This window comes from Vreelandella populi (assembly GCF_003989825.1).
Classification (GTDB): domain Bacteria; phylum Pseudomonadota; class Gammaproteobacteria; order Pseudomonadales; family Halomonadaceae; genus Vreelandella; species Vreelandella populi.
In genome coordinates this window covers 285,570-400,912 of record NZ_RZHE01000015.1, presented here as the reverse complement: position 1 = coordinate 400,912, position 115,343 = coordinate 285,570, and the positions used below count along the sequence as shown (strand labels likewise).

103 protein-coding genes and 4 pseudogenes (2 of these 107 cut by a window edge) are annotated in these 115,343 nt (G+C 52.7%); 69 read left to right on the top strand and 38 right to left on the bottom strand.

Going from position 1 to position 115,343, the window contains the following annotated elements:
• The 26 genes and pseudogenes from ELY25_RS16460 to ELY25_RS16335 form a co-directional block, all read left to right on the top strand.
• A protein-coding gene (locus tag ELY25_RS16460; RefSeq protein WP_126952341.1) for a polysaccharide biosynthesis protein crosses the window boundary here: on the top strand, positions 1–467 show its 3' end. Its footprint begins 1,654 nt before the window's first position; 467 of the gene's 2,121 nt are visible here — the last part of the coding sequence; its start codon lies beyond the left edge, outside the window; its stop codon occupies positions 465–467.
• A 332-nt stretch (positions 468–799) separates the two neighbouring features.
• A complete protein-coding gene (locus tag ELY25_RS16455; RefSeq protein WP_126952340.1) occupies positions 800–1,918 on the top strand; it encodes a polysaccharide export protein in 1,119 nt (372 codons plus the stop codon).
• Positions 1,896–2,387, top strand: coding sequence for a low molecular weight protein-tyrosine-phosphatase (locus tag ELY25_RS16450; protein ID WP_221885512.1), 492 nt, complete (start codon positions 1,896–1,898; stop codon positions 2,385–2,387). Before ELY25_RS16455 ends, ELY25_RS16450 begins: the two co-directional genes overlap by 23 nt.
• Positions 2,388–2,462: 75 nt before the next feature.
• Positions 2,463–4,664 carry a polysaccharide biosynthesis tyrosine autokinase gene (locus ELY25_RS16445; RefSeq protein WP_126952339.1) on the top strand — a complete coding sequence of 734 codons (2,202 nt, stop codon included), beginning with the start codon at positions 2,463–2,465 and terminating at the stop codon, positions 4,662–4,664.
• 30 nt (positions 4,665–4,694) lie between these two features.
• A complete protein-coding gene (locus ELY25_RS16440; RefSeq protein WP_126952338.1) occupies positions 4,695–5,717 on the top strand; it encodes an NAD-dependent epimerase in 1,023 nt (340 codons plus the stop codon).
• Positions 5,718–5,784: 67 nt separating this feature from the next.
• Positions 5,785–7,122 carry a UDP-glucose dehydrogenase family protein gene (locus ELY25_RS16435; protein WP_126952337.1) on the top strand — a complete coding sequence of 446 codons (1,338 nt, stop codon included), beginning with the start codon at positions 5,785–5,787 and terminating at the stop codon, positions 7,120–7,122.
• 101 nt (positions 7,123–7,223) lie between these two features.
• Complete coding sequence (locus ELY25_RS16430) at positions 7,224–9,020, top strand: ABC transporter ATP-binding protein (RefSeq protein ID WP_126952336.1); 1,797 nt, start codon at positions 7,224–7,226, stop codon at positions 9,018–9,020.
• Between the two features lie 454 nt (positions 9,021–9,474).
• Positions 9,475–10,713 (top strand): glycosyltransferase family 61 protein, encoded by a 1,239-nt coding sequence (locus tag ELY25_RS16425; RefSeq protein ID WP_126952335.1) that lies wholly within the window; start codon positions 9,475–9,477, stop codon positions 10,711–10,713.
• Positions 10,714–10,755: 42 nt separating this feature from the next.
• Positions 10,756–12,735 carry a glycosyltransferase family 2 protein gene (locus ELY25_RS16420; protein WP_126952334.1) on the top strand — a complete coding sequence of 660 codons (1,980 nt, stop codon included), beginning with the start codon at positions 10,756–10,758 and terminating at the stop codon, positions 12,733–12,735.
• 196 nt (positions 12,736–12,931) lie between these two features.
• Positions 12,932–14,128, top strand: coding sequence for a glycosyltransferase (locus tag ELY25_RS16415; protein WP_185856158.1), 1,197 nt, complete (start codon positions 12,932–12,934; stop codon positions 14,126–14,128).
• 235 nt (positions 14,129–14,363) lie between these two features.
• A complete protein-coding gene (locus ELY25_RS16410; RefSeq protein ID WP_126952332.1) occupies positions 14,364–15,284 on the top strand; it encodes a glycosyltransferase family A protein in 921 nt (306 codons plus the stop codon).
• Positions 15,281–16,426, top strand: a complete 1,146-nt coding sequence (locus tag ELY25_RS16405; protein ID WP_126952331.1) for a glycosyltransferase — start codon at positions 15,281–15,283, stop codon at positions 16,424–16,426. Before ELY25_RS16410 ends, ELY25_RS16405 begins: the two co-directional genes overlap by 4 nt.
• Entirely contained in the window at positions 16,416–17,060 is a 645-nt protein-coding gene (locus ELY25_RS16400; protein ID WP_126952330.1) for a sulfotransferase family 2 domain-containing protein, read from the top strand. The genes ELY25_RS16405 and ELY25_RS16400 overlap by 11 nt, the downstream gene beginning before the upstream one ends.
• A 3-nt stretch (positions 17,061–17,063) precedes the next feature.
• The gene (locus ELY25_RS16395) at positions 17,064–18,146 is read left to right on the top strand and encodes a glycosyltransferase family 4 protein (RefSeq protein WP_126952329.1); all 1,083 of its coding nucleotides are present in this window, start codon (positions 17,064–17,066) and stop codon (positions 18,144–18,146) included.
• Between the two features lie 92 nt (positions 18,147–18,238).
• Positions 18,239–19,411: an ArnT family glycosyltransferase gene (locus tag ELY25_RS16390; protein ID WP_126952328.1), complete on the top strand. Its 1,173-nt coding sequence runs from the start codon at positions 18,239–18,241 to the stop codon at positions 19,409–19,411.
• A gap of 121 nt (positions 19,412–19,532) precedes the next feature.
• Entirely contained in the window at positions 19,533–20,237 is a 705-nt protein-coding gene (locus ELY25_RS16385; protein ID WP_126952327.1) for a sugar transferase, read from the top strand.
• Positions 20,234–21,067, top strand: a complete 834-nt coding sequence (locus tag ELY25_RS16380; protein WP_126952326.1) for an aldolase/citrate lyase family protein — start codon at positions 20,234–20,236, stop codon at positions 21,065–21,067. Before ELY25_RS16385 ends, ELY25_RS16380 begins: the two co-directional genes overlap by 4 nt.
• A gap of 29 nt (positions 21,068–21,096) precedes the next feature.
• Positions 21,097–22,068 carry a D-2-hydroxyacid dehydrogenase gene (locus ELY25_RS16375; protein WP_126952325.1) on the top strand — a complete coding sequence of 324 codons (972 nt, stop codon included), beginning with the start codon at positions 21,097–21,099 and terminating at the stop codon, positions 22,066–22,068.
• Positions 22,069–22,086: 18 nt separating this feature from the next.
• Positions 22,087–23,241: a glycosyltransferase family 4 protein gene (locus tag ELY25_RS16370; protein WP_126952324.1), complete on the top strand. Its 1,155-nt coding sequence runs from the start codon at positions 22,087–22,089 to the stop codon at positions 23,239–23,241.
• Positions 23,242–23,286: 45 nt separating this feature from the next.
• On the top strand, positions 23,287–24,318 hold the full coding sequence (gene galE, locus ELY25_RS16365; RefSeq protein ID WP_126952323.1) for a UDP-glucose 4-epimerase GalE: 1,032 nt from the start codon (positions 23,287–23,289) through the stop codon (positions 24,316–24,318).
• Positions 24,319–24,363: 45 nt separating this feature from the next.
• Positions 24,364–25,641, top strand: coding sequence for a Vi polysaccharide biosynthesis UDP-N-acetylglucosamine C-6 dehydrogenase TviB (gene tviB / locus ELY25_RS16360; RefSeq protein WP_126952322.1), 1,278 nt, complete (start codon positions 24,364–24,366; stop codon positions 25,639–25,641).
• Positions 25,642–25,991: 350 nt separating this feature from the next.
• Entirely contained in the window at positions 25,992–27,023 is a 1,032-nt protein-coding gene (locus tag ELY25_RS16355) for a hypothetical protein (RefSeq protein WP_126952321.1), read from the top strand.
• A gap of 76 nt (positions 27,024–27,099) precedes the next feature.
• A complete protein-coding gene (locus ELY25_RS18215; protein WP_126952320.1) occupies positions 27,100–27,567 on the top strand; it encodes a transposase in 468 nt (155 codons plus the stop codon).
• Between the two features lie 12 nt (positions 27,568–27,579).
• Positions 27,580–27,741 (top strand): annotated as a pseudogene (locus ELY25_RS16345) (hypothetical protein); the annotation flags it as partial.
• 265 nt (positions 27,742–28,006) lie between these two features.
• Entirely contained in the window at positions 28,007–29,836 is a 1,830-nt protein-coding gene (locus ELY25_RS16340; RefSeq protein ID WP_126952319.1) for an acyltransferase family protein, read from the top strand.
• 116 nt (positions 29,837–29,952) lie between these two features.
• On the top strand, positions 29,953–30,207 hold the full coding sequence (locus ELY25_RS16335) for a transposase (protein ID WP_185856153.1): 255 nt from the start codon (positions 29,953–29,955) through the stop codon (positions 30,205–30,207).
• A 494-nt stretch (positions 30,208–30,701) separates the two neighbouring features.
• Here the strand turns inward: ELY25_RS16335 and ELY25_RS18210 are convergent, their stop codons facing one another.
• The 7 genes from ELY25_RS18210 to ELY25_RS16310 all read right to left on the bottom strand — a co-directional run bounded on the left by ELY25_RS18210 (position 30,702) and on the right by ELY25_RS16310 (position 37,357).
• Complete coding sequence (locus tag ELY25_RS18210; protein WP_221885424.1) at positions 30,702–31,172, bottom strand: lasso peptide biosynthesis B2 protein; 471 nt, start codon at positions 31,170–31,172, stop codon at positions 30,702–30,704.
• An 11-nt stretch (positions 31,173–31,183) separates the two neighbouring features.
• Positions 31,184–31,480, bottom strand: a complete 297-nt coding sequence (locus ELY25_RS16325; protein ID WP_126952317.1) for a PqqD family peptide modification chaperone — start codon at positions 31,478–31,480, stop codon at positions 31,184–31,186.
• A 160-nt stretch (positions 31,481–31,640) separates the two neighbouring features.
• Entirely contained in the window at positions 31,641–31,784 is a 144-nt protein-coding gene (locus tag ELY25_RS17860; RefSeq protein ID WP_185856150.1) for a hypothetical protein, read from the bottom strand.
• Positions 31,785–32,573: 789 nt separating this feature from the next.
• A complete protein-coding gene (locus ELY25_RS17855) occupies positions 32,574–32,717 on the bottom strand; it encodes a hypothetical protein (protein WP_185856149.1) in 144 nt (47 codons plus the stop codon).
• 95 nt (positions 32,718–32,812) lie between these two features.
• A complete protein-coding gene (locus ELY25_RS16320; protein WP_185856147.1) occupies positions 32,813–34,687 on the bottom strand; it encodes an asparagine synthetase B family protein in 1,875 nt (624 codons plus the stop codon).
• Between the two features lie 62 nt (positions 34,688–34,749).
• The gene (locus ELY25_RS16315) at positions 34,750–36,411 is read right to left on the bottom strand and encodes a cobaltochelatase CobT-related protein (protein WP_185856145.1); all 1,662 of its coding nucleotides are present in this window, start codon (positions 36,409–36,411) and stop codon (positions 34,750–34,752) included.
• Between the two features lie 10 nt (positions 36,412–36,421).
• Complete coding sequence (locus ELY25_RS16310; RefSeq protein WP_126952314.1) at positions 36,422–37,357, bottom strand: AAA family ATPase; 936 nt, start codon at positions 37,355–37,357, stop codon at positions 36,422–36,424.
• Between the two features lie 413 nt (positions 37,358–37,770).
• On the opposite strand from ELY25_RS16310, the gene ELY25_RS16305 reads away from it, so the two are divergent.
• Genes ELY25_RS16305 through ELY25_RS16295 form a run of 3 tightly spaced genes read left to right on the top strand, consistent with a single transcriptional unit; the run spans position 37,771 to position 42,132 of the window.
• On the top strand, positions 37,771–38,994 hold the full coding sequence (locus tag ELY25_RS16305) for a nucleotidyltransferase domain-containing protein (RefSeq protein ID WP_126952313.1): 1,224 nt from the start codon (positions 37,771–37,773) through the stop codon (positions 38,992–38,994).
• 18 nt (positions 38,995–39,012) lie between these two features.
• Positions 39,013–40,833 carry an ABC transporter ATP-binding protein gene (locus ELY25_RS16300; RefSeq protein WP_126952312.1) on the top strand — a complete coding sequence of 607 codons (1,821 nt, stop codon included), beginning with the start codon at positions 39,013–39,015 and terminating at the stop codon, positions 40,831–40,833.
• Between the two features lie 9 nt (positions 40,834–40,842).
• Positions 40,843–42,132, top strand: coding sequence for an O-antigen ligase family protein (locus tag ELY25_RS16295; protein ID WP_185856141.1), 1,290 nt, complete (start codon positions 40,843–40,845; stop codon positions 42,130–42,132).
• Between the two features lie 32 nt (positions 42,133–42,164).
• Here the strand turns inward: ELY25_RS16295 and ELY25_RS18205 are convergent.
• Positions 42,165–42,292: pseudogene (locus ELY25_RS18205) on the bottom strand (magnesium chelatase subunit ChlI family protein); the annotation flags it as partial.
• Between the two features lie 7 nt (positions 42,293–42,299).
• Between ELY25_RS18205 and ELY25_RS18065 the strand changes: the two are divergent.
• The 3 genes and pseudogenes from ELY25_RS18065 to ELY25_RS16275 all read left to right on the top strand — a co-directional run.
• Positions 42,300–42,566: pseudogene (locus tag ELY25_RS18065) on the top strand (alpha/beta hydrolase); the annotation flags it as partial.
• Positions 42,514–43,173, top strand: a pseudogene (locus tag ELY25_RS16280) (NADPH-dependent FMN reductase). The pseudogenes ELY25_RS18065 and ELY25_RS16280, both read left to right, overlap by 53 nt.
• A 148-nt stretch (positions 43,174–43,321) precedes the next feature.
• Positions 43,322–44,152, top strand: a complete 831-nt coding sequence (locus ELY25_RS16275) for a sulfurtransferase (RefSeq protein WP_185856139.1) — start codon at positions 43,322–43,324, stop codon at positions 44,150–44,152.
• A gap of 24 nt (positions 44,153–44,176) precedes the next feature.
• Here the strand turns inward: ELY25_RS16275 and ELY25_RS16270 are convergent, their stop codons facing one another.
• Positions 44,177–45,685 (bottom strand): YifB family Mg chelatase-like AAA ATPase, encoded by a 1,509-nt coding sequence (locus tag ELY25_RS16270; RefSeq protein ID WP_126952309.1) that lies wholly within the window; start codon positions 45,683–45,685, stop codon positions 44,177–44,179.
• A 154-nt stretch (positions 45,686–45,839) separates the two neighbouring features.
• Here ELY25_RS16270 and ELY25_RS16265 point away from each other — a divergent pair, with 154 nt between their 5' ends.
• Positions 45,840–47,888 carry a TonB-dependent siderophore receptor gene (locus ELY25_RS16265; RefSeq protein WP_126952308.1) on the top strand — a complete coding sequence of 683 codons (2,049 nt, stop codon included), beginning with the start codon at positions 45,840–45,842 and terminating at the stop codon, positions 47,886–47,888.
• On the opposite strand, the gene ELY25_RS16260 is transcribed toward ELY25_RS16265, so the two are convergent.
• The 4 genes from ELY25_RS16260 to ELY25_RS16245 all read right to left on the bottom strand — a co-directional run bounded on the left by ELY25_RS16260 (position 47,872) and on the right by ELY25_RS16245 (position 51,167).
• Positions 47,872–48,732 carry an ABC transporter substrate-binding protein gene (locus ELY25_RS16260; RefSeq protein WP_126952307.1) on the bottom strand — a complete coding sequence of 287 codons (861 nt, stop codon included), beginning with the start codon at positions 48,730–48,732 and terminating at the stop codon, positions 47,872–47,874. The genes ELY25_RS16265 and ELY25_RS16260 overlap by 17 nt on opposite strands.
• A 47-nt stretch (positions 48,733–48,779) precedes the next feature.
• Complete coding sequence (locus tag ELY25_RS16255) at positions 48,780–49,916, bottom strand: MFS transporter (protein ID WP_236995757.1); 1,137 nt, start codon at positions 49,914–49,916, stop codon at positions 48,780–48,782.
• An 8-nt stretch (positions 49,917–49,924) separates the two neighbouring features.
• Complete coding sequence (locus ELY25_RS16250; RefSeq protein ID WP_126952305.1) at positions 49,925–50,452, bottom strand: TetR/AcrR family transcriptional regulator; 528 nt, start codon at positions 50,450–50,452, stop codon at positions 49,925–49,927.
• A 307-nt stretch (positions 50,453–50,759) separates the two neighbouring features.
• Complete coding sequence (locus ELY25_RS16245; RefSeq protein WP_126952304.1) at positions 50,760–51,167, bottom strand: accessory factor UbiK family protein; 408 nt, start codon at positions 51,165–51,167, stop codon at positions 50,760–50,762.
• Between the two features lie 350 nt (positions 51,168–51,517).
• On the opposite strand from ELY25_RS16245, the gene ELY25_RS16240 reads away from it, so the two are divergent.
• The 3 genes from ELY25_RS16240 to glnK all read left to right on the top strand — a co-directional run bounded on the left by ELY25_RS16240 (position 51,518) and on the right by glnK (position 53,651).
• The gene (locus tag ELY25_RS16240; RefSeq protein ID WP_126952303.1) at positions 51,518–51,856 is read left to right on the top strand and encodes a P-II family nitrogen regulator; all 339 of its coding nucleotides are present in this window, start codon (positions 51,518–51,520) and stop codon (positions 51,854–51,856) included.
• A gap of 46 nt (positions 51,857–51,902) precedes the next feature.
• Positions 51,903–53,150 carry an ammonium transporter gene (locus tag ELY25_RS16235; RefSeq protein WP_126952302.1) on the top strand — a complete coding sequence of 416 codons (1,248 nt, stop codon included), beginning with the start codon at positions 51,903–51,905 and terminating at the stop codon, positions 53,148–53,150.
• Between the two features lie 162 nt (positions 53,151–53,312).
• On the top strand, positions 53,313–53,651 hold the full coding sequence (glnK, locus tag ELY25_RS16230; protein WP_027337179.1) for a P-II family nitrogen regulator: 339 nt from the start codon (positions 53,313–53,315) through the stop codon (positions 53,649–53,651).
• A gap of 129 nt (positions 53,652–53,780) precedes the next feature.
• Here glnK and ELY25_RS16225 read toward each other — a convergent pair whose 3' ends face one another.
• On the bottom strand, positions 53,781–54,557 hold the full coding sequence (locus ELY25_RS16225) for a ferredoxin--NADP reductase (protein ID WP_126952301.1): 777 nt from the start codon (positions 54,555–54,557) through the stop codon (positions 53,781–53,783).
• A 164-nt stretch (positions 54,558–54,721) separates the two neighbouring features.
• On the opposite strand from ELY25_RS16225, the gene ELY25_RS16220 reads away from it, so the two are divergent.
• Positions 54,722–55,648 (top strand): LysR family transcriptional regulator, encoded by a 927-nt coding sequence (locus ELY25_RS16220; protein WP_126952300.1) that lies wholly within the window; start codon positions 54,722–54,724, stop codon positions 55,646–55,648.
• A gap of 4 nt (positions 55,649–55,652) precedes the next feature.
• Here ELY25_RS16220 and ELY25_RS16215 read toward each other — a convergent pair whose 3' ends face one another.
• The 7 genes from ELY25_RS16215 to phnD form a co-directional block, all read right to left on the bottom strand.
• On the bottom strand, positions 55,653–57,764 hold the full coding sequence (locus tag ELY25_RS16215; protein WP_126952299.1) for a methyl-accepting chemotaxis protein: 2,112 nt from the start codon (positions 57,762–57,764) through the stop codon (positions 55,653–55,655).
• Positions 57,754–59,646: a methyl-accepting chemotaxis protein gene (locus ELY25_RS16210; protein ID WP_126952298.1), complete on the bottom strand. Its 1,893-nt coding sequence runs from the start codon at positions 59,644–59,646 to the stop codon at positions 57,754–57,756. The genes ELY25_RS16215 and ELY25_RS16210 overlap by 11 nt, the downstream gene beginning before the upstream one ends.
• 120 nt (positions 59,647–59,766) lie before the next feature.
• Positions 59,767–60,198, bottom strand: a complete 432-nt coding sequence (locus ELY25_RS16205; protein WP_126952592.1) for a host attachment protein — start codon at positions 60,196–60,198, stop codon at positions 59,767–59,769.
• A gap of 65 nt (positions 60,199–60,263) precedes the next feature.
• Positions 60,264–61,073 (bottom strand): phosphonate ABC transporter, permease protein PhnE, encoded by an 810-nt coding sequence (gene phnE / locus ELY25_RS16200; protein WP_126952297.1) that lies wholly within the window; start codon positions 61,071–61,073, stop codon positions 60,264–60,266.
• Complete coding sequence (gene phnE, locus ELY25_RS16195; protein ID WP_126952296.1) at positions 61,067–61,879, bottom strand: phosphonate ABC transporter, permease protein PhnE; 813 nt, start codon at positions 61,877–61,879, stop codon at positions 61,067–61,069. The genes phnE (ELY25_RS16200) and phnE (ELY25_RS16195) overlap by 7 nt, the downstream gene beginning before the upstream one ends.
• Positions 61,866–62,663 (bottom strand): phosphonate ABC transporter ATP-binding protein, encoded by a 798-nt coding sequence (phnC, locus tag ELY25_RS16190; protein ID WP_126952591.1) that lies wholly within the window; start codon positions 62,661–62,663, stop codon positions 61,866–61,868. The genes phnE (ELY25_RS16195) and phnC overlap by 14 nt, the downstream gene beginning before the upstream one ends.
• A 57-nt stretch (positions 62,664–62,720) precedes the next feature.
• Positions 62,721–63,713: a phosphate/phosphite/phosphonate ABC transporter substrate-binding protein gene (gene phnD / locus ELY25_RS16185; protein ID WP_126952295.1), complete on the bottom strand. Its 993-nt coding sequence runs from the start codon at positions 63,711–63,713 to the stop codon at positions 62,721–62,723.
• 182 nt (positions 63,714–63,895) lie between these two features.
• Here phnD and ELY25_RS16180 point away from each other — a divergent pair, with 182 nt between their 5' ends.
• Positions 63,896–64,492 carry a histidine phosphatase family protein gene (locus ELY25_RS16180; RefSeq protein ID WP_126952294.1) on the top strand — a complete coding sequence of 199 codons (597 nt, stop codon included), beginning with the start codon at positions 63,896–63,898 and terminating at the stop codon, positions 64,490–64,492.
• 15 nt (positions 64,493–64,507) lie between these two features.
• On the opposite strand, the gene ELY25_RS16175 is transcribed toward ELY25_RS16180, so the two are convergent.
• From ELY25_RS16175 to hemE, 7 genes are all read right to left on the bottom strand, one after another.
• A complete protein-coding gene (locus tag ELY25_RS16175; protein ID WP_087111260.1) occupies positions 64,508–65,236 on the bottom strand; it encodes an amino acid ABC transporter ATP-binding protein in 729 nt (242 codons plus the stop codon).
• Between the two features lie 97 nt (positions 65,237–65,333).
• Positions 65,334–66,434 (bottom strand): amino acid ABC transporter permease, encoded by a 1,101-nt coding sequence (locus ELY25_RS16170; RefSeq protein WP_126952293.1) that lies wholly within the window; start codon positions 66,432–66,434, stop codon positions 65,334–65,336.
• A gap of 20 nt (positions 66,435–66,454) precedes the next feature.
• Positions 66,455–67,645, bottom strand: coding sequence for an amino acid ABC transporter permease (locus tag ELY25_RS16165; RefSeq protein ID WP_126952292.1), 1,191 nt, complete (start codon positions 67,643–67,645; stop codon positions 66,455–66,457).
• Between the two features lie 84 nt (positions 67,646–67,729).
• Entirely contained in the window at positions 67,730–68,749 is a 1,020-nt protein-coding gene (locus ELY25_RS16160; protein WP_126952291.1) for an amino acid ABC transporter substrate-binding protein, read from the bottom strand.
• 224 nt (positions 68,750–68,973) lie between these two features.
• On the bottom strand, positions 68,974–69,984 hold the full coding sequence (locus ELY25_RS16155) for an amino acid ABC transporter substrate-binding protein (RefSeq protein WP_126952290.1): 1,011 nt from the start codon (positions 69,982–69,984) through the stop codon (positions 68,974–68,976).
• Positions 69,985–70,057: 73 nt separating this feature from the next.
• Positions 70,058–70,918 (bottom strand): polyamine aminopropyltransferase, encoded by an 861-nt coding sequence (speE, locus tag ELY25_RS16150; RefSeq protein WP_126952289.1) that lies wholly within the window; start codon positions 70,916–70,918, stop codon positions 70,058–70,060.
• Complete coding sequence (gene hemE / locus ELY25_RS16145) at positions 70,918–72,030, bottom strand: uroporphyrinogen decarboxylase (protein ID WP_126952288.1); 1,113 nt, start codon at positions 72,028–72,030, stop codon at positions 70,918–70,920. Before hemE ends, speE begins: the two co-directional genes overlap by 1 nt.
• 287 nt (positions 72,031–72,317) lie before the next feature.
• Between hemE and ribA the strand changes: the two genes are divergently transcribed.
• From ribA to trhA, 4 genes are all read left to right on the top strand, one after another.
• Positions 72,318–72,953 (top strand): GTP cyclohydrolase II, encoded by a 636-nt coding sequence (gene ribA / locus ELY25_RS16140; protein ID WP_126952287.1) that lies wholly within the window; start codon positions 72,318–72,320, stop codon positions 72,951–72,953.
• A 126-nt stretch (positions 72,954–73,079) separates the two neighbouring features.
• Positions 73,080–74,249: a zinc-dependent alcohol dehydrogenase gene (locus ELY25_RS16135; protein WP_126952286.1), complete on the top strand. Its 1,170-nt coding sequence runs from the start codon at positions 73,080–73,082 to the stop codon at positions 74,247–74,249.
• A 23-nt stretch (positions 74,250–74,272) separates the two neighbouring features.
• Positions 74,273–74,809 (top strand): hypothetical protein, encoded by a 537-nt coding sequence (locus ELY25_RS16130; RefSeq protein WP_126952285.1) that lies wholly within the window; start codon positions 74,273–74,275, stop codon positions 74,807–74,809.
• Positions 74,810–74,990: 181 nt separating this feature from the next.
• Positions 74,991–75,662: a PAQR family membrane homeostasis protein TrhA gene (gene trhA, locus ELY25_RS16125; protein ID WP_126952284.1), complete on the top strand. Its 672-nt coding sequence runs from the start codon at positions 74,991–74,993 to the stop codon at positions 75,660–75,662.
• A gap of 4 nt (positions 75,663–75,666) precedes the next feature.
• On the opposite strand, the gene ELY25_RS16120 is transcribed toward trhA, so the two are convergent.
• Positions 75,667–76,296, bottom strand: coding sequence for a glutathione S-transferase family protein (locus ELY25_RS16120; RefSeq protein WP_126952283.1), 630 nt, complete (start codon positions 76,294–76,296; stop codon positions 75,667–75,669).
• A 204-nt stretch (positions 76,297–76,500) separates the two neighbouring features.
• Complete coding sequence (gene djlA / locus ELY25_RS16115; RefSeq protein WP_126952282.1) at positions 76,501–77,262, bottom strand: co-chaperone DjlA; 762 nt, start codon at positions 77,260–77,262, stop codon at positions 76,501–76,503.
• A 164-nt stretch (positions 77,263–77,426) separates the two neighbouring features.
• On the opposite strand from djlA, the gene ELY25_RS16110 reads away from it, so the two are divergent.
• Positions 77,427–79,751 carry an FdhF/YdeP family oxidoreductase gene (locus ELY25_RS16110; protein WP_126952281.1) on the top strand — a complete coding sequence of 775 codons (2,325 nt, stop codon included), beginning with the start codon at positions 77,427–77,429 and terminating at the stop codon, positions 79,749–79,751.
• Positions 79,744–80,046 (top strand): MarR family transcriptional regulator, encoded by a 303-nt coding sequence (locus ELY25_RS16105; RefSeq protein WP_126952280.1) that lies wholly within the window; start codon positions 79,744–79,746, stop codon positions 80,044–80,046. Before ELY25_RS16110 ends, ELY25_RS16105 begins: the two co-directional genes overlap by 8 nt.
• Before the next feature lie 3 nt (positions 80,047–80,049).
• On the opposite strand, the gene dxs is transcribed toward ELY25_RS16105, so the two are convergent.
• The 3 genes from dxs to ELY25_RS16090 are packed head-to-tail and all read right to left on the bottom strand — an operon-like array spanning position 80,050 to position 83,132.
• Positions 80,050–81,960, bottom strand: coding sequence for a 1-deoxy-D-xylulose-5-phosphate synthase (dxs, locus tag ELY25_RS16100; protein ID WP_126952279.1), 1,911 nt, complete (start codon positions 81,958–81,960; stop codon positions 80,050–80,052).
• Positions 81,961–82,851, bottom strand: coding sequence for a (2E,6E)-farnesyl diphosphate synthase (ispA, locus tag ELY25_RS16095; RefSeq protein ID WP_126952278.1), 891 nt, complete (start codon positions 82,849–82,851; stop codon positions 81,961–81,963).
• Positions 82,845–83,132: an exodeoxyribonuclease VII small subunit gene (locus ELY25_RS16090; protein ID WP_126952277.1), complete on the bottom strand. Its 288-nt coding sequence runs from the start codon at positions 83,130–83,132 to the stop codon at positions 82,845–82,847. Before ELY25_RS16090 ends, ispA begins: the two co-directional genes overlap by 7 nt.
• A gap of 260 nt (positions 83,133–83,392) precedes the next feature.
• Here ELY25_RS16090 and serA point away from each other — a divergent pair, with 260 nt between their 5' ends.
• Positions 83,393–84,637 (top strand): phosphoglycerate dehydrogenase, encoded by a 1,245-nt coding sequence (serA, locus tag ELY25_RS16085; RefSeq protein ID WP_126952276.1) that lies wholly within the window; start codon positions 83,393–83,395, stop codon positions 84,635–84,637.
• A 66-nt stretch (positions 84,638–84,703) separates the two neighbouring features.
• Here the strand turns inward: serA and ELY25_RS16080 are convergent, their stop codons facing one another.
• Entirely contained in the window at positions 84,704–85,393 is a 690-nt protein-coding gene (locus ELY25_RS16080; protein ID WP_126952275.1) for a pirin family protein, read from the bottom strand.
• 240 nt (positions 85,394–85,633) lie between these two features.
• On the opposite strand from ELY25_RS16080, the gene trhO reads away from it, so the two are divergent.
• The 5 genes from trhO to ybiO all read left to right on the top strand — a co-directional run bounded on the left by trhO (position 85,634) and on the right by ybiO (position 91,467).
• The gene (trhO, locus tag ELY25_RS16075; protein WP_126952274.1) at positions 85,634–86,593 is read left to right on the top strand and encodes an oxygen-dependent tRNA uridine(34) hydroxylase TrhO; all 960 of its coding nucleotides are present in this window, start codon (positions 85,634–85,636) and stop codon (positions 86,591–86,593) included.
• 125 nt (positions 86,594–86,718) lie between these two features.
• Positions 86,719–87,522 carry an enoyl-CoA hydratase gene (locus tag ELY25_RS16070; protein WP_126952273.1) on the top strand — a complete coding sequence of 268 codons (804 nt, stop codon included), beginning with the start codon at positions 86,719–86,721 and terminating at the stop codon, positions 87,520–87,522.
• Between the two features lie 96 nt (positions 87,523–87,618).
• A complete protein-coding gene (locus ELY25_RS16065; RefSeq protein ID WP_126952272.1) occupies positions 87,619–88,440 on the top strand; it encodes an IclR family transcriptional regulator in 822 nt (273 codons plus the stop codon).
• 18 nt (positions 88,441–88,458) lie between these two features.
• A complete protein-coding gene (locus ELY25_RS16060) occupies positions 88,459–88,893 on the top strand; it encodes a YqaA family protein (RefSeq protein ID WP_126952271.1) in 435 nt (144 codons plus the stop codon).
• A 174-nt stretch (positions 88,894–89,067) separates the two neighbouring features.
• Positions 89,068–91,467 (top strand): mechanosensitive channel protein, encoded by a 2,400-nt coding sequence (ybiO, locus tag ELY25_RS16055; protein WP_126952270.1) that lies wholly within the window; start codon positions 89,068–89,070, stop codon positions 91,465–91,467.
• A 73-nt stretch (positions 91,468–91,540) separates the two neighbouring features.
• Here ybiO and ELY25_RS16050 read toward each other — a convergent pair whose 3' ends face one another.
• A complete protein-coding gene (locus ELY25_RS16050; RefSeq protein ID WP_126952269.1) occupies positions 91,541–92,290 on the bottom strand; it encodes an SDR family oxidoreductase in 750 nt (249 codons plus the stop codon).
• A gap of 159 nt (positions 92,291–92,449) precedes the next feature.
• Between ELY25_RS16050 and folK the strand changes: the two genes are divergently transcribed.
• The 3 genes from folK (at position 92,450) to hglS (ending at position 95,371) form a co-directional block, all read left to right on the top strand.
• Complete coding sequence (gene folK, locus ELY25_RS16045) at positions 92,450–92,893, top strand: 2-amino-4-hydroxy-6-hydroxymethyldihydropteridine diphosphokinase (protein ID WP_126952268.1); 444 nt, start codon at positions 92,450–92,452, stop codon at positions 92,891–92,893.
• 82 nt (positions 92,894–92,975) lie between these two features.
• Positions 92,976–93,794 (top strand): flagellin N-terminal helical domain-containing protein, encoded by an 819-nt coding sequence (locus ELY25_RS16040; RefSeq protein ID WP_126952267.1) that lies wholly within the window; start codon positions 92,976–92,978, stop codon positions 93,792–93,794.
• A 215-nt stretch (positions 93,795–94,009) separates the two neighbouring features.
• Positions 94,010–95,371 (top strand): 2-oxoadipate dioxygenase/decarboxylase HglS, encoded by a 1,362-nt coding sequence (gene hglS, locus ELY25_RS16035; protein WP_126952266.1) that lies wholly within the window; start codon positions 94,010–94,012, stop codon positions 95,369–95,371.
• Positions 95,372–95,422: 51 nt separating this feature from the next.
• Here the strand turns inward: hglS and ELY25_RS16030 are convergent, their stop codons facing one another.
• Both ELY25_RS16030 and ELY25_RS16025 read right to left on the bottom strand, forming a co-directional pair.
• Complete coding sequence (locus ELY25_RS16030) at positions 95,423–96,319, bottom strand: LysR substrate-binding domain-containing protein (RefSeq protein ID WP_126952265.1); 897 nt, start codon at positions 96,317–96,319, stop codon at positions 95,423–95,425.
• A 112-nt stretch (positions 96,320–96,431) separates the two neighbouring features.
• The gene (locus ELY25_RS16025) at positions 96,432–97,985 is read right to left on the bottom strand and encodes a BCCT family transporter (protein WP_126952264.1); all 1,554 of its coding nucleotides are present in this window, start codon (positions 97,983–97,985) and stop codon (positions 96,432–96,434) included.
• Positions 97,986–98,330: 345 nt separating this feature from the next.
• Between ELY25_RS16025 and ELY25_RS16020 the strand changes: the two genes are divergently transcribed.
• The 3 genes from ELY25_RS16020 to ELY25_RS16010 are packed head-to-tail and all read left to right on the top strand — an operon-like array spanning position 98,331 to position 100,947.
• Positions 98,331–99,383, top strand: a complete 1,053-nt coding sequence (locus ELY25_RS16020) for an ABC transporter substrate-binding protein (RefSeq protein WP_221885425.1) — start codon at positions 98,331–98,333, stop codon at positions 99,381–99,383.
• Positions 99,384–100,166, top strand: a complete 783-nt coding sequence (locus ELY25_RS16015) for an ABC transporter ATP-binding protein (RefSeq protein WP_126952263.1) — start codon at positions 99,384–99,386, stop codon at positions 100,164–100,166.
• Between the two features lie 10 nt (positions 100,167–100,176).
• A complete protein-coding gene (locus tag ELY25_RS16010; protein ID WP_126952262.1) occupies positions 100,177–100,947 on the top strand; it encodes an ABC transporter permease in 771 nt (256 codons plus the stop codon).
• 11 nt (positions 100,948–100,958) lie between these two features.
• Here the strand turns inward: ELY25_RS16010 and ELY25_RS16005 are convergent, their stop codons facing one another.
• Complete coding sequence (locus tag ELY25_RS16005; protein WP_236995756.1) at positions 100,959–101,693, bottom strand: DUF481 domain-containing protein; 735 nt, start codon at positions 101,691–101,693, stop codon at positions 100,959–100,961.
• A 134-nt stretch (positions 101,694–101,827) separates the two neighbouring features.
• Here ELY25_RS16005 and ELY25_RS16000 point away from each other — a divergent pair, with 134 nt between their 5' ends.
• From ELY25_RS16000 to ELY25_RS15940, 13 genes are all read left to right on the top strand, one after another.
• Positions 101,828–103,501 carry an ATP-binding protein gene (locus ELY25_RS16000; RefSeq protein WP_126952260.1) on the top strand — a complete coding sequence of 558 codons (1,674 nt, stop codon included), beginning with the start codon at positions 101,828–101,830 and terminating at the stop codon, positions 103,499–103,501.
• A 35-nt stretch (positions 103,502–103,536) separates the two neighbouring features.
• Entirely contained in the window at positions 103,537–104,268 is a 732-nt protein-coding gene (locus tag ELY25_RS15995; protein WP_126952259.1) for a response regulator, read from the top strand.
• Positions 104,269–104,452: 184 nt separating this feature from the next.
• The gene (locus ELY25_RS15990) at positions 104,453–105,451 is read left to right on the top strand and encodes a Bug family tripartite tricarboxylate transporter substrate binding protein (protein WP_126952258.1); all 999 of its coding nucleotides are present in this window, start codon (positions 104,453–104,455) and stop codon (positions 105,449–105,451) included.
• Positions 105,452–105,560: 109 nt separating this feature from the next.
• On the top strand, positions 105,561–106,046 hold the full coding sequence (locus tag ELY25_RS15985; RefSeq protein WP_126952257.1) for a tripartite tricarboxylate transporter TctB family protein: 486 nt from the start codon (positions 105,561–105,563) through the stop codon (positions 106,044–106,046).
• A gap of 36 nt (positions 106,047–106,082) precedes the next feature.
• Positions 106,083–107,576: a tripartite tricarboxylate transporter permease gene (locus ELY25_RS15980; RefSeq protein ID WP_126952256.1), complete on the top strand. Its 1,494-nt coding sequence runs from the start codon at positions 106,083–106,085 to the stop codon at positions 107,574–107,576.
• A gap of 461 nt (positions 107,577–108,037) precedes the next feature.
• Complete coding sequence (gene urtA / locus ELY25_RS15975) at positions 108,038–109,315, top strand: urea ABC transporter substrate-binding protein (protein WP_236995766.1); 1,278 nt, start codon at positions 108,038–108,040, stop codon at positions 109,313–109,315.
• Positions 109,316–109,389: 74 nt separating this feature from the next.
• Complete coding sequence (urtB, locus tag ELY25_RS15970) at positions 109,390–111,000, top strand: urea ABC transporter permease subunit UrtB (protein ID WP_126952254.1); 1,611 nt, start codon at positions 109,390–109,392, stop codon at positions 110,998–111,000.
• 3 nt (positions 111,001–111,003) lie between these two features.
• Positions 111,004–112,146, top strand: a complete 1,143-nt coding sequence (gene urtC, locus ELY25_RS15965) for an urea ABC transporter permease subunit UrtC (RefSeq protein WP_126952253.1) — start codon at positions 111,004–111,006, stop codon at positions 112,144–112,146.
• Positions 112,143–112,979, top strand: coding sequence for an urea ABC transporter ATP-binding protein UrtD (gene urtD / locus ELY25_RS15960; RefSeq protein WP_126952252.1), 837 nt, complete (start codon positions 112,143–112,145; stop codon positions 112,977–112,979). Before urtC ends, urtD begins: the two co-directional genes overlap by 4 nt.
• Positions 112,979–113,686, top strand: a complete 708-nt coding sequence (urtE, locus tag ELY25_RS15955) for an urea ABC transporter ATP-binding subunit UrtE (protein ID WP_126952251.1) — start codon at positions 112,979–112,981, stop codon at positions 113,684–113,686. The genes urtD and urtE overlap by 1 nt, the downstream gene beginning before the upstream one ends.
• Positions 113,687–113,980: 294 nt before the next feature.
• Positions 113,981–114,865 carry an urease accessory protein UreD gene (locus tag ELY25_RS15950; protein ID WP_126952250.1) on the top strand — a complete coding sequence of 295 codons (885 nt, stop codon included), beginning with the start codon at positions 113,981–113,983 and terminating at the stop codon, positions 114,863–114,865.
• A gap of 37 nt (positions 114,866–114,902) precedes the next feature.
• On the top strand, positions 114,903–115,205 hold the full coding sequence (locus ELY25_RS15945) for an urease subunit gamma (protein ID WP_126952249.1): 303 nt from the start codon (positions 114,903–114,905) through the stop codon (positions 115,203–115,205).
• Positions 115,206–115,228: 23 nt separating this feature from the next.
• On the top strand, positions 115,229–115,343 hold the beginning of the coding sequence (locus ELY25_RS15940) for an urease subunit beta (RefSeq protein WP_126952248.1). The gene runs 206 nt beyond the window's last position; 115 of the gene's 321 nt are visible here — the first part of the coding sequence; the start codon lies at positions 115,229–115,231; its stop codon lies beyond the right edge, outside the window.

The window sequence follows — 115,343 nt, the reverse complement described above, 5'->3', positions numbered from 1 at the left end:
TAGTTGAGAAGAAAGGTGAAATATCTATCCGGTTTACTGGTCTGCGACCAGGTGAAAAGTTATATGAAGAACTTCTAGCAACAGATAGTGCTGAGAAGACGCGGCATCCTCGAATAATGACAGCATCAGAAGACTTTTTGCCTTGGTCAGTACTTGAGCCAATGCTGTCTGAACTAGAAGTGGCGTGCAAAACGCAGGATGCTGCAAGAATACGCGAGTTATTAATAGCTGCGCCTACCGCTTACCAGCCGCAGTCAGATATTGTCGATCATTTTTGGATGTCTACAGCTACCCAACACACCATCAGTAAATCACCAATGAATACTGCGGTCGCTTCAGGAGATGTAAGTGAACGCTATGAAAAAAATAATGAAAGTCAATCGATGAAAAGTAGTTCGTTGGAAAATTCAAGGGTAATACCTGAAGTGAGTTTTGTTATAGATAGTGTGCATAGTAAACAGAATTAACGTCTGAAGGTATTGGTCTTAATACAAGTAACAGAACAGTTGACGTCATTAAGCTGAGCCACCGGTAGGGGTAAGGTTTAATGGTTGGGTTTTGCCCTAAGTAGGGCATTTAGTAAATATCTTTTAACCATGGGTTTGCCCCATGAAGAAAATCGTATTAATAAATTTGCCGGCCTCGAGGATGCGCCAATAAAACCTCGGGGCGGTAGCGTGTAAAAATTTCAGCATGATGAAAAGCGCTAAATATAGATAAGGAAATCTGAAAACTAGGCTCTAGCGGTAATAGAGCTGGCACAACCTTTCGCTCACTCTGCATTCAGGTAAACGTTGTCATGAGAAAACAAACTATTTTTCGCTTGCTAATTGTGGTCTCAGTTGCCTTGCTGGTGGCTGGTTGCGCTATCGCGCCTGGAGGCGATATTGATTACGATGCTCCGGAGCCGCCGGACCTATCGCAACTGGTCGATATCAAGCCTATTACACCAGAATTAGTGTGGAGTCAGGAATCTCAAGAACGACGTGTGCATCCAGTCACTCAAGAGCTACGCGATGAAATAAATAACTATGAGTATAGGGTAGGTGTAGGCGACGTTTTAAGTATCGTCGTTTATGACCACCCTGAATTAACTATTCCGACAGGTGGTGAACGTAGCGCTGTGGAGGCAGGGAATATAGTGCGCTCCGATGGTACTATTTTCTATCCATTCATAGGGCGTGTGAATGTTATAGGAAAAACCACTGAAGAGATTCGTCTTCAACTGACTCGGGGCCTGGGTAGCTTTCTGACAGAGCCTCAAATAGACGTCTTTATTGCTGCGTATAATTCCAAGCGGTTTCACGTGACCGGTGCGGTCTCATCGCCTGGATCAGTCCCCGTTACTAACTTGCCAATGACCATACTGGATGCCGTTAACGAAGTAGGCGGGCCAACTGAGAACGCTTTTTGGCATGAAATGTTTCTCTTCCGCAATGGTACAGAAGAGGAGTTATCGCTTTTTTCTCTGATAAGTGAAGGGGATCAACGTCAAAATCGGCTGCTCAGAGACGGTGATCTATTGCATATCCCCAGCGCTGATAACCAAGGTGTGGCCATGTTGGGACAGGTGCGGTCGCCCGGTAACCTACGTATGAACCGCGAGCGTTTATCTCTTACTGATGCATTGGCGCGTGCCGGCGGGGTCAATGAACAGACCGCCAAGCCTTCGGGTATCTTTGTGCTACGTCGTAATGAGCCTGGCGCTGCAAAAATCGCCACTGTTTATCAGCTAGATATTAGCAATGCGATCTCCTTAGCGATGGCAAGTAATTTCCAATTAGAGCCCAAAGATGTGGTTTACGTAACAACCGCACCGCTAGCTCGTTGGAACCGTGTTATTAGCCTACTCCTACCCTCACTCAATTTGCCTGCTGATCTGGGTAATAGCAGTGATGGGCTTAACGACCTACTTTAATATGACAAAACGTATCCTGGTAGTTTGTACCGGTAATATCTGTAGAAGCCCGGTTGCAGCAGCCATGTTGCAGCAGGGGCTTGCCGATATCGAAGTAACATCGGCAGGTCTGGCAGCCGGGCAAGGGGGCGCGGATCAGCGTATCGCTGCGCTTGCTCAAGCAGATGGGTACGACCTCAGCCAACATCAAGCGCGGCAATTAGATCGCAATCTATTGAACAATGCTGACCTGGTGCTCGTAATGAGCGCCAAGCAGCGGCAGATAATTGCCCAAAAATGGCCTGAGATGTTAGGAAAAACGTTAATGTTTGGAATGTGGCGAAAAGATAAGCCAATCGACGACCGAGATATTCCTGATCCTTATCAGCGTAGCGATGAAGTCTGTCGGCTAGTTTATGACACAATCAAAACGGCAAGTTTAGCCTGGCGAGAAAAGCTTAAAAACACCGGCGGTACAAGCGTGTGGTAAACAATTTAAAGCTTTTTAATTATCCATTTTCATACGCCTAAACGGTGTGTGACAGAGAGTGTAGCGATAGAGCCAATGTCAGACACATCACAAAAGAGTACTCCGGAAGAGACGATAGATTTAAGCCGAATGTTTGGTGCACTTTTTAGAAAGAAGTGGCTCATTATCGGTTTTACTTTATTGTTCGCTTTTATCGGTATTTTGCACGGTATGTTGGTAACACCGATTTATCAAGCTGATGCCTTAGTACAAGTTGAAAGGCGCAATACCGTTAGCCCCCTTGGGGCTGTTGAGAGTATTACCGGCCCAGCTTCAGGAGAGTTTAATACCTCAGCAGAGCTGCAAATCCTGCAGTCTCGGATGGTGTTGGGTCAGGTGGTAGACCGAGTGGGTAGCGATTTCAATATTTCGCCAGTGGAAGTACCTTTTATCGGTGGCTTGGTATTACGTAGAGGCATACCCCGTCCTGACTTTATGAAGGGTTACCCGCATGTATGGGGAAATGAAAGTATCAATGTAGCCCGTTTTAATATCGATGATAGTCATCGAGGGCAAAGATTTACCGTAGAGCGTGGCCCCAGAGACACCTACTATGTCATGCGAGGGGATAGTCGTGGGGTAACGGGAACAATAGGACGCCCGGAAGTATTTTATGAGGGTGGTCTTGAACTCACTATTGAAAGCTTCGACGCTGCCGAGGGGGCGCAGTATGTACTGACCCGCCAGCACAAACCATCGGCTATTCGTGGTATTGCGAGTCGATTGCAAGTAGCTGAAGTTGCCGGAGGCGGTACCACAACGGGCATGATTCGCTTAATGATGATTGGCGAAGAGCCCAGTGAGATTACCCGCAGTTTAGATGCCGTAGCGCAAACCTTCCTGACCCAAAATATAGAGCGTCAATCCGAGCAGGCGCAGCAAAGTTTAGAGTTCCTCCAGCAGCAAGCGCCAGAGCTGCGTGAGCAGCTCGATTTAGCAGAGCAAAATCTTAATGATTACCGCGCCAATCTAGACAGCGTGGATCTCAGTAGTGAGGCACAGGCAGCCATTCAGCGTTATATCGAGCTCGATACACGCCTTGATGAACTGGAATTTCAAGAAGCCGAGCTTGCACAGCGCTTTACGCCCAGCCACCCCAATTATCAAGCACTACTTCGTCAACGACGCCAGATTGAACGTGACTTACAGCAACTCAATGCCAGAGTGAACGAACTACCCGCAGCTCAGCAAGAAGTGCTGAGGCGCACTCGGGATGTAGAAGTTACCCAAGCCATATACGTTAATATTCTTAACAAAGTACAAGAGTTAGAGGTGGCCCGCGCAGGTACTATCGGCAATATTCGTATCATTGATAGCGCTGTACTCAATGGTCAAATTGCCCCTAACGTCGCACGCATTTTCGTTCTTTACACCGTTTTAGGCTTACTGCTTATTATCGGATATATATTATTGAAAGAGCTGCTAAAACGGGGCATTGAATCCACCGAGCAGTTAGAAAGTGTTGGCCTGACGGTTTACGCGACCGTACCGCAGTCTGCAGCACAGCATAAACTTAACCGGGAGCTAAAACGGCGCGGGAAAAAGACGTCGAAAAGCGTGGTGGGTGGTGTGTTGGCTCAACGAGAACCGATGGATCTATCCCTAGAGTCGCTCCGTGGGTTACGTACCAGTCTGCACTTTACCATGATGGATGGGCGTAATAATCGCATCATGCTGACTGGGCCAAGTCCTGGTATAGGTAAAAGCTTTGTCAGTGTTAACTTGGGTGCTATATCGGCAATGGCGGGCAAGAAAGTTCTCATCATTGATGCAGACCTTCGCAAAGGCAGTGTACATCATGCCTTTGGCCAAGAGAGTGCAGGTGGCCTAGTTGAGTTTCTCAGTGGTGAATTAACGCTTGAAGATATTATTAAGCCCACAGGGATTGCTCATTATGATGTTATTACCCGGGGTGTAGCGGCGAGCAACCCGTCTGAATTATTGATGCGGCCTGGGTTTGAGCAAGCGCTGGAAGACCTAAGCGAAATGTACGACATGGTAATTGTGGACACTCCGCCTGTCCTCGCTGTAACAGACGCCTGTGTCGCAGGTAAATATTGTGGAACTACCCTGCTGGTAACAAGATTCGATAAAAACTCAGTTAGTGAAATACGAATGGCGAAAAAGCGCCTTGAAGGTAGTGGGCTCGAAATACAAGGTGCAATTTTGAACGGCGTTAAAATCTCCTCTAGAGGCGCGTCGGGTTACTACGGATACGGTACCTACAAATATCAGTAGGTGATGTAAAGCATTTAAAGGAAGATGAATATGAAGATTCTTGTAACCGGCGTAGCAGGTTTTATCGGCTTTCATACCGCTAGTCGTCTATTAGAAAGAGGCGATGAAGTCGTCGGCTTTGATAGCGTTAATGATTATTACGACGTTGATATTAAAGAGCGTCGTCTTGAGGAACTACGCTCTCTATCCGAAAAGACAGGAACTCCGTTTCATTTCATTCGCAAAAATCTAGCGGATCAAAAAGCGGTAACAGACTGTTTTGAAGAGCATAAATTTGATCGTGTTATTCATCTAGCAGCACAAGCGGGTGTTCGTTACTCTATTGAAAACCCCCATAGCTATGTGGAAAGCAACATCATCGCGTTTACCAACGTGCTGGAAGCCTGTCGCTACGCTAAAACACCACATTTAACTTACGCCAGCACTAGTTCTGTTTATGGTGCTAATACCAACATGCCGTTTTCTGAGCATGATGGTGCCAATCATCCGCTTCAGTTTTATGCAGCCACCAAAAAAGCCAATGAAATGATGGCACACAGTTATAGCCATCTATTTAGCTTGCCGACCACAGGACTCCGCTTCTTTACAGTGTATGGGCCTTGGGGGCGGCCGGACATGGCGCTGTTTAAGTTTACTAAAAGCATGTTAGCGGATGAGCCGATTACCGTGTTCAACCATGGCAACCATACTCGTGATTTCACCTACGTAGCTGATATTGTGGAAGGCGTGATCCGAGCCAGCGACCAAATTGCCGAACCTAATGCGGACTGGAACAGCGATGATCCAGATCCGGCCACTAGTAATGCTCCTTACCGCTTGTTCAATATTGGCAATAATAACCCAGTGAAGCTAAGTGCTTACATTGAGGCGCTTGAGCATGCGTTAAATAAAACCGCGAAACAAGATCTCTTGCCGCTCCAGCCAGGCGACGTTCCAGATACCTATGCGGATAGCAGTGAGCTCAAAAATGCCGTTAATTACCAGCCCGCAACGCCAGTAAAAGAAGGGGTTGCTAACTTTGTTGCCTGGTACCGTGATTATTATCAAGTGTGATCGCAACCGCGGCTGGGTACTGCATCTGCGCAGTGGTAAAACGTACAAAGAATAGGGAAGGAATGGCATGAACGTCACGGTATTTGGAACAGGCTATGTAGGCTTGGTGCAAGGCGCTATTTTGGCTGATGTAGGACACCACGTTGTATGTGTTGATGTGGACGTCAATAAGGTTCAGCAACTCAATCAGGGGCACATCCCTATTTATGAGCCTGGTCTTGAATCACTGGTACGAGAGAACTATGCAGCGGGCCGGTTAGAATTCACTACCGACGCAGAGGCAGGCGTCAAGCATGGCCAAGTACAGTTTATTGCTGTCGGAACGCCGCCTGACGAGGATGGCTCGGCTGATCTTAAATATGTCCTGTCAGTAGCCCAAACCATTGCCGAACACATGCAGTGCGAACAAATCATCATTGATAAATCAACCGTGCCAGTGGGTACTGCCGACAAGGTGAGAGCCAAAGTAGCGGAGGTCCTCGCCAAGCGTAATCGAGAGGATCTGAACTTCGATGTTGTATCCAATCCGGAGTTTTTGAAAGAGGGCAGTGCCGTTGCTGATTGCCAGAAACCCGACCGAATTATTATTGGTACCGAGAACGAAGCCACTGTTGAGGTGATGCGCGAGCTGTATGCGCCGTTCAACCGCAACCATGACAAAGTTATCGTCATGGATGTAAGAAGTGCAGAGCTCACCAAATATGCGGCTAACTGCATGTTGGCGACCAAAATCAGCTTCATGAACGAGATAGCTAATCTCTCCGAGCTGCTAGGTGCCGACATCGAGATGGTTCGTCAAGGGATCGGTTCCGATCCGCGTATCGGCTACCACTTTATCTACCCTGGGGTAGGTTACGGGGGCTCATGTTTCCCAAAGGACGTTCAGGCGCTGATTCGCACAGCTGGCGCCATTGATTTTGACGCCAAGGTACTAAAGGCCGTTGAAGCTCGTAACCATGAACAGAAAACCACACTGTTCGCGAAAATACATCGCCACTTCGAAGGGCAGCTTGAAGGCAAGACCTTTGCTTTATGGGGGCTCTCTTTCAAGCCGAATACCGACGATATGCGCGAGGCGCCAAGTCGGGTGCTGATGGAGGCTTTGTGGCAGGCTGGCGCTAAGGTGCAGGCATACGATCCAGAAGCCATGGAAGAGACGCAGCGTATTTACGGTACGCGTGATGACCTGGCACTTTGTGGCACCAAAGAAGCCGTTCTGAAGGGGGCGGATGCACTGGTGATTGTTACTGAATGGCAGAGCTTCCGCGCCCCTAATTTTGACCTCATCAAATCTCAGTTAAGTCAGCCGACGCTATTTGATGGGCGCAATATGTTCCAGCCGGCACGTATGCTCAAGAAAGGCTTTACCTACTACTCGGTTGGGCGCAACAGCAGGACAGCGTGATCACTAGCATCAAGATGATAAGACAGGATAGTTGCTAGTTTTCCCATCAACTGTTGGGCGCCCATATCTTATTCTTTTTAACTATTGATGGTAGGTTTTATATGTTTAACCGTGTTCAACGGCTTTGGAAACTACTCACCAGGGAGCAGCGTAAGAAACTTCTCAGCCTGCAAGTGCTTGTAGTGCTAATGGCCTTTGCCGAAGTAGCGGGCGTAGCCGCGATTGGCCCTTTCATGGCAGTAGTGGGTGATATCGGCCGTCTGGAGGGTGACGGTACGCTAGCACAGCTTTATCAGGCCAGTGGCATGGAAACCCCTCGGCAGTTTATTTTTTGGTTGGGGGTTGCGGTAATTATAGCCTTGGCGGGTGCCGCTGCGGTCTCTATTTACGTCACTTGGCGGCTGTCGCTCTATGCCCAGCAAGTCGGCGCGGAGCTATCTGTTCGTCTCTTCCAGCACTATATGCAGCAGCCATGGCTTTTCCACGCTAGTGGTAGCAGCAGCCAGCTCATCAACAAAGTCTCTCAGGAAGCTTCGCGAGTTACCGGCAGTGTCATCCAACCGTTAATGAAAATGAATGCCAAGGGGACCCTGGCGCTGGTCATGACGACAGCGATTTTTATATTCAATCCTGTGGTGGCGATAGCCGGTGTAATACTTTTCGGCATAGCGTATTGGGGGCTTTTTCATACGGCTCGTAAGCGGCTGGCAAGTAACGGCAAAACTATCTCCTCCACTAGCAGAGTTCGCTTCAAGTTGATGAACGAAGGTTTCGGTGGCATCAAGGACACGCTATTGCTTGGCCGCCAGGCAGATTTCAATCAGCGCTTTGAAGTGACCAGCCGAAAGTTTGCCAGGGCGAAAGGCGTTACAATCGCACTTTCTCAAGTGCCGCGCTATGGAATGGAGCTTTTGGCCTTTGGTGCAGTGATCTTCCTGGTACTGTATCTGCTAGCCGCCTACGAAGGTAACTTGGGCGATATTCTGCCGATTCTTTCCATTTATGCTCTGGCAGGTTTTAAACTGCTGCCAGCCTTCCAGCAGATCTACGCCAGCCTAGCAACCATTAAAGGCAACATTGCATCCTTCGATATATTAGAGGAGGACCTGACGGCTAGTAAGCACAATATACAAATTCAGCACGCCTACAAGGCAGGCAAACTCGCGCCCAAGCAGAACATCACACTGGATAACATCCATTTCTGTTACCCGGGTACAGAGAAGAAAGCGCTGAGCGGCTTGACGCTAGAGATACCCGTAAATCACGTGATTGGATTAGTGGGCTCCAGCGGTTCAGGCAAATCTACTACCATCGATATCCTGCTGGGCTTAATTACACCACAAAGTGGTGCGTTGAAAGTAGACGGCGAGCCGCTCAGTGGTCAGGCGCTGCGAGCGTGGCAGAATAACGTTGGCTTTGTATCGCAAAGCATTTTTCTGTCGGATGCGAGCATCCGAGAAAACATCGCTTTCGGGCTACCGCTGGAAGAGATCGACAATGAACGCGTAGAGAAAGCCGCCAAGATGGCGCTTCTGGATGAATTTCTGGAGAGGTTGCCGGATGGGTTGGATACAGGGGTAGGCGAGCGCGGCATTCAGCTCTCCGGCGGTCAGCGTCAGCGTATCGGCATAGCCCGGGCGTTATATGATGATGCGGATGTGCTGGTGCTCGATGAAGCGACGAGTTCGTTGGATGGTATTACCGAAAAACTAGTAATGGATGCCATTCATAATTTCGCCGGCAAGAAGACCATCATCATGATTGCGCATCGCCTGGCAACGGTAAAACAGTGCGACAGTATTTATCTGCTGGCCGATGGCAAAGTGATAGACCAGGGCAGCCATGATGAGTTGGCAGCACGTAACGATATGTTCAGGCGAATGGCTGAACATGCATAAAGCAAGAAGGTTTTTTTAACAATATAGAACCTCTGTCTCTCGGCATTAGGTATGGGGTTCTTTAAAATTGAACCCCGCTTGAGCCGCTACGACAATAAAATCAAGGCATGAAGTTATACCACACAAGTTACAAATGACCATATTAGGCTTTTATACGCTTAATAAGCTTCTTAAGGCGTACAATTCATGCCGTTCTACAGCCATAGAGAAATGACATTTTAGTATGTCTTGATTAATTTAAAGGCGTCTTTAATTAGCCTTTAGAAAGAGCACTTTTCCTGAATATAAAGAAGTGCTGCTTGAAAGCAGAAATGCCTTTAATAAGAATCTAAAAACCTTAAGTTTAGGTGAAGATGCATATTTAAACACCTTGATTATAGCAGCGATATTACTATAAGCGTAGGCGTTTTGTTTTATCGATGGACATAATTAAATTTAATAAAAGGGATGCAATATGAGAACAAGCTTTACGCAAAACCAAAGAGCAACTTCACCTGGTGGGAAAAGTCCAAAAGAAATATCTATAAAAACAAATCTGTTGATAAAAACCGGTATCGTTTTTGATAAAGCAGTTTCTTTCGGACTACTTCCAAATTGGTTTGCATATCGTGGGATGCAAAAAGAAACAATAAAAAATTATTTTGATAGAAATAACAATAAGAAAAATGTTGGTAGTTACCAAATAGTTCATAAAAAAGAAAGGGCTTACAACCCACTGCCCTATAATATTGAGTCGAAAAAAGATTTACCGGATGAAAAAGGGTGGTGGGGCTACTCTTTTAATGACGTGCCTCACCGATATAGCGACGAAACCATTATAGCTACCTTGCCAAATTGTTTGGTAACTTGGTTTAACAATCCAGATAAAGGTAACGATTACTACCCTGCTATTTTAACAGATGATCGACGCGCATTAATAATGCGCGAAGTAGCCTATAAGCAACAGCATGCGAAAGTGTTAAGAAAAGCGCCAGAACCTTTGCAAATTGAAGAAGCAATTTGGGTTACTGAACGAGTTTACCATAATCACTCACATTGGCTAACAGCCCATTTACCAAAATTGCTATGGCTGCGTAATCATAACCTGCTTCATAAGGTAATTTTACCGCCGAACCGCACGGCGGCAATGAACGACTCGCTTCGTATGCTTGGTTTAGATCCGGATGATTTTATAACGTATGATGAAAATCAACCCTTATTCGTAAAGCAGCTCACAGTTATGGATACTGACAGGTTTCGCCCTGAACTTCTCAGATTAATTCCCACTGCTTACGGTGTGCATGAAGCCGAAACTCCATATAGAAGAATACTTATTAGCCGTGCTAAAGCATCCAGGCGCAAATTGATAAACGAAGAAGAGATTTGGTCTTTGTTAGAACCACATGGTTTTCAGCGGGTTTTTATGGAAGACCTGACATTTCAGGAGCAGGTTACATTGATGAAAGAAACATCTGTCTTGGTAGCACCGCATGGAGCTGGATTGACAAACATGATGTTTTGCCCTCAAGGTGCCCAGATAGTAGAGATAGCAGATCTTGACTTTCCAAATCCTAATTTTTATGCCTTGGCATCTGCGATGAAACATCAATATTGGATCATTAATGCCCAGTCAGAAGGCGATGCGCATCCGCTAGAAAAGAATATGTATGTCGATCCGATAGTCATAAAAGAAATGTTGACCTCTTTAATCTGAACTAGCAAGAGATAAAAGTTTGGATAATCATGGAAAAATACTATGAGCGCTATTTCGGTAATTATTCCCACTCATAACGCTGAAGCATACCTAGCTGAAACTGTAAATTCGCTGTTAAGCCAAAGCATACTTCCTGATGAAATCATTATTATTGATGATGGCTCTAGCGATAAAAGTTTAACAATAGCCCGTCAGTTATCAGTTAAATTTCCTGACATAATAAGTGTATATTCAAAAACATTTAGAAGTGCTCCTAAATCACGCAATTTCGGTGCGTCTATTAGTGCGGGTCCAGCTTTGATGTTCATGGATGCTGATGATGTTATGGGTCCAGGTACACTGGAAGCATTATCGAATGCGCTTGATAAAAAAGGAGCTGGAGTCGCTGCTTGTTCATGGCTCCGACTCGAGAAAGTTGAAGAAAATTGGCTTGCAAAGCCTGCATCGTGTGCTCAACGCCGGCCAGATCAGGATGCGCTTAGTGCCTGGTTAACAGGATGGTATTACCCAACTAGTTCTATACTTTGGACCAGAGAGGCTTTCGATAGAACAGGTGGATGGGATGAAGATGTCATAATAAATCAAGACGGCGATTTAATGATGCGAGCACTTGCCCAAGGCGCTTCATTAGCAGAAACTAATAAAGGCGCAATTTATTACCGTAAACTTCCATCCGGCCAAGAATCGTTAAGTGGAAAAGGCAAAACGTTAAAGGGATTAAAAGGGCGTATGTACGTCCTGGATAAGATTGCTCGCATCCTGGAAGAGCAAGACATTCAAAAAGAGTACAAAGATTCATTAAGTCGAGCGTATCGTGGAATAGCTCAAGATGCTAAAACGGTTGACAAAAAAATTTACTGCGATGCTAATTTAAAGCAAAAGAAATACCAGCCTATTCTCTTTAAGTCAGTCTTTCTTAAAGGTACAAGATGGTTGGCGCGTTATTCGAAAGGTGTAAGAGGAACTAAACCGACACCTGAAAAATATCAAAAAAACGTTGATTGGCTTAATAATGTGGTAATGGCAGAAAACGAATATTTACCAGAAATAGCTAAAGTAAAAGACATTAAATTTCCAATGGTAAGTGTGATCATCCCTGTATATAACAGAGCACATTTGCTACATCGTTCATTGGATAGTGTTGTAGCACAAACGTTCAAAGATATTGAAATACTTGTTATAGATGATTGCTCTCGAGATGATCCTCATTCAGTAATTAAAGAATACAATGATTCTCGAATTAAATATATTAGGCAAAAGGAAAACCAAGGGGTCGCAGCGGCACGTAACCGAGGCTTACGTGAGGCTAAAGGATCATTTGTTGCTTTTTTAGATGACGACGACGAATGGTTTCCAGAGAAACTATCAAGGCAAGTCGAGCTGTTTTTACAATCCCCGCCAGAAGTCGGGCTAATTTATACCGGTGTTGAAACAGTAATGGACGAAGGCCATAGCGAGATTCAGCTCCCTACTGAGAGGGGAAATGCTTATCGAATATTACTCGTTAAAAACTGTATTCATGGCGGCTCATCTACGATGATGCGTCGTAATATTATCACCAACGTTGGTTTTTTTGATGAGAACCTATTAGCGATTGAAGATTACGACTACTGGTTGCGTATTTCTAGATACTATCACTTCGATTTTGTTGAAGAACCTCTTGTTCGATATCACGATATTAGAGCTATCTCGACAAATACTGATGTTCGACGATCACGGAACATTCAGGCTAACCTTGAGGCCCGAGATCAATTTTATATGAAGCATCAAGCGCAGATGAAAAAGGAAGGTGTGGCTCACCTGTTCCTCGTTCAAAGTGCTAACCGCCACATGGCCTCTCATTGGAATGACATGAAGTCAGCACGCCGGCTCGCGTTACAAGCTTTTTTTTATGCCCCTACATCGCGAAATACTATCGTTGCACTAGCAACAACTTTGTTTTCACTTAAACTTGTAAATAAGATTAAAGTAATGATTTACGGTAGTAATAAGGCAAAAAAAGAAAGTGCAAGTACACGATAAATAATTACCTTGCAAGACAATGAATAGATTAGATGTAATCGAGTTCGTATAAATCTTTCGAAAATTTCTCAAAACTTTATCCTTATTAATAGATAATATATTAAAAGATAAAGTGTGTTAAATATAAAACTTACTTTAACCACACAAATTAGAAGTGATTAAAATGCGTGTATGCGTAATGCCTAGTATGTTCCCAATGACTTCCCAAACTTTTGTAATGCAGCATGTGACCGGTCTGCTGGATAACAATATTGACGTACACGTTCTTGCACATCGCGGAATGGATGCTGCCTGGGAAAGTCTTGGTTCTTACCAGGAAGCGCTTAAATCACGAGTATGGTACTACCAGGCTCCCTCGAAAAAAATAGGTCGCTTCAAAGGCGCATTGAGCCGAACTATGCACCACTTGGCTCAAGGCAATACTAGTTATTTAAGAAGCTGGAACATTTTCCGTTTCGGTAAAAGTTCGGTTAATTTGAATTTACCTTATATTTATAATACAGCGCTCGATATTCAACCCGTAGACGTTCTGCATTGTCACTTCGGACATAATGGAGTGTTTGGTGCTTATTTAAAAAAGCTCGGCTTTGCCAAAAAACTGGTAGTAACTTTTCATGGGCATGATGTTTCTGCCGCTTTACAGGCTAATACTTCTAAAAATATTTACGGGCCTGTTTTTGAAGAAGCTGACCTGATTTTACCTGTAAGCGAGTTTTGGAAAGACAAATTGCTTGATATGGGCGCCCCTGAATCTCGTGTTTTCGTACATCGAGTTGGTATTGATGTCAGTCGTTTCAGCTATCGAGAGCGTGTTGCAAATTCCAGACCATTAAAAATAATTACAACGGCAAGGCTTGTAGAAAAAAAAGGGCTCGCTTATGCCATTCAAGCAGTAGCACAAGTCAAGAAGGATCATCCGGAAATTAAGTTTCACTACGATATAATTGGCGAAGGGCCCTTATCAGAAGAAATTAAAAATTTGGTTACTTCGCTGGAAATTACTGATTGCATAAAACTTCATGGCGCATTACCGCATGGCGAAGTACAAAAATTACTGGCTGATGCAGATGTTTTTATATTACCTAGCGTTAAAGCCAAGAATGGCGATCAGGAAGGAATCCCTGTCTCGCTTATGGAAGCCATGGCGTCAGGAATGCCCGTCTTGTCGACCTTGCATAGCGGCATTCCTGAGTTAGTGGATAATGGAGTTTCAGGTTATCTTGTTCCCGAGCGAAATGTTACAGAATTAGCCGAAAAAATTGTTTATCTCGCTCAGCGACCGGAATCATGGTCTGAATTAGGGCAAGCAGGCCGAACCAAAGTTGAACAAGATTACAATAAAGATCATCAAAACACACTTCTCGTAGATATGTACCGCAAGCTTATTGTTTAAAATAAAGGTTTTGAAATTTTATGAACTGTAAAACTTACTTACACCATGGCAGCTGAAAGATTTTCAAATGTCTGAACCAGAAGGTAAGAAAATTGTTTTACAAGAGTAAACGTTTTTATGGCATTTTTATATAGAAGCTAGAACTTAATTATATAGAGAATAACGAACGGTCGTTAATTTCTATAATTATCCGGCATATTTTATTCATTTAGCACCAAATTTAGCAGGGAAAACTATGTTTACAGTAATCATACCTGTGCATAATAAGAAAGAATATGTAACAGCTGCTATTGATTCAGTGCTAGCTCAAACGTTTGGTGAGTTCGAGCTGATTCTGATAGATGACTGCTCCACTGATGGGAGCACTGATTTAATTAAGCCTTATGAGTCGGAAAAGGTAACAATATATAACAGGGATACTCCTGGACCAGGAGGCTACGCAGCTAGAAATCTAGGTGTCGAGAAAGCTAACTACCAATGGATAACTTTTCTTGATGCGGATGATATTTGGTATCCTAATCATCTTCAAACAGCGTATGAGTTAATTAATAAGTATCAGCAAGTAGAATTTTTTAGTTTATCTAGAGATAAAATTTTCAAAGGTGAAAAGAGCGGTTTTTTTCATCCTAAGGAAGAACAGATTGAGCATCACATTGCATTAGAAAGATTTTCACATAAAGATATATTTCATACGAATGCCGTTGTTATCAAAAAAGAGCTTTTTATTACCGCTGGAGGGTTTCCAGCAGGACAGTGTAAGCGAGGAGGAGATAGTGACCTTTGGCTCAGATTGTTACTAAATTGCGATTCAATAGTGGTATCGCCTATTGTGACATCATGCTATGCATTAGATAACAGCGGTGTTATTTATGGTAAAGCAAGCGTAGAAAACCAGCATCCCGTGTATAAAACATCTATTCAGTATATGAAGAGTCATCAACAGGGAAATATAAATGCTGCCTTAAAAAAACTTTCAAATAGAAAAAATATTTCGTGGTTGGTAGCAAGAAAACGCAGTGGTATGTTTACTCTTTCTGATCTAAAGGTTATTTATTTTAGCAGTCTTGATAAGAAAGGGCTTAAGCAATTAATAAAATTAATTAATCCTCTTCATGTTGCAAAAACCAGTACTCGTTTAAGGAAAATATCCTCATGAAGATTGTATTTATTTGCTCATCGTTTGGTGGAGGCGGTGCCGAAAAAGTTGCTGTCAAGTTGTCGAGTGCCCTTGCTGATATAGGACATGATGTTAGTTATGTGTACTGGAAAACAAAGGAAGGTCAGGAATACAAGTTAGATGCTAATGTCAAGTTGAATAAGCTTTCTGCTACTAATCCTCTGGCGCGGGCATGGGGTATTAGCAAGTTAATTAAATTAGAACGCCCAGATGTTGTTTTATCATTTACTGACATTCCTAATATTATTACATATTTTGCATGTATGTTAGCGTGGCCTTATAGATGTTTACGCATACCTAATGTCAGAATAGATGTAGCGGAAAAGTATCGTAACTTAAATAGGACCCCCCAAGTAAGGTTACTTTCTTTTTTACATGGCTTGTCATGTAAAAATGCACCCATGGTACTGGTAAATTCGAAAGATTCTGGTACTTCGCTTTGCGATTATTACCAGCTTAGTGAAGATAAAGTGCACTGCATTTACAACCCGGTCTTTGACGAACTTCCTCACTCTTTTCCATCGGTACAAAATATTAACGATGGAGATAAGAAACGAGTCAAGGCAATCAATATAGGAAGATTGACAAAAGCTAAAGATCAACAAATGCTCATTCGTGCTATTGATCATGCGGTTAATGAGTTGGGTGTTGATATTGAGCTTGATATATATGGTGAAGGCGATCTGTACGATGAACTGCAAAAAGAGATCGTTAATCGAGGCCTTAGTGATCGTATCTACCTTAAATCTTTCGATCCTGATATTGAGAAGAAAATAAAACACTATCATCTGTTTCTTTTTGCGTCTCGTTGGGAAGGGTTGCCTAACGCATTGATCGAAGCGCTAGGAAGCGGTGTCCAGGTGATCTCGACAAATTGCCCTAGTGGCCCGAGAGAAATACTTGATGATGGCCGCTTTGGCACTCTTGTAGATATCGGGAACTACCAGCAAATGGCGCAAGCCATTGCCCGCCTCTACCCCCAAGATAGCCACGTTATATCCAATAACACAAATGCTCGGAAAATGAGTGATGACCTTAAGAAGCATCTTGAGCAATTTACTATTCCATTTGTGACGTCACAATATACTCATCTAGTTTCTAGGAAGATAAATGACCAGTAAAGACGTCAAACACAAGATAAATCTCTTTAGACGATACCCACACTGGAAAAGTAATAATTGTATTTATATACATGTTCCTAAAGCAGCGGGTACTAGTTTAAATAAAGCCATTTATGGCCGTACATTAGGTCATTATACTGCTCATGAGATTCAGTCGCTCTTTCCAAAACTCTTTGGAAAAGCTTTTGTATTCTCTTTTGTTAGAAACCCTTGGGACCGCGCTTTATCAGCTTACCGTTTTGCAAAAGTAGGTAAGACCAATAGCATGGGTATGTACCGGCCGGAGCAGTACCAGATCCCACAGTTTGAAAGTTTTGAACGATTTCTTTTCGAGTGGCTAGCCAAACAGGATACAAACAAGGTGGATTTTGTCTTTCAGCCACAAAGTAAGTTTATAGTTGGTGAACAAGGCCATCTCTTGACGGATTATGTTGGCAAGGTGGAAAGCCTGGATACGGACATAAAGCATGTCGAGTCCATGTTGAATAAGCCAATCAACGTTGGTCGTGAGAACACCACCTCAGATCGTTCTGATTTTCGTAAGGCCTATGTTAACGATGACATGGTTGAGTTGGTGAGATCTATTTATCGCGATGATATACAACGCTTCCATTATGATTTCGATAAGAGTTGATTCATGAAAATTCTTCACGTTATCTCCTCTGCTGCCGCCGGTGGTGCTGAAATATATGTCAGGGATCTTTCAGTAGAGATGGTTAAGGCAGGCCATGAGGTGTTCATTCTGTTTCTGGATAGAGCAGCAGAAGCAGGACGAGACGGCGATTTTGAAGCAAAGTTTCTAAAAGAACTCGAATCGCAAGGAATAGAGTATGGATTTATAGGCGCTGCTGCCCGCAAAAAACCATGGCAGGGTACCAGAAGAATAAATGAAGTAGTGTCTGAGTTTTCACCCGATATCGTACACTGTCATTTATATTATGCGGCTATTTTCTCTCTTTTCGTAAAGAAAGCAAAAGTTGTTTATACACACCATAATATTCGTCTTGGAGCCAAAGCACTCATCTATAAAATTCTAGATATGAAGGTGTCGCGGTATATAGGTATTTGTCTAGCTTGTAAGGAGCTCCTTGAAAGCGTTTCTAGAAAAAAGGTGGTAAGAATTGACAATGGCGTTACCCCAACGCGTATACAAAAAAGGCTGAGGGGCCGTGACCAAGAGAGAGGGGACGTTGTGAAGTTGATAAGCGTTGGACGTTTATCCGCTCAGAAGAATCTTGAGCTGCTTATATCGTCGCTTGCCAAATTGGATGATGTCCGTTACCAGTTGAAAATTGCTGGTGAAGGCCCTTTTCGTGAGCGCCTTGAGCAGCTGGCACACGATAAAGGTATATCTGCCCATATTGAATTCTTGGGTAACGTTAGTAATGTCGATGAGCTGCTTTATGAAGCCGATGTTTTTGTCATGTCCTCCGCCTGGGAGGGGCTGCCGATTGCGCAGATCGAGGCCACCTTGAGTGGACTTCCTGTGATAGTGACCAATGTTGGCGGTTGCGCTGAAATCGTGCACAAGGCATGTAATGGAATTGTTGTCGATGAGCTGGATGAAGCGTCTTATGTCCAGGCATTAGAGAAAATGCTAACAAATGATAGCCTGCACCACCTGTTTTCCAAGAGTGCACTGGCCTACTCAAATGACTATTTGATAAAGACTTCTGCTGATAAGCATATTGCTTTATACGAAGAAGCTCTGACGGCCTAATTATTGGCTTTTTAGATGAGATCTATATGATATCGGCACTGTTTGTAATTGTAATGTTCGTACTATCATTCGTTTTTTGTTTGATGGTATCTATGAAGCATCGCTGGCTATTATGGCCGATCATGTTTGGCTTTGCTTTCCGCATACTGCTGATGTTTCTTGATTATTACAAAATATTCGAACCGCCAGGCGCTAACAGTGATGCCCTCGCATTTACAAGAACGGCTTATGAATGGTCGCAACTCGAATGGGATAGATTATTCGATACCTTTAATTATAGTGCTTCCTATGTATACAGTACTGTTGGTGCCGTTTTTTTCAAAGCGTTTGGTTATAACCATTTCGTCTTACCGGTATTGAACCTCGTAGCAGGCCTAGTAGGCATTTTTCTTACTGGCATAATGGCTTACCGTTTATGGGGTAGAAAGCCTGCTGTTATCAGCGCTTATATAATGGCCCTGTTTCCTTTTGCTGCGTTCAATTCTGTCGTTGCTCTACGCGAAGAATTTTCAATCGTTGTTTTTCTGTTGGGCGTTTATTTCTTTTTAAAGTGGGTGTCTGGTAAAGGCACTATCTGGATTTTTGCCGCGTTTTCCATGTTTGCCGTAGCGCTTATGATTCACCCGGGCTGGATCGGGGCGATGGTAGGAATCGCCTTATATCTGGGCTATTTTTCTTGTAAGACACTGGTTTATTCAATAAAGGGCGGGGCGACAACGCGTCAAGTAGCCAGCAAATTCTTTTCAGCTATTGCACTCTTTTCGGTTGCGTTACTTATTGTCGTGGGGAGCGGCGGTATAAGTCTCGCCAAGGGAATTTCAATCGGTGGGGATAGTGAGGAGGGAGTCGACGACCTGATTGAATCCCGCTTTCAGAACGAATCTCGGGGTGGCTCGGCTTATCCTGGGTTCGTTGCACAGGGCAACCCCTATACACAACCGTGGTTGATTCCCATGCGGATTGTATACTTTACCTTTTCGCCATTTCCCTGGGATTTGCGCAGTCCGCGGCAAGTGTTGGGGTTGCTAGCATCTGCCATGTATATGTTTCTCGCCTGGCGGCTCTATAAAGGCTGGCATCGTGTCAAGCGCAAGGAGGAGTGCATTGTGCTGATGTTCATGGCAGGCGCTTTGATTTTCGTTTTTGCTATTGGGGTCACTAACTATGGCACGGCCATCCGGCACCGAACAAAATTTTTGGCAGTCTGTACACTACTTGCCGCTTCCTCTTTCGATAAATTATCAGTTCGATTGAAAAAGCATTGATTCGTAGAGTTACTAATGTCGCAGGGAGTAAAACTCCTTGGTAAATAAACTTGAGACTTTTCGGGCGCTATTACGACGTTCGTAAGGCAAACAACGTGCTTCTTGAGACAATGGGGTTGGTATGAGAGATGGCATTAAAAGACTTTTCGATATAGTCGTTAGCAGCGCCTGCTTAGTTGTGCTTTCACCGCTGCTGCTATTAGTCGCGTTGTGGATAAAACTGGATAGCAAAGGGCCTGTTTTCTTTATGCAGCGGCGTGCTGGTACGGGAGGTAAGCCATTTCGTATTTTTAAATTCCGTACCATGCTGGATAGGCCCGCTGACGCGATTAACCAAATACAGGAATCGGTCATTGAGGGGAGACGTGACCCACGAATTACCCGTGCCGGACGCTTTATTCGCGCGACCAGCTTAGATGAGCTACCTCAGTTACTCAATATTGCCAAAGGGGATATGAGTATAGTCGGCCCGCGTCCAGTACTAATGGAGCAAAAAGAGGTGGTACCGCCTAGCTATATGAAGCGCTTTTCAGTGAGGCCTGGCCTAACCGGCTTAGCCCAAGTCAGCGGGCGGCGTAGCTTAGGCTGGCTGCAACAATTATGGCTGGATGCTGAGTATGTCGAGCGATACAGCTTCTTATATGACATCGGGATTATATTGCGTACGGTCAAAGTGGTGCTCGTAGGTGGCGGGATTTATGGCGGCGAGGGTATGAACTGGCGAACTTACCGCGAATCGCTTAATGGTTGTGATCCCGCTGATGAAGATGTACTACAGGCGATGGCTAAATCTTCTACCGGCAACCAAAGCGAATCTACATTATGAACCAGCTGAATCTTATGATGATCACGTCCAGCCCCGAGGTAGCTTCATTTATAGAGCAGCATGGCGTATCACGTATTTTCATGGATCAAGAGGTGAACGGTAAAGCGGAGCGTCAAGGACACTTGGATACTCACAAAGCCGCTCATAGCTTGGAAGAGGTAGCCGCTGTCGCTGAAGCGATACAGTATGCTGAGCTTATGGTACGTATCAATCCTCTCCATTCTCGTAGCGGTGAAGAAGTGGCTGGAGCTATTGATAGCGGCGCTCAGCGGCTTATGCTGCCGATGTTCACCAAGCGGGCTGATGTAGAGGAGTTTCTCGCCCTGGTGGATGGTCGAGTACCTGTTACTTTTCTAGCTGAAACACCCCAAGCCTTGGTGCGTATACCTGATTGGTTGCCATTATTGAAACCTGGGTACGATGAAGTGCATATCGGCCTGAACGATCTCTCTCTGGGAATGGGGCTTAGTTTCCTATTTGAACCACTCGCTATTCGCTTACTCGACTTAGCTGCAGAGTTATTCAACAGGCACGGAGTAACGTGGGGATTTGGAGGTATGGCGCGTATTGGGCAAGGTGAGCTCCCCGCAGAAATCCTAATGGGTGAGCATATACGCCTTGGTTCTCAATGGGTTATTCTTTCGCGAGCTTTCCACCAAGGTGCCGCTTCTTCGAAAGCTCTGATGAGCCAATTAGACTTTCCAGCCGAAATTGCCAAATTACGTGAAGCCCAAACACGTTGGCAGCTTGCCAATCCTTCGGAGCTTATGGACAACCAACAAAAAATCGCCACTACTGCATTGCAAATAGGCCGATCGCTTAATGTATGAGACCTCTCTTTTAATACGGTAGAGTTAAAGTGAAAAAAATAGCAATCAATATTGATGAGAGAAGAAACGCCGATATCAAGGAAAGAGTTATTAAAGCGTTAAGAAATGCAGGGTTGGACTATCAGGTAGAGTGCTTTAATAACGCTATTGATATTTATGCTTACACTCCTGACATTTTGATTGGCCATATTAACAATGTGAATTCAGAGCTGATATCCAATCCACCTCATTCTCTAAAGTGGTTTCATGCGATGAGTGCAGGTGTTGATAAGGCTCTCAAAAATGCTGGTCAGTCATTCCTTGAACATAATATAAAATTTAGCAACGTAAAAGGGATTCATAGCGTTGCTATGCGTGAATATGTTCTAGGTACAATGCTTTATTTTGAAAAAAATATGGATAGATGGATAGAGCAGAAAAACAACACTGAGTGGAACAGAACTCCTTTGTCATGTCTGTCAGGTAAAGAAATGCTGGTTTATGGTGTTGGTAATATTGGCAAAGAAGTAGGGAAGGTAGCTAATTTTTTAGGGATGCGTGTTATCGGCGTTTCTAGCAGTGGCAGAAGTGTTGAAAATTTCGAAAAAGTATACAAACCTGACATGTTGAAACAGTGCGTGAAAAGTGCTGATTATATTGTTATTGCAGCTCCCAGAACTACTGAAACTGAAAGTATATTCAATAAAGAGATGCTTTCTAACTTTAAGCGAGAAACAGTTCTTATCAATGTCTCTCGGGGTGAACTGATCGATGAGCAATGCCTGGCTGATTTTTTAAATGCTGGCCGCATTCGTGGCGCTGCATTAGATGTATTTCGTCAAGAGCCCCTCCCTGATACTTCTGTACTATGGCAATGCAAAAACTTAGTTATTACACCACACATATCAGGCTACTTTTCTAATGGAATGGCGCTTGGAATTGAATGTTTTATAGATAATCTTAAAGAGTGGCGAAAAACAGGTAATCTTGTTAGTGAAGTTAGTATAAGTAAAGGTTATTAATATTTTAAGGGGATAAGTGTGAAAGAAAACATTGATGTGCTATTCATCGCTGCTAACGCTAGGTCCCTGCTGCATAACCGAGGTCGCCTTATTGAAAGTATGCAAGCGCAAGGGCTAAGCGTAGCAGCATTAGTTCCTGGCTATGATTACATAGAAGAGGTCGAGTCGCTTAATATAACCATTGAAAAATATGACTTGGACAGGCACTCACTCAACCCCTTAGGTTTTCTCTCACAACTTGCTGGTTTAATAAGAAAAGTTAAGCAGTTAGCCCCGAAAGCAGTTTTCTGTTATTCCATTAAACCTATAGCGTTAGGTGCGGTTGCGGCACGGCTTTCAGGCGTCAAATATGTATTTTGTTTGGTCACGGGGTTAGGTTACGCCTATTGTGCAGACGGCTTAAAGCCCAGATTAGTCCGTGTAGCTTCAAGATTTCTATATGGTAGTGCGGCATTACTCGGTGATCTATTTATTTTTCAAAATGAAGACGATAAAAAAGAACTGTCTAAAGGATGGCTATTTAAGCTGGCTGATATATTAGGAAAGAAAAAAATCGTAGTGGGAGGGTCCGGGGTAGATATAGAAGAATATCCTTATCAGCCGGTTCCTGAAGAAGGGTTTTCATTCCTATGCATGGCTCGGTTAATAAAAGAGAAAGGTGTTATAGAGTATGCTGAGGCAGCAAAAGAAGTTAAAGCTGCTTACCCCGATACCATTTTCTACCTGGCTGGCTCTATTGATGAAAACCTAACAACTGCCATCAACCGAGAGACCGTTACGCGGTGGGAAAACCAATGTGGTATTACTTACCTTGGCCAAGTTTCTGATGTAAACAAGTGTATAGGCAGCGCTACTGTATTCGTACTCCCCTCATACAGAGAGGGAACTTCAAGAGCTATTCTCGAAGCCATGAGTATTGGCCGTCCTATTTTAACAACAGATGTGCCTGGCTGTAGAGGACCGGTTGTTGACGGCGTGAATGGTTACTTAGCCAGCGCAAAAAATGTTGAAACGCTTAAAAACGCCATGATCAAAATGATTAACGAAAAAGATCACTTACAGACAATGGGTTTAGCTTCTCGAAATCGTATTAAAGAAGTCTATGAGGTTAAAAAAGTGAATTCAAACATGTTGGAAGCAATGAACCAATTTCTAGTACGACCAATTTCATAACAGGCTCCAGCATGCCAGTTCAATATTGGGTTAAAGGATAGTTTTATGAATGAAAGAGATTCCCAAATACTAGTTACGGGTGGCGCTGGTTATATTGGCTCTCATACGGTTTTAGCACTTCTCGAAGCTGACTATGATGTAGTGGTAATAGACAGCTTGGTCAATGCTTCCTTTGAGTCCCTTCGCCGAGTTGAGCGTATTACTGGAAAATCCCTAACGTTTATAGAAGGCGATATCCGTGATCGAGCCTTGTTAGATAATATTTTTGCCACCCATGATATTTCTGCTGTGCTGCACTTTGCTGGATTGAAGGCGGTGGGTGAAAGTGTGAAATTGCCACTTTCCTATTATGAAAGTAACTTGGCAGGCACAGTGACGCTTTGCCAAGCCATGCAATCGGCCGCTGTTTTTCGTTTGGTGTTCAGTTCTTCAGCCACTATTTATGGCCCTGATGCACCGGTGCCATACCACGAGCAGCTTCCTCGTGGTTGGCCAAGCAGCCCATATGGCATGTCAAAAGCCATGGTGGAACGTGTACTTGATGATGTCTGCTTGGCTGATGAGCGCTGGGCGGTGGCATTGTTACGCTATTTTAACCCTATTGGTGCTCACGAAAGCGGTTTGATTGGAGAAGACCCACGTGGAATTCCCAACAATCTTTTGCCTTTTATTGCTCAAGTGGCGGTTGGCCGACGAGAGAGGCTTTCCATATTTGGTAGTGATTACCCCACTAAGGATGGTACTTGCAAACGAGACTATCTACATGTCATGGATCTGGCGGAAGGGCATGTTAAGGCACTAGAGAGGTTGGAATACAGCGGTTGCCGAGCTTACAACTTAGGCACTGGGCAAGCCGTTTCGGTATTAGAAATGGTGGATACTTTCCAGACGGTCTCAGGCAAAACGATACCTTACGATGTGGTGCCTAGAAGAGAGGGTGATTTGGCTGCTTTTTGGGCAGATCCGACCTTGGCATATGAAGCATTAGGCTGGCAGGCACAACGAAATCTGAACGATATGATTCGTGACACATGGCGGTGGCAAGAGGCCAACCCCAATGGGTACAGCGGCGGGTAATACTAAAACTTTTACGATTTAAACTAAGGGTGAGGTAGGGAAACAATGCAAGAGCTAAATCAAGTGCGCCTAGGTATTATTGGATTGGGGTATGTCGGGCTACCGCTGGCCGTTGAGTTCGGCAAAGTGATGCCGACGATCGGTTTTGATATCAACGCTAAACGTATTGCGGAACTGAACGACGGTATTGATCGCACCTTGGAAGTGGAGCCAGCATTACTGGCTGAATCTACGCAGCTTAGTTTTGCCAGTGACTTAGAAGCGCTTCGTGATTGCACTGTTTATATTGTTACTGTGCCAACACCCATTGATGAAAGCCGGTGTCCTGATTTGACGCCGCTGATCAAGGCTAGTGAAACGCTAGGCCAAGTGGTGAGTAAGGGCGATGTCGTCATATATGAATCTACTGTCTACCCAGGGGCTACGGAAGAAGATTGTATCCCTGTTATTGAACGTATTTCAGGGTTGGTTTACAACCAAGACTTCTTTGCGGGTTACAGCCCTGAGCGTATCAACCCAGGTGATAAAGAGCACCGAGTAACCACGATCAAGAAAGTCACCTCAGGCTCTACCAAAGAAGCTGCTGAATTTGTGGATGCACTCTATCGTCGTGTTATTACTGCGGGTACCCACCTGGCCAGTAGCATTCGCGTTGCTGAAGCTGCCAAGGTGATTGAAAATACTCAGCGTGATGTAAATATTGCTCTGATCAATGAATTAGCCGTTATCTTCAATCGTTTGAATATCGATACTGAAGAGGTTTTGGCAGCCGCCGGTACTAAATGGAACTTTTTGCCATTCCGACCTGGTCTGGTAGGTGGGCACTGCATTGGGGTTGACCCTTATTACTTGACACATAAGGCCCAGCAAGTTGGATATCATCCAGAAGTGATTCTCTCAGGGCGCCGTATCAATGATGGTATGGGGGCATATGTTGCCAGTCAGCTCATCAAGCAAATGATTAAAACACGCATTCATGTAGAGAATGCGCGAGTCCTGGTAATGGGGTTAACGTTTAAAGAAAATTGTCCCGATCTTCGTAATACGCGAGTAGTGGATATTCTTGCCGAATTGGCTGAGTATAATATTCAAACCGATGTTTATGATCCACATGTGAATAAGCACGAAGCTGAACAGGCCTATGGTATTTCACCCATAGATTTGCCAGAGTCTTCTGCTTACGACGCCATTATACTGGCGGTTGCGCATAATGAGTTTAAAGAGCTGTCGGTAGACGCTATTCGCGGTTGGGGTAAGCCTCTGCACGTGCTTTACGACCTGAAATACTTGCTGCCCAAAGCCCAGACTGACCTAAGGCTGTAAGCCAACCTTCCCTTGCCGATCTTTTATAAGATGGCTGTTTGCGTGAGTGGTAGCTCTAGTTTTTTTATCTATCGCCATACCACTGCTGGGCTGCAACGGCGCTTCTCGGGGTGGCCTGCGTTAGGCACGCGGAGTTATGCCAAAAGGTTTCGTAGTAAAGCTTATTAAGACTTGCAGCGTTCTGGAGCTGCAAGTTTTTATTGTGCATTTCGTCGAACTAGAGCAATCCCTTGAAAGCGTTATTTAACGACATAAGTATCTTTTAGCGTGCTTTTATAAACACTAATTAACATTCGGTTGATTTAATGGGGCAATAACAATGCGCTTGTTAGGACATAAAGGGAATCATAATGGCTGAGAGACATGCTACCTGTGCCGTGGACGACAGTCTGCCGGAGCAAATGGAAAAACGCGGTAACCTGCCCGCTACTAACAATCGTTATTACTACCTTACTTATGGGCTCAAAATTTGTTCTACGCTTGAGCTGCCTGAACTTCCTGAAATTGCCCCATGCGAACATCCAGATGTATGGGTAACGACCCCAGGTGCCGTTGATCGGCTAGAAGATGGTACTAATCTTAGCCACTGGTTAGAGATTGGCGATGAATGCTGCCAGATTCATATTGAGGGTATTGCCCGCTATCGGGTTGAGAAGGGCCAGCGTATTATGTTAGACCGCCGTATGCCTCAGGGAGCTGACCCAGCAGCTGACCCTGGTGATGTACGTCTGTTTCTATTAGGTAGTGCATTGGGAGCATTGTTACATCAACGCCATTGGCTACCGCTTCATGTAAGTGCGCTAAAGACCCCTGCAGGCGCTTGGGCCTTTACCGGTCATTCAGGTGCAGGCAAATCCACGATGAGCGCATGGTTACACTATGCTCAGCAGTGGCCGTTAATTACCGATGACGTGGCCGTTATCAAACCTGATGAAGCCGAGCCGCTACTCCATCCTGGCCCAGCCCGCGTCAAACTTTGGCGTGATGCGTTAACTGCTTTGGGTATAGAGACAGAAGGGCTCGTACGTGACCTGATGCGTAACGAGAAGTTTCACTTAATGGTAAACAAGGATGTCCGCTACGATGCCCACCGACTAAGTGCATTAGTGCAATTAGAGCGTGCTGATGATGGGGAAGCGGCAAGCCTGGTGAAGTTATCAGGAGTTGAAGCTTTTAAGACCGTTATGGGCGCTATTTATCGACCTGAATTGGGCAACGAATTCAATACCAATGAGCAGCTTATGCATGAATGCATTCGTTTGGCGCAGCAGATAAATGTTTATCGCTTTCGGCGCCCTTGGTCGTTAGAGGATATGAATCAAAACCTAAAGCCCTTACTTGATGAAATTCAAGCCCAGGCGGTTGCATCAGAATTAAGCTAGGAAAGGCTAGAATGAATAGCTCTTTCAAATTGAAAAAGCAGGCGTATTTACGCCTGCTTTTTTATTTAGCCCAGCTATGCAGTTGTTGCCTAGGGGAAAAGTGATAGTCAGATGTTACTTGAATACGCGGATGATTGGCTCTACTTCAGTGCGCGACCCCGTGCTGCTGCTGGAGTCAGTAAAAAGGAGGTCGAAAGAACCGTTAGACCCTGGATTTGGCCGTAGTCGCAGTGGTTTAACCATCAAAGCCCGTCCGGTTTGTGATCGTCATGGGTGGCCGCTGTCCTTTATTCTGTCGCCTAGCCAACAGACAGACGACTCTCGGTACTTCATTTCTACACTAGAGAGGGTTTATCTGCGCGGTAGCATCGGGCGACCTCACACACGTAGTCGTTATGTGGTGGCTGACAAAAGCTATGACAGCAATGAGCTGCGTCATTATTGCGACAGACACGGTATGAAGCCCGTGATTGCTCGACGTAACATGCGTCGTAGGACCCGACCTGAATTACCAAGACGGTTTGATAAGCACAAATATCGGTAACGAAATGCGGTAGAGCGCTGCTTTGGTCGACTCAAAGAATTACGTCGCATCGCTACGCGCTACGAAAAATTTGCCAGTAGCTTTAGGGAGATGGTATGCGTGGCATGCATAGACCGTTGCTTGCGAACCGACTTTTCGTACAAAGCTAAGTCTCACGAATTTAGAATTTATTAAATAATTACGCGTAACTTCATTTAAAAAAGTATAATTAATAATCTATATTTTTAATCTTTCAGCGTATAGATTTATTAATTAAGAGTTGTTTATGGAGTTAGAGGGTTGCACCGACAAAATTAAACCTTAATTATCTGTAGATGTTAGTTGACTAACGAATCTATACCTATCATTATATCGCTAACTACAGTTAGCAGTTATGAACGATCTGACTTTAAGCCACATATTAAATATTAAATATTAAAAAAATTATGGGAACTTAATAATGACCTTTAGAGCAGATATTCAAATACTAAGAGGACTATCGGTCCTACTAGTTGTGTTATTTCATCTTGGATTTGATTCTTTCAAAAGCGGGTTTTTAGGAGTTGATGTTTTTTTTGTGATCAGCGGGTTCTTAATGGCTGTGCTGTATGATCACAAAGATAAACTGGGATTCTTTAAGCGTAGAGCTATGAGACTACTGCCAGCTTACTACGTAGTCATAATTTTGACATTAATTTTTTCAGTTATTTTAACAACAAGAAACGAAGCGGTGCAGGTTTTTGAACAAGTATATTACGGAAGTTTCTTTGCTTCTAATATTGGATTTTGGACACATAACTCATACTTTTCTGATAGAAACTTTAATCCTCTTCTTCATCTTTGGTCATTAGGGGTAGAAATTCAATTTTATCTTTTAATTCCCTTCCTTTATTTTTTTATTCGAAAAAGCAAGTGGCTACTTGTCTTACTTTTACTCGCTTCTTTAGTGCTTTGCTTTTGGGCAACTACTGTCTCTCCGAAAACCAGCTTTTTCATTACACCTTTTAGAATTTGGGAGTTCTTAATCGGTTATTGCGTTGCGGTTTTTTTTGCAAGCAATGGTAATATCTGCATGAAGCCAAGACGCTACTTGGGAAGCATTGGGTTGTTAGCTTTATTGATGATTCCTTTTTTTCCTGTAGATGGAGAAAGCAAGTCTTTTCTAATCGGCCATCCTGGAATATTTGCGTTAGCAATTGCTATTGCCACAGCCTTAGTGCTGGCTTGCGGTATGCCAAAAAGGATTGAGCAATCCTTGATCGGAAAAACGCTAGTTATCCTTGGAAAATATTCCTATTCGATTTATTTGGTCCATTTCCCAATTATCGTTATTTACAATAGTGAGCCTTTTGAGGGTACGCAATATGGATCGAATTCTATTCCTGATCTATTGCTGCTGGTAACTATGATTTCTGGTGCTTCCTTTTTGCTATACCGATTAGTAGAAATTCGACGCTGGCCGATTGCTTTTGCTAATCGTTGGGGACATATCGTAGTTGCAGCTAGTGTCTCTGCAGTTTTGCTCACTAGCACTGTCGATTATTTTCAGCTGAATCAATTGGAGCAGCCGGAACAGCTTATTTTTAAAGCTGAGCGTGATAGATCAGAGTATCGTTGTGGAAAAGTGTTTCGCATTTTACACATTGGCGAACCCGTGTGTGAATTGACTGGTTTATCAGATAAAGATGCTTCAGGAAGCATCATGCTCGCGGGAAATTCGCATGCTGACGCTGTTAAAGAAGTTTTTAGAGACATTGCAAGGGAAAATAAATTACATCTATACTTTTTTGTTTCTAATTCAACCATGAATAAAAACGGTCATTCCCCAAATTTCATTATAAAACAAGCTGTAGAAAATGATGTCTCTGCAATTTTTGTACATCAGCTTGCGGAATCTTTTGATTACAACACTTTGAGTACGCTAGTCTCTGAAGCTGACAGTTACGGTATTAGGGTTATTTATTTGGAGCCAGTTCCCGTTTGGGAAAATGATATTCCACAGTCTATGTGGATGATGTCGTTTAGTGAAAACAACGATTTTCTTCTAGAAAAGAATATTGATGATTATTACTCGGATAATTCTAACATTTTTAATGAGCTCGAAAATATTGCTGCAGGTAATTTTTCCCGAATGAATGTTGGCAATATCTTCTGCAAACCAAACTGTCTGTATAAATCTAGTAGTGGAGCACCGCTTTACTTTGATAATCATCACTTAACGAAAACAGGTAGCGAATTACTGTACCCTTCTGTTGCTCAAATGATATCGAGATTAAATAGCAAATCATAATATTGCTGAGGTTGTTTTTTACGTCATATCATTAAGGCCTTAGACTGATTTTTCCCACAATTAGCGCCATGAACACAGTGAGATTTCCAGCTAATTTGGCTAACGGAGATCTCATTATGAAAAAAGCATACTATACCGAAGAGAAGATTATTGGCACCATTAAGGAACATGAGACAGGTGCCAAGGTAGGCGACCTGTACCGCAAGTGGGATGCCCTCTGCAACTGGCGCAGCAAGTGCGTAGGCTTGGAAGTGAATGAAACGAAGCGTTTGCGAGAGATTGAAAAGGAAAATAATAAGTTGAAGAAGTTTCTGGCTGACAAGCGCTTGGGAGCTGAGGCCATGAGGGATATGCTGTTGAAGAAGGGGTGATGCCTACAGCCCGGAAAGCGGCCGCTCGGTATCTGATTGAGTACCATCCGATCAGTGGGCGTATCGCCTGCTAACGTGTAGACATTTCCCCAGCGGCGTTCCGGTATCAAGTTTAGGGGAGGCAAGGCAGTGACCTGAGAAACTGTTTCAAAGAACTGGTTTCCCAGCAGATAGCCAGGTCACTAACTGGAAGCGAACCTACTGAATTTATACCGAAGATGGCTTACAAGCACGCACTGAATGACGCAAGAAGCTCTATCGGTTCCGGCAACCCTCGGAGATACCAACGAAGATCAATGAGCGCTAGTCAATAGCTTTTGCCTCTGACCAGCTGCCTCCCCCCTGGATTAGTGCCACTCGCTCAATGAGATTTTCCATATTATGCCGCCCTTTGAGCATATTCAACGAGCGGCATAGTGTGAAGAATGCTCATTGAGCGAGAGTATTATTCAGGGGAAAGGTCAACCGTGTTTACTCATATTTAAAATATTTTATCAAGACTTAATGTAGCAACCTACAATGGTAAAAAGCTGGAAGCTATGCCCACCTGAAACGGGTATACGGCCTGCAGTTACCCAGGCGTGTGCTTTAAACTCGTTTGTATCGGGATCTCGGCAAAGCCCGAAGTAGAGTGAATAGGGAATGCGGTAGAAACCCAGTAATAAGCGTGCTGTAATCGCTTGAGGAAAGCAATTGGCAACCCAAGGGCAGTAACGCGCAGTTAAACGGATTACCCGCGCTATACGCAAAGCTTGTTCTTCCTGGTCACTCGTTAGAATATGTGAGTAGGCACACAAGCCTTGAGGCTTGCCAAGATAGGGAGCCAAGCGTCGGAAAGTAATCGTCAGAATCAGCAGTCGGCTAATACCTAGCATTAGCCAAACTGGTATAAACCACCGTTTTGTAAAGGCCGGTTTATGAAGAAAACTCTTCGCCCTGCCATTTGGTGATTTTAAAGAATACAATGATTTAGACCTTATTTTTTAACTGGCTCAATTAAGTTAACCTTCATAAGATCCTCTGCAAAGCGACTGATATCTTGATGACAAGTGTCGTTATCAATATCGTATTCTTGGCAAATAGTGTTCACTAAGTCATCAATGCTTGCAGGTGTTTCAAGCAATTCCCAAGCACGGGCGCCCACGCCGGAAATGCCATAATAACGCCCCAATTTCTCATTCATCATAACAAGATCGCCGTCAAGGTTGGCAGCGACCATGTCTGGATTGCGTTGTAACAACGTAGCTGAAGAAAGTATCGTCGATGTCATCATAATGGCTCATTGTTCGCAAAAAAAGAGTCTTGGTACTTAATATACTAAATGCGCTTTTTACTTGAGTTTAAAAAATAGTAATTTTCTAATTCGTGTAATAAAAGCCGCATGCCACAAAGAGTGGCATGCGGAATGCTAACGGTTAAATAAACAACCTGCATCAAGAACCGGGAGGGAAAGCAGTACCATCTTTACCATTTAGTTGGTCAGCATTTGGTACATTACCTTGCTCGGTAATGTCTTTCATAGCGCCCAGCTCTTGAAGCATCGGGGCTTCGTAGGATTTGCGATCTGTCTGTAGCATGTTGATCTCCTGTAATTGTGGTTGCCAGCCGTAGGCAACAAATCCACTATAGTAACTTGTGTGTTACACGTCCACACTTATTCGTTACATTTTATTACTGATTTTAAAATTCACCCTTGAGTGCGAGATATCTCATCAGAAGAAGGAAAAATTGCTTTTTCTTGCTCACAATTGAGTACTGTCAATTTCATCAACTGCCAGCGCTTCCGAGCTTTAAAAAAGGGAGGGAAGTTTTATATTTACTAACATTTATTAGGAGTGAGTTTGCTCAACTCCTAGAGCGCGCGAAGAGAAAGAAACAAAGCTTAAAGGATTATGTGCATTAGACTTGAGCGCATTCTTCTGCCATTTTGAATTGCCCCGGCTTTTTATGGGCGCTCCAGGCTTCATAATAGAGATATTAACGAGGGCCCATGAACCAGCCACGTCACATTAATGAATGTAAGATTGAAGCCGTCAAAGGGGGTAGAACGTGGCCATCACGTTACCGTGATCGTTGCTCGATACGGCTATTGCAAGGTTCATCAGGATTTGCGTGGTGCAGGCGAAGCCTACGAGCTGCCCGTCTTGATATACCAATAGGGGGCGCTCAGCATGGGTGCTGGCGATGTTTTATTTGCTATGGTGACGAAAAATCATAAATAATATCAATCAGCTAGATATTTCTACAGCTAGAAAATAACACTTAATAAAGAGGCCCAAGGAGGAGTAAATTTCAGACGAAATATGACCGCACGCTACGTTAAATAGCGTGCGGCATACTACGTACGGCTTACGTCCCTAAATTAATTAGGAAGCGATGTCGTATGCAGTACCGTCTTGGCCTTTAACTTCGTCAGAAAACATTTGCTGGCCATGTTCGGTGATGTCTTTCATTGCACCCAGCTCTTGCAGCGTAGGAGCATTGTAAGTTTTACGATCTGTATGTAGCATTTCGATCTCCTTTGGTTAAATGTCACCTCAAATGCGGTAACATTTCCACTATAGTAACTTGTGTGTGACGCGTCTATATGAATTGTTTCAATTTGTTACTCATTTTGCTCATCAGCATAGCGTATGAAGCGTCCTACTGAAAGCCCTCGCAACATACGTATCCGATAACGAAGTTCAGCTTCCTGACTATTTAAGGCATTATTTGAGGGCCATTCGTCTAATGCTTTTTCTAAACCTTTAATATCTAGATAATCGCTTGCGCTACCGTGTGCTTTAAGCTTTTCAAGCTCCTCCCGTATTTGCGGTATAGCCCGATCAATTTGTTCAGGCCAATCGGCCGACTGTAATCCGCGGGTTTTGACATCAAGAATTTCCGGCGGAAGCACATCCTTCATCAAGCGTCTGAGTAGCCATTTAAATTGCCCGCCCCCTAAATATTGAGACTCCGGTACGGCTAAGCAGAATTCAATTAAACGCACGTCAGCAGTAGGATCACGCATTTCTAGGCCATAGGCGTTTGCTAACGCGTTATAGTCACCATTTTCTGTCTTTTGGATCGCTTGGATGCGCTGTAGGCGGCCTTGCCAGGCAGGCTGGAAACTAGTATCGAAATCCGCTTGCTTAGCCCGTTGTTGTGAACCCATCCTTTTCGACCAGGTTGGATTGATAGCCGAATATTTTTTCAACCCAAAAGCCCTACCTTGAGCGCTTTCCCGCAGCCTCCATAAAAAGTTTGGCAATAGCGGTGCAAGGCAGGGCCTAACCAATCTGCGCCACCGTAGGGTCGGCTGTTGCTGCTTAAGCTCTTTATATACTTTATATAGCGTTAACCAGCGCCCTTTACGTACTAGCCACGCTAAATAGGGGTAACCATCATAGGAAATGCTGAAGTTTCCCATTGATCCGGTTAACAGTACTCTGATGTCACGTTGAGCAGCATCTTTGCGAATGGCGATCCACCAGGCCATATTGCACGCATTGAGAGGTGCTCGGTCAAGCAGCTCAACCGCTTCCTGTAACTGGTCGAGAGGGGTTTCGTCTCCGGTCCGGATTATGATGTGTTCAATGTTTTCGAAACGTCGCACTAGTGCTTTGGCACCGAGGGACTCATCGGCATGTCGGCCTTGTGGCACTGGGCCATCAAATCCTTCGCGTGGCATTGCCGTGTAGGCCGCTAATGATTGGTTGTGTTCAGCCAGCAGTTTAGCCGCGGTTGCAGTGACTGAGGAGCTGTCTAGACCGGAGCTTAATTCAGCCCCGATGGGGCCGTTTGAACGTAGACGCCGATTGACGGCCTGTTCGAACTGCTCACGAAACGCGTCAACATATGCCTCGTCACTTTCAAGCTGAAGCTCCCGTTCGGGGTCAAAGTGATGATAAAAATGAGCGTTCATTTCGCCATTCTCAAAATTAACCACTTGCCCTGCTTCAACGCGATAGACATCCTTATAAAGTGTCTCTGGACCTGACATAGGTATTAAACAGACATAATCGTGAAGCTGCTCTTCACTAATGGCTTTGGTAAGGCCGGGTATCGCGAAAAGCGCTTTAGGCATGGTAGCAAACGCCACTAAGCCATCGCGGTGGTACCAGTAAAGGGGGCGCATGCCGAGGGGGTCACGGGCGAGCCATAGACGCTGCTGCTCCGGCTGCCAGCAAGCGAGTGCGAAGTCTCCAAGTAGGTGTTTAGGCGTTTCCGTTTCCCACCGAAGACAAGCGTGGTAAACCAATTCGCTATCTGCCATTCGCGCCGCTTGCTCAGGGGCTATTTCCAGCTTTTCGCTAAGCTCGTCTCGATTGTCTATTCGGCCATCAAACACTAATGCCAACTTGTCATGCCCTCGCCATAAGGGCTGCTGATCAAGCCTGTCTTCTGCCGTAGTGCGTAGCAACGTACGTATTAGTCCTACATTTTGACGGTGCCAACTGTGTTGAGCATCGCGACCATAGGGCATCAACAGCGTCTGCATACGGTGCAGTGTGTCGCGGTCAACAGCGCTTGCATCGAGATGGATGAGTCCTGCAATAGCGCTCATGATGAACCCTCATTGGTTTGAGTTGGAACAAGTAGGTCGCCTAGCTGTTCAAATAACGTCTCTGCCACAGCATCTGGAGTACGCACGGTGATAGCGTTGTTATAGAACCGTGCTACATCCTGGCCCGTGCCAATCGCCGCCAAGCTAATGGGGCTTTTTTCTATATCACTAATAATGTGGCGTAGGTGGCGCTCCAGAAAATCGCGTCCATTGGCCTGGGCAGTTGCTTTGTCATAAGGCGCGCCATCCGATATGACGATCATTATTTTGCGCGGCTGTGGCTGTCGGCTGAGCCGACTAGCGGCCCAGTGCAACGCTTCTCCGTCAATATTTTCATGACCCGGCATGCTGCGTAGCAGTAGGCCTAAGTGATGCTTGGTTCGTCGCCAGGGCTGTTCAGGTGTTTTATAAATAATATGCTGTAGCGCATTAAGCCGTCCGGGTTGCTCGGGTTTCCCCCGCTGCAGCCAGCTTCTAAATACTGGGTTATCGGCGGTATAGCGTGTAGTAAAACCCAGCACTTCGCAGCGAATTTTACAGTTCTCCAGGGTATGAACAGCAAGCTCAATCGCCATGGCGGCAATCTGCCGGCGTTTCAAATTCATAGAGCCCGATTGGTCTACTAGGAGTGTTACACAAGCCTCCGGCATGAGGGCCTCTTTCTCAACGCGAAAAACACGCTGAGTAGGCTTATCGTCCAGTAACCTTGCCAGACGGCGATTATCCAGCCGGCCGTCTTCTTGATCGAATAACCATTGGCGTTGGCTGGCCGCTAAAAGACGTCTCTGAAGGCGGCGGGCGAGTTGCTTAACGCGTCGTCGGTCAAGCTGATGGAGTTGCTTAAGCGCTTCAGTATCAGTGTGCTGTAACCAGTAGCTGGCTGGCTGGGTTTCGTCCCAGGCGCGTGAGAATACGCAATACTGCTGTTTTTGATCGTCACGGTCAGCGAGCTCCTCGGTTAACCCAGGCAGGGTTGGATCCTCATGGGCAGACTCATCTTCTTCTACCTCGCCGTTCTCTTCCGGCTCTACGCTATTTTCTATTTGCTGATGTGGTGTCTGTCCGGGGTCATAAAAACAAGCCAGTTGTTCGACCAGCTGTGCAACGGCCTCCGCAAATGAGCTGCTATCTTCCAAATGATGGGTAGCTTCTTGTAATACTTCGTGTAATTGATCTTCATGAAACGTTGGTGCTGGCTGAGGGCCGCGCGTTTGTTGGCCTAACAACTGGCCCAAGGCCCGTTTCAATAGCCCTTTCGAGGGCTGGGCGAGTGGCGAAGGTAATATTTTGTCTGGCAGCGGCAAACCCTGAAAGGCGAGGCGGGCAGCTTGATAAAGCGCTGCCATCTCCTTATTGGCTGGGGCTGTTGCAGTAGGGTTCGCTAAGTTGTGTGCTATACCAGGCAATTCTTGGCTAGCCAATGTTTCAACGCGTGCGCGATCCAGCAGGCTGTACCAGTGCTGTTCATGACGGGTAAACTTATTCTGCTGGCGTGGGTCATGCCATCGCCGCCAGGCAGCGAGTGCGTCGGCAACCCCGCGATCTTTCAAGGTAGCCGGCAGGGCGCTAGCTGAAAGCGAGGGAGTAATGCGCCCCGAAGAATAAGTACGTGTCCACGCTTCTATCAGTGCTTGCTCTTTACTAGGGGCTACTGGCATCACATAGCCCTCATGACAGCTCAACATCAAAACAGCGTTGATAGATTTCAGAAACCAGAACGCGTTCCACTTCGTCACAGCGATTAAAGAAGCTCAACCGCATCGCTTCATGCGGATCGCCTAACAGTAACGTGTTTTCTCCCCAAGCAATTAGCGTACGTAGCGAGATAAGCGTGGTCAGGTCGCCTTGATTGAATGCTTGGCGGAGAAGACCGGCGCAAGCGACCATACGTTGAATTTGTTCTGATGGTAACTCTGTCAGCTTTCTTTCCAGCAGTTGAGTTTCTGCTTTCGCGCTCATATAGCCAAGCTCGGTAGTAACATGCCAGCGATCAAGCTGTGCCTGGTTAAGCGCCTGGGTTCCAACATAAAGTCCAGAGGCGTCCCCTTGACCAGCCGTGTTGGCAGTAGCAAAAAGGCGGAAGCAAGGATGGGGGGTGATGACTTGATTCTGATCAAGCAAGGTTAGTTTGCCTTGGGTTTCTAGCACGCGCTGAATCACAAACATGACATCGGGGCGGCCAGCATCATACTCATCAAGAATGAGTGCGATGGGTCGCTGCATGGCCCATACCAGCATTCCGGGCACAAATTCGGTTACTTGTTTACCATCACGGATAACGACCATATCGCGGCCGATCAGATCGGCCCGGGTGATGTGGCCATCTAGGTTAATACGTATACATGGCCAGTTCAGATGGGCAGCGACCTGCTCGATATGCGAAGACTTACCGCTCCCATGCGGCCCGTAAAGATAGACACGGCGATTTTTGGCGAATCCCATCAAGATAGCGCGCGTTGTGCTTTCCACAAAATGAAAGTGGGGATCCTTCTCCGGTACATGCTCTTCAGGCTGCGAAAAAGCAGGAATCTCCCACGGCATGGATACGTTAAAAGTATCCGTAGGGTTACATTTTGTATCGGGGTGAAGCGTAAAATTCGTCATGATATCGATTTATCATCCTTTAGGTAGGCATGTCACCTAGGGTAAAGCGGCCAGTAAGCTTGATTGAGCTTGGAGATGTGCTCCTGTGATGAGACAGAGCGCTGCATCGCCAAAATATAAATTCTGTTTACATAAGGTAACATTAAATGTAAAGATAATAGTCAAATTAGGTGAGATAGAGGCACCGCCTAATTGAGATTATTGCGCAGTGTGGTCTCACTGTTTTGGATGCGATGGTTACCATCAGGTTGATAATAATGAAGCCGGCCGTGGAGGCGCTTGCTGCTAGTCTTCGAACAGGCAACACGCGCTAGCGTACTTAGTAGAGCGTTCCGTAAAACGGGGTTTCTAAAGCCATAATTGATGTGTAATACGAATGAAAGTACCCATTACCGCTTCCCAGGGCTGGAATAATGAAGCATATGAATGAGCGAACGACGCCTGTCTCCCCTGAGTACCACATGGCGGATCCAAGCTTTCAGTTACTGTTGTTATTATCACGGTTACAGTTAAGCCAAGAGCACGTTCAAGCAGTCGAAGAGCTCATCCCACGTATTCAAGATTGGGAGGGGTTTACTCGCCAGGCATCAGAGCGTTTCGTATTACCCATTGTTCATAGCCACCTTAGCAAGCGGTGGAAGCATCGAATTCCTGAACCCTATATTGATGTGATGAAGCGCTACTCATTTGGGGCGTTAAAGCACAATCTGAATATGACGGCAGAGTTCAAGCATATTATTAGGGATGTGCTATTGCCCCTCCAGGTTCCGCATCTCTGCTTCAAAGGGCCTTCCTTGGCTTTTCAATATTATCCGGAGCCTGCTCAACGCCTCTGTAGGGATGTTGACATTCTTGTCTCGCGGAAAGATTTACCGAAAATTCTGCAGCACGCTTTAAGCAGTGGCTACCAGCCTTATGATCCGAAAGCGTTAACACCGGATGATGAAAGCGTAGCGTTCGTGGCTAAGCACCAAAAAGTAGTCACTTTGCTCTCACCTCGTAACGTCGCTGTAGAATTCCATACCAAGATAGATAATACCGGAAGCGTATTTAATGCTTCACGGATGCTTGAAAGGCGCCAGCCTATTAGTGTTAGCCATATTGACACTTGGGTTATGCCCATTAACGAGCTTTTTGTCTACTTGTGCTGGCATCATACCAAGCATTATTGGTCACGGCTTCATTGGCTAGTTGATATTACCGCCATGCAATGTCATAAGGATTTTAATCTAGACGAAGTATTAGCTTGTGCAGAGCGCTATTCTTTAGGCAGTACCGTTAATTCATGTCTAGAAATGATAGAGTATTTTAGTGCGCCTACGAAACGCACGATAGAAGAATTAACTCCCAATACTCGTGAATTGGTGCGTACTTCGATATTGGCAATGCATGGCGATGTCGAGTTTGAACACTCACTTAGTCGAAAAAAACCCACGCCTGACTTTTCTTTTGACTGGCAAACGACCAATACTCAAATATGGCAATGGCGTTTATGGGGCTGGAAACGAATATTCCGGCCTACCTACGATAGTTATACAGCTTGGCCCCTTACTCGTAACTGGCAATGGATTTACCGTTGTATTCGTCCTTTCCATGAAGCTTATACTCGGTTAGGTCATAAAAAAATAGTAAATTAACGGGGCGGTTTTAATTTCATGTCTATTATTAATAAGTTTTTTACATCCTTTTCTTCGTTGATGCGTATCCTTTCGATTTCTTGGAAAAGCAGTCGAAAATGGACGCTTTTAAGCACTTTCTTTATGGCGCTTGAGATTATCTCGGGGCTTGGAGTGCTTTATCTTCTAAAACAAATGGTTGATGTCGTCACTAATGTGCTTGCCGAACCTGAGGCGGCTGAAAACGTTGGGTCAGTTTTATATTACGTTGTACTTACAGGCCTGGGCACGTTGGCTTACGTAATTTCACGAGCGCTCGCCGGGTTTTCGCGTGAAACGCAGGGAATTATGGTAGCAGATTATGTTGATGATATTGTTCAAAAAACCGCTATTAGTGTTGATCTGGCTTTTTATGAAAGCCCGTTATACCACGATACATTAGAACGAGCTCGACAATCCGGTAGTCAGCGGCCTGCCCAAGTAGCGAGCAATTTAATGCTTCTGGGCAAAAATGCTTTAATGCTTACTGCTATTGTCGTACTGCTGGCGACGATTAATTGGCATCTACTACCTATTATTCTGATCGCAATTATTCCTGCGCTAATTGCCAGAATCTACTTCACACGTATTCTTTACGAATGGCAGCGTAGAAGAACTCAAATGGAGCGGCGTGCTGGTTATCTAGATTGGTTAATGACCTCAGATACCCACGCAAAAGAGCTCCGCCTCAATCAATTAGGTGACTATTTAAGGGGAAAGTATAAACATATTCGTGACAATATTCGCGTTGAGAAGCTTGCCATCAGTCGCAAGCGCACAGCTGTTGAATCAGTTGTTGCAGCTATAGCTTCGGTAATATTCTTTAGTTCTCTAGGGTACTTAGCATGGAATACTGCCCAAGGAGGAAATAGCGTAGGTGATTTGGTGCTATTTCTGTTGATCTTTCAACGTGCCCAATCGATGGGGCAGGAGCTTGTTCAACAGCTTTCCAAGCTATATGAAGACCATTTGTATATGGGTATGCTGTTTGAATTTATGGATATGCGGCATACCGTCCCACGGTCGTCTCAGCCCGTTAAAATTGCCCAGCCTGAGCACACTACATTAAAGCTTGAAAATGTTTGCTTCGCCTATCCCGGCACTTATAAAGACGTTATCAAAAATGTAAATATGGAAATAAAGCCTGGGCAAGTCGTCGCGTTGGTGGGTGCTAATGGCTCGGGTAAGACCTCGCTTATTAAATTAATGACGCGTCTTTATGACCCTACGGAAGGGAGTGTCCAGATTAATGGTATTAATGCAAAGGATTGCGATGTAGAAAAATACAGGGAGTTGTTTAGTGTTATTTTTCAAGATTATTCGCATTATGCAGAGTCAGTGCACGATAATATCCGCTTTGGCCATATAAACGGTACCGATGCCGAACATACAGTGCCTCACGCTGCAGAAAGGGCTGGTGCGGCTGCGTTCATTGAAAAGATGGATGATAAGTACGATACGCTGTTAACACGTTTATTTGATAATGGTAAAGAGCTTAGTGTCGGACAGTGGCAGAAAATTGCACTCGCACGCGCTTTTATGCTGAAGTCGAACATCGTCATATTAGACGAGCCTACCAGCGCTATGGATCCGGTTGCAGAATCGGAGCTATTTGAGAATTTCCGTGAACGCATTAATCACCGCTCTGCCTTGGTTATTAGTCATCGGCTTTCAACCATTCGTTTAGCAGATTATATCTATGTGATGGATGATGGAGAAATTAAAGAATCAGGTACTCATGAGTCATTATTTGAGAAAAAAGGTATTTATCATGACTTATTTAGCCGTCAGGCTAAGTACTATCAACACGATCTTTCTTAAATGAAATGTATGCAGTCGATACAGCAAGGGAAAGCTGGTAAAACCCTCACTGTACTTAACGGTATTATTATTTTTGGTTTCTCTGCTTCGCTTGTATTAATTCCGCAAGCGCACTGGTGGTTCGGGTTAGCCGCCCTTGTGTCTGCCCTTTTGGCGGGGGGTGTTCTGGTTGGCTATAAAAAATATCCCTCTGTATTGACAGGTAACGACTATAAGCTAGTGAGTGCCCTAGTGCTCTTTGGAAGTGTTTGGTGGTGGAATGTACTAGGCAGTAGCAGCATACCTTGGGTAGCTGACGAAGGGTTCCATCACCTCTACCTTTGGCCTTTTATAGCGGCATTTTTTTTACTATCAGCACGTGTTTTTACTCCCTCTCCTCACTGGCTTTGGATAGGGGTATGCTGTGGAGCGCTAGGAACAGGCTTGATCGCGATATATGACAGGGTGATTATCGGCCTAGCTAGAGCCGATAATGGTATTAATGCGATTCCTTTCGGTAATTTGTCGCTGCTCTTAGGTGCAATCTCTTTAATAGTGGCTATCTACTATGTCCAAAGGCAGCGCCAGCATTATTTTTGGTTGGTACTATTAGCCATTAGCGCTGCGCTTCTGGGCTTTCTGGCTTCTTTATTGTCCGGGACACGTGGTGGCTGGGTGTCTATTCCATTTATCGTCGCCCTACTGGCACCAGCAACCAGAAATCTAATAACGCCGAAAACGCGGAATATAGCGATTCTTTTTATAGTTTTAATCATTGTTGGCACGATTGCTTACCCCCCTACAGGCGTATGGCTACGGCTAGCGTCTATATTTGAGGATGCCTACCAATATTTTGTAAATAACGAAGCCAATAACTCATTGGGTATACGTCTAGAAATGTGGCGCGCTGGCTGGATTATGTTCATTGAAAACCCCATCTTGGGGGTTGGAGAGGGATCTGTACAAAAGCTATTACCCTTACTGGTATCTGAAGAAATAGCTTATGAGAGGGGGATTGTTTATCCGCAGTTACATAGCGATATTATCGATACACTCGCTCGCCGAGGAGTAGTAGGCGTTATCAGCTTATTGTTTCTATATATTGCATTTGCCTTGGCATTCACAAAAAAGATGTTGCAGGATAATTATCAGTTACATAGTCACCTGTTAGCGGTTAGCGGTATGATGGTTATTGTCGCCTTTTTTGATTTTGGTCTTACACAAGCAATGCTCAGAGACTTAAGGGGATTTAGTGGCTTTTTAGGGTTTAGTGTCGCTATATGGGCGTGCTTGGGGTATCAGCCCCAAGCGCAATCATAATGATTTAAGCCAATATAAAGACTGTATTTCCTTTACCCCTTTAACAGCCTGTCCAGCTGCCGGTAGCCAATTGCTTCAATCAAGTGTGGTTGGGCGCGCCCTGTAAATCAGCAAGCGTCAGAGCTACGCGCAGCACACGGCGGTAGGCTCGGGCACCTATCCAACAGCGGGCCGGAAAGCCTCGCCTGATGACACTTGAATCTGTTGATGTGCCAACGCTGATTTTACAGGGCGAGCAGGACCTGTAGGTGGACTGGCAGTGGAACCTAACCGTTCTGGCGGAGAAGTTTACCGCCGCCTAAATTCACCGTCACCCTGAAGCGCGCCATCAGCTGGTGAACGAAGCAGAGCCGATTCGCTAGGTGCCGTTTGAAGCCATCAATGCGTTTATTGACCAGATGCCTAACGGAGAGCCTAAGGCTGCCGATCCATAAACCAATTACTTATAAGGAGTTGTACTTAATGGATGCAGTGTCAAAAGTATTAGTATTTGCAGGCAGTAGCCGCCAGAACTCACTCAATAAGCAGCTGGCCCGGCTAGTTGCCAAGCGTATTGAAGCGCTGGGCGGGGCGGCAACGTTCGTGGATTTAAAAGACTACCCGTGCCCCTTGTTTGATGAAGATATCGAAACCCAGGGCATGCCCGAAAACGTGCTTAAACTGCGTGAGCTATTGGCCGATCACTAGGCGCTGTTTATCGCCTCGCCGGAATACAACGGCTTTATCACCCCGCTTTTGAAGAACACGCTGGACTGGCTATCACGTCCTTACGAAGACGCGCCAGGGCTGGCACTTTACTCAGGTAAATGGGCGGCGCTGGTTTCGGCATCCCCCGGCGGGCTAGGTGGCATTCGTGCCATGCCGCTGGCCCAGCAGCTGCTCGCCAATCTGGGTTTGATCGTACTGCCCCAGCCCATGTCGCTCTCCAAAGCGCACACTGCTTTTGATGAAACGGGCGCGCTTATCGAAGAAGCCAACAGCAAAAAGCTTGATGCCCTTTGCCAGCGGCTGGTGGATATTCTGGCGCGTACCTGCGCGTAATTTCTACCGCTAAGCCTTTCAGTGAAGCGCCCTAAATAACCTATCCAACTGTTGGTAGCCAATGGCTTCTATAAAATGCGGCTGGGTGGGCTTGGGTTTGTCCTCTAAAGTAGGGGTAACCGCCTCCAACTCAAGGGAGTTTTCTTTCATGTCCGATATTCTGATTAGTGCCCATGACCTGCTGGATCGTTTGGCGAGTGACGCACCCCCCACGGTGCTGGACGCATCGCTGCCCAACAGCCCCATTGCGGCTCATGTACCGGAAGATGATCGAAAAATACCCGGCGCGCTCGAGTTCGATATTGAACGAGTCTTTTCCGACCGGGAGGCGGTATTTCCGCATACGCTGCCCTTAACAGAGGCACTGGAAGAGGCGTGCCAAGGCCTCGGCTTGGCACCCGACGATGAGATCGTGATTTACGATAACCGGGGTGTCTACTCTTCCCCGCGCGCCTATTGGCTGCTCACCCAAGCGGGCTTCAAGAAGGTAAAACTGCTGGATGGCGGCTTGCCTCACTGGCTCTCGCTGTCGCTACCGGTTCAGCAAGGCTACTCCGCTCCAGCGCCGCTGCCTGCCCGGCCTGCGCTCCAGGCCAACGAAAGCGTGGTCAGCGTGGACGAGGTCTACGACAATATCGCGCGCCAACGCTTCAAGCTGGTGGATGCTCGAAGTGCCGAGCGCTTTTCCGGGGCGGGGCCCGAGCCCCGCCCGGAATTTCCCAGTGGGCATATTCCTTCCTCTGTTAATCTGCCTTTCACCGAGCTCCTGGAAAATGGGCACTTCAAGAGCCAGGAGGAGATTTCAAGGCTCATGCGTAGCAGAGAGCTTGACCCTTCGGATCATCTGACCTTCAGCTGTGGCTCCGGCATTACGGCCTGCATTGTGTGGGTGGCCGCGGAGCTGGCCGGGTACGAGCACCTTTCGCTGTTCGATGGCTCATGGACAGCGTGGGTAATGAGCGGCCGCCACGAGAGTTGATGGCAGGCCTTCCTTCATGCGTCTTCAGCCTTTCCCTAGCATCCTATCCAGCTGCCGATAGCCGATGGCTTCTATCAGATGCGCCTGGGAGGGCTTGGGCTCGCCCTGTAGGTCAGCCAGCGTCAGCGCCACGCGCAGTACCCGGTGGTAGGCGCGGGCGGAGAGCTTGAGCTTTTCCAGCACGCCGGCAAGCCAGGTGCGTTCCTCATCGTTCAAGTCGCAGGCGGCTTCCAGCGCCTTGCCGCCTAGCTGGCTATTGAGCGCGCCGCGCGCCATCTGGCGCTCTCTTGCGGCCATCACACGCTCGCGCACCGCTTCAGAGGATTCGCCCTGGGTTTGGGCGGTCAACTGTTCGGGCGGCAGCGCGGGAACTTCAACCTGTAGATCAATACGATCCAATAACGGGCCTGAAAGCCGCGCCTGATAGCGCTGAATCTGGCTGGCGGTGCATTGGCAGCGCTGGCGTGGGTCGCCCAAGTGACCGCAGGGGCAGGGGTTCATGGCGGCGACCAATTGAAACTGTGCCGGATACCGGCGTTCGTGGCTGGCCCGGGCCAGATGTATTTCGCCAGTTTCCAGCGGCTGGCGAAGCACTTCCAATACGTTGCGGGAAAACTCCGGCAGCTCGTCCAAAAACAGCACGCCGTGGTGGGCGAGTGAAATCTCACCCGGTTTGGGTTTAGAGCCACCGCCCACTAACGCGGCAGCACTCGCACTATGGTGCGGTTGACGAAACGGGCGCTTTCCCCAGTCAGCATCCAAGGGTAGCCCGCATACCGAGCGCACGGCGGCCACCGCTAACGCATCATCCTCGCTAAGCGGCGGCAGAATACCCGGCAGGCGGCTTGCGAGCATGGTCTTGCCGGTGCCAGGCGGGCCGGCGAACAGCAGATTATGCCCACCGGCAGCGGCCACTTCCAATGCCCGGCGTGCCTGCTGCTGGCCACGCACATCGGCCAGATCCGCAATGGGCGTGGTCGTTTTTACCGAGGCGGGTAAGCGGTGGGGTGGAATTTTCTCCTGGTCGAGCAGGTGAGCGACAACCTGCCAAAGCGTATCGGCAGGCAGTACTGGAAGATCCCCCGCCAGTGCGGCTTCATCGGCGCATTCACGGGGAATAATTAAGGCTTTTCCAGACCGGCGCGTTGCCAGCGCAAACGGCAGCATGCCGTGTACGGCACGTAGCTTGCCGTCCAATGCCAGCTCGCCCGCGCACTCCATGCCTTCCAACGCCTCTACTGGTATTTGGCCAGAAGCGGCAAGAATGCCGAGTGCTATGGGCAGATCAAACCGGCCGCCTTCCTTGGGAAGGTCCGCGGGTGCGAGGTTTAGCGTAATCCGTCGAGTGTTGGGAAAATCAAACCCTGCGTTGACCAGGGCGCTGCGCACCCGCTCGCGGCTCTCTTTTACCGCGGTCTCGGGCAGGCCTACCAGCGTCAGCCCCGGCAAACCGTTGGCCAAGTGTACTTCTACGTGCACCGCAGGTGCGTCCAAGCCCACGCCTGCGCGCGTGGCAACAATCGCTAAGGTCATTGCGCTCTCTCGCTAGTTTTACTTAACCCTAACTTAACTTATTTGAGCAGGCGTTGATAGCGCTGGCTAGGCCACTGTATAGTGAATATAAATCACAACGATTATCACTAAAATACTTTTTACTTCTCTGCTTTTAACTATACCGAGTGTCCACATGCCGTCTTTGCCGTTTGTTCGCCGCCCCTTGGCGCGTTCCATTGCCGCGCTGATTCCTGTCATTGCTGTTCTTGTATGCGCCACCGCTAGCGCCCAGGAGGCGGTCATTAACGATACCGTTGTGGTGGTCGGCACGGCCTTGAAAGTGGACACCCCGCTGGTGGAAACGCCGCGCCCGGTATCCAGCGTGGACCGTGAAGAGCTTGACACCCGCAACGTACAGCAGTTGGATGAAACCTTCCGCTACCGTGCGGGGGTGCTTGCCGGTCACTACGGCAGCGATAACGATACTGACTGGTTCAAGGTGCGCGGGTTTGACCAATCCACCTACCAGGATGGCTTGCGGATTTACCGCGAAGGCTTCTATCAGTGGCTACCCGAGCCTTACGGCCTTGAGCGGATTGATGTATTCAAGGGCCCGTCTTCGATTCTTTACGGTGAGGCGCCTCCCGGTGGCTTGATCAACGCGGTGAGCAAACGGCCGACCGATACGCCCCAGGGCAACGTGAATTTCCAGCTGGGTAATCGCAACCATCGCCAGATAGGCGTGGATACTAGCGGGCCGGTAGGCGAATCAGATGATGTTCGCTACCGCGTGGTGGGCATGTATAAAGAGCGCGACGGCGATCTGGATAACACGGATAACGAGCGCTACTACTTTGCGCCCAGTCTTGCGGTGGATGTCAGTGACGACACCAGCGTTACCTTCCTGGCCAGCGTGCAGAAGGACGACGGCGTGCCCGTCAATGGCTTCAAGCTGCCCTATGGCAGCATTCAGGATACGCCCTTTGGCCGGGTCAGCCCGCAATCCAACGTCAGCGAACCCGACTACGACCGTAACAAGCGTACCCAGTGGGGCATGGGTTACGAGCTGCGTCACAATTTTAACGACACCTGGGCATTCGAGCAGGATTTACGCTACAGCGAACTCGACCTGGAACTGCGCAGCACCTACGCGCTCTCCATGGTGGATGACCGCCGTGCGTCACGCGGCTTGACGCTGCGCGACGGCAAGGCCGATAGCTGGACGGTAGATAACCGTTTTGTGGGCAACTGGTACACCGAGCGCACCGAAAACACCCTACTGGTGGGCGTTGATTACCAGAACCTGGGCCTCAAGGGCCAGGAGGGCGACGACTACGCCTTCGGTGCACCGATCGATATCTTCACGCCCACCTACGGCAACTACACGCCGTTTGCCGCCGAAGACTTGATCGAGCGGCATATCGATAAGGAGCAAACCGGCGTTTACCTGCAAAATCAGCTGCGCCTGGATGACCGTTGGGTACTACTGGGCGGCGTGCGCTACGACCATGCCGAGACCGAGAATACCAACGTGACGGCGAGCACCACTGAGCGCTCCGACGATAACCAGCTCTCCTGGTCTGGCGGCGTCATGTATCTGGGCGAGAACGGGGTTAATCCTTACGTCAGTTACACTGAGTCGTTCGAGCCGATTGCCCAATCCGATAGCGCAGGAAGCCTTTATGACCCGCGTGAAGGGCGCCAGTGGGAAGCGGGTGTGAAGTATGCACCGATAGGCTGGGATGGCTACGTGACGGCCGCTGTGTTCGATCTGGAAGAGAGCAACACGTTGGTCACCTCGCCGGCGGGCTTCCAGGTTCAGGAGGGAGAGCGTAGCTCCAAGGGGTTTGAGCTTGAAGGCGTGGGCTATGTCACCGAAGACCTGAAGGTCACCGCCGCCTACACCTATACCGACTCGCGCCTGGAAGATGACCAGCGCGCCAGCCTGATTCCGCGTCATCAGGCGTCTACCTGGCTGGATTACGCCTTTACCGGTGGCGCGCTGGATGGCGTTACCCTAGGCGGCGGCGTGCGCTACGTAGGTGAAAGCGTGGATGGCGACACCCAGGTGAGTAGCTTCACCCTGGCAGATGCCATGATCGGCTATGAGTTTGCCGAGGGCTGGCAGGCTCAGCTCAACGTCAACAACCTGACCGACAAGGAGTACGTGGCCAGCTGCGACTACTGGTGCTATTTCGGGGAATCGCGCAGCGTGATTGGCAGCGTCAGCTATCGTTGGTAAGCGCCGCGCTCAGCACATTCGCAAAACGCTGTGCCGAAGGCAGCGCGCCAAAGCTCCACACCGGTGGCAGGCGCAGCAGGTTGTTGTTTCTGACAATCGGCAGCTGCAGCCACAGGCCGCTTGTGGCCAGCTGCTCCTCCACACCCAGGGGCAGCGGGTCGATGATTACCAGCCGGGCGTCGGGGTAGCCAGCGAGCACCTCGATGCCCGTCAGGGAAAACCCCCAGGCGTTAGTGGGCTGATCCCAAGCGTTGGCCAGGCCAAGCTGTTCAAGCACCGCGTTATACAGGCTGTTTTCGCCAAAGATCCGCACGTGCCGTGCATCCATGAATTGCACCATCAATAGCGGTGCGGTATCCGGCTGCGCGTCGTGCAGTGATGCCATCAGCGTTTGTGTGTCTTCAATCAGTTGCTCTGCCGCCGCTTCGCGGTCGGTCAGTTCCCCCAGCTCGCGTGTCAGCGCCTGCATTTCCTGCCAGGTATCCGCGTCGGGGGAATAGAGCGCAAGCGAGGTGACCGGGGCAATGCGCTCCAGGCGCGGTGTAAGCGAGGCGAACATCGGCGATATCAAGATTTGCTCTGGGGCAAGCTGGGCCAGCAGCTCGAAGTTGGGCTGGGCGCGCAGCCCAAGGTCGGCGGAGCTTTCTGGAAGATGCGGCTCGCCTACCCAGTCGTAGTAATCCTGCTGCTGGGCAACGCCGCTAATCGGTGCGCCAATCGCAACCAGCGTTTCTGCAATAGTCCAGTCTACCGTGGCGAACTGGGCCTGGGCGTTGGTCACGGTTAGTAGGCCGGTTATGAGCAGTAGGCCACGGGCAATGAAGTGCGTCACGGTACGGCGCATGGGGTAGAGCCATTTTTGAAAGAAGAGCTGTATTTAAACGATAATATTTATTGTTTGCAACGCCCTGCTTTAAGTGCCTTACCCGATTTCGACAATCCTGCCGTAAAGGCAAGGAGGGCGAACGTAATCACTGCGTAGGTAGGCGCCAATTGATCCATGAGAAGACCGAAAAGGGGCGCGCCTAGGGTTTGGCCAATAGCAATGGTTAAAAAGCCTATCATCAGACCTGTAGCCGGGCGGCTGGGTAATGCTGAGACCCCCCACACCAGATAGACGCCGGTAAGCATGATGTAGGCCATACCAAAGAGCGCGCCGCCAAGTAGCGATAGAGCGGGTGTGGTGCCCTCAAAACCCACCAGAAAGATGCCACCTGCCAGTGCACCCAAGAATAGCCAGTGTGTCCGGTCAATTCCAAACCGGGCAACGAGTGATCCAGCCCACGCGCCTGCCATGCCCGCCGCGCCAATGGCGATCCATAAAAGCCCCACGCCGGTATGGCCCCAGCCTAATCGCAGCGTGACCAGCTGGCTGCCAAAAGACCATAGGGCCGTGCTTGAGGCGCCCATCAGAAAAGAGGCGATAATCAGACGTTTAAGCGCCTTATTGATTCGCGGTAAGCCTTTCTCGCTTCCCCCCACTGGTTTAGCGTTAACCGGTACACTGAATGCCACTGCTATCGCCATGCATAAAGCAGTGGCTGCAAAGACCAAGAAAGCGACCCGCCAGTGTCCACCCATTAGCAGCGCCACGGGTCCTGAAAGTACCACGCCTGCACCGGTGCCGGCATTGATAATCGTGTTGGTGGCACCCTGCCGGGCGGGCTTGACGGCAGCGTCCACGGCGGCGGCCATGGGCGGTGAAGCCAGGCCTGTGCTGGAGCCTGCCAGCATTACAGCACCTGCAAGCCATAGTGATGAGGGGGCCGCTGCGATGCCTATCATACCCACTGCCGCTACGAGTGCCGCGCCGGTTGCCACCACACGGGGCCCTAACCGTTCGGTCAGGTGGGCAGAGACAACGATAGCCACGCAATAGCCTAGAAAAGAGCCGCCCGATATCAACCCGCCCACGGTTGAGGATAAAGAGAGATCCGCATCGATTTGAGGAAGAAACAGCCCAAAAGCAAAGCGGGCAAAGCCGTAGCAGATAGCGATGAGCCCAAAGCCTACGGTGCCAAGTGTCATGCCCGGGCTCATGATGAGGCCTGTTTGACTAGGCGAACCGCGCAATGCCTAGCGGTGGTAACGGCGTCCGCACCGCGATAGATGGCGGTCGCCGTTGCGCCTTCGAACAGAATCAGAATTTGCTCGGCGAGCTGCTCATCGCCACGTCCGCTGGTTTCAAGCGCGACAATTTCCTGAATCTTGTTCCAGACCCCGGCCTTGTGAGCGGCCATTACCTCGGCGATCTCCGGTACATCGCCACCGGTTTCTCCATAAGCGCGTAGAAAAAGACACCCTCGGCACCCTTCTACCCGCACCCAGTCTTCCAGCGCTTTGAACAGCGCATCAACACTGCTCACATCCAATCTACGTAAGAATCGCTTGTCCCGTTCCGAAAGCACCTTGGCGATAAGTGAATGTTTACTACCCGCATGTTTATAGAGCGTTCTGCTCGACATACCGGCAGCCTGGGTAAGCCGGTCCATCCCCGTGGCGGTAAAACCGTGTCGGTCGAAAAGGGATTCTGCGGCGGAGATAAGCTTCGTTTTAATATCCATGCATTCAATGTAAAACGATCATTTTACATTGTCAAGCAAGCGGAGGCTCATGGCGGATTTACAGACCACGGTATCTGGCTGATTTGGGGGAAAGAACGCGAGCCTGCCACCAGAGTGTCTTAGATAGAGCGATCAGCCTATTGTTGAGAAAAGGCAAGCACAAGAAAAGCGCCGCTCAAAAGGCCAGCGCTTAAAACGATATGTCGGTTCATGGGTTAACCAGAGAACAGGTTGTGGTTAATCGGGATCCTATTCTTGGCGGGGTAAAACGCCATGATAAATGCCCCAATCGTGACCCTCGGTGGCCTTACTTATCATCTTTCAGGCTACTGCTCGCCGCTCGCTTGCTGGGAGTGGCAGTGTCAGCAGTCTTGGGCTTTTTCACTGTTGCCTTGGCGGTATCATCTTTTGCCGGGCTTTCCTTGGCTTCAACAGAGGACGTGGGCGCTGGCGCCTTGGGAGCGGACTTCTGGTTTTCGATTGCCGTTTCAAGACTTGCCACCTGACGCTCCAGCGCCTCTACCCGAGTGCGCGTGCGCTGCAGTACATCCATCAGGATGTCGAAATCTTCCCGAGAGACAAGTTCCAAACGGTCAAAAGCACCACGAACCACCTGCTGAACGCCTTTCTGGATATCTTCAGGGGCTTGTGACGCATTCTGTAAACGGTCGCCAATCTGTTGAGCCAAACGGCTGATACGGTCCTGGGGTGTCATGATTCTCTCCTCAATGTTAATGCTTTAAAAATGGGCGCTATCCCAAGGATACGCAACCCTGCGCGAGTGCGCATGTATTGGCTGCGTTCCCTGAGTATTTATTGTAAGGGCTGCTGCCCGCTAATGGTGCATTGGCAGGGGCGAGACGATTTCTTTTGGTGCAAAGACGAAGATGCTTGATCTGAGATGACCCTAAACAGTGCTTTAAAGCACGTTTTTTTTATTTAAGTATCTAAAAAGTAATAAAAAAATATTGAATGGCACGGTATGCGCATTAGCAGGGCATTGCCATTACCAGCGGCAGTGTCGCTAACCATCTAGCAGGACTTATCCAGCAGGGGAGATACGGGATGAAACTCATCACCGCCATCATTAAGCCATTCAAGCTTGACGACGTTCGTGAGGCACTAGCCGACAACGGCGTTCAAGGCATCACCGTGACGGAAGTAAAAGGCTTTGGCCGCCAGAAAGGCCATACCGAGCTGTATCGCGGCGCCGAGTACGTGGTCGACTTTCTACCCAAGGTGAAAGTAGAGGTGGCCGTTGACGATTCACGCCTGGAGAGCGTGATCGATGCCATCTGTACCGCGGCGAACAGCGGCAAGATTGGCGACGGCAAGGTGTTCGTCACGCCGCTTGAGGATGTCATCCGTATTCGTACCGGTGAACGCGGCGCTGACGCCGTCTAGGTAGGGACTCACTGGGATACTTTCTGGGTTCAACGGGGAACTGAAAATGAACGAACTGGCTGATCTGAGCTACGCGCTCGACACCTTTTATTTCTTGATTTGCGGCGTGCTGGTCATGTGGATGGCTGCCGGCTTTGCCATGCTGGAAGCCGGTATGGTGCGCTCCAAGAACACCGCGGAAATTCTAACCAAAAATATCGCACTGTTCGCCATTGCCTGCACCATGTACCTGCTGGTGGGCTACTACATCATGTACTCAAGCAGCGAAGGCGGCTTCCTGCCGAGCCTGGGCTTCTTGATCGGCGCTGAAAACAGCATGGATGCAGTGCTCGCAGGCGGCGAAGATGCGCCTTACTACTCCATGCGCGCTGACTACTTCTTCCAGGTGGTGTTCGTGGCAACCGCCATGTCGATCGTTTCCGGTGCAGTAGCCGAGCGCATGAAGCTGTGGGCCTTCCTGGCGTTTGCCGTAGTCATGACCGCGTTTATCTACCCGGTGTCCGGCTACTGGACCTGGGGCGGCGGCTGGCTGGATGCCGTGGGTTACTCCGACTACGCCGGTTCGGGCATTGTTCATATGGCAGGTGCTGCAGCCGCGTTGGCAGGTGTGCTGATCCTTGGCCCTCGTAAGGGTAAATACGGTAAGGACGGCTCTATCCATGCGATCCCAGGTGCCAACATGCCGCTGGCAACGCTGGGCACGTTCATTTTATGGATGGGTTGGTTCGGTTTTAACGGCGGCTCTGAGCTGAAAATGTCGGATATCGGCTCGGCCAACAACGTGGCGCAGGTCTTTGTGAACACCAACGCCGCCGCGGCTGGCGGTGTGATTGCAGCCCTTATTCTGGCCAAGCTGTGGTTCCGCAAGGCGGATCTCACCATGGCACTTAACGGGGCGCTGGCGGGCCTCGTGGCGATTACCGCCGATCCACTTTCCCCCACTGGCCTGGGCGCGGCGACTATCGGTGCGGTGGGTGGTTTGATCGTTGTCATCGCGATTGTCACACTCGATAAGCTCAAGCTGGATGACCCGGTCGGCGCGATTTCCGTACATGGTGTGGTGGGTATCTGGGGCGTGCTGGCCGTGCCGATCACTAACGAGGAAGCCTCGTTCGGCGCTCAGCTGATCGGTATTGTCGGCATATTTGCCTGGGTATTCCTGGCAAGTCTGGTGGTCTGGCTGGTGCTTAAAGCCATCATGGGCATTCGGGTTAGTGAAGAAGAAGAGTATGAAGGCGTGGATATCGCGGAATGCGGTCTCGAGGCCTACCCCGAGTTTAGCGTTAAGAAATAATCATAATGCTAAGCAAGTGAGCTGGCGTGCTCTTATGGCCTTCCTTTCGAGGAAGGCCTTTTTATTCTCTGCCTGTAGCGGTGTATGCTTAGCATTAGAGGTGGCTGGCTTTCGCCGCACCCAATAGACAAGACAATGGCCACCAAGCTAGAGGATGTCGCAATGAAATTGATCTCAGCCATTATCAAGCCGTTCAAGCTTGATGACGTACGCGAATCGCTCTCCGATATCGGCGTGCAGGGCATTACCGTCACAGAAGTAAAAGGGTTTGGTCGCCAAAAAGGCCACACTGAGCTTTATCGTGGTGCTGAGTACGTGGTGGATTTCCTGCCCAAAGTGAAGCTGGAAGTTGCCGTCGATGACGATATGGTTGAGCAGGTGATTGATGCGATTACCCAGGTCGCCAACACGGGTAAAATCGGCGACGGCAAGATCTTTGTCATGCCGCTTGAACAGGTCATTCGTATTCGTACCGGAGAAACCGGCAAGGATGCGGTTTGAGTTGGTGAATGGTAAGTTGTGAATGGTGGGTAGTAAGTCGTAAAAAAGCCCCTGTGGATTATTTCCAGCAGGGGCTTTTTATTAAGAATGTGAAGAGGATGGGGCTACCACTCACCATTCATCGACACATCACTTCTCGACAAACGCACGCTCTATCACGTAGTCGCCGGGCTCACCCATGCGCGGGGAGATATTCATGCCCAGCTCGTCGAGAAGCGCGCTTGTGTCATCCAGCATGGCCGGGCTTCCGCAGATCATCGCCCGATCCTGACGCGGATCGATCGGCGGTAGGCCGGTATCTTCATACAGCTTGCCCGAGCGGATATGATCGGTCAGGCGACCCATGGTGTGGAACTCTTCACGGGTAACGGTGGGGTAGTAGACTAGCTTGTTGGCGATCTCTTCACCCAGGTATTCGTGCGCCGGCAGCTCCTTGGTGATGAAGTCGGCATAGGCCAGCTCGGACACTTCACGCACCCCGTGGATCAATACAATCTTCTCGTAGCGCTCGTACACTTCAGGGTCCTGGATCAGGCTCATGAACGGCGCAAGCCCCGTGCCGGTGGAGAGCATGTACAGGTTGCGGCCAGGCAGTAGGTCATCACATACCAGCGTGCCGGTCGGCTTGCGGCTGACCATGATCTGATCGCCCACTTTGAGGTGCTGCAGGCGTGAGGTCAGCGGGCCGTCGGGCACTTTAATGCTGTAAAACTCAAGATGATCTTCGTAGTTAGGGCTAGCGATGGAGTAAGCACGCATCAGCGGCTTGCCTTCCACTTCCAGGCCGATCATCACAAACTGACCGTTCTTGAAGCGCAGGCTGCGCTCGCGCGTGGTACGGAAGCTGAACAGGGTGTCGTTCCAATGATGAACGCTAAGCACTTCTTCCAAGGCAAACTTACTCATGCACTCTCTCCATTAAGCGATGCGGACACTCAATCGCATCTTTTATATTCTTAAAAAGAATAAAAACTAGTAAATATGTTGTCATCAAGTCTAAGCAAAGATGTTATATCTGTTAAGTAAATTATATTGATAACTCTTATCTTTAAAATCGATATAGGCTTTTTATGCACTATACCCTGCGGCAACTGGAGGTTTTTGTAGCGGTCGCCCAGCACGAGAGCGTATCCCAGGCGGCGCGGGCGCTAGCCATGTCGCAATCGGCCACCAGTACGGCACTTGCCGAGCTTGAACGCCAGTTCGATTGCCAACTGCTTGATCGGCTCGGCAAGCGGTTGAAGCTCAACGCGCTGGGTTTTCAACTGTTGCCCAAGGCGGTGGCACTGCTTGATCGGGGTGAGGAAATCGAGGAGCTGCTGCGCGGCCAGCAGGGCGTAGGCACGCTGGATGTGGGGGCGACCCTGACAATTGGCAACTACCTGGCGACGCTGCTGATCAGCGATTTCATGCAGCGCTATCCCGGCAGCCGGGTGCGCCTTTCGGTACGCAACACACGTCACATTATTGAAAGCGTACGCCAGCACTCGCTGGATCTGGGCCTGATTGAAGGCCAGTGCGATGACGAGATGATCATCAGCCAGCCTTGGGTAGAGGATGAACTGTGCGTTTTCTGCTCGCCCCGTCATCCGCTGGCCGGGCAGGAGCACCTGGAGCTTGAACAGCTTTTACGTGAAGACTGGATTATGCGCGAAGAGGGCTCGGGCACCCGGATGACGCTGGAGCATGCAGCGCGCCATCGGCGCAGCCGCTTTAATACGCTGCTGGAACTTGAGCATACTGAAGGAATTAAACGCGCCGTCGAGTCCGGCCTGGGCATCGGCTGTGTGTCACGCCTGGCACTACGCGATGCCTTCCGGCGGGGAAGCCTGGTACCCCTACCCACGCCGGAGCTGGACCTGAAGCGCCAGTTCACCTTTATCTGGCATCGCCACAAGTACCTCACCACCGGCGTACGCGAGTTCCTGCGCCTGTGCCGCGAAATGACCGCTGGCGCTAAACGCAGTGATGATATTGAACTACCGCCGGTGCCTTAATCATTTAGTAGCCCGAGGGAGCTGGGGAAGGCAACTGATGGCGGGATGACGCACTGTCCCCTTCAAGAGTGAAACCACCCACCAAGTCTGCCAGTCGCTCGGCCTGTTCCTTGAGCTGCTCGGCGGCGGTGGTGGACTCCTCTACCAGCGCGGCGTTCTGCTGAGTCATCTGATCAAGGTCGGTGACTGCGATGCTGACCTGGCCGATGCCGTCGCTCTGCTCATTGGCCGCTGTGCTGATATCGCCCAACATCTGGGTGACCCGCGTGACGCTTTCGGAAAGCTCATGCATCGCGGTTTCGGCATCATGTACCAGTTGGGTGCCGCTTTCCACCTGGCCTGCCGAAGCGTTGATGCGCTGGCGGATATCCGCCGCTGCTTCACTGCTGCGTCCTGCCAGCTTGCGGACTTCGTCTGCCACTACGGCAAAGCCGCGGCCATGTTCACCCGCGCGCGCGGCTTCCACTGAGGCGTTCAGGGCCAGCAGGTTGGTCTGGAAGGCGATGCTGTCGATCACGGTGACAATGGATTGGATCTCAAACGATGTAGCGCGAATATCGTCCATGGTCACCACCACCTGCTCAAACGCAGTGTTGGTACGCAAGGCAAGTTGTGATGCTGTCTGGGAAAGCCCGCTGGCTTCCTGCGACGCGCTGGTGGTATGACCCACCGTGCTGCTGATCTGCTCCATGGCCGAAGATGTTTGCTGCAGGCTGGCGGCAGCCTGCTCGGTGCGCCGTGAAAGGTCCTGGCCGCCTTGGGTGATTTCATTAGCAGCGTGGTGGACAGACTCACTGCTTGCGCGCACGTCGACCAGCACATCGTGAATCTTGATCGCAAAGGCATTGAACTGGATCGCAAGCTCGGCGCTTTCATTGCGTCCGCGCACCGGCAGTCGCTGGGTCAGATCACCGTCACCCGATGCTATATCGCGCATGCGCTCAGCCAGATTTCTCAACGGGCGGGAGATGCTGGTGCCAAGTAGCCAGCTGGCCAGCAAACCAAGGCCCGCAATAATCAGGCCCATGCCGAGCATGCCCAGCGTGGACGTTGTGCGCTGATCCTCCATCTGTTCCTGCAGGTTATTCAGGTCAGAAAACGCTACCTGTTCGGGCAGGCGCAGCATCAGGACCCACGGCTTCTCAAGATCGCCAATGGTGAATGGCCAGTAAAGCTCGAGCATCCCTTGCTCGGTGTCATGGTGACGAACGACTTCACCCTGCTGGGCCTCGGCAATGCGTGACTGCAAAGACGTATCCAGTACCTCGCCTACGGGCCTGCCGAGCGCTTCCTGCTGGCTGGTATGTGCTGTTAAAGTGCCGCCAGAGGCGATCAGAGCCATCTCACCCGCCCCTTCATAAAGCGACTGGCTAGCTTCGTTAAGCATGGACTGGATAAAATTGACCGAGAGATCGACTCCGGCCACACCCCGGAATTCGCCGTTGACGAGCACGGGTACACTGAACGAAGTGACCATTACTGTCTGGCCGTCAAAGTTGTAGGGTGCAGGGTCTACAATGCAGGTTGCCAGCGTATCACGGGGGCATAAATAGTACTCGCCCTGACGCACGCCGCTGGGCTGCAGGGTTTCGCTCTCCATATTCTCGTCGAGCGGGAGCACGACGACATTGTCGCTATCATCGCGATACCACAGGGGGCGAAAGCGGCCGTCTTTACCGTAGCCGAGCCCTTCACGGCCGGCAAAGATCTCATCACGACCGAAAGCATCAGGCTCCCAGGCTATATAGGTGCCCAGGAGTTTAGGATGGGCGATAGCGGTCTGGCGCACTATTTGGGAGAGTTCGCGACGGCTCAGGTTGAGTGAGGCTCGACCTGTCTCATCCAGATTGCCTAGCATGGCATTGGTTCGGGCCAGGTTCTCGCTCAGCGTCAGGGCATGCTCCATTTGCCCCTTGATACGCTCTGCCTGCTCGGCGGCAATGGCCGCCAGGCGCGACTCAATATTATGTTCAAGCAGCTCTTCCGTTTGGCTTTCCATTAGCGCTTGGGAGCGCGCGTTGGCAATCAGAGAGTAAATCACCAGCACAGCCACCACCAGCAGAATACAGCCCCCGACCAGTGTCGCGATCAACGTACGAACGGACTTAAAATGCATGGGTAAGATTCCTTGTTTGCTTGATAGCTGAACGAGATGGTAATGAGGCAGGAGGCTGGGCCGCAGGGGCGGCTGCGTGGGACAGGGTGAAATTGCTAATGGTGCCAGCGAGGTGATTAGCCTGCTCTTTCAACTGCTCGGCAGCGGTCGTCGACTCTTCCACCATGGCGGCGTTTTCCTGGGTCATGCGATCCAGTTCGGCTACTGCGATGTTGACCTGATTAATGCCATCGCTTTGTTCACGGGCGGCTGCATTGATCTCTTCAAGCACGCCAGTGACGCGGGTGATATGGATGACGATATCCTGCATGGTAGTGCCGGCATTGCGCACAAGTAAGGTGCCTTTATTGACCCTGCTCTGCGAGTCTTCGATCAGCTTTTGAATATCATTGGCGGCATCACTGCTGCGCCCGGCAAGCTTGCGCACTTCATCGGCGACTACTGCAAACCCACGACCGTGCTCGCCGGCGCGGGCGGCTTCCACCGAGGCGTTGAGCGCCAGCAGGTTGGTCTGGAAGGAAATGCTGTTCATCAGGGTGACAATTTCGCCAATTTTATCGGACGCGCGGGTGATGTCTTCCATGGTGGTCACCACATTCGCCACGACTCTTCCACCCTCGTTGGCCACTTCCGAAGCGGTCTGCGAAAGCTTATTGGCTTCCTGAGCCGAGGCCGCGGTGTGCTGGACGGTGCTGGTGATTTCCTCAATCGAGGCGGATGTTTGTTGCAGACTGGCGGCCGCGTTATCGGTACGCCGGGAAAGATCCTGCCCACCCATGGCGATTTCATTGGCCGCATGGTGTACAGATACACTGCTTGTGCGCACATCAATCAACACCGCTTCCATTTTTCCTACAAAGCGGTTGAAGGCACGAGCAATCTGGGTGACTTCGTCATTACCTTGTTCGGGCAGGCGCTGGGTTAGATCACCCTCGCCGGAGGCTATATTGTCCATGGCGTTACGCACGCCCAGCAGACGGCGGAGCAGCAGCGACAGCAGTAGGCCAAAGGCGAGGGCAGTCAAAAGCGCCACGATCACCAAGATAATGATAGAAGAGGTGGCAATCGCGCGCAGACCCGCCGTTGCTTCGTGCTCGTCCAAAGCGACAATCAGACGCCAACCATTTTCGCCGCCAATAGCGCGGCCTAGTAATAGCTTGTCGCTACCCTGGAGAGTTAGGGGGAGCGGCGTAGCAGCACTCGTCAATTGATTGATCAAGCCTGTCGTAAGCTGGTTGTTAATGGCTGAAACAGGGTTAAGTATCAAATCCGTATCGGGGTGGGCGACCAGTGTGCCGTCATAGGTAGTAAGAAAACCAAAGCTTGAGGGCGTCGGGGCAATGCTGGTGACGGTTTCGACAATATTGTTGATGGGAATATCAGCACCTACTACCGCCGTGAGCCTACCGTTGCGATAGAAAGGCCGGGCGAAAGTAACCACTAGCTCATGGGTTTGGGTATCCACATAAGGCTCAGTAATAATCGTATCCTGAGCGTTTACCGCTGCCTTATACCAAGGGCGTTCCCGCGAGTCATAGCCGCTTGGCGGTTCAAAACCATTGTCAAAGATAATCTCGCCTGCACCAGGGTAGCCAATATAAGTGGAAATAAACCCGCCCGAGGTGAGGAGCTGGCGAAGCGCTGGACCAGGGTCGTTACTGTTGGCTGCCGTTTCCATGCTTTCCAACATATTCAGCCGAGTGTTAAACCACTCGTTCAAGGCCTGGGTATTGCCGCTGACAACCGCTTTTAGGTTGTTGGCTATCTGTACATTGTTGTGATGTTTTACCGTTGCGTAACTGACAATGCCATTAATGACCAAGCCAAGAATTATGGCTGCCAGCGCGGCTAATAGGATGCGTATTCGGAGGGAGGAAAACATAGTCGCTCTCTGTGTCGATAAGCCGTCGTATACGCTGCCGTATACAGGATAGGGGTATTAGCTTATCGGCGAGAGCGACCTCTACTTTAGTTGAATTCTTGAACGCTATTGCTAAGACGCTCAGCGGAGTTCGCTGACGGCCTCCTGAATATCTTTCAGTGATGCCTTGCTGAGGTCTTTTGACAGCGTATGTGTCACCAGCTTCTGTGTCGGCGCGTCGAGTTTGTCACGCAGCAGGCCCAAGAACTTGGGTGGCGCGACCAGAATTAGCTTTTCCATGCTGTTATTGACGCGCGCGTTATACAGGCACTGGGTAACTTCTTTGGCAAACAGCTCATTTTCATGCTTTAACGCCGTGCCTCCTTCAGAGGATGAGCGTGATGACGATGACCTGGATTCATGCACATCCGCCCCTGAGCTGTCGGTGATCAGATCGCCTTCATGCATTCGCCCTTCAGCATGTACTAGGCTCTCTTTCTCAGCCAGATTTTGTGCATCACGCGTGAAGATACGTGCTCTAGCGGCATCCGCTACCACGATATAGGTTGTCATCATTAAACGTCCTCCATGTCGTTAGGGATGTATTAACCATGGCAAGCGTTTGGCATTCGGTCAACCTAGAGCACTTTACGCCGCAGGAGACTGGTTACCGCTTCGCCAATCAGCACCAGCAGGATAATGGCAAGCAGAATGGTCGCGACCGTTGGCCAGGCGAAGGTATCAATCGAGCCCTGCAGGATCACCCCGATACCGCCTGCGCCTACCAAACCCAGTACAGTGGATTCACGGATATTGATATCCCAGCGCAGGATCACAATGGCAAAAAATGCCGGCATCACCTGGGGCACAATGGCATAGGCAATCACCTTGGCCTTGGAGGCCCCCGTGGCTTCCATGGCCTCGACCGGGCGCCGGTCGATCTCCTCGATTGCCTCGCCCATCAGCTTGCCGATAAACCCGATCGAGCGAAACACGATGGCTAAAATGCCCGCTAACACGCCGGGGCCAAAAATGGCCACAAACAGTAGCGCCCAGATGATCGTATTCACTGAACGGCTGGAGACCAGGATAAACCGACCCAGCCACAGGCAGGCTCGGTTAGGCGTGGTGTTCTGGGCGGCGATATAGGCCACCGGCAGGGCCAGGAAGATGGTCAGAAAGGTGGCAAGCGTTGCAATGTGCACCGTTTCAATAAGGGCATTCACGATATTGCCAAGCCCGGCGGCGCTGGGTGGCCACATGCGCGCGCCCAAACCCGAGATCTGGTTGGGCGCATCCCATACCCAAGGCCAGAAGATATCGATATCGCGAACTGCCCATACCACCACCATCAGGGTGACGAGTAGCACGGCGTAGCGAATAAGGCGTTCCTTGGCGTTGTAGCGTTGCCAGACGTGGTCGGCGAGCTTTTGTGCGTGATCTACCATATTTTTTTCCTTACCCAGCCGCTTACCCCTTCACTAAGCAAGATAACGGCAATGATGACCAGCAGGATCGCAAAAGCGAAATCGTAATCGTAGCGCCCAAAGGCGTTCATCAGCGTACCGCCAATGCCGCCGGCGCCCACGATGCCCACCACGGCAGAAGCGCGCAGGTTGCTGTCCAGTTGGTACATGGAAAGCCCTACCTGGCGCGGTAGAATCTGTGGGAATACAGCGTAGAAGAGTGTGGCCAGATACCCGGCCCCGGCGGCGCGCATGGCTTCCACCTGCCCCCAGTCGATCTCCTCGATCTCTTCGGCCAGAAGCTTGCCCACAAAGCCGATGGAGTAGAGGGTGAGCGTGAGAATGCCTGCCAGCGGGCCAAACCCCACGGCGGCGACAAACAGAATCGCCACGATCACCGGGTGAAAGCTGCGCGAGATAATGATCACCGCGCGGCCAATCAGGTAGATCGGCATGGGCGCGATATTGCGAGCGGCCATCACGGCAAAGGGAATCGACAGGAATACGCCCAGAAGGGTCGCCAGTATGGCGATTTGAAAGCTCTCCTTGAAGCCCGTGATCAGCAGCTCGTAGCGCTCAAGGTTCGGCGGAAACCCACCGCTGAAAATACGCGCAGCCCGCGGGAGGCCTTCTGAAATACGCGCCCAGTTAAACGGCAGCGAGCCGAACGCCCAGATCAGATACGCCGCAGCCAGGATGAGAATGCCATATCGAATTAGTGGGTTGGCAATAAACGGCGGCTTTTTCCAGGTGCGCGGCGCTGAGGCTTGAGCATCAGGCCGGGTCATGAGCGCGCTCCTCTACGGGGGCGTTACTGGTGGCATCGTCGGGTGCTTCGATCCCCCCATAAATGGCGTCCAAGGCGTCTTTATTAAAATCGGCAGGTACGCCATCAAAGATCATCTTGCCATGCCGCAAACCCACAATGCGCTCGGTGTAGGTCTTAGCTTGAGAGACGTTATGAATATTGATCAGCACCGGTAGTGACAGCTCGCTTGCCAGGCTTTGCAGCAGCATCATGATCTGTTCCGAGGTGCGCGGATCAAGCGAAGCGGTAGGCTCATCGGCTAACAGTACTTCGGGCTCCTGCATCAGCGCTCGTACCACGCCCACCCGCTGGCGCTCTCCACCGGAAAGCTCATCGGCGCGCTTGTTGGCGTACTGGGCAATGCCCACACGCTCCATCAGAACAAAAGCGCGCTCAATATCGGCCTGGGGGTAGCGGCGGGTGATTGCCTGATAGAGATTCACGTACCCTAGGCGACCGGCCAACACGTTTTCCATAACGGTCAGACGGTCCAGCAGGTTGAACCCCTGAAACACCATGCCAATCTTGCGGCGGGCGCGGCGTAAATCGGCGCCTTTGAGATGCACAAGTTCGGTGCCGTTCAAGGTAATTGAGCCAGAGGTAGGTTCTACCAGGCGGTTGATACACCGCAGCATGGTACTTTTGCCTGCGCCGGAGGCGCCCACAATCGATACTACGCTGTTATCCTCAACCTTTAGATCAAGCCCTTCCAGCACGGCCTTATTACGGCCATAACGTTTGACCAGATTCTTGATTTCCAGCATGTTTTCGCTTCCATCGGCAGCCAGTAACCGCGCCACGCGAGCGTGGCGCAAGGCGTTTTACTCTTCCAGGTTTTCGGGCGTGTAGCGCACGCCATTGGCGGTCTGGATGGTGCGAATCACCTGCCAGTTATCCTTATAGTTAATGGGGATAAACTTCTCGACACCCTCAAACTCTTCGCCAAGCTCGGTGCCTTGAAAATCAAAACTGAAGAACGCCTCTTCGATTTTCTCGACGAGATCCGGGTGCAGGTTGTAGGCGTAGTTGTACGAGGTGGTGGGGAAGCGGTCGGACTCATAGATCAGGCGAACGTCCTCCGTATCGTAAAGCCCGCGCGCGGCCATGCGGTCAACCACTTCCGAGGCAACCGGAGCCGCGTCGTAGTCGCGGGCCACCACCCCCAGCATGGATTGATCATGGCTGCCTGAGTAGACGACTTCGTAATCCTCGTCAGGCGTTATGCCAAGCTCGGGCAGCAGTGCCCGAGGCGCCAGGTTGCCTGAGTTGGAGGTGGGCGACGTATGGGCAACCCGCTTGCCCTTCAGGTCGGCAAGTTCATGAATGTCAGAGTCAGCATGGGTAAAAAGCTGTAGGGTATAGCCAAACTGGCCGCTATCTGAACCCATCAACGCAAAGGGAACCGCACCTGCCAGGTTCACCGCAAACGGCGTAGGGCCGGTAGAAAAGCCGGCAATATGCAGGCGGCCGCTGCGCATGGCTTCAACCTGGGCCGCATTAGACTGAACGGCGAAGAAGCGCACGTTGCGGCCGGTCACCTCTGACAGGTGATCGATAAAGGGTTGCCAGATGTCGGAATAGATCGCCGGGTCTTCCACCGGGGTATAGGCAAAGATCAGCGTATCGGGATTTAGCCATTGCGCTTCATCGGCCGGGCGGTCCGCGACCATATCGCCATTTTCGTCGCAGTAAAGCGTATCCAGATCGCCGCGTTCGCATTCAGCGTAGGCCTGAGTGGAAAGCAGTGCAAGGGGCAGAAGCGCTGCTGCCGACAGTAGGGCAAGCGGACGCTTGCGAAACGTCATGGAAGTCATTGGGAAGCCTCATTTATAGATTATTTTTGTGGTCTTGCGATTATTCAGCAGGCTGAAGGTGTTCTTTTGTATACCTTCTGTCATGATCAAAAGACGTTAAGGGTTCGAAAGTGCACATTTAGCCGTCAAAATATTTATTTTTCGAAAATCGACACTCTCAATCTAGGGTTTGTTACAAAGTTATGTCAAACACTTTCCTTACCTCCTCCGACCATTGGCGCAATCGCTACCTGTTAATGCGTCATGGCCATAGCCAGGCGAATCAACAACGATTGGTCATCAGCAGTCCTGAGCGTGGCGTCGAGGCATTTGGGCTTTCCGCGATAGGCGAGCAGCAGCTGGTTAAAACAGTCGATGATTGGTCATGGCCCACGCCGACACGAGTGGTGCATTCGGATTTTTTACGCACCACGCAAACCGCTGCTCGCGTGGCCAATGCCTTTCAGCTGGCAATGACACCCGACAAGCGCTTGCGGGAGCGCTTTTTTGGCGAACTGGAGGGGCTGACCGACAAGCATTACCCGGATGTGTGGGCGCTAGATGCCCAAGATGCCGAACACAACCATTATCAGGTGGAGTCGGTAAGCACAGTGGCCACACGTATGCTGGCGGTGCTTGAGGATTTGGAACAGCAGAGTGAAGGCGAAACCATCCTGATCGTGAGTCACGGTGATCCGCTGCAGATACTGCTGACCGCGTTGAAAGGCAGGCCACTCAGCCAACATCGTGAGCAGCCCGCCTTGTTGCCCGCCAGTATTACCCGCGTGGGCGTGTCCTGACTTATACCGTGTGTTTTAGTGTCCCAGAATCTGGCTCAGGAACAACTGGGTGCGCTCGGATTGCGGGTTATTGAAGAACGGCTCGGGCGCGTTCTCTTCAATGATCTGCCCCTGGTCCATGAAAATCACCCTGTCGGCGACGGTCTTGGCAAAGCCCATCTCGTGAGTCACGCAGAGCATGGTCATGCCTTCCTCGGCAAGCTCGACCATGACATCCAGCACTTCCTTGATCATCTCCGGGTCGAGTGCTGAGGTAGGTTCATCAAACAGCATCACATCCGGGTGCATGCACAGCGAGCGGGCTATCGCCACACGCTGTTGCTGGCCACCGGAGAGCTGGCCGGGGTACTTTTTCGCCTGCTCGGCGATGCGTACGCGCTCCAGGTAACGCATGGCCTGCTCTTCGGCTTCCCGGCGCGGCTTTTTCTGCACCCACATGGGCGCGATACAACAGTTTTCCAGCACCGTCAGGTGGGGGAACAGGTTGAAGTGCTGAAACACCATGCCCACGCTGCGGCGGATCTGCTCGATGCGCTTCACGTCCTGGGTCAGCGGCACGCCGCCGACCACGATGTCACCCTGCTGGTGCTCTTCGAGATGGTTGATGCAGCGAATCAGCGTTGATTTACCCGAGCCTGACGGGCCGCAGATAACGATTCGCTCGCCGCGTTTTACTTCGAAATCAATATCGCGCAGTACGTGAAAGTCGCCGTACCACTTGTTGACGCCGCGCATCTCGACCATCAAGTCAGACGTACTTTTAGACATGCTGGTGCCAGAGAGGTTGGTGGCTGCTTGTGTCATGGTTAAATCCTTCGAATTCTTGTAGGAAAAAGCGACGTCAGCGCTTGTGGCCGGTGTTCAACTTGCGCTCCAGGTACTGGCTGTAGCGCGACATACTGAAACAGAATATCCAGAATACAAACGCGGCAAACACGTAGCCTTCCAGCGAAAAGCCCAGCCAGTTGGAGTCGGAAAGTGCGGCCTGCACGATCCCCAGCAGATCAAACAGCCCGATGATCATGACCAGCGTGGTGTCTTTAAACAATGAGATAAACGTATTGACGATGCCCGGAATCATCATCTTCAGCGCCTGGGGCAGAACGATCAGGCCCATGCGTTTCCAGTAGGTCATGCCCAGCGCGGCGGCGGCTTCCTCCTGGCCCTTGGGTATCGCTTGAAGCCCGCCACGAATCACCTCGGCCATGTACGCGCTCTGAAACAGCGTCAGGCCGATAAGCGCCCGCACCAATCGGTCCACGCTGATACCCGACGGCAGAAACAGCGGCAGCATGACCGAGGCCATGAACAGCACGGTAATCAGCGGTACGCCGCGCCAGAACTCGATGAAGATGACGCAGAAGCTCTTCACGATGGGCATGTTGGAGCGCCGCCCCAGCGCCAGCACAATGCCGATGGGCAGTGCGCCGATCATGCCCACTGATGCGAGCAGCAGGGTCAGCATCAAGCCGCCCCAGCGGTGGGTAGGCACGCGCGGCAGGTCAAAATAGCCACCGTGAAGCAGCACATACGCCACCACCGGAAAACCGACCAGGGCAAACACGGCTACCCAGCGCTTGAGCGGCAGGCGCGGAATGGCGAGCCAGGCTATTAGCGTGAAAAAACCGCCAAACACGATGTTGGCCCGCCAGATCTCCGAGCGCGGGTAAAGCCCGTAGATGAACTGCGTAAAGCGCGCGTTGACGAACACCCAGCAGGCACCTTCCCGAGAGCAGTCGGCTCTTGTCGTGCCTATCCAGTCGGCATTAATGAATGCCCACTGAATGGTCGGCACCACCAGCAGATAGAGAATATACAGCCCCACCAGGGTAAACAGCGTGTTGAGCGGACTGCTGAACAGGTTGGCGCGCAGCCACGCCATCGGCCCCAAGGTATTGCTGGGCGCCGGGCGCTGGTCGATCATCGTTTGATTATGAATCATAAAGCTATCCTCACCGGCGCCTAGCGCTCGACCAGCGCCACGCGGGCGTTGAACCAGTTCATGAACATGGAAACCAGCAGGCTGATGGTCAGATACACCGCCATGGTCATGGCGATAACCTCGATGGCCTGCCCCGTCTGGTTAAGCGTGGTGCCCGCAAACACGGATACCAGATCGGGGTAGCCAATCGCCGTGGCAAGCGAGGAGTTCTTGATCAGGTTCAGGTACTGGCTGGTCAGGGGCGGAATAATCACCCGCAGCGCCTGAGGAATCACCACCAGGCGCAGCACTAGGTTGCGCGGCAGGCTGAGCGCCTGGGCGGCTTCGGTCTGGCCGTGGGAAATGGCTTGAATGCCAGAGCGCACAATCTCGGCAATGAACGCAGCGGTATAGATGGAAAGCGCCAGCCACAGAGCCAGAAATTCCGGAATCACGGTAAAGCCGCCGCGGAAGTTGAACCCGCGAAGCTCAGGAATATCCCAGGTGATCGGTACGCCGGTGGCTACTGTCACCAAAAGCGGCAAGCCCAGAATCAGTGCAAGCGATATCCAGCCAGCGGGGATACGCTTGCCGGTTGCTTCATGGCGGCGCTTGTTCCAGACCATCAGCGCAATACTTGCGATGATTGCCACGATAAACGCGGCGGGAATCAGCCCAAAGCCTGATTCAAAGAGCGGCTCGGGCAGATACAGACCGCGAACGTTAAGGAAAATCACTTCGCCAAAAGCCATGCTGTCCCGGGCGCTTGGCAGGGTGCGCAGCACGGCAAAGTACCAGAAGAAAATCTGTAACAGTAACGGAATATTGCGGAAGGTTTCGATATAGGCCGTGGCTAGGCGCGCCAGCAGCCAATTGGGCGATAGGCGGGCAATACCCACGATAAAACCAACCAGCGTCGCCGCGATGACCCCTAACCCGCCAACCAGCAGCGTATTCATTAAGCCCACCACGAACGTGCGCCCGTAGGTGTCCTGAGAGGAGTAATCGATCAGACTTTGTACGATACCAAAGCCTGCGGTGTTATTTAAAAAGCCGAAGCCGGTGGTTATCCCCCGGGCAGATAGGTTGTCCTGAACGTTGCCAATGATATAAAACAGGAAGACGGCAACAGCCGCCGTTAGAAGAAGCTGAAAAACAAGCGCGCGTTTAGCGCGATCTCGCCAAAACGGTGGCTTGTGGCCAGCGGGGCGAGTGTTGGGTCTTACGGACATGGGTGGCGTCTCCGCTACACGGAAGGTCAGTCAGATGGCCCGTCGCGCTTTTGATAGCGCGACGGGCCGGGTCAAACGAGACGCTTAGCGAATCGGCGGGGCGTACTGGAAGCCACCCTGGTTCCACAGGGCGTTGGCACCGCGTTCAATCTCAAGGGGTGAGTCCATGCCGACGTTGCGCTCAAAGCTTTCGGCGTAGTTACCTACCTGACTGATGATGTTGTAAGCCCAGTCAGCTTCAAGCCCCATGCCTTCGCCGTAGTTGCCGTCTTGGCCAAGCAGGCGAGCGATGTCGGGGTTTTCGGAGCTGGTCATGTCGTCAACGTTTTCGCTGGTCACGCCGTACTCTTCAGCATTGAGCATGGCAAACAGCGACCACTTCACAATGTTGAACCAGGTGTCGTCGCCTTGACGCACTACCGGGCCTAGCGGCTCCTTGGAAATGATATCGGGAAGAATTACCGCACCGCTTGGATCATCGAGCTGGATGCGCAGAGCTGCCAGTTGAGAGGTATCCGAGGTCAATACGTCACAGCGGCCGGACTGGAAGCCGCCCACGGTCTGTTCGGAAGTATCGAAGACGATGGGATCGAATTCCATGTCGTTGGCGCGGAAGTAATCGGCCACGTTAAGTTCGGTGGTGGTGCCACTCTGGATACAGATCGCCGCACCGTCCAGCTCGTCAGCGCCGCTGATGCCCAGATCGTTGCTGACCATGAAGCCGATACCGTCGTAGAAGTTGACGCCGGCAAAGTTAAGTCCGAGCGTGGTATCGCGGGTGGTGGTCCAGGTGGTGTTACGTGACAGCACATCGACTTCGCCAGACTGCAGGGCGGTGAAGCGCTCAACGGCATTGAGGGAAATGTAGTTTACAGCGTCGGCATCACCCAACACGGCAGCAGCCACTGCACGGCAAACGTCTACATCCAGACCTTGCCAGTTGCCATCACCATCGGGGGCCGAGAAGCCCGGCAGGCCGTCGCTGACGCCACACTGTACGGCACCGCGCTGAATGGTGTCTTCAAGCGTGGCGGCATTAGCGGCGCCGGTCAGTGTAATCGCACCTGCAGAGGCTAGTAGTACCCAGTGTTTCTTGTTCAACATGGTAATTCCCTTCCTCGATTAATATTGTTATGCATGCAAAGGCATGACACATAAAGCTAGCAAGGAAGATGCCAACATGGGTACAGCGCCATATTCAGCGCTTTTCAACGCTAAGTAGCTCGGTTCCTACGAAAGTTTAGGTGCAAAAAAATAGAAACGGTTACCGCACGCCCTGTTTTGGTGCGGCAACCGCAGGCTGATGGAAGATTGGCTCTTTAAAGCGTCTAGCGAATGGGTGGGGCATACTGAATGCCGCCATCGCGCCATAAAGCGTTCAAGCCGCGGGCAATCTTGAAGTTGGAGTCCGCGCCCACGTTGCGGTCAAACATTTCGGCGTAGTTGCCCACCTGCTTGATGATCTGATAGGCCCAATCGGCGTTTAAACCCATGCCTTCGCCGAAGTTGCCGTCCTGGCCCAGTAGGCGGGCAATATCCGGGTTGTCGGAATCTGCGTGTTCATCGATATTACTGCTCGAAACGTCTAGCTCTTCAGCATTAAGCATGGCAAACAGTGACCATTTAACGATGTTGAACCACTGATCATCGCCCTGGCGAACGGCGGGCCCCAGCGGCTCCTTGGAGATAATCTCGGGCAGCACCACTGCCATATTGGGGTCGGCCAGCTGCATGCGCTGGGCATACAGCTGAGAGGCGTCGGAGCTTAGAACATCGCAACGCCCGGCTTCAAAACCGGCAATCGACTGCTCGGGGGAGTCAAACACTACCGCGTCATAACTCATATCATGAATACGAAAATAGTCGGAAAGATTCAGCTCGCTGGTCGTGCCCGATTGGGTGCAGACCGCTGCGCCATCCAGTTCTTCAGCACTTTGCACGCCTAGGTCGCTTGCCACCATGAAGGTCTGGCCATCGTAATAGCTCACTCCGGTAAAGTGCATGCCTTGAGTGGTATCGCGGCTGGAGGTCCAGGTAGTCGTGCGCGAGAGCACGTCCACTTCGCCGGACTGTAGGGCTGTGAAGCGCTCAACCGAATCGAGCGGCACGAAATCAACCTTGCTGGCATCGCCAAGGGCAGCCGCTGCAATCGCGCGGCAAACATCGGTATCCAGGCCGCGATACGTATCGTTATCATCCAATGAGGAGAAGCCCGGCTGCGCGGCATTTACCCCACAGCGCACGCTGTCGCGGGATTGAACGGTTTCCAGTGTGGTGCCCATGGCAACGGCCGGGGCCAGGGCGCATGCGCCAACGCTTATCCATTTAAGGGTTTTCATTGTTGGTTCCTTAACGTGGTGACACAAAAAAGGCCGAGCAATGCCCGGCCTTTATCGCTTGCTGGCACGCTATTCAGCCAAACGCTTTACGCATGAACGGCGGGAGTGCCAGGGCGCCCCGGTGGGCATCCACTGTGTAGTACTGTAGCGGCATTTCGTGGCTTCCGGCAGCCTCTTCGCGGAAGGTTTCCACGTTGGTGCCTTTACCGGCCAGCGTCACGCTCCACCAGCCGGAAGGATACACCGGCTGGGGGAAGGGCAGCGTGGCGACACTATCAAAACCGGCTTCACGCATATCGTGACGCAGCTCGCGAATGATCGAGCCGCTGTGATAAAGCGGCGACTCGCTCTGCTGCACCATCACGCCATCGGCTTTCAGAATGCGGTGGCAGCGCTTCAGAAAGTCGGTCTTGAACAGCCCTTCAGCAGGCCCCACCGGGTCGGTGGAATCGATGATCAGTACGTCGATGCTTTCATCGGCCGCGTCATCCACCCACTTGACACCATCGGCGAACAGCAGCTCGGCACGCGGGTCGTCGTTGGCTTCCACCAGCGCCGGGAAAAAACGCTCGGAGGCCTTGGTGACTTCCTCATCGATATCGATCTGGGTGACTTTCTCGACGCCTGGGTGACGCAAGACTTCTTTTAGCGTGCCGCAGTCACCGCCGCCAATAATCACCACGCGCTTGGGCGCTGGGTGAGTAAACAGCGCCGGGTGGGCAATCATTTCGTGGTAGAGGAAGTTGTCGCGGTCGGTGAGCATCACGCAGCCGTCCAGCACCATCAGGTTGCCGTAGGTCTCGGTGGCGTACACTTCCAGGTGCTGGTATTCGCTCTGCACATCTAAAAGCTTTTCAGAGATCTTCAGCGAGAAGGCGCTGCCGTGGCTATCAAAGACTTCGGTAAACCACTGGTCGTCGCGTAATTCGCTCATCAATTGGCTCCTGAGGAAGAGGGGGTAGAGTGGGTTGGAATATCCCGATGATATTGGGGGCTTAGCTCGTGCAGCGCCTCCATGAAGGCGGTGACGTTGTCCGGGTTGGTAAACTGGCTGATGCCGTGGCCGAGGTTGAATACGTGACCCGGGCCGTGGCCGTAGCTCTCCAGCACGCGGGCGACTTCAGCACGAATCGCCGAGGGGCGGGCAAACAGCACGTTGGGGTCGAGATTGCCCTGCAGCGCAACCTTGTGGCCTACGCGGGCGCGGGCACTGGAGAGTTCGGTCGACCAGTCGATGCCGAGTGCGTCAGCACCGGCGCAGGCAATATGTTCAAGCCACTGGCCGCCATTTTTGGTGAACAGAATCACCGGCACACGGCGTCCGTCATGCTCGCGAATCAGCCCGGAAACAATCTGTTCCATATAGCGTAGCGAGAACTCCAGGTATGCGGGGGTAGACAACGCACCGCCCCAGGTATCGAAAATCTGCACCGCCTGGGCGCCCGCGCGAATCTGAGCGTTCAAGTAATCGGTCACCGACTGCGCCAGGGTATCCAGCAGCTGGTGCATGGTATCCGGCGTGTCGTAGAGCATGGTTTTTAAGTGGCGGAAGTCCTTGCTCGAGCCGCCCTCCACCATGTAGGTCGCCAGCGTCCAGGGGCTACCAGAGAAGCCGATCAGCGGCATGCGCCCATTCAGCTCACGGCGGATAGTGGACACCGCGCGCATCACGTAGTCCAGGTCACGCTCGGCGTCCGGCACGCTGAGTGCCGCCACTTCCTCAGCGGTACGCACGGTCTTGCGAAACTTGGGGCCTTCGCCGGTTTCGAAATAGAGCCCGAGCCCCATGGCGTCAGGAATCGTCAGGATATCCGAAAACAAAATGGCGGCGTCTAACGGATAACGCTCAAGCGGCTGTAGGGTAACCTCACAGGCCAGGTCGTGGTTGCGGCACAGGTCCATGAAACTGCCCGCATCAGCGCGGCTGGCGCGATACTCGGGCAGGTAGCGGCCGGCCTGGCGCATCATCCATACCGGCGTGCGATCTACGGGCTGGCGTGCCAGGGCGCGGAGAAAACGATCGTTTTGCAAAGGTGTGGAGGTCATAAACACGTACCCTTAAGGAATTTGCCCGCATCGTAATGGGAGTCGTATGTAGGTAATTGTACTTGAAAATGTGCGTAGGTATGCCCTTTAGGTGCACATGAAACCGATACAAGAGGATAGCGTGCCAGGAAGTTGGCATCATGGTGTAAATCGATCCAACCCCACTATTTTTCTCACCGATCAAGACGCATGGCCGCCGTGAGCTCATGGCTACTTCCTGATAAACTATCCGCCCATTTGCCAACACTGTTGTGGTTAACTGGTTTGGTTAATCAGCGAGGTAACCTGTGACCATTCGCTTCATTGCTGCTTCCCGGCTGCCCACTCCTTGGGCCACTTTCACCATGCATGGTTTCGAAGATGAAGCCACGGGCAAGGACCATATCGCCTTGACCTTGGGTGATGTCAGCACTTCTGATCCGGTACTGGGGCGCGTACATTCAGAGTGTTTGACCGGCGATGCGCTGTTTTCCATGCGCTGCGATTGCGGCTACCAGCTGCAGGAAGCGCTCAAGCGTATTGCCGAAGAGGGGCGCGGCGTACTGCTTTACCTGCGCCAAGAAGGACGGGGTATCGGCCTGTTGAACAAGATCCGCGCCTATCATCTGCAAGACCAGGGCGCAGACACCGTCGAAGCCAACGAGCAGCTAGGCTTTGGCGCCGATATGCGCCGCTATGACCTGTGCGTGCCCATGCTCAATCATCTGGGTATTACCGCCCTTAAACTGATGACCAATAACCCGCGTAAGGTGGATGCGCTTACCCGAGATGGCGTCAATGTGGTTGAACGGCTACCCATCACCACGGGCCTTAATCCGCATAACGAACAGTACTTGGCCACCAAGGCGGGCAAGCTTGGCCATATGATGGCGCTGGGTGATTTTACCCAGGCAAGTGATGTGGATATAGAACGAAAAGGCTGAAAATCACGTTTTAGTGCGCCTAAAACCCCGAAAAATTGCTTTTTCTTAAACTTTTTTGCCCAGCGTCTGAGCTATGGTGATACATGGCAGGACGCTAACCCAAGGCAATAAGAAGGAGAAGCGACGATGAAAGCACTTTGTTGGCACGGTAAGAACGACGTTCGCTATGACACGGTTCCCGACCCCGAAATAGAACACCCTCGCGATGCGATTATCAACGTAAGCAGCTGCGCCATCTGCGGTTCCGACATGCACCTTTACGACCACTTTATCCCCGGTATGGAGTGCGGCGATGTGCTCGGCCATGAATTCATGGGCGAAGTCATGGAAGTGGGCAGCGCGACCAAGGATCTTAAAGTAGGCGACCGGGTGGTGGTGCCGTTCACTATCTCCTGCGGTGAATGCGAGCAGTGCCAGCGGGGCAACTTCTCGGTCTGTGAGCGCTCCAACCGCAACAAGTCCCTGGCGGATAAAGCTTTTGGCCACGCTGGCGCGGGGCTATTTGGCTACTCCCATCTCACCGGCGGCTATGCAGGCGGCCAGGCAGAATTTGTTCGCGTCCCCTTTGCCGATACCACGCATATCAAGGTGCCTGATACGCTCACCGATGAGCAGGTGCTGTTTTTAGGAGATATTTTTCCCACCGGCTGGCAGGCAGCGGTGCAGTGCGACATCAAGCCCACCGATACGGTAGCCATCTGGGGGGCGGGGCCGGTCGGCCAGTTCTGCATCCGCAGCGCCGTGCTGCTGGGTGCCAAGCAGGTCATCGTGATCGATAACGTCCCCGAGCGCCTCTCCATGGCACAGGCGGGCGGGGCGATCACGATCAACTTCGATCACGAAAGCGTACTTGGGCGGCTACAGGAATTGACCCACGGCAAGGGCCCGGAAAAGTGCATCGACGCCGTCGGCCTTGAAGCCCACACCACGCGTTCGCTGGATTCTGCCTACGACCGGGTGAAGCAGGCGATGATGCTGGTGACCGACCGCGCTCACGTGCTGCGTGAAATGATCTACGTGTGCCGACCCGCTGGCGTGCTGTCCATTCCCGGCGTTTACGGCGGCCTGGTCGACAAGATTCCCATGGGTGCGCTGATGAACAAGGGCCTGACCGTGCGTACCGGCCAGACTCACGTCAAACGCTGGACCGATGATCTGCTACAGCGGATCGATGAGGGCCAGATCGATCCTTCGTTCGTCATTACCCACTCCGTAGGCCTGGATCAGGGGCCTGAAATGTATAACACCTTCCGCGAGAAGCAGGATGGTTGCGTCAAGGTCATTCTCAAGCCTTGAACGATCCACACATGGAGGTAGATATGCATCACCACAACACCCCATCAACGGACATGACCCGCTCACTCAGCACTGCCGATAGAGTGGCCCGTGGGCTTGGATGGTTAAGCCTGGGTCTGGGTCTTTATAAGCTTTTAGCGCCCCGTAAGTTAGGCGAACAGTTGGGGATGCCAGGTCATGAGAACAAGATGCGCGCCTGCGGCGCCCGGGAAATGATCAGCGGTATTGGCGCGCTTACCGATAATCCCACTCCAGCAATCTGGAGCCGAGTAGGCGGCGATGTCATTGATCTTGCCGCGTTGACTTACGCGTTACAGGACAGGCATAACCCCAAGCGAAAGAACCTATATCTTGCGTTAACGGCGGTAAGTGTGATCACGGCGATAGACGTTTGCTGCGCCCAGAAGTTGTCCAAACGTCATGCTTATCAATCCGGTGTCACACCGGATTACAGCCACCGCAGCGGCTTTCCCCAGGGGCTTGAAAGTGCCCGCGGCGCAGCGCGTAGTTTTGAAGTGCCAAGCGATATGCAGGATGCGCTGCCCAATCCGCCGATTTGAGGCAAGCGTGTCGTTGTTTTAAGCACAGTGTTTAATCACAACGGCCACTGTTTTCATGACCCCGCAAAGCCCAGACGCTAAACCAATGGCGTCTGGGTTTTGTCATATTCGAGAGGTAGAGTGAAGCCTGGTGATTGGCACTAACCGTTCAATGACAGCAGCTATCAGAATGGATCAGGGCATGAACAACGCATACGATGTTGAACCCGAAGAATTCAGCGCTTTAGAAGAGCGCCTGCACAGCATCAGCCACGGGGTAGGCGCGTTACTTAGTATTGTTGGGGTCACGGTGCTACTGGTGATGGCGAGTATCGCCGCTCAAGTAGACCCTTGGAAACTGGTGAGCCTTGGGTTGTACGGTTTGACGCTGGTGTTGCTGTATACCGCCTCTACCCTTTATCACGGTATCCCGCATCGACTCTGGAAGCAGCGCTTTCAGCTACTGGATCACTGCGCGATCTATCTTCTTATTGCGGGTACTTACACGCCGTTTTTGCTTGTGAATATGCGTGGCCCTACCGGTTGGACGCTGTTTGCCGCCGTGTGGTCACTCGCGCTGGTCGGGATTACCTGCAAACTGCTGTGGCCGCAGCGCTTCGCGATCTTAAGAGTGGTGGTTTATCTGCTGATGGGCTGGATGATTGTGTTGGCAACCGAAGAAATGACCGCCAACCTTTCAGTAACCGGTATTACCTTGTTAGCGGCGGGCGGTATGTTCTACACGCTGGGCGTGATTTTCTACGCAGTGCGGGCGATCCCGTACAACCATGCCATCTGGCACCTGTTTGTGGTGGCGGGCAGCGTATGCCACTACTTTGCGGTAGTGGCAGCCGTACTGCCGTATTCGACTTGAAGCGCTAAATATCTGATTCAGCCGCTTGCTTTTCACGCGCCACCGCTTTTGCCAAGGCCGAACGCTGGGCATGACGTTTTTGATAAGCCACTAGCGGCTCAGGCAGGCGGTGTTTCATGCTGATGGCCCAGGAAAGCGTGTGGGTGAGAAATATATCCGCCAGCGTGAAAGTGTTGCCTACCAAGGTTTCCTGGCCTTGATAGCGGCGCTCTAACGCACCCAATGCACGCTGAAACTCCCACGTAGCCGTCGGTACGATAGTGGGCACGCGCTTGTCTTCAGGCAGCGCAAATTTATGCTTGGCGTGGGTCCACAGCGGCTGCTCGATTTCGGTGACGATAAAGCTTAACCACTGATCGACCTGAGCACGCTCGGCGGCATTAGTGGGTAGCAGGTTGCTCTCGCCATACTGTTCGGCCAGGTAGCGGCAAATGGCGGATGACTCAAACAGGATGAGCTCACCGTCTTCCAGCACCGGTACTTTGCCATCCGGATGGCGCGCCAAATGTTCCGGGGTCTGGCCTTCACCTTTATCCAGCGCGACATGGCGGCAATCGTAGTCTAGGCCCAGCTCTTCAAGCGTCCAGGCGGTGCGCAATGAGCGAGAGTGGGGAAAGCTGTATAGCGTAATCATGGCGTGCTCCTAACAGGGTGCCAACCTGAGCTGGCGAAAAGAAGACGCCTTCAATCTAGTGGCCCAGTGCCAGGATGTCGATATTGGCAAGATTATTGGCACGGCCGCTGAGGGGCCGCGCGCTCGGCGCCGCCGAACGTATGCTGAAGCGCTATGTAAAAGCGCTCCAGCATCTGTTAAACGGCCAATGCTTGTAAACGGCTTTTAGCTGTCGCGCGCCTTGCGGATTCGCTCGTAGGCATTGCCGATTTCGCTGGTGCGCGCCTGGGCCACTTCACGCATGCTTTCGGGAAGACCCTTGCCCGCCAGCTTGTCCGGGTGGTTCTGGCTCATCAGGCGGCGGTAGGCTTTCTTGATCTCGGCGTCGCTGGCCTCCTCAGAAACGCCCAGCACGCGGTAGGCGTCTTTAAGGGCTTCTTCACTCGCCCCTTGGGAGTTGGCGGCTGCACCATGCAGCATGGCTTCGATTTGCTGTACTTCCGCCTCGCTACAGCCGATGCCACGTGCTACCCGCAGGATCATTGTATGCTCTTCAGGATGCAGTACACCGTCCGCCGCGATGGCTGTGAGCTGGACCTGTAAAAATACCTGGCGCATGACCGGCTGGTGCTGAGTCAGGCGGCCAACGCTTGCAAGCTCGGCATCAAGATCAAAGTCATCAGCACGGCCCCGCTCAAAAGCAGCGCGTGCCTTGGCGCGCTGCTCCCCTTGAAGGTGCATCTGGTCAAACAGCTTTTCGGCAACGCTCAGCTCGCCCTCGGTCACCTTGCCATCCGCCTGGCACAGGCAGCCCATCACCGAGAAAATCGACTCCAGAAAGCCTTCCTGAAGGCGCATGCGCGCCTCCCTCAAGCGCTTGCCGAGGCGCCGCCCCAGCCACCAGCCCAATGCGCCGCCAATGAGCAAACCAACGGGGCCGCCTGTGGCAAGACCAATGAGGGCAAAAAATACAATCAGAAGTAACATGGCTCTCTCTAGCGTCAGAAGTCAGGGGGGCGGCAGCCGGGCGGCGAGCGCATTTAAGCGTTACCGCTTGACCAAGCGGTGCTTTTCACCGAACGTAAGGCGATAAAAGAAAGCTTGCTAACGTTTATTGCTAGGCTTTCTGCCCTTTTGCTTGGAGAAGCACAATGTCCTCACCCAATCCGGGTACCCCAAAAAGCTCTACGGTACACGATCCCAAGGTTTTTGAGTATCACAACCCGGCAGGTGGCTGGGGTGCGCTCAAGGCGGTCAGCAAGCACTTGCTGCATAGTCGCTCCCCGGCCGTTAACGCCCGTTCGCTGTTCAAGCTTAACCAGCCTGATGGGTTTGACTGCCCCGGCTGTGCCTGGGGCGATCCTGAACATGGCTCTTCATTTGAATTTTGCGAGAACGGGGTCAAGGCCGTAACCTGGGAGGCCACGTCGAAGCGCGTTACCCGGAACTTCTTTGCCAAGCATACCGTCAGCGAGCTTAAGACCTGGGATGACTACCGCCTGGAAGACCAGGGGCGGCTGGTGGAACCCATGCGCTATAACGCGGATACCGACCACTACGAGCCGATTACCTGGGACGCGGCGCTGGATCTGATTGCTGCAGAGCTTAAGGCGCTACCCACGCCGGATGACGCAATCTTCTACACCTCAGGCAAAGCGGGCAACGAATCGGCGTATGTCTTCCAGCTGCTGGCGCGGCTTTATGGCACCAACAACCTGCCGGACTGCTCCAATATGTGCCACGAGGCCAGTGGGGTCGCGCTGACTAAGGCGCTGGGCACGGGAAAAGGCAGCGTGCGGCTGGAGGATTTTGAGAAAGCGGAAGCGATCTTTGTATTCGGCCAGAATCCCGGCACCAACCATCCGCGCATGCTGGGTACACTGCGTGAAGCCGCCGAGCGTGGCGCGACGATTGTCAGCGTCAACCCGCTGCGCGAGAGGGGCCTTGAGAAGTTTGCCGATCCCCAAAAGGCCCTTGAGATGCTGCATAACGGCAGCCATCCGATCAGCTCCCACTACTTCTGCCCCAAGCTTGGCGGCGATATGGCGGTGATGCGCGGCATGGCCAAGTCGCTGTTTGCGCGCGACGCGGCAGGCGAAGCGGTACTCGATCACGCCTTCATGGCCGAACACACCGTTGAGCTGGATGCTTACCGCGCCCTGGTGGAAGCCACCACCTGGGAAACGTTAGAGGCCCAGTCCGGGTTAAGTCGGGCCGAGATGGAAGACGCGGCCAAGCTATACGCCCGCTCCAAGGCCACGATTATCTGCTGGGCCATGGGCATTACCCAGCACGTGCACTCCGTACCCACGGTGCGTGAAATCGTCAACCTGCTGATGCTGTGTGGCAATCTGGGGAAACCCGGTGCCGGTACTTCGCCGGTGCGCGGGCACTCCAATGTGCAGGGTGACCGCACCATGGGGATTTTCGAGAAGCCTTCAGATGCCCTGTTGAATGCGTTGGAAGCCCGCTACGGCCAGCCCATGCCGCGTGAATATGGCGTAGATTCCGTGGCCGCGGTACATGCCATGCGCAACCAGCCGGGCAAGGTATTTATCGGCCTGGCAGGCAACTTCACTCGGGCCATTTCCGATAGCCGGGTGACAGAGGCGGCTATGGCCCAGTGCCGCTTGACGGCTTTTATCAGCACCAAGCTTAACCGCAGCCATCTGGTGACCGGCCGGGATGCACTGATCCTGCCCTGCCTGGGACGCACGGAAGTTGACCGTAACGCGGTGGGCAAGCCGCAGCTGATTACCGTGGAAGACTCCATGAGCATGGTGCACGGCTCGGCGGGCATTAACCGCCCGGTAGACAGCAAGCTGCCTTCCGAGATCACCATTCTGACCGGTATCGCCGAGCGGCTGTTGGGCAGCGAAGTGGTTGACTGGGCGGCCATGCGCGAAGACTACGATGTGATTCGTGAGCATATAGAGACGGTCATCCCCGGCTTTGAAAACTTCAACGAGCGCGTACGCGAACCGCGAGGCTTCTGGCTGGGCAACCCGGCGGTCGACCTGCGCTTCCCAACTGAAAGTGGCAAGGCCGAATTCTCTGCAGCCGAACTGCCGGGCCAGGTAATACACCAGCAAATGGCTACCCGCGAAGGCAATTGGCTAACCCTGCAGACCATGCGCTCTCATGATCAGTACAACACCACGGTGTACGGCTATAACGATCGCTATCGGGGTATCGAAAACGGCCGCCAGGTGATTTTCCTGAACGCCGGAGATATTGATCGGCTGGGCCTTAAAGCAGGGCAGTGGGTGGATCTGATCGGTGAGTCTGGCGATGGCGTCGAGCGGCGCATGGATGGTTTCAAGGTCGTCGCCTACGACACCCCGAAAGGCTGTGCGGCCGCCTACTACCCGGAAACCAACCCGCTGATCCCGCTGGATCACAAGGGCGACCAAAGCCACACCCCGGCATCCAAGTCGATTGCCATTCGCCTGGAACCGAGTACACGGATTGCCTGATCAAACGCCTGACACGGTGAATCCACATGACCTGCAGCGCGTACTCGCCGAGCTGCAGGACGCTCACCCCGAACTCGACACGCTAGCCGCCCTGGTGCTGCTGGCACTGTGTGAGCTACCGCCTAATGAAAAGGGTATTTCCAGCGCGCTGCTGGCCCGGCGGCTGGACATCGAACACGCCCTGATTCGCCGCGCCTGCGCGGAACTTGAAGAGGCGGACTGGGTTAGCACTCAGCCCGCAGGCGGCGCCAGCCCGGCACTGCGGGTGGCGTTGATAAAACCGCCGCTCGGTTGAGCGTCAAGGCAGCCGCTGGCGAATGGCGGCTTCGATGCCTTCAGCATCCAGGCCGCAGTCATGCAGCAATTCTTCCGGGGTGCCGTGCTCGACAAAGGTGTCAGGCAAGCCAAGGTTGAGCACTTCGATCTGTACGCCTTCGGCGTGGAGTAGCTCGTTGACGGCGCTACCCGCGCCACCGGCGATCACGTTTTCTTCTAGCGTAACCAGTAACTCATGTTCGTCGGCGGCGTGGAGTACCGCGTCACGGTCCAGCGGCTTGATGGAGCGCATATTGATATGTGTAGCATCAAGCTTTTCGGCAACCTCGGCCGCCGCGGTGTTTAAACTGCCAAAGGCGAGGAGCGCAATGCGCGCGCCATTGCTTTTGGACTGGCGACGAACTTCTGCCTTGCCAATGGGAAGCGATTCCAGGTGTTCTGGAATCTCCACACCGGGGCCGGTACCCCGCGGGTAGCGAACCGCCGCGGGGCCGGGATGATGGTAGGCCGCGCTTAGCATGGCGCGGCACTCGGCTTCATCGGCAGGGGCCATGATCACCATGCCGGGCACGCAGCGTAAAAATGAAAGATCCATGCTGCCGTGGTGAGTGGGGCCGTCTTCGCCGACGAGTCCCGCGCGGTCAATAGCAAAGGTGACGTCCAGATCCTGCACCGCCACGTCGTGAATCAGCTGGTCATAGCCGCGCTGCAAGAACGTGGAATAGATCGCCACCACGGGCTTCATGCCTTCACAGGCCATGCCGGCGGCAAGCGTGACCGCGTGCTGTTCGGCAATCGCCACATCGAAGTAGCGCGCCGGGTACTCCTTGGAAAAGCGCACCAGGTCCGAGCCTTCGCGCATGGCGGGGGTAATTCCCATCAGGCGCGGGTCGCTTTCGGCCATGTCACACAGCCAATCGCCAAACACGTTGCAGTACTTCTTTTTGGGCGCGCTTGGCGCTGTGGGCGGCGGGGCGGGCGTCTTGCTGGTTTTTTCCAGCTTGGTGATGGCATGGTAGCCAATCTGGTCCGCCTCAGCGGGTAAAAAGCCTTTGCCCTTGCAGGTCTTGATGTGAAGAAACTGCGGACCATCCAGCTCACGCAGGTTGGTAAGCGTCTCGGTAAGCGCTTCAAGGTCGTGCCCATCAATCGGGCCGATGTAATGAAAGCCCATTTCCTCGAACAGTGTGGCAGGGCTGACCATGCCCTTCATATGCTCTTCGGTGCGTTTGGCCAGTTCCAGCGCGCCGGGCAGATGAGAGAGCACTTTTTTACCCTCTTCCCGCATCTTCAGGTAGGGCTTGCTTGCCATCATCCGGGCGAGGTAAGTGGCTAGACCGCCAACGTTTTCCGAGATCGACATCTCGTTGTCGTTAAGCACGACCAGCATATTGGCATTGACGTGGCCCGCGTGAGCCAATGCTTCAAAGGCCATGCCGGCGGTGAGTGCGCCATCGCCAATAATCGCGCATACACGGCGGTTGTCACCTTTGGCTTGGGCGGCCAGCGCCATACCCAGTGCGGCAGAAATCGAGGTGCTGGAGTGGCCCACGCCAAAAGTGTCGTACTCGGATTCGGCGCGGCGCGGAAATGCCGCCAGGCCACTATGCTGGCGAATGCTGAGCATCGCTTCACGGCGGCCGGTAAGGATTTTGTGCGGGTAGGCTTGATGACCTACATCCCATACCAGGCGGTCCTTGGGCGTATGAAACGCATGGTGCAGGGCTACGCTTAGCTCCACTACGCCGAGGCCTGCGCCAAAGTGACCGCCGGAAACGCCCACGCTATAAAGCAGGTAGGCGCGCAGCTCGTCAGCCAGTTGGGCAAGCTGCTGGGTATTCATGGCCCGCAGCGCAGCGGGATGATCAAAGGAGTCGAGCAGCGGCGTTGCCGGGCGCTCGCGGGGAATCTCGTCGAACAGCTTCATGGGCATCTAGTGGTCGCGCTCGATCATATAGTGGGCTAATTCGGCCAGCGGTGCGGCTTGCTCGCCTAACGGGGCGAGAGCAGCAATGGCCTCGTCAATCAGGGTGCGCGCCTTTTGCTGCGCGCCGTCAAGCCCCAGCAGGCTGGGGTAGGTCGGTTTTGAGCGGGCGGCATCGGCGCCGGATGTTTTGCCGAGTGTCACGGTATCGCCTGTTACATCAAGCACATCGTCATGAATCTGGAAGGCTAGACCAATGGCGCGCGCGTAGCGAGTCAGGGCGTTTAAACGCGGGTCATCTTCATCCACGGCGATCAGCCCGCCCAGCCGAACTGCCGCAACAATCAGCGCGCCGGTCTTATGGGCGTGCATGTGCGCCAGAGCATCAACGTCGGGATGGCCACCCACTGCGGCCAGGTCCAGGGCCTGCCCCGCCACCATGCCGGTGCGGCCCGAGGCCGTGGCCAGGGTCATGACCAGATTACCCAGGCGCGGGTGTGCGGTGCGTGCCAGCACTTCAAAGGCCAGGGTTTGCAGCGCATCACCGGCCAGAATGGCGGTGGCTTCATCATAGGCAATGTGCACGGTGGGCTGGCCCCGGCGCAGGTCATCGTCATCCATGGCGGGTAGGTCATCATGAATGAGCGAGTAGGCATGAATCAGTTCAATGGCCGCCGCCGGGGCGTCAAGGTCTTCATCACGTGCGCCGAGCGCCTGTCCGGCAAGATAGACAAGCAATGGACGCAGGCGCTTGCCGCCCACCAGAAGCCCATGGCGCATGGCATCCTCAAGCCGGGGAACCACGGCGCGCTCATCAAAAAGGGCGTTAAGTGTAGCGTCTACCCGGGTGGTGCTAGCCTTGCGCAGGGCCGTCAGCGAGGCCGCTTGAATGGCTACCATGGCGGTGTCTCCTTACCCTCATCAGCGTCATCCCTGGGCGCCTCGTCATTGGCGAAGGGGGTAACATTCAAACGGCCTTCGCTGTCTTCACTCAGCGCGCGTACTTTCAGCTCCGCAGTGTCCAGGCGCTGCTGGGCATCGCGGGTCAACCGCACGCCCTGCTCAAAGGCGCCGAGCGCATCTTCCAATGAGAGCTCGCCTGACTCCAGGCGTTCTACGATGGATTCCAGTTGTTCAACCGTGGCCGCAAAATCCTGCGGTGAAGGTGCGGTATCGCTCATTGGTCAATGCCTACTGTTGTCTGGCGCCCCAATCAAAAGGCAGCGCGCGTGTCTGCAACGTAAACGCACAGTATACACCGAGGCCAGGGGGTGGCGTCTGCCCCCGCCCGTTTTTGCGGGTACTTGCACTGTTTTCATCTTGAGAACGCAGACATTTCATCCGGCCGCAAAGGCCTGATGGATATGCGTTGTGCTACTATACGGCCTTTCCGTGAACCGATACACGGCGCACGCCGCCGACCATAGAGGTTGATTCAGCCATGGCTAAAACGTCCCTGGAAAAGAGCAAGATCAAGATCCTGCTACTCGAGGGCGTCCACCAAAGCGCGGTGGACAATTTTCACAATGCCGGATATGAAAATATCGAGCATTTGCCGACATCGCTAGATGAAGCGTCGCTGATCGAAAAGATCCGTGATGTGCATTTCATCGGCATTCGCTCGCGTACCCAGCTTAATGAACGGGTATTTGCTACGGCAGAGAAACTGGTCGGCGTTGGCTGTTTCTGTATCGGAACCAATCAGGTGGATCTGGAAGCTGCGCTGAAACGCGGGATTGCCGTGTTCAACGCGCCTTACTCCAACACTCGTTCGGTGGCGGAGCTGGTGCTGGCTGAAGCGATCATGCTACTACGCGGTATTCCCGAGAAGAACGCCCGTGCCCACCAGGGCGGATGGCTGAAATCCGCCAGCAACTCCCATGAAGCGCGGGGCAAGACCCTGGGTATCGTCGGTTACGGCAGCATCGGTGCACAGCTTTCCGTGCTCGCCGAATCTCTGGGATTCAATGTCATCTATTACGACAGCATCACCAAGCTGGGTATGGGTAACGCAAGCCAGGTGGCAAGCCTTGAGGAACTGTTGAACCGCTCTGATGTGGTCAGCCTGCACGTGCCGGACTTGCCCTCTACCCGTTGGATGATTGGCGCCAAGGAGATCGCCGCCATGAAGCCGGGCGCCATCTTCATCAATGCCTCGCGCGGTAGCGTGGTGGAAATCGAGCCGCTGGCCGATGCCATCAAGTCGGGTCATCTGAACGGTGCCGCCATTGACGTATTCCCGGTTGAGCCTAAGGGCAACAACGAAGAGTTCGAAAGCCCGCTGCGCGGCCTGGAAAACGTGATTCTGACGCCGCATATCGGTGGTTCTACGCTGGAAGCCCAGGAAAACATCGGCATCGAAGTCGCCGAGAAGCTGATTACCTACTCGGATAACGGCACCACGATTACTTCAGTCAACTTCCCCGAAGTGGCGCTGCCTGCGCACCCTGATAAGCACCGTCTGCTGCATATTCATGACAACGTGCCGGGCGTGCTGTCGGAAATTAACCGCGTGCTGTCCGAAAACGGCATCAACATCTCCGGCCAGTACCTGCAGACCAACGACAAGGTCGGCTACGTGGTCATTGATGTCGACAAAGCTTACGGCCCGCAGGCGCTTGAAGCCTTGAAGCAGGTAGAGCATACGCTGAAAATCCGCGCGCTCTACTCGGCGCACAATAGCTAATACCTGGCTCGCGGCGTAAAAAAACGGCTCCCGAACGGGAGCCGTTTTGGTTGGTAACACTGAAGCTCAGGCCAGATCGAACAGCAGCACTTCGCTTGCATCCTTGCCGGTCACGCTGATGGCATCGCCAGGCTGGAACGTAGCGGCATCGCCGGTGCTGAGCGGTTCGCCATTCACTTCAACCGTACCTTTTACCACATGCAGCCAGGCATAACGTGTGGCTGGGGTCATTACGCTTTCGTCTGCATCGAACAAGCCGGCGTAAAGGTTAACGTCCTGATTGAGGCTGACCGAACCTTCACGGCCCTCTTGCGAGGCCACCAGGCGCCACTGGCCCTGCCTTTCAGCCGCCGGGAAAGGCTTCTGCTCGTAGCTGGGCGCAATGCCAAGCGCTTTGGGCTCAATCCAGATCTGCAAAAAGTGCAGCTCGTTCTCTTTGGAGTGGTTGAACTCACTGTGCAGCACGCCGGTACCCGCTGACATGCGCTGCACGTCGCCTGGGCGCATGACCTCGCCGTTGCCCATGTTGTCTTTGTGCTCCATTTCGCCTTCCAGCACATAGGAGATAATCTCCATATTCCGGTGCGGGTGGGCGCCAAAGCCATGGCCGCCGGCCACGCGGTCTTCGTTGATCACCCGTAGGGCGCGAAAGCCCATATGCTTGGGATCATGGTAGTTGGCAAACGAGAACGTATGATAAGAACGCAGCCAGCCGTGGTCTGCATAACCCCTTTCACCCGCGCGACGAATTTTCATCTTTGTGCTCCCAGCCGTGTTGAAGGAATAGCTGTTGAAGGAATGAACTCAATATACGCCTGTAATCGCGCCGCGTCGGGCGAAGGTTTCTGCATGATAACGTCGATTAAATCGACGAATTTGAAGCCGCTAATGACCTGCGTCAATCTGGCAGGATTCAAGCATTACGCGGTTTGCGCTAGACTATGCGCGTTTATTAACCTGGTCCGCCCTTTGCGAGGGCGACTACCTGGAGCTTTTATGTCTGCACCTATCGTTACCCCTGCCGATACGCCGCGCATTGTCGTCGCGGCGCTGTATAAATTCGTTACGCTAAATGACTTTGAAGCGCTGCGTGAGCCGCTGCGCCAGGCCATGTTGGATAACGACGTCAAAGGCACCTTGCTGCTGGCCAAAGAAGGCATTAACGGCACCGTGGCGGGCACTCGCGAAGGCATTGACGCCCTGCTTGCCTGGCTGACTGCCGACCCGCGCCTGACCGATATCGATCATAAAGAATCGTTTTGTGACGAAACACCGTTTTATCGCACCAAGGTCAAGCTCAAAAAAGAGATCGTGACGCTCGGCGTGCCGAACATTGATCCCAACGATACCGTGGGCACCTACGTTGAGCCGGAGAACTGGAACGACGTGATTGCGGACCCGGAAGTGCTGGTGATCGATACCCGCAATGATTACGAAGTGGCGATTGGCAGCTTCGAAGGCGCGGTTGACCCCAAAACCACTACGTTCCGCGAGTTTCCTGAGTATGTGCGCGAGCACTATGATCCGGAGAAGCACAAGAAAGTCGCCATGTTCTGCACCGGCGGCATTCGCTGTGAAAAAGCCTCCAGCTTTATGCTGAAAGAGGGTTTTGAAGAGGTTTACCACCTCAAGGGCGGCGTGCTGAACTACCTGGAAAAAGTCCCTGAAGAGAAGTCTTTGTGGCGCGGCGAGTGCTTTGTGTTTGATAACCGGGTAGCGGTGCGGCACGACCTGAGCAAAGGTGCCTATGACCAGTGCCACGCCTGCCGCATGCCGATTTCCGCCGACGACATGCAGTCGTCAGCCTATGAGCCCGGAATCAGCTGCCCGCACTGCATCGACTCTTTGCCTGAGAAAACCCGTGCTGCCGCCCGAGAGCGCCAGCGCCAGATCGAACTTGCCAAGGCACGCGGCCAGCCCCATCCGCTAGGTTACAACCATCGCGAAAAAGCCTGACGCCTAACGTAAGGCTTAATGTTAAGTAGGCGGCCACGCCCGTGGTCGCCTTTGGTCGTAAGCATCCCGTTTTGGTCGTGTGAGGCACTAGACTGAAGATTATTCAGCTTCGCTAGGGGCCTTTTATGCCTGTTTCTTCTGATACTTCATTGGCAGCCGAGCTACTGCTCCGCGATGATCAGCAGGGCGTGACCACGCTCACTCTCAATACCCCAGAGCGGTTTAACACACTTTCCGAGCAGATGCTTGAGGCGCTTCAAACGGCGTTGGCGGATCTTGCAAACGATGAGCAGGTGCGCTGTGTGGTGCTGGCAGCCAATGGTAAAGTCTTCTGTGCCGGGCACGATTTAAAGCAGATGCGCGCCAACCCTGATAAAGCTTACCACCAAGCGCTTTTTGCCCGCTGTAGCGAGGTGATGCAAGCTATCGTTCATTTCCCGGTCCCGGTGATTGCCAAGGTGCAGGGTATTGCCACCGCTGCCGGCTGTCAGTTGGTTGCCAGCTGTGATTTAGCCGTTGCCGCGCAGAGTGCCCGGTTTGCGGTGTCGGGCATTAATGTAGGCCTTTTCTGCTCGACACCGGCCGTGGCGCTGTCGCGTAATGTGCCCCGCAAGCAGGCGATGGAAATGCTCCTGACCGGCGAGTTCATAAGTGCCACCCAAGCGGCTGAATGGGGCTTAATCAATCGTGTTGTCGAGGATGTGGCACTCGACGACGCCGTTCAGGCGCTGACGGATAGTATCTGCGCCAAAAGTGCCGTGGCGGTGAGAACGGGAAAGGCCATGTTTGCACGCCAGCTGGCCATGCCGCTGGATGAGGCCTACGCATTTGCCGGGGAAACCATGGCCTGCAATATGCAAACACTTGACGCCACAGAAGGTATTGATGCGTTTATCGACAAGCGCCCGCCGCGTTGGCAACACCGCTAGCGCATACCCGCTATTAGTGGAATTCGTTTCCGTAAACGCGACAGCGTCATGACGGCGCGTTATCCTGTGGGTTTTGCGCCTTCAGGAGAGAGCAGGGTGAGTGAAGCCAAGCGTAGAACGGTTGGGCGTCCGGCAAACGCCGCCAAAGCGGGCGGCGGGCATAGCCAGTCGCTGGTACGTGGCCTAACGCTACTGGAGTATTTGGCGGCAAGCCCTTTGGGGCTCGCCCTGTCAGATGTGGCTGAAAAAGCCGAACTGGCCCCTTCCACCACCCACCGTCTGCTCCAGGCCCTGCAAAGTCAGGGGTTTGTTACCCAGGATGACGAGCAAGGGTTATGGCGTATCGATGTCAAAACCTTCCGTATTGGCAACAGCTTTCTGGAGGCCCGCGACGTGGTGGCGACCAGCCGCCCCTTTTTGCGTCGCCTGACCGCTGAAACAGGCGAAACCGCCAACCTGGGAATTCGCGATGGTGATACGGCGGTCTTTCTGGCCCAGCACGAATCGCCCCAAATGATGCGCATGATTACCCGCCTGGGTTCGCGGGCGCCGCTGCACGCTTCTGGCGTGGGGAAGGCGCTACTGGCCTGGATGCCTGCCGACGAGCGCGCCCGCTTTCTGGATAACCGAGAGCTTGCCCGCGTTACCGAAAATACATTGTGTAGTCCCGATGCACTGTTGTCGGAAATACAACAAATTGGTCGGCAAGGGTTTGCCTGTGATCGTGAAGAACATGCCATTGGCCTGCACTGTGTGGCCGCCTGCGTCTACGATGAGCACGTCTCACCGCTGGCCGCGATTTCCGTTTCGGGCCCCATGGCGCGAATTCCCGAGTCGCGTTTGCTCGCGCTGGGAACACTGGTACGCCAGGTGGCCGATGAAATTACCGCTCAACTGGGTGGCCAGGTGCCGCGTTAATTACGGGCGCTGAGTTCCATGCTGAGTCTTTTCCTGGTGGCATTAGCAAGTGCCACGCTACTGCCCGGCGGTTCTGAGGTATGGCTTGCCAGGCTCTGGTGTCTGGGCGAGCCCGCGCTGGTGTTATGGTGTGTGGCTACTATCGGCAATACGCTGGGTAGCCTTATCAATGTCGCCATGGGCCGCTACGCGCGTCAGTTCCAGAATCGGCGCTGGTTTCCGGCATCAGCTAAAAGCCTTGCCCGGGCAGAGCGCTGGTACCACAAGCTGGGTGAGGCGAGTCTGCTGCTCTCCTGGGTGCCGGTCATCGGCGACCCGTTAACGGTGCTTGCTGGCCTGTTTCGCCTGCCTTGGTGGCGTGCGTTGCTATGGATCGTGGTGGCTAAGGGCGCACGTTATGCCGTGGTACTTGGCTTGGCACATCAGTTTTTGCTACCGCTTTGCCAGGTCTGAGCGGCACACGTTGTATGCTTTCTGCATAAAGTCATCTGCCAGGCCTTGTTCATACTCTCATGTTACCCTGTGCGCTTTATAGGCTGCCAGCAGGCCTACTCTTGCATTTCTGTTTGCATAAAGTAGGCCAACCGTTAGATTTAAGAGAGCATTTACCCAAATGGAGGTTGAGGTGTGACGCCACTACGATTACTACCTTGGTTAGGCGTCTGGTTAATGGCACTGTTTGCATTGCTTGCAACACCAGCATTGGCCCAGACAACGTTAAGCGCTGACAACGAAGGCGCTCCTCCTCCAGCAGAAGAGGGAGCGCCTTCTTACGAGGCGCTTGCTGAGCTGCTGGAAGACGAGCAATCACGACAAGCGTTGATTGACCTGCTACGCAATCAGGCGTCATCACTGCCGGCTGGTCTGGAAACGGAATTATCGCCTGAAGCCGCTGCTGCTGGCGGCAATGTATCGCCTGAGGATGTGTCCCTACCTCGCCAGCTTGCCGAGCTTACCAGTCGTGTGGTTACCGATATTGGCGGCCAGATTGAGCAGGCGGCCACTGTGGTTGGCGACCTGTTTACCGGTAGTGGCGAAAGCTCAAGCACGTTCGACTCGGCGGCATTTATCCAGGCAGCGATTAATCTGGGCATCGTGATTGGTGCCACGTTTGCACTCTTCTTTGTCCTACGGCGATTGGGTAAACCCGCCTTTGCCAAGGTAAGTAGCTGGTCGTTAAACGGCTCCGGTTTAACGCCGGTACTACGCCTTATTCTGAGTGTTGCCATTGCGGCGGTCATCGACTTTCTGATCGTGGGCCTGGCGTACGTAGGTGGCAATCTGATCGCCACCTTTGCCGTGGGCCAAACGGGCGAGCTTTCCACACGCGCATCGCTGTTTCTTAATGCCTTCCTGATTATCGAACTGTTCAAGGCGGTTATGCGGATGCTCTTTTCCTCTCATTACGAGGGGCTGCGCCTGCTGCCTATTTCTGCCCATGAAGCCTCGTATTGGAATCGCTGGCTGGCCCGGCTGATCGGTATGGTGGGGTATGGGCTGATGGTAGCCGTACCGCTGGTCAATTTCTATCTGGGGGCGTCGCTTGGGCAAGCGCTCGGTACGCTGATCATGATAATCGCCTTTGTCTATGCGGTTAGCGTAGTGCTTAAAAACCGCGTGCGCTTGCGTGGCAACATAAATGCTATCGCGGCTAATGCCACCATGACCGCAAGCCGTGTATCGCTGCAGCTGTTTGCACGTACATGGCATCTGTTTGCGCTTTTGTACTTCCTGATGGTCTTTGTACTTACGCTAATTCGCCCAGGCGATGCGCTACCCTTTGTGTTGTTTGCGACGCTTAAAACGCTCGCTGCTGTGGTGGTCGGCCTTTTGGCTTCAACGTTCTTAACCCAGACTATTGGCCGGCGCATTCAGTTATCCGATGATTTACGCCGCAAGCTGCCAATGCTTGAACATCGCCTGAATAGCTATGTGCCTAATGCGCTACGCGTGCTGAGAACAGTGATTCTGGTAGCCGTGGTCATGGTGATTCTGGATGCCTGGGGAGCCTTTAACCTAGCAGGCTGGTATGCCTCTGAGCGTGGCGCGCACCTCGTCGGCAACCTGATTAGCGTGGCGGTCATTCTAATTGTCTCGCTGGGTATATGGCTGGCGCTGGCAAGTTTGATTGAGCATAAGCTCAACCCGGAAACGGGTACTGGCGAGCCATCTGCGCGCGCCAAGACGCTGCTTAGCCTGTTCCGTAATGCCCTGGCAATTGCCATGGTGACCATTACGGGTATGATCGTTCTCTCGGAGATCGGCATCAACATCGGGCCGCTGATTGCCGGTGCCGGTGTGCTGGGTCTGGCGATTGGTTTTGGTGCCCAGAAGCTGGTACAGGACGTAATCACTGGGGTATTCATTCAGGTCGAAAATGCCATGAATACCGGCGATGTAGTTACCGTTGGTGGTGTTACCGGTACAGCTGAGCGATTGAGCATTCGCTCTGTAGGGATTCGCGATCTCTCGGGCACCTACCATATCGTGCCGTTCTCAAGCGTGGATACCGTATCCAACTATATGCGCGAATATGGCAACCATGTGGGCGAATACGGTATTGCCTACCGTGAAAGCATCGATGACGCGATTGAGCAGCTCAAGCTGGCCTTTGAAGATCTACGCGCCAGCGAAGAGCATGGCTTCAAAATCCTTGCTGACTTGACCGTTGCTGGTGTGACGGCCCTGGCGGACAGCTCGGTGAATATCCGTGTCGTGATCAAGACGACCCCTGGCGACCAGTGGGGCGTTGGGCGTGCCTACAACCGCTTGGTGAAAATGCGCTTTGATGAAGCCGGTATCGAGATTCCGTTCCCGCATACCACGCTTTACTTTGGCCAGGACAAGTCAGGCTCTGCGCCACCCGCTAACCTGCGTGTCATGCAGCAGGCCTTCACCATTGATGGCAGCCCGGCAGGGCAGCCTAAAGCGGCTGAACTGGTAACTGATGATCGCCATAACCCGCACAAGGATGATTCCACAACGAAGAATCCTGAGCACCACAAGCCTGATGAAGAAGACGTCTAGCCAGCAGGATGATGCTATTGCACTATAAGCCAACAAGGGCCGCCTTCGGGCGGCCCTTGTTGTTTCTACTCGGTCACTGGGGGGCGTAATTCTCCGAGTGGCGACCTTCCAGGTAGATAGATTCGCCGCCGTCCACAAATAACACCTGCCCGGTCACAAAGTCGTTATCTAGCAGATAATGTAATGTTTGAACCAGATGGTCGGGCGCTCCTTGCCGGTTAAGTGGAATGCCCTCCAAACGCCAGGCGAGATACTCATGGGAGCGTATAGACGTGGGCAGTATCACGCCAGGTGCGATGCCGTTGACCCGGATATGCGGCGCAAACTCGAGTGCCGCCATTTGCGTCATGTCCGCCAGCCCTTTTTTAGACAGCAAATAAGCCGCATAAGGGTACTGATGATAGGCCACCTTATTGTCGATGATGTTAATAACGCATCCCTTATCGACCGTCTTCGCAAAATGCTGGGTTAATAGCAATGGGGTAAACAGATTGACCCGAAACTGCGTTTCCAGCATGGCTAAATTGGTGTCCGCGATAGGCGCTGCCTGATAAGTCGAGGCGCTGTTAAGCAACACGCTTAAGTTGGGAAATCGTTCTTTTGCAGTATGAATCAGCGTATCAAGCGGGTCGTGTATGAAGTTACAAGGTAATATTTCACACTCGCGTCCTTTTCCACGAATCCCCTCTGCCACCTCTTCGGCTTCTTCTCGAGAGCTATTAACGTGTAATGCAATGTCATACCCTGCATCGGCCAACGCTTCCGAAAAGTGGCGTCCCAGGCGGGTAGCGCCCCCTGTCACTAAGGCTGCTTTCTTACTCATTGGATGTCCCTGTATTTAGAGTTATGTAGTGGCTTCGTGCCTCTTGTGCTTATTGTTAATCGATTTATGGCTTGCACACTAAAAGCGTACCGCTAGTCTGAAATAGAGTCACTAATATGCTTATGAATTCTTTGGGTCATTCGGGGTCAGGCTATGGTCATGTCAACGACGGTATTGCAGGCAGAGCAGAATACAATGCTACATGAATGCCTGATTTCGATAGGCTCGAATATTGAGCCCGAGCGTCACTTTGCTCAGGCATTCACTCTTTTGGGCTGCGAATGTGAGCTGGTGGCTCACTCCAAACCAATCTGTACGCCACCTGTAGGGTTTCTAAATCAGCCCGATTTTTTAAATGCGGCGCTTCTGGTACGCACACCGCTTGCCCATGACGCGTTTCGTGCCTACCTGAAAGCAGTGGAAAATCGTCTGGGACGGGTACGCGGACCGAACAAGTCAGGCCCCCGCACCATGGACCTGGATATCGTGGCATGGAATGGCGAGCTGTTGGATGAAGGCTACTTTGAGTACGACTATATTCGTCTTCCCGTCAATGAAGTGCTGGCCGTGACAGGACGCTCTTTGGTTGAGCGAAAGAATTAAGTTTTTTCCTGCTGAGCCGATAATACCCGTACGGTCATTTCACTTATCCCTGCAGGCAGGTTGCCCTACATGAGGGTCTGGTTTGTTTAGCCTAAACACCAATGTTACCTCGCTACTGGTGCAGAACAATCTGCGCACCAGCCAGCAGGCCATGCAGACCTCAATGCAGCGCCTATCGTCTGGCTTGCGTATCAATAGCGCCAAGGACGACTCGGCCGGACAGGCGATCGCCAATCGTATGGGCGCCCAGATTCGGGGGATGAATCAGGCTATCCGCAACACCAACGACGGGATTTCGATGGTGCAGACCGCCGAAGGCTCGCTAAACCAGATCAACGATAACCTGCAGCGAATTCGTGAGCTGAGCGTTCAGGCATCCAACGGGACTTATTCAGCAAAAGATCGAGAGTCGATTCAGCTTGAGATCGACCAGCGGCTGGATGAGATTGACCGTATCGCCGGGCAGAGCAACTTCAACGGCATCAATCTGCTGGGCGAAACGCGTAGTCTCAATATTCAGGTAGGCGCCAATGCAGGCGATACTATCAGTGTTCGCATGGTCGCCATGGACCGTGAAGCTCTAGGCCTTAGTGGCTTTAGCGTGCTTGAAGACAACGCCACTGATAAGCCCATGGACAAGCTTGATGAGGCTATCAAGCAACTGGATCAGCAGCGCAGCTATTTCGGCGCGGTACAAAACCGCTTCGAAAGCGTGATCGACGGACTCGATAACAGCATCGTCAACCTTTCCGCCGCACAATCGCGCATTCAGGATACCGATTACGCAAAAGAAGTATCCAACCTGATTCGCGCCCAGATCCTCCAGCAGGCGGGAATGGCAATACTTGCCCAGGCCAACCAGCAGCCCCAGATGATCTTGCGCTTGTTGGAAGGCCTATAAACATCTGGCGAAAGCATCCATTCCTTTTTCACTACTTAACACCGCCGCTGTCTGCGCATTAGGCGTTTGATGTTTCGTACATTCCTATTTGGCATGCATTAGGCGTTTTTTTTCGTTTGCGGCTCCGCCTGAACATCTGCTTTGATAAGGTCATTCGACCCTGAATGACCGGCGTGCCACGGTCATCCTGATAATAAACGATAGAGATCCGTGCCATGCCTCAGCTCCCGTTTCTAGCGACTAACGATGTTCGCGACCGTTTCTCCAAAGCCATGTCGGCGATGTATCAAACAGAAGTGCCCCAGTACGGCACGCTGCTGGAACTGGTCGAGCAGGTAAATCAGGAAACCCTTAGCCAGCAGCCAGAGCTGCGCCGCCGCCTGGAAGCTCAAGGCGAGCTTGCCCGCCTGAGCGTAGAGCGCCACGGGGCGATCCGGGTGGGGTCTGCCGAAGAACTATCCATGCTGCGGCGCTTGTTTGCCGTCATGGGCATGTACCCGGTGGGCTATTATGATCTTTCAGAAGCGGGAGTGCCGGTGCACTCCACGGCGTTTCGCCCTATCGAGGATGAGGCGCTGGCTTGCAACCCGTTCCGCGTTTTTACCTCACTGCTGCGCCTGGAACTTATCGAAAACGAGGCGCTGCGCCAGCGTGCGGAAGAGATTCTCGCCAAACGGGATATTTTCACGCCAACGGCGCGTGAACTGATCGAGCGCTTTGAAACGCAGGGCGGGTTAACCGCTGAAGAGGCCGATCAGTTCGTGAACGAGGCTTTGGAAACCTTCCGCTGGCATCAGGATGCCACAGTTGATCTGGATACCTACCAGGCGCTGCACGACGAGCATCGCCTAATTGCTGATGTGGTGTGCTTTCGTGGGCCGCATATCAATCATTTAACGCCGCGTACGCTGGATATTGATGAAGTTCAGCGCCGCATGCCAAGCGTGGGCATGAATCCGAAGGCGGTGATCGAAGGCCCGCCGCGCCGTGAAGCGCCCATTTTGCTGCGCCAGACAAGTTTCAAGGCGCTGGAAGAATCGATCCGCTTTGCAGGCGACGCCCAAGGCACGCACACCGCCCGCTTTGGTGAAATCGAGCAGCGCGGCATGGCTCTTACGCCGAAAGGCCGGGCGCTTTACGATCAGTTGCTGGGGGAAGGGCGCAAACAAACGGGGGGACTGAATAACGATGCCCACCAAGCGGTTATGGACAAGGTATTTGCTGAGCTTCCAGATAATGATGAAGCCATGCGCCGCGAAGGGCTGGCCTACTTCCACTACCACCTTACCGGTGCCGGGAAGGCAGCCGCGCAAAGCGTGACGACCGATATGGATGTCCTGATCGCCAAAGGCTTCGTGGAAGCCCAGCCGATTACCTACGAAGACTTCCTGCCGGTTAGCGCCGCGGGCATCTTCCAGTCAAACCTGGGCGGGGGCGAAAACGAAGCCTATGCGGGCAACGCCAACCGCGAAGCGTTCGAAGAAGCGCTTGGCGCCTCGGTGACCGATGAACTGGCGCTTTATGCCGAGCGCGAACAGGCGTCTAAACAGCGCGTGCTGGCCGCATTGGCGGGCTAATAGCTCTTCAGCGTTCTTGACTCGGGCTGCCTAACCGGCGGCCTGAGTCGTTTATACGCGGCATTCAGCGCTGGCCGTTATATGCTCGACGAAACGGCGCACCTTGCCAAGCTCGCCCAGATGTTCGGGATACACCAGATAGTACGCACTCTCGCTGTGTAGCCGATGCGGCCAGGCCTGAGCGAGCCGCTTGTCCGCCAGTTCTTCATCGACGGTAAAGTGCGGCACTAACGCCACGCCGCCGCCTGCCATGGCGGTGCGCACCAGCATAGGGAAGGTCTCAAAACGGGTGCCGTGGTAGCTGCGATCAGTGGCGATTTCCTGGCTTGCAAACCAGTGGTGCCAGGCGTCGGGGCGGGTGGACAGATGGAGTAGCGGCAGCTGGGCCAAGTCGCTTGGCGTATGGATCGGGTGCCGGTCCAGAAGTGACAGAGCGGCAACCGCGACCATCTCTTCATCCACCAGCTTATGGCAGGCAAGGTTGGGCCAGCTGCCATGGCCGTAGAACAGCGCAACATCAATATCCTGCTGCTCAAGGTCAAAATCTTCCACCCGATCATGAAACTCTAGACTAATGCCCGGATTCGCCGCTAGAAAGGGCGGTAATTTATCTGCCAGCCAGCGGCTGCCGAAGCTGGGTAGCGTGGCGACTTTCAGCACTTCACTGTTGCCGCTGTAGGTCATGATGGTATGGGTCGACATCTCAAGCTGGGCCAGTATCTTGCGTACATCACTCAAAAAAATGGCGCCTTCGGGGGTAAGCACAAGGCTGCGCCTTACCCGGCGAAACAGCTTGTGCTGCAGGGTCGATTCAAGGTGAGCGACCTGTTTGCTGACCGCGCTTTGGGTAAGGTTCAGTTCGTCGGCTGCCCGGGTAAAGCTCATATGGCGAGCCGCCGCTTCAAAGCACTGCATGGCGGCGGTCGAGGGAAGATTGCGAGAAACCAAGCAAGGCACTCCTGATGGACGTTTGCCGCCCCGACGGCTGGCCGGGGCAGCGGTAAACGTTGATCATAGCGCAGGCGAAGCGGGGGTTATATCACCACGTGTAGCGAGACGCCTAGTCAATCAGCCCCTGCTCGCGAGCCATGGCGTAAGCGGCCTTGGGGCCATCCCAGAGTGAGGGCAGCAGAATCAGCGATACCGGCACGGCAGTGATCACGATAAATTGCTGCAGCGCGGCGATCTGGCCTTCACGCATGGCCAGCAGTACCGCGGCCATGATCGTCATGGTCACGCCCCAGAAGGCGCGTAGAAATGGGCTGGGCTCGTCGTGGCCAGCACCGACCATGGCAATGGAGTAACTCATGGAGTCGCCGGTGGTGGCCACGAAGATGGTCGTCAGCAGCAGGATTGCCAGCGCCATCCAGGTGCCGCCAGGCAGCGCCTGGGCCAAGGTGAGCGTGGCGATGTCGAACTGAAAGTTCGTCAGCGCATCGGTCAGTTCGATCACGCCGGTCAACTGGTAGTAGATGCCCGAGCCGCCCAGCAGTGTGAACCAGACCGTGGTGGCGATGGGGGCGATGACCGCCACGGCCAGAATCATCTCGCGAATGGTGCGCCCGCGAGAGATGCGCGCTACGAAGATCGCCATCAAGGGCGCAAAGGCGATGAACCAGGCGTAGAAGAACACGATCCACCACTGCATCCAATCCGCCGGCGAGGTTTCCGCGGTGGCGGTGACCATCTTGAAGAAGTTGTCCAGGTACGTGCCCATGCCGGCAAAGTAGCTGTTGAACAGAAACAGCGTCGGCCCGAACAAAAAGATGACCGCGCCGATGCCCAGCGCCAGCATGACGTTGAAGCGGCTCAAAAGCTGCATGCCCTTGTGCACACCGCTGACCGCTGAAAGCACGTACACCATACCCAGGGTCGCCAGAACCAAAAGCCGTGTAACGAAGGTATTGGGCAGCCCGAACAGCACCTCGAGGCCATGGCTGACCTGGGTCGCCAGAAAGCCGACCGGCCCGACGGTGCCCGCTACCACTGCCAATACGCAGCAGGTATCCACGACGCCACCCAGGGGGCCACGCATCAAGCGCTCGCCGAATAACGGGTAGAGCAGGGTGCGTGGTTGCAGCGGCTGGCCTTTCACGTAGTGGGCGTGGGCCAGCACAATCGCGGTGAGCGACCCCAGTACCGCCCAGCCGACGAATCCCCAGTGGGTAAACGACTGCGCGAGCGCGCCAGGCACCGCAGCGGCCACGCCCGGGTCGGTATCGAAGGTGGGGGGCACGTTCACGAAGTGATAGATCGGCTCGCCGGCGGCGAAAAAGACGCCACCACCGCCCAGCAGCGTACACAAGATGATCGAAAGCCACTTGAAGGTACTCAGCTCCGGTGCATCCAGGTTGCCGATCTTGGCGTTGCCGGCCGGGGTCAGCGCAAGCCCGATGGCGATAAAGAACGTCAACAGCATCAGAAACTGGAAGTAGGTACCGAAGGTCAGCGCGCTCCAGGCAAAACCCTGGCTGATCGAGTCGGCGACAAGGTCCAGGTCGTAAAAGGAAAGCGCTAGAAAAAGCACGATGAAGCCAATGCTTAGCGTAAGGACGATAGGATCGCCAAACGAAAATCGCGTTTGGCGGTCGGCATCAGAGGCCGATTGAGTCATTAATATACCTTTTGGGTGGCAAGAAGAGGCGGTGTGCCCAAGCCTAGCAAGAAGGGCATTAAGCGACGCGATGCGGCAAAGTGCGCGGCATACAGCTAAAAAAAAGCGCCATTCATTGAATGGCGCGAGGACAGGAAACTGCGTTCAGTATATCGCGCATATAGACCAAAGTCTAACGTGATTGCTTTTGGTGCTTGAAAAGAGCGTCATGCACCAATACAGCGCCTTGTTAGTTGCGCTGTGCTCAATTAACCGAAGTAAGCGTTTGAAATTCATTCATAAAAACAATGTTGGCCACATTGCTGCAAATAGCCTTGCAACGTTTTGTATACAAGGCTGACAGTGATGACTGCTTCAATACCCAATTCTCGAACGATGTTCCACAGGCTGATCGGCGGCGCGGTTGCCTCATTATTACTGGCGAACAGCGTGAGCGCAGACGTCACGGCAATCCGCTTCCAACTTGATTGGCGCTTTGAGGGGCCAGCGGCGCCCTTTCTGATGGCAGAAGAGAAGGGCTATTTTGCGGAAGAGGGGCTGAACGTTCAGATCGACGCTGGCAGCGGCTCGGCAGGAGCAATCAACCGTGTAGCCTCAGGTGCCTATGAAATGGGCTTTGGCGACCTGAACGCACTGATCGAGTTCCTGGCGGAAAATCCTGACGGGCCGGGCATTCAAGGGGTATACGTGGTCTACGACGGTACGCCCACGACAGTGTTTGCACTCAAAGAGAGCGGTATTGAGTCGCCAGCGGATCTTGTCGGCAGGACTATTGCCGCCCCGGCCTTTGATACGGGCTTTCGCGCCTGGGAGATATTCGCCGCCGCCAACACGTTGGAAACTGATGCCGTCGAGTGGCAGAACGTTGACCCCACGCTTCGTGAGACGCTGCTGACCCGCGGCGATGTAGACGCTATTACCGGCTTCTACTTCACCAGTCTTTTAAACCTTGAAGAGCGCGGCGTTAGTGAAGATGAGCTTACTATCATGCCGTTCCCCGAGTACGGTGTACCGCTTTACGGCAATGCCATTATCGTCAGCGAAGCCTTTGCCAATGAAAACCCGGACGCCGTACAGGGCTTTTTACGTGCCTTTAACCGCGCGCTAGGCGAAACGATCGAGGACCCGGCCACGGCGGTTGCGTATGTCAAAAACCGCGACGGCTTAATTGATGTGGCCATGGAGACTCGTCGCCTGGAGCTTGCCCTTGAAAGCGCGGTGAATACGCCTGATGCCCGCGAGCATGGCGTAGGCGGGGTTGACGAGGAACGCTTGATAGAAGCGATTCAACTGGTCGCCGACGCCTACGATTTGCCCAGCCTGCCGTCGCAGGATCAGGTGTTTACCTCGCGCTACCTGCCGCCGGTGGAAGAACGCATGCTGCTGGAGGCGCGCTAGATGTCGGCAGCGTTTGTCAGCTTTGATGACGTTAGCTTGGCGTATGACAGGTCGGGCAACGCGATTGAGGATATTAACCTGAGTATTCACGAGGGCGAGTTTGTGGCCTTCGTGGGGCCATCTGGGTGTGGTAAATCGACCTTCATGAAACTCTGCACCGGACTGCACGCGCCTACCCAGGGCAAAGTGCAGGTAGACGGCAACCCGGTAACCGGGCCGTTGAAAATATCGGGCATGGCGTTTCAGAACGCCAATTTGTTGCCCTGGCGCACTACCCTGGATAACGTGCTGCTGCCGCTCGAGATCGTCAAACCTTACTGTCATCAGTTTCGTAAGCGCCGTGAAGAGTTTGTGGGCTGGGCACGCAAGCTGCTTGCGACCGTTGGTCTTGCTGAGTATGAGGATAAATACCCTTGGCAGCTTTCCGGCGGTATGCAGCAGCGCGCCTCCATCTGCCGGGCGCTGATTCATCAGCCGCGTCTTCTGATGCTGGATGAGCCGTTTGGCGCGCTGGACGCGTTTACCCGTGAAGAGCTTTGGTGCGTGCTGCGTGATCTCTGGGAAGCCCAGCGGTTTACCGTGGTGCTGGTCACACATGACCTGCGCGAAGCGGCCTTTCTAGCGGATACGGTTTATGTAATGAGTCGGCGGCCGGGGAGGGTGATCGAGAAGCGCACCATTTCGCTTGAACGCCCGCGCCCGCTTGAGATGACGTATGAAAAACCCTTTATTGATCTGGTACAGGCGTTACGCGCCCAGATTGGTGAAGTGCGCAGTAGCTAAGGGGCCTGTCATGAATCAACCTGGAAAAACAGCCGAGCGTTTGGCGCCCTGGATCGCCGTGGTGGTTCTGGTGGTCGTGTGGGAAGCGCTCGTCAGACTCTTTGACGTACCCAGCTTTATCTTTCCAAGCGCGATGGAAACCGCCCAGGCGTTGATTACCTATGCCGGGCCTATTGGCAAACACTCCTGGCAGACGCTCTGGACCACGGTGATCGGATTTGGGTTAGGCGTGGCGGTGGGGCTGGTGTTGGGCTTTATCGTCGGCTCCTCGCGCTTTCTGTATAACGCCTGCTATCCACTGCTCGTGGGCTTCAACGCCATCCCCAAAGTGGCGTTTGTGCCCATTTTGGTGGTGTGGTTCGGGATTGGCTCGGTGCCCGCCATTTTGACCGCCTTTCTGATCTGCTTTTTCCCCATTGTGGTCAATGTCGCGACAGGCCTGGCCACGCTTGAGCCGGAAATGGAGGATGTGCTGCGGGTGCTGGGCGCGCGACGCATCGATGTGCTGCTGAAGGTGGGCCTGCCGCGCTCGCTGCCGTACTTTTTTGCTTCGCTGAAAGTCGCTATTACGCTGGCCTTTGTCGGCACAGTAGTCTCGGAAACCGTGGCTTCCAATCAGGGCATCGGCTATCTGATGATGAGCGCAGGCTCGCAAATGCGCATGGGCTTGGTGTTTGCAGGGCTTATCGTGATCAGTGCCATGGCCATGGTGATGTACGAACTCTTTGCTCTACTTGAAAAACGCATGACCGGTTGGGCCCACCGCGGGCAACAGCGCTAGACGCTGTCTGCCTACCAGTGATAGAGCAGCGAAGCGCTGGTGGTGTTATCGGTGCGTACGCTGGTATCGTCCGGCGGCTGGGAGTTGTGCTTGATCTCGTGAGACAGGCGCAGCGACATGCGCGAGTTAAGCCGTGCGGTCAGCGCGGTAAGCGACCGGCCGGTGGTATTCTGGCTGGTATACTCCACTGACATTTCCTGTTCAATATCAGCGTAGTCAGAAAACCCCCAGTGGTAGGCAAGCGCCGAGTAGGCAACGGCAAGGCGTTCATTATCATCATCGCGCAAGCGGTCGTTACGGTAGCCAGGCCCCGCCTCTAGCGACAGTGAATGGCGCGAACCTTCCAGCAACTGGCGCCCGTAGCCGCCGATCACCGAGAGCTGCTGGTCGTAGCCGGCAAAGCGGTCCTTTTCCCAGCGGGCAAAGCCAAACAGGTAGTGCGGACCGCTGAAATCAAAGCGCTCGCGACCTGCTATCAGGTACTGCTCGGCGCTGGTTTCCCCATCCTTGCTCACGTTACGCACTTCACCGCGCAGCGAATGGGTAAAATCGCCGGTCAGCCAGGTCAGACGCGTCTTGCCGATCAGCGTCTGGCTGTTGGTATTGCCTGAGAGGTGAGTGAAGCCAAGCTCAGCATCGCCGCTGAAAATCGGCGCGTCATCGGTGGGTGGGGGTGGAGCGTAAAACGGGTTCGCGGCCGCCGGGCCGACCAATACCGTGCTGGAAAAGGTGGTACTAACAAACACTAAACAGCTCGACGAAACAACACGTTGAAATATGCTGGGCACCCAACGCCTCCCTTAATGACATAAAAGATGGCGATTAACGTCGCCTCACTGCGCATGTCATAATGACGCTGTCGCGCACCTTGAGTTCCGCCATGACTGATTCCCGCCCCCGTACCTTAGCTGAATTGCAGCGCTGGCGCCGTACTCGCGCTAAACGGCGCTGGTATAAACGTAGCTTTCGGTTACAGGTAATGCTGCTGGTGGGTCTGCTGCTGGCCGGCATGCTACTGGCTCAGGGCACATATCTCAATCACCGCAAGGCGGATATTATCAGCCACCAGATGGGTGAGAGGGCACTGGCCGTGGCGAAAACCGTGGCCGGCATGCCGCAGATTGTGAACGCCTTTGCCATTCCAGACCCTTCAATGATCATTCAGCCGCTGGCTGAACGGGTGCGTCATGAAACCGGCGCGCGCTACGTGGTAGTCGGTAATGCCCAGTCCATTCGCTACTCGCATCCGGTGGTAGAGCGTATTGGCCAGCCCATGGTGGGCGGCGATAACGACCAGGCGCTGATCTATGGCCAATCCTATGTTTCTGAGGCGACCGGTTCGCTGGGCACGGCCATGCGCGGCAAAACCCCCATCTGGGATGAAGAGGGCAATATCATCGGCGTGGTGTCCGTCGGCTTTATGATGGACCGGGTCGAGATGGATGTCGCCCGTTACACAAACCTCGGCTGGGCGCTGGTCGTGCTGATGATTGCGCTGGGTTTTGCCGGGGCCTACTGGCTATCCCAGCACCTCAAGAAAGTGATTCTGGGCCTGGAGCCCTATGAAATTGCCCGGCTGGCCATGGAGAAAGAGGCCATTTTGCAATCCATCCATGAGGGTATCCTGGCGGTCAATCGTGATGGCCATATTACCCTGGTCAACCAGCAAGCTAGGCGGTTTCTCAACCTTCCCGATGAGCATGTTATGCTGGGCCAGCCGATTCAGGATGTGGTTCCCAATACCCGCCTATTGGAAGTTCTCAAGCACGGTGAGCAGGAGTTTGATCAGCAGATGTGGCTGGGCGACCATCCGGCGGTGGTCAACCGGGTGCCCATTCTTCATGACGGGGAAATCGAAGGAGCGGTGGCCACATTTAGAAGCCGCCGGGAAATCATCGATCTCTCCCAGGCGCTTACACAGGCCAGCCGCGACGTGGATATGCTGCGCGCTCAGGCGCACGAGTTTTCTAACAAGCTGTACACCATTTCCGGTTTGCTACAGCTTAAGCGTGTTGATGAAGCGCTGGCCCTGATTCATCAGGAGACCGAACGCGCCCAGGCTCAGATGAGCTTTTTGATGCGCCACGTGGCCGATACCGTGCTCAGCGGTACGTTACTGGGTAAACTGACCCGAGCACGAGAACTGGGCGTGACCATGGAGATTGACGAGCAAAGCTCGCTCTCCAGCCCGCTTACGCCCACCGGCCAGGAAGTGATGATGAGTGTGGTGGGCAACCTGTTGGATAACGCCTGCCACGCGGCGCTGAATGGACCTAACGGGAAGGCGCCCAAGGTGCGGCTGTTTCTTACCGACCTCGGCGAACAGCTGCTGGTGGAGGTTGAAGACAATGGTCCCGGGGTGCCCGAGGCCCATGCTGAATCGATATTTCAGGAAGGTTTTTCCACCAAGACCGGCAAGCATTGCGGGATTGGACTGCCATTGGTGGCGCGCCTATGCCGCCAGCACGGCGGAGCGGTGACGCTTGAGGAGAGTGAGCTGGGTGGCGCATGCTTTATCGCCGTACTGGACCGCTCGCTATGCACCACACCTTGATCGTTTAAACGACCACAACGGCTAGAGGGAACGTGATGTCTGCAACGCAATACGGCATTTTGGTCGTTGAAGATGATTTTCGCATTGCTGATATTCATAAAGCGTTTATTGAACAAAGCGACGGCTTTTATATCGCAGGCGTTGCCCGCAACGGCGGCGAAGCCAAGGCGCTAATGGCTAAGCATGCCGCCACTATTCATCTGGTACTTCTGGATGCCTACCTGCCTGATGTCGAAGGTCTGGAGCTTTTATGGGCGATCAGGCGCGACTATACCCATGTGGATATCGTCATGGTGACCGCCGCCCGCGAGGTGGACACCATCAGCGAGGCGCTGCGTGGCGGCGTGTTCGACTACCTGATCAAGCCTATTGAAGCGGCCCGCATGGAGCAGATGCTGGCCCGTTTTCGGCGTGAGCGCGAAGCGCTTGCCGGGCGTAATGAGATGAACCAGGACGAGCTGGACCATGTGTTTACCCGGCTACAGCCGGGGGACGCGCCGCGCCAGGCCTCAAATGTCCTGCCCAAGGGCATTGATCGGCTGACCTTAAGGCGGGTAGTTGAAGCCCTGGCCGCCGAGGCGACGCCGCTAACCGCCATGCAGGTCGCCCGGGTCATGGGTGCCAGCCGCTCTACCGCTCGACGTTACCTGGAGTTTCTCGTCGCAGAGCGTGGGGTTAGCGCAGAGCTTGGCTATGGCGATGTGGGCCGCCCAGAGCGACGCTATCGACTGCTTGAGACAGCAAACGATTGGCTTGAGTCGCTTTAACCCGATCATGAGTTCGTACACATTGGCGTGCCGTGAACAAAATGAACAAAATGCCCACAAAGAACATTTTGTTTTTTATGTTCACAAGCTTGTCGTAGAGGGCAGGCGTCTTCTAACGTTCGCGGCGTAACCACGACATAATAACAGTGGACCACACAACAACATTTAAATGTGGAGAACGCCAATGACTTCGCTTTCGCTTAAGCGCTTAGCCGTGATCGCCCTACCGATGGCTGCCCTGGCAGGCATGATGACATCCGCCCAGGCACAGGAGTGGACGCCGAGCAAATCGATTGAGTTCGTGGCGCCTGCCAACCCGGGTGGCGGCTGGGATACGCTGGTGCGTACCATGTCGCGCGTCCTTCAGCAAGAAGGACTGGCCGACAGGAACTTTGCGGCCATCAACGTACCTGGCGGCGGCGGCGCAGTTGCATGGGCACAGATCGCCCGTGATAGCGGTAACCCGCACAAACTGTTTGCCACCAGCCCGCCAATGATCCTGGTACCACTTGCCGGTGCATCGCGCTACGATCACACCGACTTCACGCCGGTGGCACGCATCAATACCGACTACTCGATCATTCTGGTAGCTGCGGACTCTGAGTATCAGGACCTTAACGATCTGTTTGCCGCACTCAAAGAGAACCCCCGCCTGAGCGTGGGTGGTGGCAGCGCGCCGGGTTCGATGGATCACATCTCCGTGGCTGGACTTGCTTCGGCGGCGGGCCTTGAAGCTTCAAGCGTTAACTACATCCCGTTCTCGGGCGGTGGCGACGCCATGACCAACCTGATGGGCGGACATATTGAAGCGGTCATTACCGGTGCTGGTGAGTCCGTAGGCCAGCTCGGTGAAGGCAGCCAGTTGCGCGCCCTGGGCGTATCTGCCGAAGAGCGTCTGGGCGGTGCGTTAGCTGACGTACCTACCTACCAGGAACAGGGTATCGATTACACCTTCGATATCTGGCGCGGCGTAATGGGCACCCCGGATATGCCCGAGGAAGCGGTCACCTACTACGAAGACCTGTTCGCTGAAATGCTGGAAACCGACGCTTGGCGTCAGGCAAGCGACCAGTTGGGCTGGATCGATGCTTACCAGAACAGCGAAGAGTTTGGTGCCTTCCTTGATGAGCAGCAAGAGCAGTTCAGCAGCGTGCTGAGCGACCTCGGCCTGCTGCGTCAATAAACACCCTATAGAGCAATACTGTGCTATCCCAGCGGCCCATGTGTCGCTGGGTACGTCTGTTCGTGACGCCTGTCCGTGACGACTGAGCGTGTGCTCCCGGAGAATTCCAATGACTAAATTGAATACCAACCAGTGGCTGGCAGTGGTGCTGGCGCTGTTCGCTGCTGCCTATTTGGCCATGGCGTGGCAGGTGCCAACGTTTCCGCTGCCGCGTCCGGTCGACTCTGACCTTTTCCCCAAGGTATTGGGTGCAGCGCTTCTGTTGCTCTCCCTCTTTCTGTTTTTTGAAAAGCCGGGTGCGATTGCCGGGGCGGATACGATTGATGATGACGCGACCATCCACGGGCCGCTTTTGCTGACCCCCTGGGCGCGCGTGATCGTAACGGCGCTGGCGATTGCCGCCTACGCCTTCCTGCTGGTACCGCTGGGTTTTGTGCTCGCCTCCACGCTGCTATGTACCGGGTTGACCGCCTATTACGGTTACCGCCGCCACGGCGTGAACCTGCTGACTTCACTAGGCGTGGTGTTGGCGCTTTACCTCACCATGACACGCGTCATGGATGTCTATTTGCCGACGGGCCTACTGCCCTTCTAACGCCATTCTGAGCAGGTTTTTAAGAGGGTAGATCCCATGGATGCCTTGAACAATCTTATGTACGGCTTTGGCATCGCGCTTGAGCCGATCAATATTGCTTATGTTTTTGCCGGTGTGTTTGCCGGCACGATTATCGGCATGCTGCCGGGGTTAGGCCCCATCAGTGCACTTGCCTTGATGATTCCGATTACCTTTGCCATGGAGCCGTCTTCTGGCTTGATTCTCATGGCGGGGGTTTATTATGGCGCTATTTTCGGCGGCTCTACGTCGTCCATCCTGCTCAACGCGCCAGGGGTGGCGGGTACGGTGGCCACCTCGTTTGACGGCTACCCCATGGCCAAGAAAGGCCTAGCGGGTAAAGCGCTTGCCATTGCCGCCTATTCGTCTTTCGTGGGCGGTACGGTGTCGGTCGTTTTCCTGATGCTGGTGGCCCCGCTGCTCTCCAAGGTAGCGGTCAGCTTTGGCCCGGCTGAATATTTTGCACTGATGGTGCTGGGCCTGACCGCGGTGGTGTCGCTGTCTGACAAATCGCTGGTAAAAGGCTTAATTGCGGCGGTTGTGGGGGTCATGATCTCGATTGTGGGCATCGACATGCAAACCGGCACCGAGCGTTTTACGTTTGGCTCGATCAATTTGCTCGACGGCATCGACTTCCTGGTGGTCGCGCTGGGTATTTTCGCGCTCGCTGAAGTGTTTTACATGCTGCTGCGCGGCGGCGGCGGCAAAGAGGCACCGCGCAATGCCATTGGTTCGCTGAAATTGACCCGCTCTGAAGTGAAAGAGATCGCCGGACCCGTCAGCCGCAGCTCGGTGCTGGGCTTTTTCACTGGCGTACTGCCAGGTGCGGGCGCCACGATCGGCTCGTTTCTGGGCTACAGCATGGAAAAGCGTATCGCCAAAGATGGCCATACCTTTGGCCAGGGTAACATCAAAGGGGTTGCTGCCCCTGAAGCGGCCAACAACGCAGCGTGTACCGGTTCCTTTGTACCGCTTTTAACCCTGGGTGTACCGGGTTCGGGGACCACGGCAGTACTTTTGGGCGCACTACTGGTGATGGGCGTCACGCCCGGCCCGATGATGCTTGAACAGCGCCCGGACGTGTTCTGGGGCGTGGTGGCGAGTATGTATATTGGCAATATTTTCTTGCTGGTACTTAACCTGCCGCTGATTCCGCTGATCGCCAAGATTCTGGACCTGCCCAAGCCGCTGCTGCTCTCGCTGATCCTAATCTTCTGCATGATCGGCGTGTACGGCATGAGCTTTAGCGTATTTGACCTGCTGCTTCTGCTGGGCTTCGGCCTGCTGGGCCTGGGAATGCGCTTGTTCGGCTTCCCGGCAGCCCCCCTGATTCTGGCGCTGATTCTGGGCAATATCATGGAGGAGTCCATGCGCCGTGCACTGCAGATCTCCGGTGGCGACTGGATGACGTTTGTTGATAAGCCGATTTCACTTTCGCTGCTGCTGATTGCGCTGCTGTCGCTGGGCCTGCCGCTGCTGAAGAAGCGCCGCAAACGCGCTATCGCCGAATAAGCGTATATCGCCATAGCTGGATGAAGTTACTGAGAAGCGTCCTGGGTCTACCCAGGGCGCTTTTTTTGTTTTCTGCAAAAAACACTTTGATGGTGCACGGTATCGTCTTGGTGCATGGTAAGCGTGCATTCTGTCTGCGCGATTGCGCCAACTTAGTGCGCTATGAAAGTTGTCGGGTTTTTTGTGTGATTTTAAGTGTTTGATTCTAAATTTATTAATGGCTTTTGTTTCAATGTGGCGCATCCCTTGCAGTATGAATAGTGAACAGTGAATAGCCGACAGTAACTGGCTAGCCGCTAGTAACCGTAACAGGCCCGCCGCCTCGTTGGCAGCTCATCACTGGTCTGATCGCGACGCTCAAATAACGAGCCCTCACCAAAGGGTGCAAGGAGATTCAAGTGGCCACACAACACAACTATCCTTCTCGCCGTTTTATCACCTCTGTACTGGCCGCCGCCGTAATGGGCGCAAGTGCCCAGGCCATTGCCCAGGAAGATGACCCCATCAAGGTGGGCATTCTCCATTCGCTTTCCGGCACCATGGCAATCAGTGAATCCACCCTGAAAGATACCGTGGAGATGCTCATCGAGCAGCAGAACGAAGCCGGTGGTTTGCTGGGCCGCCAGCTGGAAGCCGTAGTAGTCGACCCTGCCTCCAATTGGCCGCTGTTTGCCGAACGCGCCCGCGAGTTGTTAGCTCAGCATGAAGTCGACGTGGTGTTTGGTAACTGGACCTCCGTGTCACGTAAGGCAGTACTTCCGGTATTTGAAGAACTCAACGGTCTGCTGTTCTATCCGGTGCAGTACGAAGGTGAGGAGTCATCTGAAAATGTCTTCTACACCGGCGCTGCACCCAACCAGCAGGCAATTCCGGCTGTTGAATACCTGATCAATGAAGTGGGTATCGAGCGCTTTGCCCTGGTGGGTACCGATTACGTTTATCCGCGTACCACCAACCGCATTCTGGAAGCCTTCCTGAAAGATGAGCACGGTGTGGCAGATGAGGACATCATGGTCAACTACACGCCGTTTGGCCATTCGGACTGGCAGAACATCGTCTCTGAAATTCGCCGCTTCGGTGAAGAGGGTAAACCTACCGCGGTAGTGTCCACCATCAACGGTGATGCCAACGTACCGTTCTACCGTGAGCTCGCCAACCAGGGCATTGATGCGGCCGATATCCCGGTGATCGCCTTCTCGGTAGGCGAGCAGGAGCTTTCCGGTATCGACACCGCACCGCTCGTTGGTCATCTGGCCGCATGGAACTACTTCATGAGCGTGGATGCCGACGAGAACTACGACTTTATCGATGCCTGGATTGAGCATACTGGTGATGAGGAAGCGGTAACCAATGACCCCATGGAGGCGCATTACATCGGCTTCAACATGTGGGCTGAAGCGGTACGCAAGGCGGGTACCACCGAGGTGGATGCGGTGAAGGATGCCATCATCGGCGTAACGGTACCCAATCTTTCCGGCGGCTATGCGGCCATGATGCCCAACCATCACATCACCAAGCCGGTACTGATTGGTGAAGTACAGGATAACGGCCAGTTCGACATCGTCTGGCAGACGCCGTCAACCGTGGCGGGCGATGCCTGGTCCGATTTTCTTCCCGGCTCGCGTGACCTGATTGCCGATTGGCGCAAGCCCATGGAGTGCGGCAACTTCAACGTTGTGAACGGCTCATGCGGTGGTAGCACCGCCGCTGAAGAAGCCGAAGCAGCACTGGCCGAGTAATCCAACCCTCCCCCCAAGCACGTTAGCGTGGCTTGGGGCACGCCATCTCTTACTCAAATAAAAGGAAGAACCCGATGAGGCGTTTCCTTTCCTTGGGGTTTGTATGCTGCTTGCTGTTAAGCCTTTCGCTGACCGCCCAAGCGCAAACAAACGTCACCCCGCCCGATGATAAATCTGCCTATGCGCTTTTAGAGGCGCTGGACGTGGACTCTTACCGTGACAAAGGCGAAGCGATCACCGCCGTTTTGCAAAGCGATGACGAGCGCGCCCGCGACTGGCTGCAGGCGCTACTGGATGGCCGCTTGCAGCGCTCAGACGACGGCCGCTTTATCGTCGTGCTGGATAATTCAGGCCGCAACTGGCCGGTTGCCGATGCGCTGACCGGGGAGCCGCTTGGCGAGATGTCGCGCCGGGAGCTGGATCGCATCGGAATTAATAATGCCCTGCGTAATCAGCTGCGCAGTGCGATTGCCGTAGTAGATCTTTATTCGCCCAACGTCGAGCGGCGACGTACCTCCGCAAACCGCCTGCTCGGCGAGGTGGATGGTGAGCTACTTGCTCCCATCAATGAACTGATCCTGGAGGAAGATGATGGCCAGGTACGTAACCGGCTAAGCCAGGCGGTAGCGATTTATCGCACCGAACAGGGCGAAATGGAAGGCGTCGAGGCGCTGACCGGCAGTCTGCACCCCCGCGCTCGGGTGGCGCTAAGCCGCGCCGCCCATGGCGACGACCCGGTGGTGGCCGACGCCGCCCGCAACGCGCTCGCGAGCGTCGAGCAGAACCTCAAAATCAACCGGGGGGTCGAGACGCTCTACTTTGGCCTGAGCCTGGGGTCGGTACTGGTGCTGGCCGCGATTGGTTTGGCGATTACCTTCGGGGTGATGGGCGTCATTAACATGGCTCACGGCGAGCTGATGATGCTCGGCGCCTATACCACTTGGATGATGCAGCAGCTGTTGCCCGGCCAACCAGGGCTTGCGCTAGTGCTATCCATTCCAGCGGGCTTTCTGGTCGCCGCACTCGTGGGCGTGGCGATTGAACGCAGCGTGATTCAGTTCCTCAAAGGCCGTCCGCTAGAGACCCTGCTGGCCACCTTCGGTATCAGCTTGATTCTGCAGCAACTGGTGCGTACAGGGATCTCACCACTTAACCGCACGGTGATTACCCCCGAGTGGATGAGTGGCTCGCTGGTCATTAATGATGCGCTGTCGCTGACCATTAATCGCATGGTCGTACTGGCGTTTGCGCTGGTGGTGTTTGCCGGTTTAATGCTGATTATGCGCCGTACGCGCTTGGGGCTTGAAGTGCGCGCTGTGACCCAAAACCGTGCCATGGCACGTTCCATGGGCATTCGTGCCACACGCGTGGATATCATGACCTTTGCGCTGGGTTCCGGTGTGGCAGGCCTTGCAGGCGTGGCGCTTTCTCAGCTAACTAACGTAGGGCCGAACCTGGGCCAGAACTACATCATTGATTCATTCATGGTGGTGGTATTTGGCGGCGTGGGCAATCTCTGGGGCACGCTTGTGGCCGGGCTTTCGCTGGGCGTGATCAACCAGGTGCTGGAACCCTGGGCGGGGGCGGTGCTCGCCAAGATTATCGTGCTGGTCTTTATCATCCTGTTCATTCAAAAACGCCCGCGTGGACTCTTCCCGCAGAAGGGTCGGGCTGCGGAGGGCTAATCCATGATGACACAACCACCTTCAAGCCAGTTTTGGCTAACCTGCCCGTTTGGCGAGCGTGCTACACAGGTCTTTCTAGGAGTACTGTTCGCGGCGCTGCTGATCGTCACCGTGCTGCATGTGGCAGTACCCCAAGGCAGTCCGCTGCACGTCAACGCCTACACAGTGAACCTGTTCGGCAAGTATTTAAGCTACGCGCTGCTGGCCGTGGCGGTGGATCTGGTGTGGGGGTATCTGGGCATTTTAAGCCTGGGTCACGGGGCATTTTTCGCCATTGGTGGCTACGCCATGGGCATGTACCTGATGCGCCAGATTGGTGACCGAGGTACCTATGGCCACCCGGTGCTGCCGGATTTCATGGTGTTTCTCAACTGGGACAGCCTGCCCTGGTATTGGCAGGGCTTTGATATGGCCTGGTTCGCGTTTGCCATGGTGCTGCTGGCGCCGGGCCTGCTGGCCTTGGTGTTCGGGTTCCTGGCGTTTCGCTCTAGGGTGACCGGCGTGTATCTCTCGATCATCACCCAGGCTCTCACCTTTGCACTGATGCTGGCGTTCTTTCGTAACGAGATGGGCTTTGGCGGCAACAACGGTCTGACCGACTTCCGTGAGCTTTTAGGCTTCAACCTGCGTAGTAACGACACGCGGCTGGGACTGTTTCTGGCGACCGGCGTTGCCTTGGCGCTGGGTTATATTCTGTGCCGGGCCATTGTTACCAGTAAGCTGGGCCGGGTGTGTGTGGCCACTCGAGATGCGGAAGCGCGTACGCGCTTTATCGGCTACCGGGTGGAGCGCTTTCAGCTGTTTGTGTTTGTGGTTTCCGCGATGCTCGCGGGTCTGGCAGGCGCCCTCTACGTGCCCCAAGTGGGCATCATCAACCCCAGCGAGTTCTCGCCGCTGTTTTCCATTGAGATCGTATTGTGGGTGGCGTTGGGTGGGCGAGCCACGCTGTATGGCGCGGTGATTGGTGCGATGTTAGTCAACTACGCCAAAACCGTATTTACCGGTGTCATGCCCGATGCCTGGCTGTTTGCCCTAGGGGCAATGTTTGTTCTGGTGACGGTGCTGCTGCCCAAGGGCGTGGCGGGGCTTCTGCAGAAACAGCGTCGCAAAAAGACGCCCACTATCACCAAGGAGGCTACCGCATGAGCCTGTTGCAATCGCTTAGAACGCGCGACCGGGTATTTGAGTTTATGGCGCCAGCGGCCTCCCCGGTTGATGTGCGCCATGGCCCAATCCTGTATATGGAAGATGTCACGGTGAGCTTTGATGGCTTTAAAGCGATCAATAACCTGAACCTGACCATCGATAACGGCGAACTGCGCTGCATTATCGGCCCCAATGGCGCCGGCAAGACTACCATGATGGACATTATCACCGGCAAGACGCGGCCCACTGAAGGCAGCGTATGGTTCGGAAGCCGCCATAATCTGCTCAACATGAACGAGCCGGAAATTGCCAGTTTGGGCATCGGACGTAAATTCCAAAAGCCCACGGTATTTGAAGCGCTTAGCGTGTTCGAGAACCTGGAACTGGCCATGGCCGCTGACAAACGGATATTTCCCACACTGACTGCCCGCATGACCGGGGAAATCAAGGACCGTATCGACGAAGTGCTGGAAACCATTGGCCTTACCACACTGCGCTTTCAGCCGGCGGGCATTCTCTCCCACGGCCAGAAGCAGTGGCTGGAAATCGGCATGTTGTTAATGCAACGCCCGCGTTTACTGTTGGTGGATGAGCCGGTAGCGGGAATGACCGAGCAGGAAATGGAGCGCACCGCTGAGCTTCTAACAGGTCTTGCTGGCAAGCAATCGGTGGTCGTTGTGGAACACGATATGGGCTTTGTGCGCTCGATTGCGCGCAAGGTCACTGTGCTACACCAAGGTAGCGTGCTGGCCGAAGGCAGCATGGATCAGGTCTCAAACGACCCTAACGTGGTCGAAGTGTACCTGGGTGCTGATGACGAGGAGGCGGCCTGATGCTTGCCATTGAAAAGCTCAATCAGTTTTATGGTGAAAGTCACACGCTCTGGGATCTGGACCTGGACGTGCCCGCTGGCCAGTGTACCTGCGTGATGGGACGTAACGGGGTGGGTAAAACCACCTTGATGAAAGCTATCATGGGCGAAGTGGCAGTGAAAAGCGGGCAGCTTCGCTATCAAGCGGACAGCGAAACGGTTGAGCTAACCCAAAAAGCGGTAGAAGCACGCTCCCGGCTGGGCATTGGTTTTGTACCCCAGGGGCGGCAGATATTCCCGCTGCTTACAGTGGAAGAGAACCTGCGTACTGGCCTTGCCGCCCGAACCGATGGGCTGAAAAAAATCCCTGAGCGCATCTACGAGCTATTTCCGGTACTCAAGGAAATGAAACACCGTCGGGGGGGCGACCTCTCCGGCGGTCAACAACAGCAGCTGGCCATTGGCCGAGCGCTGGTGATTGAGCCTAAGCTTCTGATTTTGGATGAGCCGGGAGAGGGCATCCAGCCCAATATCGTGGCACAAATCGGCCAAGTGATTCGTCAACTGATTGCAGAGGATGGCCTGACCGTGCTGCTAGTAGAGCAAAAGCTCCCCTTTGCGCGTAAATACGCCGATCGCTTTGTGATCATGGACCGCGGCCGCCCTGTCGCCAAGGGCGATATCAGCGGGCTCTCCCAGGAGCTGATCAAACAGCACCTGACGGTTTAACTTATCCACACCCGGTTTTTCATCACTAAGCAAAGCGTCCGCCTACTAGTGGGCGCTTCTATTCTGATTGAGCAGTGACAACAAGCGCTCTTTTCTTGCAGCTTTTCATGGTTGCTACCATTTTGGTGCATTGGGCTTTTTTTACGTATTTTTTTGGTGCATTTTGCGCTGGTGTACTTTTTGTCCTCCGTACTGGCAGTCCGCTCAAGGCGGGACTTCCATGCTTTTCACCATTTTGGCGCATTCCTTGCATTTGAATGGCAAGACTTATTCAAAAGGATGTGACTGCTGCCCATGACCTTGTGCGAACTCGCTACACCGCTTGCTGACTCTGGCCACCGTTTTGATGAGAAACGGCATTGGGCGGCCGAGCTCGCGTTGCGCTTTGCCTGGCGCGAAGGTGCCACTCGGCTCATCCAGGCACGTCATCACGGGCCGCTTCGGGTACAGCGCCCGTTTTATCCTGAGGGCCGTGATGAAGCGTGCCATATTTATGTGCTGCACCCGCCCGGCGGGCTGGTCAGTGGCGATGCACTGACGATCAAGGCGCACGTTGAACGTGGCGCGCATGCCCTATTGACCACCCCAGCGGCGAATAAGCTTTATAAAGCCGACAGCCAAGGCGTTGCCTGGTCGCAACACACCGCGCTTGAGGTGGAAGATGGCGCTACGCTTGAGTGGCTACCCCAGGAAACCATTGCGTTTGATGGCTCTAAAGGCGAGCAGCGCACCCATATCGCGCTGCACGGCAACGCCCGCTGTTTAGGCTGGGAAGTGATGGCACTAGGCCGTCCGGCAAGCCAGTTACCCTATTTGTCCGGACGTATTGAGCAGCACTTTAGTTTGACTCTGGATGACCAGCCGCTGTGGCTGGAGCGCCAGCCGCTGGACCCGCTGCACCCACGCTTTAAGGGCCGCTGGGGCCAGGGAGGCGCGTCGGTACAAGCGACGCTTTGGGCAGTAGGCATTGCCGATGCGCCTGAGGCCATTGATGCCTTGCGTGAAGCGCTGCCTGACAACCCGTGCTGGGCGGTTACGGTACGCCACCGTGTCCTGCTGCTGCGCTATTTAGGCAATTCACGCAATGAGGCCTGGGCGCTTTGTGAACAGGCTTGGCGACTGCTGCGGCCGCGCTGGATTGAGCGCGAGGCGCACACGCCCCGTATCTGGCTTACCTAATTGGCATCTTTTGGATGCACGACTGGAGACATGCCCCATGGAATTAACCCCAAGAGATAAAGACAAGCTACTGCTGTTTTCTGCCGCTCAGCTTGCCGAGCGTCGCAAAGCGCGTGGTCTAAAGCTCAATTATCCAGAAGCCGTCGCGCTGATCAGTTTTGAAATTATGGAAGGCGCCCGCGATGGACGAAGTGTTGCCGATTTGATGAGTTACGGCCGTGAAATCCTCACCCGCGAAGACGTGATGGAAGGGGTGGCCGAAATGGTCGATGAGGTACAGGTTGAAGCCACTTTTCCTGACGGCACCAAACTTGTCACTGTCCATACGCCGATCAACTAGTTATCAGCAATCAGGAGGCTGACATGATTCCCGGTGAATATCAGTTAAAAGAGGGTGATATCGAACTGTGCGTGGGCCGCGAACGGATCATGGTGGAAGTCGCTAACACCGGCGACCGGCCGATTCAGTTGGGCTCTC

Bases quoted from the DNA above. Each gene is read 5' to 3' on its own strand.
- ELY25_RS15980 (WP_126952256.1), top strand. From the start codon at position 106,083: ATGGATGCCTTGAACAATCTTATGTACGGCTTTGGCATCGCGCTTGAG.
- ELY25_RS16450 (WP_221885512.1), top strand. From the start codon at position 1,896: ATGGGCTTAACGACCTACTTTAATATGACAAAACGTATCCTGGTAGTT.
- hemE (WP_126952288.1), bottom strand. From the start codon at position 72,030: ATGACCTCCACACCTTTGCAAAACGATCGTTTTCTCCGCGCCCTGGCA.
- ELY25_RS16165 (WP_126952292.1), bottom strand. From the start codon at position 67,645: ATGTCCGTAAGACCCAACACTCGCCCCGCTGGCCACAAGCCACCGTTT.
- ELY25_RS16080 (WP_126952275.1), bottom strand. From the start codon at position 85,393: ATGAAAATTCGTCGCGCGGGTGAAAGGGGTTATGCAGACCACGGCTGG.
- ispA (WP_126952278.1), bottom strand. From the start codon at position 82,851: ATGGTAGCCATTCAAGCGGCCTCGCTGACGGCCCTGCGCAAGGCTAGC.
- ELY25_RS16275 (WP_185856139.1), top strand. From the start codon at position 43,322: ATGTCCGATATTCTGATTAGTGCCCATGACCTGCTGGATCGTTTGGCG.
- ELY25_RS16070 (WP_126952273.1), top strand. From the start codon at position 86,719: ATGCCTGTTTCTTCTGATACTTCATTGGCAGCCGAGCTACTGCTCCGC.
- ELY25_RS16015 (WP_126952263.1), top strand. From the start codon at position 99,384: ATGTCGGCAGCGTTTGTCAGCTTTGATGACGTTAGCTTGGCGTATGAC.
- ELY25_RS17855 (WP_185856149.1), bottom strand. From the start codon at position 32,717: ATGCTACATACAGATCGTAAAACTTACAATGCTCCTACGCTGCAAGAG.
- ELY25_RS16240 (WP_126952303.1), top strand. From the start codon at position 51,518: ATGAAACTCATCACCGCCATCATTAAGCCATTCAAGCTTGACGACGTT.
- ELY25_RS15945 (WP_126952249.1), top strand. From the start codon at position 114,903: ATGGAATTAACCCCAAGAGATAAAGACAAGCTACTGCTGTTTTCTGCC.
- ELY25_RS16220 (WP_126952300.1), top strand. From the start codon at position 54,722: ATGCACTATACCCTGCGGCAACTGGAGGTTTTTGTAGCGGTCGCCCAG.
- ELY25_RS16205 (WP_126952592.1), bottom strand. From the start codon at position 60,198: ATGACAACCTATATCGTGGTAGCGGATGCCGCTAGAGCACGTATCTTC.
- phnC (WP_126952591.1), bottom strand. From the start codon at position 62,663: ATGCTGGAAATCAAGAATCTGGTCAAACGTTATGGCCGTAATAAGGCC.
- hglS (WP_126952266.1), top strand. From the start codon at position 94,010: ATGCCTCAGCTCCCGTTTCTAGCGACTAACGATGTTCGCGACCGTTTC.
- ELY25_RS16455 (WP_126952340.1), top strand. From the start codon at position 800: ATGAGAAAACAAACTATTTTTCGCTTGCTAATTGTGGTCTCAGTTGCC.
- ELY25_RS16235 (WP_126952302.1), top strand. From the start codon at position 51,903: ATGAACGAACTGGCTGATCTGAGCTACGCGCTCGACACCTTTTATTTC.
- ELY25_RS16050 (WP_126952269.1), bottom strand. From the start codon at position 92,290: ATGAGTAAGAAAGCAGCCTTAGTGACAGGGGGCGCTACCCGCCTGGGA.
- phnE (WP_126952297.1), bottom strand. From the start codon at position 61,073: ATGGTAGATCACGCACAAAAGCTCGCCGACCACGTCTGGCAACGCTAC.
- ELY25_RS16320 (WP_185856147.1), bottom strand. From the start codon at position 34,687: ATGCAGACGCTGTTGATGCCCTATGGTCGCGATGCTCAACACAGTTGG.
- folK (WP_126952268.1), top strand. From the start codon at position 92,450: ATGTCAACGACGGTATTGCAGGCAGAGCAGAATACAATGCTACATGAA.
- ELY25_RS16110 (WP_126952281.1), top strand. From the start codon at position 77,427: ATGTCCTCACCCAATCCGGGTACCCCAAAAAGCTCTACGGTACACGAT.
- ELY25_RS18215 (WP_126952320.1), top strand. From the start codon at position 27,100: ATGCAGTTGTTGCCTAGGGGAAAAGTGATAGTCAGATGTTACTTGAAT.
- ELY25_RS16060 (WP_126952271.1), top strand. From the start codon at position 88,459: ATGCTGAGTCTTTTCCTGGTGGCATTAGCAAGTGCCACGCTACTGCCC.
- phnD (WP_126952295.1), bottom strand. From the start codon at position 63,713: ATGACTTCCATGACGTTTCGCAAGCGTCCGCTTGCCCTACTGTCGGCA.
- ELY25_RS16435 (WP_126952337.1), top strand. From the start codon at position 5,785: ATGAACGTCACGGTATTTGGAACAGGCTATGTAGGCTTGGTGCAAGGC.
- urtD (WP_126952252.1), top strand. From the start codon at position 112,143: ATGAGCCTGTTGCAATCGCTTAGAACGCGCGACCGGGTATTTGAGTTT.
- ELY25_RS16020 (WP_221885425.1), top strand. From the start codon at position 98,331: ATGACTGCTTCAATACCCAATTCTCGAACGATGTTCCACAGGCTGATC.
- ELY25_RS16180 (WP_126952294.1), top strand. From the start codon at position 63,896: ATGTCAAACACTTTCCTTACCTCCTCCGACCATTGGCGCAATCGCTAC.
- ELY25_RS17860 (WP_185856150.1), bottom strand. From the start codon at position 31,784: ATGCTACAGACAGATCGCAAATCCTACGAAGCCCCGATGCTTCAAGAG.
- ELY25_RS16315 (WP_185856145.1), bottom strand. From the start codon at position 36,411: ATGCCAGTAGCCCCTAGTAAAGAGCAAGCACTGATAGAAGCGTGGACA.
- ELY25_RS16440 (WP_126952338.1), top strand. From the start codon at position 4,695: ATGAAGATTCTTGTAACCGGCGTAGCAGGTTTTATCGGCTTTCATACC.
- tviB (WP_126952322.1), top strand. From the start codon at position 24,364: ATGCAAGAGCTAAATCAAGTGCGCCTAGGTATTATTGGATTGGGGTAT.
- ELY25_RS16335 (WP_185856153.1), top strand. From the start codon at position 29,953: ATGAAAAAAGCATACTATACCGAAGAGAAGATTATTGGCACCATTAAG.
- ELY25_RS16010 (WP_126952262.1), top strand. From the start codon at position 100,177: ATGAATCAACCTGGAAAAACAGCCGAGCGTTTGGCGCCCTGGATCGCC.
- ELY25_RS16090 (WP_126952277.1), bottom strand. From the start codon at position 83,132: ATGAGCGATACCGCACCTTCACCGCAGGATTTTGCGGCCACGGTTGAA.
- glnK (WP_027337179.1), top strand. From the start codon at position 53,313: ATGAAATTGATCTCAGCCATTATCAAGCCGTTCAAGCTTGATGACGTA.
- ELY25_RS16415 (WP_185856158.1), top strand. From the start codon at position 12,932: ATGACTTCCCAAACTTTTGTAATGCAGCATGTGACCGGTCTGCTGGAT.
- galE (WP_126952323.1), top strand. From the start codon at position 23,287: ATGAATGAAAGAGATTCCCAAATACTAGTTACGGGTGGCGCTGGTTAT.
- ELY25_RS16400 (WP_126952330.1), top strand. From the start codon at position 16,416: ATGACCAGTAAAGACGTCAAACACAAGATAAATCTCTTTAGACGATAC.
- ELY25_RS16250 (WP_126952305.1), bottom strand. From the start codon at position 50,452: ATGGATATTAAAACGAAGCTTATCTCCGCCGCAGAATCCCTTTTCGAC.
- ELY25_RS16135 (WP_126952286.1), top strand. From the start codon at position 73,080: ATGAAAGCACTTTGTTGGCACGGTAAGAACGACGTTCGCTATGACACG.
- ELY25_RS16395 (WP_126952329.1), top strand. From the start codon at position 17,064: ATGAAAATTCTTCACGTTATCTCCTCTGCTGCCGCCGGTGGTGCTGAA.
- ELY25_RS15990 (WP_126952258.1), top strand. From the start codon at position 104,453: ATGACTTCGCTTTCGCTTAAGCGCTTAGCCGTGATCGCCCTACCGATG.
- urtA (WP_236995766.1), top strand. From the start codon at position 108,038: ATGGGCGCAAGTGCCCAGGCCATTGCCCAGGAAGATGACCCCATCAAG.
- ELY25_RS16305 (WP_126952313.1), top strand. From the start codon at position 37,771: ATGAAGCATATGAATGAGCGAACGACGCCTGTCTCCCCTGAGTACCAC.
- urtB (WP_126952254.1), top strand. From the start codon at position 109,390: ATGAGGCGTTTCCTTTCCTTGGGGTTTGTATGCTGCTTGCTGTTAAGC.
- ELY25_RS16295 (WP_185856141.1), top strand. From the start codon at position 40,843: ATGCAGTCGATACAGCAAGGGAAAGCTGGTAAAACCCTCACTGTACTT.
- ELY25_RS16265 (WP_126952308.1), top strand. From the start codon at position 45,840: ATGCCGTCTTTGCCGTTTGTTCGCCGCCCCTTGGCGCGTTCCATTGCC.
- ELY25_RS16410 (WP_126952332.1), top strand. From the start codon at position 14,364: ATGTTTACAGTAATCATACCTGTGCATAATAAGAAAGAATATGTAACA.
- ELY25_RS16225 (WP_126952301.1), bottom strand. From the start codon at position 54,557: ATGAGTAAGTTTGCCTTGGAAGAAGTGCTTAGCGTTCATCATTGGAAC.
- ELY25_RS16210 (WP_126952298.1), bottom strand. From the start codon at position 59,646: ATGTTTTCCTCCCTCCGAATACGCATCCTATTAGCCGCGCTGGCAGCC.
- ELY25_RS16340 (WP_126952319.1), top strand. From the start codon at position 28,007: ATGACCTTTAGAGCAGATATTCAAATACTAAGAGGACTATCGGTCCTA.
- ELY25_RS16300 (WP_126952312.1), top strand. From the start codon at position 39,013: ATGTCTATTATTAATAAGTTTTTTACATCCTTTTCTTCGTTGATGCGT.
- ELY25_RS16215 (WP_126952299.1), bottom strand. From the start codon at position 57,764: ATGCATTTTAAGTCCGTTCGTACGTTGATCGCGACACTGGTCGGGGGC.
- ELY25_RS15995 (WP_126952259.1), top strand. From the start codon at position 103,537: ATGTCTGCAACGCAATACGGCATTTTGGTCGTTGAAGATGATTTTCGC.
- ELY25_RS16310 (WP_126952314.1), bottom strand. From the start codon at position 37,357: ATGACGAATTTTACGCTTCACCCCGATACAAAATGTAACCCTACGGAT.
- ELY25_RS16000 (WP_126952260.1), top strand. From the start codon at position 101,828: ATGACTGATTCCCGCCCCCGTACCTTAGCTGAATTGCAGCGCTGGCGC.
- ELY25_RS16270 (WP_126952309.1), bottom strand. From the start codon at position 45,685: ATGACCTTAGCGATTGTTGCCACGCGCGCAGGCGTGGGCTTGGACGCA.
- ELY25_RS16120 (WP_126952283.1), bottom strand. From the start codon at position 76,296: ATGATTACGCTATACAGCTTTCCCCACTCTCGCTCATTGCGCACCGCC.
- ELY25_RS16420 (WP_126952334.1), top strand. From the start codon at position 10,756: ATGAGCGCTATTTCGGTAATTATTCCCACTCATAACGCTGAAGCATAC.
- ELY25_RS16130 (WP_126952285.1), top strand. From the start codon at position 74,273: ATGCATCACCACAACACCCCATCAACGGACATGACCCGCTCACTCAGC.
- djlA (WP_126952282.1), bottom strand. From the start codon at position 77,262: ATGTTACTTCTGATTGTATTTTTTGCCCTCATTGGTCTTGCCACAGGC.
- ELY25_RS16025 (WP_126952264.1), bottom strand. From the start codon at position 97,985: ATGACTCAATCGGCCTCTGATGCCGACCGCCAAACGCGATTTTCGTTT.
- ELY25_RS16425 (WP_126952335.1), top strand. From the start codon at position 9,475: ATGAGAACAAGCTTTACGCAAAACCAAAGAGCAACTTCACCTGGTGGG.
- ELY25_RS16385 (WP_126952327.1), top strand. From the start codon at position 19,533: ATGAGAGATGGCATTAAAAGACTTTTCGATATAGTCGTTAGCAGCGCC.
- ELY25_RS16325 (WP_126952317.1), bottom strand. From the start codon at position 31,480: ATGATGACATCGACGATACTTTCTTCAGCTACGTTGTTACAACGCAAT.
- ELY25_RS15985 (WP_126952257.1), top strand. From the start codon at position 105,561: ATGACTAAATTGAATACCAACCAGTGGCTGGCAGTGGTGCTGGCGCTG.
- ELY25_RS15950 (WP_126952250.1), top strand. From the start codon at position 113,981: ATGACCTTGTGCGAACTCGCTACACCGCTTGCTGACTCTGGCCACCGT.
- ELY25_RS16255 (WP_236995757.1), bottom strand. From the start codon at position 49,916: ATGACACTTGGCACCGTAGGCTTTGGGCTCATCGCTATCTGCTACGGC.
- ELY25_RS16405 (WP_126952331.1), top strand. From the start codon at position 15,281: ATGAAGATTGTATTTATTTGCTCATCGTTTGGTGGAGGCGGTGCCGAA.
- serA (WP_126952276.1), top strand. From the start codon at position 83,393: ATGGCTAAAACGTCCCTGGAAAAGAGCAAGATCAAGATCCTGCTACTC.
- ELY25_RS16245 (WP_126952304.1), bottom strand. From the start codon at position 51,167: ATGACACCCCAGGACCGTATCAGCCGTTTGGCTCAACAGATTGGCGAC.
- ELY25_RS16430 (WP_126952336.1), top strand. From the start codon at position 7,224: ATGTTTAACCGTGTTCAACGGCTTTGGAAACTACTCACCAGGGAGCAG.
- ELY25_RS16170 (WP_126952293.1), bottom strand. From the start codon at position 66,434: ATGATTCATAATCAAACGATGATCGACCAGCGCCCGGCGCCCAGCAAT.
- ELY25_RS16445 (WP_126952339.1), top strand. From the start codon at position 2,463: ATGTCAGACACATCACAAAAGAGTACTCCGGAAGAGACGATAGATTTA.
- ELY25_RS16160 (WP_126952291.1), bottom strand. From the start codon at position 68,749: ATGTTGAACAAGAAACACTGGGTACTACTAGCCTCTGCAGGTGCGATT.
- ELY25_RS16390 (WP_126952328.1), top strand. From the start codon at position 18,239: ATGAAGCATCGCTGGCTATTATGGCCGATCATGTTTGGCTTTGCTTTC.
- dxs (WP_126952279.1), bottom strand. From the start codon at position 81,960: ATGCCCATGAAGCTGTTCGACGAGATTCCCCGCGAGCGCCCGGCAACG.
- trhA (WP_126952284.1), top strand. From the start codon at position 74,991: ATGAACAACGCATACGATGTTGAACCCGAAGAATTCAGCGCTTTAGAA.
- ELY25_RS16175 (WP_087111260.1), bottom strand. From the start codon at position 65,236: ATGGTCGAGATGCGCGGCGTCAACAAGTGGTACGGCGACTTTCACGTA.
- ELY25_RS16380 (WP_126952326.1), top strand. From the start codon at position 20,234: ATGAACCAGCTGAATCTTATGATGATCACGTCCAGCCCCGAGGTAGCT.
- speE (WP_126952289.1), bottom strand. From the start codon at position 70,918: ATGAGCGAATTACGCGACGACCAGTGGTTTACCGAAGTCTTTGATAGC.
- ELY25_RS16260 (WP_126952307.1), bottom strand. From the start codon at position 48,732: ATGCGCCGTACCGTGACGCACTTCATTGCCCGTGGCCTACTGCTCATA.
- urtE (WP_126952251.1), top strand. From the start codon at position 112,979: ATGCTTGCCATTGAAAAGCTCAATCAGTTTTATGGTGAAAGTCACACG.
- ELY25_RS16355 (WP_126952321.1), top strand. From the start codon at position 25,992: ATGGCTGAGAGACATGCTACCTGTGCCGTGGACGACAGTCTGCCGGAG.
- phnE (WP_126952296.1), bottom strand. From the start codon at position 61,879: ATGACCCGGCCTGATGCTCAAGCCTCAGCGCCGCGCACCTGGAAAAAG.
- urtC (WP_126952253.1), top strand. From the start codon at position 111,004: ATGATGACACAACCACCTTCAAGCCAGTTTTGGCTAACCTGCCCGTTT.
- ELY25_RS16155 (WP_126952290.1), bottom strand. From the start codon at position 69,984: ATGAAAACCCTTAAATGGATAAGCGTTGGCGCATGCGCCCTGGCCCCG.
- trhO (WP_126952274.1), top strand. From the start codon at position 85,634: ATGTCTGCACCTATCGTTACCCCTGCCGATACGCCGCGCATTGTCGTC.